At 62.8% G+C, this 115343-nt stretch carries 103 protein-coding genes (1 of these 103 only partly in view); 65 read left to right on the top strand and 38 right to left on the bottom strand.

The genetic code is table 11. From position 1 onward, the window contains the following. Nucleotides 1-245 precede the first annotated feature (245 nt). Together AC1RJY_RS03640 and AC1RJY_RS03635 are read right to left on the bottom strand one after the other, a co-directional pair. The gene (locus AC1RJY_RS03640; RefSeq protein ID WP_210063911.1) at nt 246-1262 is read right to left on the bottom strand and encodes a DUF808 domain-containing protein; all 1017 of its coding nucleotides are present in this window, start codon (nt 1260-1262) and stop codon (nt 246-248) included. 172 nt (nt 1263-1434) lie between these two features. Next, nucleotides 1435-2211 carry a type 1 glutamine amidotransferase domain-containing protein gene (locus AC1RJY_RS03635; RefSeq protein ID WP_187329937.1) on the bottom strand — a complete coding sequence of 259 codons (777 nt, stop codon included), beginning with the start codon at nt 2209-2211 and terminating at the stop codon, nt 1435-1437. 180 nt (nt 2212-2391) lie between these two features. Between AC1RJY_RS03635 and AC1RJY_RS03630 the strand changes: the two genes are divergently transcribed. From AC1RJY_RS03630 to AC1RJY_RS03585, 10 genes are all read left to right on the top strand, one after another. After that, a complete protein-coding gene (locus AC1RJY_RS03630) occupies nt 2392-2520 on the top strand; it encodes a hypothetical protein (protein WP_286140368.1) in 129 nt (42 codons plus the stop codon). A 199-nt stretch (nt 2521-2719) separates the two neighbouring features. Beyond that, nucleotides 2720-3787 (top strand): LacI family DNA-binding transcriptional regulator, encoded by a 1068-nt coding sequence (locus AC1RJY_RS03625; RefSeq protein WP_498601393.1) that lies wholly within the window; start codon nt 2720-2722, stop codon nt 3785-3787. A gap of 77 nt (nt 3788-3864) precedes the next feature. Further along, nucleotides 3865-5538: an ABC transporter substrate-binding protein gene (locus tag AC1RJY_RS03620; RefSeq protein WP_210063908.1), complete on the top strand. Its 1674-nt coding sequence runs from the start codon at nt 3865-3867 to the stop codon at nt 5536-5538. A gap of 125 nt (nt 5539-5663) precedes the next feature. Beyond that, complete coding sequence (locus AC1RJY_RS03615; protein ID WP_011774643.1) at nt 5664-6641, top strand: ABC transporter permease; 978 nt, start codon at nt 5664-5666, stop codon at nt 6639-6641. A gap of 10 nt (nt 6642-6651) precedes the next feature. Further along, complete coding sequence (locus AC1RJY_RS03610) at nt 6652-7590, top strand: ABC transporter permease (RefSeq protein ID WP_498601391.1); 939 nt, start codon at nt 6652-6654, stop codon at nt 7588-7590. Further along, on the top strand, nt 7587-8549 hold the full coding sequence (locus AC1RJY_RS03605; RefSeq protein ID WP_011774645.1) for an ABC transporter ATP-binding protein: 963 nt from the start codon (nt 7587-7589) through the stop codon (nt 8547-8549). Before AC1RJY_RS03610 ends, AC1RJY_RS03605 begins: the two co-directional genes overlap by 4 nt. After that, on the top strand, nt 8546-9640 hold the full coding sequence (locus AC1RJY_RS03600) for an ATP-binding cassette domain-containing protein (RefSeq protein ID WP_498601390.1): 1095 nt from the start codon (nt 8546-8548) through the stop codon (nt 9638-9640). Before AC1RJY_RS03605 ends, AC1RJY_RS03600 begins: the two co-directional genes overlap by 4 nt. Continuing rightward, entirely contained in the window at nt 9637-11187 is a 1551-nt protein-coding gene (locus AC1RJY_RS03595; protein ID WP_498601388.1) for a glycoside hydrolase family 32 protein, read from the top strand. The genes AC1RJY_RS03600 and AC1RJY_RS03595 overlap by 4 nt, the downstream gene beginning before the upstream one ends. 179 nt (nt 11188-11366) lie before the next feature. Further along, nucleotides 11367-12791, top strand: coding sequence for a glycoside hydrolase family 32 protein (locus tag AC1RJY_RS03590; protein WP_498601386.1), 1425 nt, complete (start codon nt 11367-11369; stop codon nt 12789-12791). Between the two features lie 27 nt (nt 12792-12818). Continuing rightward, complete coding sequence (locus AC1RJY_RS03585) at nt 12819-13763, top strand: carbohydrate kinase family protein (RefSeq protein ID WP_011774649.1); 945 nt, start codon at nt 12819-12821, stop codon at nt 13761-13763. A gap of 4 nt (nt 13764-13767) precedes the next feature. Here AC1RJY_RS03585 and AC1RJY_RS03580 read toward each other — a convergent pair whose 3' ends face one another. Continuing rightward, complete coding sequence (locus AC1RJY_RS03580; protein WP_238324588.1) at nt 13768-14409, bottom strand: metal ABC transporter ATP-binding protein; 642 nt, start codon at nt 14407-14409, stop codon at nt 13768-13770. 24 nt (nt 14410-14433) lie between these two features. On the opposite strand from AC1RJY_RS03580, the gene aztB reads away from it, so the two are divergent. From aztB to aztD, 4 genes are read left to right on the top strand one after another with little or no spacing between them, the layout of a single operon-like run. Further along, entirely contained in the window at nt 14434-15393 is a 960-nt protein-coding gene (gene aztB / locus AC1RJY_RS03575; RefSeq protein WP_498601384.1) for a zinc ABC transporter permease AztB, read from the top strand. Between the two features lie 2 nt (nt 15394-15395). Next, nucleotides 15396-16664, top strand: coding sequence for an ABC transporter (locus tag AC1RJY_RS03570; protein ID WP_498601383.1), 1269 nt, complete (start codon nt 15396-15398; stop codon nt 16662-16664). Next, nucleotides 16661-17572 (top strand): zinc ABC transporter substrate-binding protein AztC, encoded by a 912-nt coding sequence (gene aztC, locus AC1RJY_RS03565; protein WP_498601381.1) that lies wholly within the window; start codon nt 16661-16663, stop codon nt 17570-17572. Before AC1RJY_RS03570 ends, aztC begins: the two co-directional genes overlap by 4 nt. A 50-nt stretch (nt 17573-17622) precedes the next feature. Beyond that, nucleotides 17623-18867, top strand: coding sequence for a zinc metallochaperone AztD (aztD, locus tag AC1RJY_RS03560; protein WP_498601379.1), 1245 nt, complete (start codon nt 17623-17625; stop codon nt 18865-18867). Nucleotides 18868-19036: 169 nt separating this feature from the next. On the opposite strand, the gene AC1RJY_RS03555 is transcribed toward aztD, so the two are convergent. Continuing rightward, the gene (locus AC1RJY_RS03555) at nt 19037-20485 is read right to left on the bottom strand and encodes an SLC13 family permease (protein WP_011774655.1); all 1449 of its coding nucleotides are present in this window, start codon (nt 20483-20485) and stop codon (nt 19037-19039) included. A 12-nt stretch (nt 20486-20497) separates the two neighbouring features. Further along, complete coding sequence (locus tag AC1RJY_RS03550) at nt 20498-21610, bottom strand: PrpF domain-containing protein (RefSeq protein WP_498601378.1); 1113 nt, start codon at nt 21608-21610, stop codon at nt 20498-20500. A gap of 218 nt (nt 21611-21828) precedes the next feature. Here AC1RJY_RS03550 and AC1RJY_RS03545 point away from each other — a divergent pair, with 218 nt between their 5' ends. The 5 genes from AC1RJY_RS03545 (at nt 21829) to AC1RJY_RS03525 (ending at nt 27897) form a co-directional block, all read left to right on the top strand. After that, nucleotides 21829-22788: a LysR family transcriptional regulator gene (locus tag AC1RJY_RS03545; RefSeq protein ID WP_498601376.1), complete on the top strand. Its 960-nt coding sequence runs from the start codon at nt 21829-21831 to the stop codon at nt 22786-22788. A 142-nt stretch (nt 22789-22930) separates the two neighbouring features. Further along, nucleotides 22931-24520: an ABC transporter substrate-binding protein gene (locus tag AC1RJY_RS03540; RefSeq protein WP_498601375.1), complete on the top strand. Its 1590-nt coding sequence runs from the start codon at nt 22931-22933 to the stop codon at nt 24518-24520. A 30-nt stretch (nt 24521-24550) separates the two neighbouring features. Further along, nucleotides 24551-25492: an ABC transporter permease gene (locus tag AC1RJY_RS03535; RefSeq protein ID WP_011774659.1), complete on the top strand. Its 942-nt coding sequence runs from the start codon at nt 24551-24553 to the stop codon at nt 25490-25492. Continuing rightward, nucleotides 25476-26321 carry an ABC transporter permease gene (locus AC1RJY_RS03530; RefSeq protein WP_210063882.1) on the top strand — a complete coding sequence of 282 codons (846 nt, stop codon included), beginning with the start codon at nt 25476-25478 and terminating at the stop codon, nt 26319-26321. The genes AC1RJY_RS03535 and AC1RJY_RS03530 overlap by 17 nt, the downstream gene beginning before the upstream one ends. Continuing rightward, on the top strand, nt 26314-27897 hold the full coding sequence (locus AC1RJY_RS03525; RefSeq protein ID WP_498601373.1) for an ATP-binding cassette domain-containing protein: 1584 nt from the start codon (nt 26314-26316) through the stop codon (nt 27895-27897). Before AC1RJY_RS03530 ends, AC1RJY_RS03525 begins: the two co-directional genes overlap by 8 nt. Before the next feature lie 39 nt (nt 27898-27936). On the opposite strand, the gene AC1RJY_RS03520 is transcribed toward AC1RJY_RS03525, so the two are convergent. The 3 genes from AC1RJY_RS03520 to AC1RJY_RS03510 all read right to left on the bottom strand — a co-directional run bounded on the left by AC1RJY_RS03520 (nt 27937) and on the right by AC1RJY_RS03510 (nt 30600). After that, entirely contained in the window at nt 27937-29130 is a 1194-nt protein-coding gene (locus AC1RJY_RS03520) for a fatty acid desaturase family protein (RefSeq protein WP_498601372.1), read from the bottom strand. Nucleotides 29131-29193: 63 nt separating this feature from the next. Beyond that, nucleotides 29194-29907: a GAF and ANTAR domain-containing protein gene (locus AC1RJY_RS03515; protein WP_011774663.1), complete on the bottom strand. Its 714-nt coding sequence runs from the start codon at nt 29905-29907 to the stop codon at nt 29194-29196. A gap of 9 nt (nt 29908-29916) precedes the next feature. Beyond that, on the bottom strand, nt 29917-30600 hold the full coding sequence (locus AC1RJY_RS03510; RefSeq protein ID WP_011774664.1) for a GAF and ANTAR domain-containing protein: 684 nt from the start codon (nt 30598-30600) through the stop codon (nt 29917-29919). 210 nt (nt 30601-30810) lie between these two features. Here AC1RJY_RS03510 and AC1RJY_RS03505 point away from each other — a divergent pair, with 210 nt between their 5' ends. The 8 genes from AC1RJY_RS03505 (at nt 30811) to AC1RJY_RS03470 (ending at nt 39823) form a co-directional block, all read left to right on the top strand. Continuing rightward, on the top strand, nt 30811-31215 hold the full coding sequence (locus tag AC1RJY_RS03505; RefSeq protein ID WP_498601371.1) for a tautomerase family protein: 405 nt from the start codon (nt 30811-30813) through the stop codon (nt 31213-31215). A 162-nt stretch (nt 31216-31377) separates the two neighbouring features. Then, a complete protein-coding gene (gene iolC / locus AC1RJY_RS03500; protein WP_498601369.1) occupies nt 31378-32400 on the top strand; it encodes a 5-dehydro-2-deoxygluconokinase in 1023 nt (340 codons plus the stop codon). After that, nucleotides 32397-33371 (top strand): Cgl0159 family (beta/alpha)8-fold protein, encoded by a 975-nt coding sequence (locus tag AC1RJY_RS03495; protein ID WP_011774667.1) that lies wholly within the window; start codon nt 32397-32399, stop codon nt 33369-33371. Before iolC ends, AC1RJY_RS03495 begins: the two co-directional genes overlap by 4 nt. 6 nt (nt 33372-33377) lie before the next feature. Further along, the gene (gene iolD, locus AC1RJY_RS03490; protein ID WP_498601368.1) at nt 33378-35324 is read left to right on the top strand and encodes a 3D-(3,5/4)-trihydroxycyclohexane-1,2-dione acylhydrolase (decyclizing); all 1947 of its coding nucleotides are present in this window, start codon (nt 33378-33380) and stop codon (nt 35322-35324) included. A 45-nt stretch (nt 35325-35369) separates the two neighbouring features. Then, nucleotides 35370-36881, top strand: coding sequence for a CoA-acylating methylmalonate-semialdehyde dehydrogenase (locus tag AC1RJY_RS03485; protein ID WP_498601367.1), 1512 nt, complete (start codon nt 35370-35372; stop codon nt 36879-36881). Nucleotides 36882-36964: 83 nt separating this feature from the next. Next, nucleotides 36965-37882, top strand: coding sequence for a sugar phosphate isomerase/epimerase family protein (locus tag AC1RJY_RS03480; protein ID WP_498601365.1), 918 nt, complete (start codon nt 36965-36967; stop codon nt 37880-37882). A gap of 42 nt (nt 37883-37924) precedes the next feature. Then, on the top strand, nt 37925-38938 hold the full coding sequence (locus AC1RJY_RS03475; RefSeq protein ID WP_498601363.1) for a Gfo/Idh/MocA family protein: 1014 nt from the start codon (nt 37925-37927) through the stop codon (nt 38936-38938). Nucleotides 38939-38950: 12 nt separating this feature from the next. Then, the gene (locus AC1RJY_RS03470; RefSeq protein WP_498601361.1) at nt 38951-39823 is read left to right on the top strand and encodes a sugar phosphate isomerase/epimerase family protein; all 873 of its coding nucleotides are present in this window, start codon (nt 38951-38953) and stop codon (nt 39821-39823) included. 101 nt (nt 39824-39924) lie between these two features. Here the strand turns inward: AC1RJY_RS03470 and AC1RJY_RS03465 are convergent, their stop codons facing one another. The 3 genes from AC1RJY_RS03465 to AC1RJY_RS03455 form a co-directional block, all read right to left on the bottom strand. After that, nucleotides 39925-40947: a Gfo/Idh/MocA family oxidoreductase gene (locus AC1RJY_RS03465; protein WP_210063874.1), complete on the bottom strand. Its 1023-nt coding sequence runs from the start codon at nt 40945-40947 to the stop codon at nt 39925-39927. Nucleotides 40948-41059: 112 nt separating this feature from the next. Further along, entirely contained in the window at nt 41060-42079 is a 1020-nt protein-coding gene (locus AC1RJY_RS03460) for a sugar phosphate isomerase/epimerase family protein (protein ID WP_498601359.1), read from the bottom strand. Beyond that, nucleotides 42076-43254, bottom strand: coding sequence for a Gfo/Idh/MocA family protein (locus tag AC1RJY_RS03455; protein ID WP_498601357.1), 1179 nt, complete (start codon nt 43252-43254; stop codon nt 42076-42078). The genes AC1RJY_RS03460 and AC1RJY_RS03455 overlap by 4 nt, the downstream gene beginning before the upstream one ends. Before the next feature lie 150 nt (nt 43255-43404). On the opposite strand from AC1RJY_RS03455, the gene AC1RJY_RS03450 reads away from it, so the two are divergent. The 8 genes from AC1RJY_RS03450 to AC1RJY_RS03415 all read left to right on the top strand — a co-directional run bounded on the left by AC1RJY_RS03450 (nt 43405) and on the right by AC1RJY_RS03415 (nt 51959). Then, entirely contained in the window at nt 43405-44418 is a 1014-nt protein-coding gene (locus AC1RJY_RS03450; protein WP_498601355.1) for a LacI family DNA-binding transcriptional regulator, read from the top strand. A gap of 144 nt (nt 44419-44562) precedes the next feature. Next, nucleotides 44563-45558 carry a substrate-binding domain-containing protein gene (locus AC1RJY_RS03445; protein ID WP_193352654.1) on the top strand — a complete coding sequence of 332 codons (996 nt, stop codon included), beginning with the start codon at nt 44563-44565 and terminating at the stop codon, nt 45556-45558. Between the two features lie 52 nt (nt 45559-45610). Beyond that, nucleotides 45611-46660: an ABC transporter permease gene (locus tag AC1RJY_RS03440; protein ID WP_043470222.1), complete on the top strand. Its 1050-nt coding sequence runs from the start codon at nt 45611-45613 to the stop codon at nt 46658-46660. Between the two features lie 11 nt (nt 46661-46671). Then, nucleotides 46672-47595 (top strand): ATP-binding cassette domain-containing protein, encoded by a 924-nt coding sequence (locus tag AC1RJY_RS03435; protein WP_498601353.1) that lies wholly within the window; start codon nt 46672-46674, stop codon nt 47593-47595. Nucleotides 47596-47707: 112 nt separating this feature from the next. Continuing rightward, a complete protein-coding gene (locus AC1RJY_RS03430; protein WP_014921802.1) occupies nt 47708-48706 on the top strand; it encodes a Gfo/Idh/MocA family oxidoreductase in 999 nt (332 codons plus the stop codon). Beyond that, complete coding sequence (locus AC1RJY_RS03425) at nt 48703-49761, top strand: Gfo/Idh/MocA family protein (RefSeq protein WP_498601352.1); 1059 nt, start codon at nt 48703-48705, stop codon at nt 49759-49761. The genes AC1RJY_RS03430 and AC1RJY_RS03425 overlap by 4 nt, the downstream gene beginning before the upstream one ends. A gap of 33 nt (nt 49762-49794) precedes the next feature. Beyond that, nucleotides 49795-50901, top strand: coding sequence for a Gfo/Idh/MocA family oxidoreductase (locus tag AC1RJY_RS03420; protein ID WP_498601350.1), 1107 nt, complete (start codon nt 49795-49797; stop codon nt 50899-50901). 23 nt (nt 50902-50924) lie between these two features. Continuing rightward, a complete protein-coding gene (locus AC1RJY_RS03415; protein ID WP_210063868.1) occupies nt 50925-51959 on the top strand; it encodes a Gfo/Idh/MocA family oxidoreductase in 1035 nt (344 codons plus the stop codon). 81 nt (nt 51960-52040) lie between these two features. Here the strand turns inward: AC1RJY_RS03415 and iolB are convergent, their stop codons facing one another. Both iolB and AC1RJY_RS03405 read right to left on the bottom strand, forming a co-directional pair. Next, nucleotides 52041-52934, bottom strand: a complete 894-nt coding sequence (iolB, locus tag AC1RJY_RS03410; protein WP_498601348.1) for a 5-deoxy-glucuronate isomerase — start codon at nt 52932-52934, stop codon at nt 52041-52043. Between the two features lie 19 nt (nt 52935-52953). Then, nucleotides 52954-53694: a GntR family transcriptional regulator gene (locus AC1RJY_RS03405; protein ID WP_043470228.1), complete on the bottom strand. Its 741-nt coding sequence runs from the start codon at nt 53692-53694 to the stop codon at nt 52954-52956. Between the two features lie 253 nt (nt 53695-53947). Here AC1RJY_RS03405 and AC1RJY_RS03400 point away from each other — a divergent pair, with 253 nt between their 5' ends. The 5 genes from AC1RJY_RS03400 (at nt 53948) to AC1RJY_RS03380 (ending at nt 60856) form a co-directional block, all read left to right on the top strand. Continuing rightward, nucleotides 53948-54373 (top strand): ChaB family protein, encoded by a 426-nt coding sequence (locus AC1RJY_RS03400; protein WP_043806063.1) that lies wholly within the window; start codon nt 53948-53950, stop codon nt 54371-54373. A gap of 151 nt (nt 54374-54524) precedes the next feature. Next, nucleotides 54525-55547 (top strand): 3-oxoacyl-ACP synthase III, encoded by a 1023-nt coding sequence (locus AC1RJY_RS03395; protein WP_011774687.1) that lies wholly within the window; start codon nt 54525-54527, stop codon nt 55545-55547. Continuing rightward, a complete protein-coding gene (locus AC1RJY_RS03390) occupies nt 55541-58258 on the top strand; it encodes an alpha/beta fold hydrolase (protein ID WP_498601345.1) in 2718 nt (905 codons plus the stop codon). Before AC1RJY_RS03395 ends, AC1RJY_RS03390 begins: the two co-directional genes overlap by 7 nt. Then, complete coding sequence (locus AC1RJY_RS03385; RefSeq protein ID WP_498601343.1) at nt 58255-59244, top strand: NAD-dependent epimerase/dehydratase family protein; 990 nt, start codon at nt 58255-58257, stop codon at nt 59242-59244. The genes AC1RJY_RS03390 and AC1RJY_RS03385 overlap by 4 nt, the downstream gene beginning before the upstream one ends. Nucleotides 59245-59362: 118 nt before the next feature. Continuing rightward, a complete protein-coding gene (locus AC1RJY_RS03380) occupies nt 59363-60856 on the top strand; it encodes an APC family permease (RefSeq protein ID WP_011774690.1) in 1494 nt (497 codons plus the stop codon). A gap of 6 nt (nt 60857-60862) precedes the next feature. Here the strand turns inward: AC1RJY_RS03380 and AC1RJY_RS03375 are convergent, their stop codons facing one another. Continuing rightward, complete coding sequence (locus tag AC1RJY_RS03375) at nt 60863-61675, bottom strand: MBL fold metallo-hydrolase (RefSeq protein WP_014921812.1); 813 nt, start codon at nt 61673-61675, stop codon at nt 60863-60865. A 120-nt stretch (nt 61676-61795) separates the two neighbouring features. Between AC1RJY_RS03375 and AC1RJY_RS03370 the strand changes: the two genes are divergently transcribed. Further along, nucleotides 61796-62002, top strand: a complete 207-nt coding sequence (locus AC1RJY_RS03370) for a hypervirulence associated TUDOR domain-containing protein (protein WP_043470236.1) — start codon at nt 61796-61798, stop codon at nt 62000-62002. 4 nt (nt 62003-62006) lie between these two features. Next, nucleotides 62007-63203: an NAD(P)/FAD-dependent oxidoreductase gene (locus AC1RJY_RS03365; RefSeq protein ID WP_498601341.1), complete on the top strand. Its 1197-nt coding sequence runs from the start codon at nt 62007-62009 to the stop codon at nt 63201-63203. Between the two features lie 68 nt (nt 63204-63271). Here the strand turns inward: AC1RJY_RS03365 and AC1RJY_RS03360 are convergent, their stop codons facing one another. Both AC1RJY_RS03360 and AC1RJY_RS03355 read right to left on the bottom strand, forming a co-directional pair. Continuing rightward, nucleotides 63272-63475: a cold-shock protein gene (locus AC1RJY_RS03360; protein WP_014921815.1), complete on the bottom strand. Its 204-nt coding sequence runs from the start codon at nt 63473-63475 to the stop codon at nt 63272-63274. 212 nt (nt 63476-63687) lie between these two features. Beyond that, on the bottom strand, nt 63688-64890 hold the full coding sequence (locus tag AC1RJY_RS03355; RefSeq protein WP_498601340.1) for a cation:proton antiporter: 1203 nt from the start codon (nt 64888-64890) through the stop codon (nt 63688-63690). Nucleotides 64891-65084: 194 nt separating this feature from the next. Between AC1RJY_RS03355 and AC1RJY_RS03350 the strand changes: the two genes are divergently transcribed. After that, nucleotides 65085-65693: a dihydrofolate reductase family protein gene (locus AC1RJY_RS03350; RefSeq protein ID WP_498601338.1), complete on the top strand. Its 609-nt coding sequence runs from the start codon at nt 65085-65087 to the stop codon at nt 65691-65693. 34 nt (nt 65694-65727) lie between these two features. Here the strand turns inward: AC1RJY_RS03350 and ligD (AC1RJY_RS03345) are convergent, their stop codons facing one another. Then, nucleotides 65728-66972 carry a non-homologous end-joining DNA ligase gene (gene ligD, locus AC1RJY_RS03345; RefSeq protein ID WP_011774697.1) on the bottom strand — a complete coding sequence of 415 codons (1245 nt, stop codon included), beginning with the start codon at nt 66970-66972 and terminating at the stop codon, nt 65728-65730. A 410-nt stretch (nt 66973-67382) separates the two neighbouring features. On the opposite strand from ligD (AC1RJY_RS03345), the gene AC1RJY_RS03340 reads away from it, so the two are divergent. After that, the gene (locus AC1RJY_RS03340; protein ID WP_498601336.1) at nt 67383-67733 is read left to right on the top strand and encodes a DUF3846 domain-containing protein; all 351 of its coding nucleotides are present in this window, start codon (nt 67383-67385) and stop codon (nt 67731-67733) included. Nucleotides 67734-67820: 87 nt separating this feature from the next. Further along, nucleotides 67821-69569: a pyruvate dehydrogenase gene (locus tag AC1RJY_RS03335; protein ID WP_498601335.1), complete on the top strand. Its 1749-nt coding sequence runs from the start codon at nt 67821-67823 to the stop codon at nt 69567-69569. A gap of 1 nt (nt 69570) precedes the next feature. Here the strand turns inward: AC1RJY_RS03335 and AC1RJY_RS03330 are convergent, their stop codons facing one another. Then, on the bottom strand, nt 69571-72159 hold the full coding sequence (locus tag AC1RJY_RS03330) for an ATP-binding cassette domain-containing protein (protein WP_498601333.1): 2589 nt from the start codon (nt 72157-72159) through the stop codon (nt 69571-69573). A gap of 156 nt (nt 72160-72315) precedes the next feature. On the opposite strand from AC1RJY_RS03330, the gene AC1RJY_RS03325 reads away from it, so the two are divergent. Further along, the gene (locus AC1RJY_RS03325) at nt 72316-72732 is read left to right on the top strand and encodes a nuclear transport factor 2 family protein (protein WP_498601332.1); all 417 of its coding nucleotides are present in this window, start codon (nt 72316-72318) and stop codon (nt 72730-72732) included. Here AC1RJY_RS03325 and AC1RJY_RS03320 read toward each other — a convergent pair. Both AC1RJY_RS03320 and arfB read right to left on the bottom strand, forming a co-directional pair. After that, a complete protein-coding gene (locus AC1RJY_RS03320; protein WP_011774702.1) occupies nt 72729-73133 on the bottom strand; it encodes a RidA family protein in 405 nt (134 codons plus the stop codon). The two genes, AC1RJY_RS03325 and AC1RJY_RS03320, sit on opposite strands and share 4 nt — an antisense overlap. A 46-nt stretch (nt 73134-73179) precedes the next feature. After that, nucleotides 73180-73599 carry an alternative ribosome rescue aminoacyl-tRNA hydrolase ArfB gene (gene arfB, locus AC1RJY_RS03315; RefSeq protein WP_011774703.1) on the bottom strand — a complete coding sequence of 140 codons (420 nt, stop codon included), beginning with the start codon at nt 73597-73599 and terminating at the stop codon, nt 73180-73182. A gap of 103 nt (nt 73600-73702) precedes the next feature. On the opposite strand from arfB, the gene AC1RJY_RS03310 reads away from it, so the two are divergent. From AC1RJY_RS03310 to AC1RJY_RS03290, 5 genes are all read left to right on the top strand, one after another. Continuing rightward, complete coding sequence (locus tag AC1RJY_RS03310; RefSeq protein WP_193352645.1) at nt 73703-74527, top strand: ABC transporter ATP-binding protein; 825 nt, start codon at nt 73703-73705, stop codon at nt 74525-74527. A gap of 44 nt (nt 74528-74571) precedes the next feature. Next, nucleotides 74572-75552, top strand: a complete 981-nt coding sequence (locus AC1RJY_RS03305; RefSeq protein ID WP_498601329.1) for an ABC transporter substrate-binding protein — start codon at nt 74572-74574, stop codon at nt 75550-75552. Between the two features lie 9 nt (nt 75553-75561). Next, nucleotides 75562-77700, top strand: a complete 2139-nt coding sequence (locus tag AC1RJY_RS03300) for an iron ABC transporter permease (protein ID WP_498601327.1) — start codon at nt 75562-75564, stop codon at nt 77698-77700. A gap of 103 nt (nt 77701-77803) precedes the next feature. Then, nucleotides 77804-78199: a hypothetical protein gene (locus tag AC1RJY_RS03295; RefSeq protein ID WP_011774707.1), complete on the top strand. Its 396-nt coding sequence runs from the start codon at nt 77804-77806 to the stop codon at nt 78197-78199. 84 nt (nt 78200-78283) lie between these two features. After that, nucleotides 78284-78898 carry a dihydrofolate reductase family protein gene (locus tag AC1RJY_RS03290; protein ID WP_498601325.1) on the top strand — a complete coding sequence of 205 codons (615 nt, stop codon included), beginning with the start codon at nt 78284-78286 and terminating at the stop codon, nt 78896-78898. Between the two features lie 25 nt (nt 78899-78923). On the opposite strand, the gene AC1RJY_RS03285 is transcribed toward AC1RJY_RS03290, so the two are convergent. After that, nucleotides 78924-79343 (bottom strand): hypothetical protein, encoded by a 420-nt coding sequence (locus AC1RJY_RS03285; protein ID WP_498601323.1) that lies wholly within the window; start codon nt 79341-79343, stop codon nt 78924-78926. A 231-nt stretch (nt 79344-79574) separates the two neighbouring features. Here AC1RJY_RS03285 and AC1RJY_RS03280 point away from each other — a divergent pair, with 231 nt between their 5' ends. Then, nucleotides 79575-80057: a pyridoxamine 5'-phosphate oxidase family protein gene (locus tag AC1RJY_RS03280; protein WP_498601322.1), complete on the top strand. Its 483-nt coding sequence runs from the start codon at nt 79575-79577 to the stop codon at nt 80055-80057. 6 nt (nt 80058-80063) lie between these two features. Further along, a complete protein-coding gene (locus tag AC1RJY_RS03275; protein WP_210063851.1) occupies nt 80064-80420 on the top strand; it encodes a TraR/DksA family transcriptional regulator in 357 nt (118 codons plus the stop codon). A 15-nt stretch (nt 80421-80435) separates the two neighbouring features. Here the strand turns inward: AC1RJY_RS03275 and AC1RJY_RS03270 are convergent, their stop codons facing one another. Next, nucleotides 80436-80696: a hypothetical protein gene (locus AC1RJY_RS03270; protein WP_011774712.1), complete on the bottom strand. Its 261-nt coding sequence runs from the start codon at nt 80694-80696 to the stop codon at nt 80436-80438. An 82-nt stretch (nt 80697-80778) separates the two neighbouring features. Here AC1RJY_RS03270 and AC1RJY_RS03265 point away from each other — a divergent pair, with 82 nt between their 5' ends. Continuing rightward, on the top strand, nt 80779-81372 hold the full coding sequence (locus AC1RJY_RS03265) for a carboxymuconolactone decarboxylase family protein (protein ID WP_011774713.1): 594 nt from the start codon (nt 80779-80781) through the stop codon (nt 81370-81372). Here AC1RJY_RS03265 and AC1RJY_RS03260 read toward each other — a convergent pair. The 8 genes from AC1RJY_RS03260 to AC1RJY_RS03225 form a co-directional block, all read right to left on the bottom strand. Continuing rightward, nucleotides 81369-81923, bottom strand: coding sequence for a dihydrofolate reductase family protein (locus AC1RJY_RS03260; protein WP_498601319.1), 555 nt, complete (start codon nt 81921-81923; stop codon nt 81369-81371). The two genes, AC1RJY_RS03265 and AC1RJY_RS03260, sit on opposite strands and share 4 nt — an antisense overlap. Further along, nucleotides 81920-83227, bottom strand: coding sequence for an MFS transporter (locus AC1RJY_RS03255; RefSeq protein ID WP_210063850.1), 1308 nt, complete (start codon nt 83225-83227; stop codon nt 81920-81922). The genes AC1RJY_RS03260 and AC1RJY_RS03255 overlap by 4 nt, the downstream gene beginning before the upstream one ends. 71 nt (nt 83228-83298) lie before the next feature. Beyond that, nucleotides 83299-84507, bottom strand: coding sequence for a VWA domain-containing protein (locus AC1RJY_RS03250; protein ID WP_286139605.1), 1209 nt, complete (start codon nt 84505-84507; stop codon nt 83299-83301). Beyond that, entirely contained in the window at nt 84504-86807 is a 2304-nt protein-coding gene (locus tag AC1RJY_RS03245) for a DUF5682 family protein (RefSeq protein WP_498601316.1), read from the bottom strand. The genes AC1RJY_RS03250 and AC1RJY_RS03245 overlap by 4 nt, the downstream gene beginning before the upstream one ends. A gap of 3 nt (nt 86808-86810) precedes the next feature. After that, complete coding sequence (locus AC1RJY_RS03240; protein WP_011774718.1) at nt 86811-87917, bottom strand: ATP-binding protein; 1107 nt, start codon at nt 87915-87917, stop codon at nt 86811-86813. After that, nucleotides 87914-89356 carry a DUF5691 domain-containing protein gene (locus tag AC1RJY_RS03235; protein ID WP_498601314.1) on the bottom strand — a complete coding sequence of 481 codons (1443 nt, stop codon included), beginning with the start codon at nt 89354-89356 and terminating at the stop codon, nt 87914-87916. Before AC1RJY_RS03235 ends, AC1RJY_RS03240 begins: the two co-directional genes overlap by 4 nt. Further along, nucleotides 89353-90651 (bottom strand): SWIM zinc finger family protein, encoded by a 1299-nt coding sequence (locus AC1RJY_RS03230; protein WP_011774720.1) that lies wholly within the window; start codon nt 90649-90651, stop codon nt 89353-89355. Before AC1RJY_RS03230 ends, AC1RJY_RS03235 begins: the two co-directional genes overlap by 4 nt. 107 nt (nt 90652-90758) lie before the next feature. Beyond that, complete coding sequence (locus tag AC1RJY_RS03225; protein WP_498601312.1) at nt 90759-92693, bottom strand: FAD-binding monooxygenase; 1935 nt, start codon at nt 92691-92693, stop codon at nt 90759-90761. Between the two features lie 168 nt (nt 92694-92861). On the opposite strand from AC1RJY_RS03225, the gene AC1RJY_RS03220 reads away from it, so the two are divergent. The 4 genes from AC1RJY_RS03220 to AC1RJY_RS03205 all read left to right on the top strand — a co-directional run bounded on the left by AC1RJY_RS03220 (nt 92862) and on the right by AC1RJY_RS03205 (nt 96414). Beyond that, entirely contained in the window at nt 92862-93812 is a 951-nt protein-coding gene (locus AC1RJY_RS03220; protein ID WP_011774722.1) for a 5'-3' exonuclease, read from the top strand. 154 nt (nt 93813-93966) lie between these two features. Next, the gene (locus tag AC1RJY_RS03215; protein WP_498601309.1) at nt 93967-94524 is read left to right on the top strand and encodes a hypothetical protein; all 558 of its coding nucleotides are present in this window, start codon (nt 93967-93969) and stop codon (nt 94522-94524) included. Nucleotides 94525-94698: 174 nt separating this feature from the next. Continuing rightward, complete coding sequence (locus tag AC1RJY_RS03210) at nt 94699-95118, top strand: YciI family protein (protein ID WP_014921839.1); 420 nt, start codon at nt 94699-94701, stop codon at nt 95116-95118. A 36-nt stretch (nt 95119-95154) separates the two neighbouring features. Further along, on the top strand, nt 95155-96414 hold the full coding sequence (locus tag AC1RJY_RS03205) for an RNA polymerase sigma factor (RefSeq protein ID WP_498601307.1): 1260 nt from the start codon (nt 95155-95157) through the stop codon (nt 96412-96414). Nucleotides 96415-96743: 329 nt separating this feature from the next. Here AC1RJY_RS03205 and AC1RJY_RS03200 read toward each other — a convergent pair whose 3' ends face one another. From AC1RJY_RS03200 to AC1RJY_RS03190, 3 genes are all read right to left on the bottom strand, one after another. Beyond that, the gene (locus AC1RJY_RS03200) at nt 96744-98768 is read right to left on the bottom strand and encodes an HNH endonuclease signature motif containing protein (RefSeq protein WP_498601305.1); all 2025 of its coding nucleotides are present in this window, start codon (nt 98766-98768) and stop codon (nt 96744-96746) included. Nucleotides 98769-99115: 347 nt separating this feature from the next. Then, entirely contained in the window at nt 99116-99628 is a 513-nt protein-coding gene (locus AC1RJY_RS03195; RefSeq protein WP_498601303.1) for a hypothetical protein, read from the bottom strand. 89 nt (nt 99629-99717) lie between these two features. Continuing rightward, entirely contained in the window at nt 99718-100635 is a 918-nt protein-coding gene (locus AC1RJY_RS03190) for a helix-turn-helix transcriptional regulator (protein WP_498601302.1), read from the bottom strand. A 130-nt stretch (nt 100636-100765) separates the two neighbouring features. Here AC1RJY_RS03190 and AC1RJY_RS03185 point away from each other — a divergent pair, with 130 nt between their 5' ends. Both AC1RJY_RS03185 and hrpB read left to right on the top strand, forming a co-directional pair. Continuing rightward, nucleotides 100766-101809, top strand: coding sequence for an NAD(P)-dependent alcohol dehydrogenase (locus AC1RJY_RS03185; protein ID WP_210063841.1), 1044 nt, complete (start codon nt 100766-100768; stop codon nt 101807-101809). Next, nucleotides 101745-104516: an ATP-dependent helicase HrpB gene (gene hrpB / locus AC1RJY_RS03180; RefSeq protein ID WP_210063840.1), complete on the top strand. Its 2772-nt coding sequence runs from the start codon at nt 101745-101747 to the stop codon at nt 104514-104516. The genes AC1RJY_RS03185 and hrpB overlap by 65 nt, the downstream gene beginning before the upstream one ends. Before the next feature lie 28 nt (nt 104517-104544). Here hrpB and AC1RJY_RS03175 read toward each other — a convergent pair whose 3' ends face one another. Further along, nucleotides 104545-106176, bottom strand: coding sequence for an amidohydrolase (locus AC1RJY_RS03175; protein ID WP_498601300.1), 1632 nt, complete (start codon nt 106174-106176; stop codon nt 104545-104547). Further along, nucleotides 106166-107623 (bottom strand): APC family permease, encoded by a 1458-nt coding sequence (locus AC1RJY_RS03170; RefSeq protein ID WP_498601298.1) that lies wholly within the window; start codon nt 107621-107623, stop codon nt 106166-106168. Before AC1RJY_RS03170 ends, AC1RJY_RS03175 begins: the two co-directional genes overlap by 11 nt. A 159-nt stretch (nt 107624-107782) precedes the next feature. Here AC1RJY_RS03170 and AC1RJY_RS03165 point away from each other — a divergent pair, with 159 nt between their 5' ends. From AC1RJY_RS03165 to AC1RJY_RS03155, 3 genes are all read left to right on the top strand, one after another. Then, a complete protein-coding gene (locus tag AC1RJY_RS03165; protein ID WP_014921846.1) occupies nt 107783-108400 on the top strand; it encodes a TetR/AcrR family transcriptional regulator C-terminal domain-containing protein in 618 nt (205 codons plus the stop codon). Nucleotides 108401-108431: 31 nt separating this feature from the next. Beyond that, nucleotides 108432-109166: a M50 family metallopeptidase gene (locus AC1RJY_RS03160; protein WP_238324604.1), complete on the top strand. Its 735-nt coding sequence runs from the start codon at nt 108432-108434 to the stop codon at nt 109164-109166. Nucleotides 109167-109325: 159 nt separating this feature from the next. Next, nucleotides 109326-111431: an elongation factor G-like protein EF-G2 gene (locus AC1RJY_RS03155; RefSeq protein WP_081589137.1), complete on the top strand. Its 2106-nt coding sequence runs from the start codon at nt 109326-109328 to the stop codon at nt 111429-111431. A 2-nt stretch (nt 111432-111433) separates the two neighbouring features. Here AC1RJY_RS03155 and AC1RJY_RS03150 read toward each other — a convergent pair whose 3' ends face one another. Further along, a complete protein-coding gene (locus AC1RJY_RS03150) occupies nt 111434-112099 on the bottom strand; it encodes an alpha/beta hydrolase family protein (protein WP_043471310.1) in 666 nt (221 codons plus the stop codon). Between the two features lie 76 nt (nt 112100-112175). Here AC1RJY_RS03150 and ligD (AC1RJY_RS03145) point away from each other — a divergent pair, with 76 nt between their 5' ends. After that, complete coding sequence (gene ligD / locus AC1RJY_RS03145; RefSeq protein WP_043806562.1) at nt 112176-113201, top strand: non-homologous end-joining DNA ligase; 1026 nt, start codon at nt 112176-112178, stop codon at nt 113199-113201. Nucleotides 113202-113228: 27 nt separating this feature from the next. Beyond that, nucleotides 113229-114434, top strand: coding sequence for a serine hydrolase domain-containing protein (locus AC1RJY_RS03140; protein ID WP_498601294.1), 1206 nt, complete (start codon nt 113229-113231; stop codon nt 114432-114434). Between the two features lie 25 nt (nt 114435-114459). On the opposite strand, the gene AC1RJY_RS03135 is transcribed toward AC1RJY_RS03140, so the two are convergent. Then, nucleotides 114460-115080, bottom strand: a complete 621-nt coding sequence (locus tag AC1RJY_RS03135; RefSeq protein WP_011774738.1) for an L-threonylcarbamoyladenylate synthase — start codon at nt 115078-115080, stop codon at nt 114460-114462. Between the two features lie 20 nt (nt 115081-115100). Beyond that, on the bottom strand, nt 115101-115343 hold the 3' end of the coding sequence (locus AC1RJY_RS03130; RefSeq protein WP_011774739.1) for an ABC transporter permease. Its footprint extends 618 nt past the window's final position; only the last 243 of its 861 coding nucleotides appear in the window; its start codon lies off the right edge, out of view — the gene reads right to left on this strand; its stop codon occupies nt 115101-115103.

Here is a 115343-nt window from a genome sequence, read left to right as displayed (position 1 = left end):
GACTTCCATGAACGAACAACCCTGATGACGCTTGTACTGAATAGCCCTCGGCTACGCCAGTACTGCGCCAGTGCCCATGTTGACCGGATGGTGTGCACTGCGAGGACGACCGTAAAGAGTGAGATGACCAGGCCCGCCGCTGAGGCGGCTACGATCATCACCCCTGTCATGTGCACCAAAAAGACGGCAGAGATCACAACAGTGTGTGTGTCCAGAAGTTCCATATTCGTTTCTTGAGATGTGGCTTAGCGGGTTGGCTTGGATTTTGCTGGCCGGTGGCCCGCGATTGCGGCGCGGACATCGCCCTCTTCGTGGCCCTCATGCTTCTTCCCAAACGGCAGCACCTTGAGCAGCGGGTGCAGGATGACCATGATGACCAGACCCCAGACGGCTCCGAGAATCGCTGAGCACAACGTGTTCACCAGCCACGCAAGGAAGCCGCCCGCCACCGGGATCCCGGCGAAGGGCGTCTCGAGTACATGAACCAGGTCATAAGGGGCGTGCCAGCCGAGATCGTACGCTCCCTGCAACATGATGTGACCGCCAACCCACAGCATGGCGATGGTCCCGATAAGCGTGATCGCCGCCAGTACGGCTGGCATCCCCTTCACGAGCAGCCGGCCAAAGCGCTGGGAGCCCGAGGAGGCCTTGGTGGTCAGGTGCAAGCCGATATCGTCCATCTTGACGATGAGTCCGACGGCGCCATACACGACAACCGTGATGATGAACGCTACGACCACCAGAATGAGTGCCCGGACCCATAGGGACTCATCCGCTACCTCGTTCATGGCGATGACCATGATCTCGCAGGACAGGATGAAGTCAGTGGTGATGGCACCCTTGGTGACCTTGGCTTCCGCTTCAGGACCGCGTTGGACCGCCGGCGCCTTCTCGGTGGCGGAATGGCCGCGGAGCTTGTGCCAGACCTTTTCGGCGCCCTCATAGCAGAGGTAGGTGCCGCCCAGCATGAGGATGAATGGAATTACTCCCGGGATGAAGGCGCTGACAAGCAGCAGCGCCGGGAGGATGATCAGTAGCTTGTTTCGCAGAGAGCCCCAGAAGATCCGCTTGATCATAGGCAGTTCCCGTGACGGGTCCGCCCCGGACACGTACTGCGGAGTGACAGCGGCGTCGTCGATGACCACACCGGCGGCTTTGGCCCCGGCCTTGGCAGCTCCCGCGGCAATGTCGTCCACGGAGGCAGCCGCTATGCGGGCCAGGGCTGCGACGTCGTCCAGCAGCGCAACGAGACCGCCGCTCACAGAGCCACCCCGTCCTGCTCAAGGGCGGGCGGCTGTAGGTGAACTCGTGGATCGAGGCGCGTAATTGGCATGTTCGGAGTATACGATGACCGACAAAACCGTAGATGTACGTGACGCGCGGAAAAGGAACGGCCCCTACGAGTGGGGGCCGTTCCTTACCGGTGCCGGAAGCCTAGTGCTCGGCTTCTGCGGCGTGCTTCTTGGCGGTCTTTTCGGCGTCCTTCTCAGCGCGCAGCGCCTCCGCCTCGTGCTGTTCCTCGGCCTTTTCCTGGTGAATGACTTGGGCGAAGAGCTTTTCCATTTCCTTCGCTACGCCTGCAGCCGAGGCAGGATTTTGGCCGGTGACCAGTCGGTCGTCCACCGCCACTTTCTCTTCAAAGACGCCTGCAGTGACGTGACGCGCTCCCTGCTCCTCCAAGCGGTCTGCAAGGAAGAACGGGATGACCTTGTCCTTGCCGGCGGCCACTTCCTCCTCGTTGGTGAATGCGGCGACGTCCCGACCCTGCACCAGACGGAACCCGTTCTCCAATTCCACGTTCAGCAGTCCAGCCGGACCGTGGCAGACTGCGCCCACCAAGCCGCCGGCGTCGTAGACGCTGGCTACCAGGCGCTGTAATCCTTCGCTGTCAGGGAAGTCCCACATGGTGCCGTGCCCTCCAACGAGGTAGACGGCATCGTATTGCCCGGGATCTATGACGTCGACCCGAGCGGTGTTGTAGAGCCCGGCGCGCGTGGTCTCATCCGTCGTGAAGGCGACCTGGATGGGATCGTCGGTATCTACTTCGTCGCTGGGAGGCTGGCCGCCCTTGATGGAGGCAAAATCGACGAAATGACCTGAATCTTTGAAAACTTTCCAGGGATGTGCAGCTTCGGCCACGTTGTAGCCGGTCTTCTCGCCCGTATCGCCGAGCTCGGACACGCTGGTCAGTACCATGAGGATTTTCTTCATGAAATGCTCCTTTCGTCCAACGTCCACACTACGCCCCACCCGTTTCAGGCCCTCAGGCAGGCTGGAGGACCGAAGCCCCTCGCTTCCGCGAACCACGCGAGCTGATTGAACCCACTGACCGGAATTGCTGAATGGCTCAGCTTTGCCAAGTTCGTCAGCATGCGCACCTATGCTTGGCTCATGTCTACTGATGAAGAGAAGGACCCGCCTGTACCTGCTGACGTTGAAGGCAAGATCCCGAAAAAGGTTCACGACGCCCCGGACCGAGAATCAAAGGAAGCCTCTGCCGACGAACCCCGCGAAACGTAGCCGGCAGGGCCCGTTCCGTCTCTTCCGGGCCTTCTTCACGTGCCGTTCCCAGCTTGTTGACACATGCTAAGTAACGCGGGTAACCTAGGTCACATGCCCAGCAGGTAACGCGCGTTACCAACAGCGTTCCCTGCCGAGCTGCCGGACAAAGAGGGTCTGGCACCACACTCTGATCAATCAAGAGCACCCGGAGCATTCAATGGCGAAAACCACCCCCGGCGAGACCGTACCCGTACGGCAGCGGGGAGTCACCATGAAGGACGTCGCCAAACATGCCGGCGTTTCCCGGACTGCAGTCTCGTTTGTGCTGAGCAATCGCGAAAATGCCAGCATTTCCGAGGAAACCCGCACTCGGATCAATGAGGCCGTGCAGGAATTGGGTTACCGCCCCAATGCCGGTGCACGTGCGCTGGCATCCCAGCGAAGCGATTGGTACGGGATCGTGACAGAGATCGTCACTGCACCGTTCGCCGTCGACATCATCAAAGGTGCCCAGGACCAAGCCTGGCTTGACCGCCGGTTCCTGCTCATCGCGCCCTCCGACCAGGCCGATGCTGTAGGACCCAACCAGGGCCTGGAAGATGCTGCAACTGAAAAGCTGCTGGAACAACGAGTGGAAGGACTTCTCTACGCAGCTACTTTTCACCGGGGCGTCCACGTCCCGGCGAGCGCCAATGAAGTACCCACCGTGTTGATCAACTGCTTCGATGCAAACGGTAAGCTTCCCTCGATCGTCCCTGACGAGCGTGGGGGAGGCAGGATCGCTGTCGAGCGGCTGCTCCAAGCCGGCCACACCCGGATTGGAGTCATCAACCTCGACCCGGTTATTCCTGCGGCAGTAGGGCGGTTGGAAGGTGCACGCGAAGCACTTGCCGTCGCCGGACTGGAGCTGGACCCCGAACTGGTGGTGTCCGGTTATGCAACGGCCGACGGCGGCTATGAAGCCGCATGCCGGATCCTGGACCGCTATCCACGACAGGACGGGCCAACGGCACTTTTCTGCCTCAATGACCGCATGGCGATGGGTGCTTATGACGCCATTAAGGAACGGGGCCTGACCATCCCCGGAGACATCGCCGTGATCGGCTTCGACAACCAGGAACTCATTGCGGCCTATTTGCGGCCAAAATTAACCACGGTTGCGTTGCCATTCGAAAAAATGGGCGCCCTGGGTGTCCAAACGCTCGCCGCTCTTACAGCAGGACAGCCGATCCTTGCCGACCAGCAATTGGTCGACTGTCCGCTGCTAGAACGCTCTTCGGTCTGACCGCGAAATCAACGTCGAAGAGCAACCCTTACCCACCCCTTCACCTTGCTGATGAAGATAGGAAAGAGATAACCATCATGACACAACCCCGATACTTCCGGGCTGCCCGGATGACGGCGGCAAGCCTTGCAGTGGGCGCGATGCTGCTCACCGGCTGCACGGCCAATGTCACCAAGACAAGCACGTCCGACGCCGGAGCGAACGCCAGCGCGTTCCTCACCATCCCGCGTGAGGACATGGGCACGTTCGTGCAGAACTTCAACCCGTTCGCCCCCACGGTAAACCCGATGGTTCAGCAGTCCATCTACGAATCCCTCCTGATCTTCAACCCGGCCAAGGGAGACACGGTGCCATGGCTCGCCACCGAATGGAAGGCAGCCGAGGATGGCAAGTCGGTCACCTTCACTCTTCGGGATGGTGTGAAATGGTCCGACGGGCAGCCGTTCGTGGCTGACGATGTTGCCTACACGTTCGAACTTCAAAAGAAGATCAAGGGCGGCTTCGAGTACCTGGACACCGTCACCGCCGAGGGCAATAAGGTCACGTTCAACTTCAACAAGCCGTGGTCACCGGCCCTTTACGACGTCGGCCACATCACCATCCTGCCCAAGCACATCTGGTCCGCTTTGCCGGACCCGGAAAAGGACGCAAACGCCAAACCGGTGGGTACTGGACCCTACACCGAGGTGGACAGCTTCCAGGCCCAGTCCTTCGTACTGACCAAGAACCCCAACTACTGGCAGCCGGACAAGCAGAAAATCGCCGGCATCAAGATGCTCGCTTTTGCAGGAAACGACGGCGCCAACCTCGCCGCCGCGAATGGCGACGTTGACTGGGCTCCGCAGTACATCCCGAACATCGAAAAGACCTTCGTTTCCAAGGATAAGGAACACCGTCAATACTGGTTCCCGGCTACGGGTGCCATGATCAACTGGCAGCTCAACACCACCAAGGCGCCGTTCAATGAGGTTGATGTCCGTAAAGCACTGAGCATGGCCGTGGACCGCGAGCAAGTCACCAAGATCGGCATGAGCGGTTACGCCAAGCCTGCGGACTGCACCGGGCTCTCCGGCAACTACGAGACCTGGAAGAACGCCGCGGTCAAGGACAACTGCACATGGACCAACCGTGACGTGCAGACCGCCAACGAGCTTTTGGACAAGGCGGGATACCCCAAGGGCGCCGACGGGAAGCGCACACTCAAGGATGGCAAGCCCTTCGAGTTCAAGATCTCCGTGGGCGCCACTTCCTCTGATTGGCTGTCCGTTGCCAACGTGATCGCGCAGAACCTGGCCGAGGTGGGCGTAACCGCCAAGGTGGAATCCCCGGACTGGGCTGCTGTTGTTGCAGGCTACGAGACAGGTGACTTCGACTCCGGCATCGTCTGGAGCGCCAACGACCCCAGCCCGTACAAGTACTTCAACACCTCCATGGGCACCGCCACGGTGAAGCCCGTGGGCACCAAGACGTTTGATAACTACCACCGCTTCGGCGACACGAAGGCGGATGCCCTGCTGGCCGACTTCGCTGCGGAGGCCGACGAGTCCAAGCAAAAGGACATCGCCAACAAGCTGCAGGAAGAATACAACGACGTCGCACCGCTGGTGCCGCTGTTCTCCGGCCCTGAATGGGGTGCCTTCAATGACACCCGCTTTACCGGTTGGCCCACCGAGGCCAACCCTTACGCCACGCTGTCGGTCCGGTCACCTACCACGGTGCTTGTTCTGACCACGTTGGAACCGCGCAAGTAGCGTAGCCGGCCGCAACCGGCGGCCAGCCCTTACACTGCACGCCCGGCGGCGCCCTCGCGTCGTCGAAGGATACTCCCGCCGGGCGTGCCCCCAAACTTTCCGCAATTCCCGAATGGAGGGAAACCGTGCGCTTCATCCTGCGCCGCCTGGGTTTCTACCTGATCGCCTTCTGGGCATCCATCACCCTGAATTTCCTGCTCCCGCGATTCATGCCCGGTGACCCCGTGTCCCGGATGTTTGCCCGCTCCCAGGACCGAATGCAGCCCGAACAAATCGAGGCCCTGCGCAAGCTGCTGGGTGTTGACGATCGGCCCATTTGGGAGCAATACATCGACTACATGCACAATATCTTCACCGGGCAAATGGGTGTTTCCATCTCCCGTTTCCCCACCCCCGTCACCGAAGTCATCTCGGCCCAAATCGGCTGGACACTCCTGCTGGGCGGAACCGCACTGGTGGTGGCCGCCGTCGTGGGTAACCTGCTGGGCATCCTCGCCGCTTGGCGCCGTGGCGGCGCGATCGACTCCGCGCTCCCGCCGCTGCTGGTGTTCATTGGTTCATTCCCCTACTTCTGGCTTGCCATGGGTGCGCTGTATCTGTTCGGTGTGGTGCTGGGTTGGTTCCCGATCCGGCATGCGTTCACCGACGGTTTGGAGCCGGCGTTCACGTGGGAGTTCATCGGCGACGTCGGTGCCCACCTCGTGCTGCCGGCGCTGACGATCGTGCTGGTTTCCATCGGAGGTTGGATGCTGGGCATGCGAAACACCATGATCGCCACGAATTCCGAGGACTACATCACCATGGCCGAAGCAAAGGGACTCCGCCCCGGCCGCATCATGCTCCGCTACGCGGCACGCAATGCCATGCTCCCGTCGGTAACGAGCTTCGGCATGGGCCTCGGATTCGTGGTGGGCGGTGCGCTGCTCACGGAGGTGGTGTTCGCCTACCCCGGCGTCGGTTACCAACTCCTCAACGCCGTCCAAGGCCTTGACTATCCGCTCATGCAGGGCCTGTTCCTGACCATCACCGCTGCTGTTCTGCTGGCCAACTTCCTGGTGGACATCCTGTACGTCCGCCTCGACCCGCGCGTGCGCAGCAACTAGAGGACCGATCATGACAACCGCACTTCTGAAGCAGCCAACTCCAACACCGGCTGTCCGCAAGCCCAACCGCAGCTTTATCCACGGCTTAATCAGCAACAAGAAAGCGCTGACAGGTATGGCCGTAATGGTCGTCTTCATTGCACTGGCCTTGCTGGCACCGGTGCTGTTTCCGGGCGATCCTTCGAGGATCACGGCGATGGCCTCCCTGGAGCCTTCAACCGAGCACTGGTTGGGTACCACCGCCAAAGGACAGGATGTGCTGGCGCTGACCGTCCACGGTTCCCGCAGCTCACTGTTCGTGGGGCTGACCGTGGGCTTGGCGTCCACCTTCATCGGCATCCTCGTGGGCCTTGCCTCCGCGTACTTTGGAAAATTCATTGACGAAGCACTGTCCTTGGTCACCAATGTTTTCCTGCTTCTGCCTGGCCTGCCATTGCTGGTCATCCTGGCCGCCTTCCTTCCACCAGGCCTGGGCACAGTGATCCTGGTTCTTGTGGTCACCGGGTGGGCCGGGTCAGCCCGCGTCCTGCGCTCACAAGCACTATCCATCCGCTCCAAAGACTTTGTGGCCGCGGCCGTAGTGTCCGGCGAACAGGCAGGCCGCATCATGTTCCGCGAGATCCTGCCCAACATGGCCTCGATCGTCATGGGCACCCTGCTGGCCTGCGTGATCTATGGCATCGGCGCCCAAGCGGGCCTGGAATTCCTTGGCCTGGGCGATGTCAGCACGGTCTCCTGGGGCAACAACCTCTTCTGGGCCGGCAACGAAGGAGCACTGCTCACCGGCAGTTGGTGGGTGTTCGTACCCTCAGGCGTCTGCATTGCGCTGGTCGCGTTCGCCCTTGCCCTGATCAACTACGCCGTGGACGAGGTCACCAATCCGCGGCTGCGAAAGATCAAGACGCCCAAAACAATACCCACGAAAGCCGAAACGAGCGCCGCCAAATGACCATCTCCCAAGTTTCCTTCGGCTCCCGCCAACCCGTCCTGGACGTCAAGGACCTCACCGTCAAGTACATCGGCGACACCCGCTCAACCACCGCCGTCGATCGTGTTTCCTTCAGCATCGGCACCGGTGAGGTGTTCGGCCTCGCGGGGGAGTCCGGCTGTGGCAAGTCCACCATCGCCAACTCGATCATGAGGCTCCTGAAGGATCCCGCCAAGATCGCCGGTGGCAGCATTTCCTTCGGCGGCAAGGACGTCCTCGCCATGAGCCCGGAAGAACTGCGCCGCTTCCGCTGGCAGGACGTGGCCATGGTGTTCCAATCGGCCATGAACTCCCTCAATCCGGTGCTGACCATTGGCGAACAGATCGTGGACATCTTCACCACGCACGCCGGCTACTCCCGCAAGGAATCACTCCGGCGTGCTGGTGAGCTGCTGGAACTTGTGAGGATCGATCCTGCCCGGCTTAAGTCCCATCCGCACCAGCTCTCGGGAGGCATGCGTCAACGTGCCGTCATTGCCATGGCCGTGGCGCTCAAGCCGTCACTCTTGATCCTGGACGAACCCACCACCGCACTGGACGTGGTGGTGCAGCAGGAAATCATGGCGCAAATCAAGGACCTCCAGCGCGAACTCGGCTTCGCCGTCCTCTTCATCACGCACGACATGTCCCTCATGGTGGAGCTTTCACACCGCATGGCCGTGATGTACGGCGGCCGCATCGTGGAGACCGCCAAGGCCCAGGATGTGTACGCCAACCCCCGCCACCCCTACACTCAGGCGCTCATGGGCGCGTTTCCACCGCTCACCGGTCCCCGCGTTCCGCTGACAGGCCTGCCCGACGGCGTGAAGTTCCGGAACATCCCGGACCTCACCGAGGTGGTGCCGGGCCATTTTGTGGCTCCGTTTGGTGCCGACGCTTCGGTGATTGATTCAGCAAACCTGGAAGGAGCTGTACGATGAGCCACTCCCTGATGACCCCCTCGGCTGTGTCCAAAACCGGTACACCTGCCCTGGAGATTCGCGGCCTGGGTAAGTCGTTCCCTGTCGGCGGGCTGTTCTCCCGCGATTCGGTCCGTGCACTGCACGGCGTCGACCTGACCATTGGCCGGGGCGAAATCGTAGCCCTCGTGGGAGAGTCCGGTTCCGGCAAAAGCACCTTGGCCCGCTGCGTCGCCAGGCTCGAGAAGCCGAGCTCCGGTGTGATCCTCATTGACGGCGTCCACGTCCTCAAACGCGACCGCTTCCAAGCGTCACGGGCGTTTCGATCCCAGCTGCAGATGGTGTTCCAGGATCCCTTCGGCTCCCTGAACCCGGCCCACAGGATCGAGCATTTCCTGCGGCGTTCCTTGGCCATCCACGGCAAGGGCGGCGGTTCCGAGGAGCAGTCCCAGCGGAGGCTCGAAGAACTCATGACCACCGTTGGCCTGGACGCCGACATGTTGAACTCTTATCCGCACGAGCTCTCCGGCGGTCAACGCCAACGCGTTGCGATCGCCCGGGCCCTGGCCGTTGAACCGCAGGTCATCCTGGCCGACGAGCCTACCTCCATGCTGGACGTTTCCGTCCGGATCGGCGTACTGAACCTCATGCGCAAGCTCCGCGACGAGCAAGGCATCTCCATGCTGTACATCACGCACGACCTCGCGTCCGCCCGATACCTGGCGGACCGGACGGCGGTCATGTTCGCCGGTGAGGTGGTGGAGGAAGGCGAATCCCTGGACTTGTTGGCCAACCCCGCTCACCCCTACACGCAACTCCTGGTCTCGGCCGTCCCGGATCCGGCCAGGGCAGGCTCCTACGATCCCGTCCGCAGGGCCGAATTGCGGACGGCGGTCATGGCCTCGACGCACTGCGCATTCGACGGCGATCCGAACCAGGCCTGTTCGGCCGAAGAATCCGTCCGCCATCAGGTGGGGGACCCTGCAAACCGTCACTGGGTGCGATGCCACCTGTATCGGCCGTGGGCTGCTGCGGGTGGCCATGCCCTGGCGAGTGAACCACTCCAACCCAGCCACCCGGCGTCGACCGCTCAAGAAGAGGCTTCCGCATGACTGAACTGACCCACCCGCTTGCCACCGTTCCGCAGGACGAGTTGGTGGCCCGCGCCGAAGCCGACCCCCTCCGCCCGCGATTCCACTTCGTATCACCGGCCGGTTGGCTCAACGATCCCAACGGCGTGAGTCATTGGAACGGAACCTACCACCTGTTCTACCAGTACAACCCGGAGGGTGCTTTCCACCACCGCATCCAGTGGGGCCACGCCACCAGCACGGATCTCGTCACCTGGACAGACCAGCCCGTTGCCTTGGAACCGTCCGCGGGACCTGACGCCGACGGCTGCTGGTCGGGGGTGTTGGTGAACGACGGCGGTACGCCCACCTTGGTGTATTCGGGCCGGTTTGAGGGCAGGGAACTGCCCTGTGTCGCAGTAGGTTCCGATGACTTGCTGAGTTGGACCAAGGACCCCGGAAATCCGGTGATTGCCGCACCTCCGGTTGGAGTCGAGACCACCGCTTACCGCGACCATTGTGTATGGCGCGAAGGAACCGTGTGGCGGCAGTTGGTGGGGTCAGGGATCCGCCACCGCGGTGGCACGGCTTTCTTGTACGAGTCTGCTGATCTTCGCTCCTGGAACTACATTGGACCATTGTTCATCGGTGATGCTTCGCAGGGGGATCCCGCGGACACCGACTGGACCGGAACCATGTGGGAATGCGTTGACCTGTTTCGGGCAGGACATGGATCGCTGGGGTCTGCACCCGGTGACGACTCGCCGGACGTGCTGGTCTTCTCCGCATGGGACGACGGCGAAACCCGCCACCCGTTGTACTGGACCGGCCGCTACTCCGAAGATGCATTCGAGCCCGAGGGGCTCCACCGGTTGGACTATGGAGGCCGCTTTTTCTACGCACCGCAGTCATTCCTGGACGAGTCCGGGCGGCGTGTGATGTTCGGCTGGATGCAAGAAGGCCGAAGTGATGCGGCGATGGTGGAAGCCGGCTGGTCCGGCGTCATGAGCCTGCCGCGTGTCACAACATTGGCGAAAGACGGAACCCTGGAGTTCGCACCTGTTCCCGAAATAGAAAAGCTGCGCAGAAATCACGTTAGCGTTCCAGCCCAGGTACTCGTAGGCGCCGGAACGCCCATGGATACCGGCGTGTCAGGCAAGCAGCTTGACCTGGAACTGGACGTGCAGCTCGCTCCCGGTGCCGAGCTCCGACTCGGAGTGCTTAGCTCCCAGGATGGGGCTGAGGAGACAGCGATCGTGCTGAGCCGGACCGCCGACGTAACCCTCGCTGGCATCCTCCGCCTGGACCGCACCCGCAGCAGCCTTGACCCTGGCGTCGATGTGGAGGACAAGTCCGGCACCCTACCGATGACCGACGGTCGCGTTCGACTGCGCGTCCTGGTGGACCGGTCCGCCGTCGAAATTTTCGCCAACGGTAAGCCGCTCACAGCCCGCGTCTATCCGACCCTGGGCGGTGAGCGCATGACCCTGGCCGCCACTGAAGGCTCCGTGCGGCTCCTCTCATTCGATGCATGGACCATGGCCGGGGTCTTTGAAGAGACCCGTAGCCTCTTGCCGGAACGAAAGTGAATCCCATGGAACAATCACCATCGGTCTCCCGCCGTGGACTACTTACTGGAGCCGGCGCGGTTGCGCTGGGTGGATCGATTGCGCTGGGCGGATCGATTGCTATGGGCGGGTCGCTAGCCCAGTCCAGCCCCGCTGCGGCTGCCACGACACCAGGCTCACCATCGAAAGGAACATCCAGGATGCGCCCGGTTTATCACTTCAGCGTGCCCGACAACTGGAAGAACGATCCCCAGCGACCCATCTACCTGGATGGGGAGTACCACTACTACTACTTGTACAACGCTGACTACATCGGTGGCGGTGGCGGCACGTCCTGGCGTCGCGCCACCACCACGGATCATGTCGCCTTCCGGGATCGCGGAGTGGCGATACCGAAGTTCACCAACACTAACGGCGACTGCTGGTCCGGATGTCTGGTGGTGGATGAGCAAAATACCGCAGGGTACGGAGCGGGTGCGGTCATAGCCCTAGTTACCCAAGCGCCGGAAGGTCGCCAAGCCCAGTACCTTTGGTACTCAACGGACCGGGGACGCTCTTTCAAGCCGGGAGGCGCGGCTCCTGTGCTACCCAACCCGGGTGTGCACGATTTCCGCGACCCCAAGGTGATCTGGGACGTGGACCGTGGGCGGTGGTTCATGGCCAATGCCGAGGGGCAGAAGCTCGGTTTCTACAGTTCTCCCGACCTGCGGTCCTGGACGCGCGTTGGCGAATTTCTTCGCAACGACTTAGGGCTGCTCGAGTGCCCCGATACTTTTCGAATGACCGCCGACGACGGCACCTCACACTGGATCCTTGGTACCAGCGCGAACGGCAAGGGCCGCGGACTGCCCGCGACGTACGCCTATTGGACAGGCGTTTTTGACGGCAGTTCCTTCACGCCTCACCGTCCCGAGCCGGAATGGCTCGACTATGGCTTCGACTTCTACGGTGCTGTGACCTACCCGCATCACGATGCATCGGGTGCCGAGGACCCCACACTGCGCCGGGCCATCGGCTGGGCGAACTTTTGGGACTACCCCCACAACACTCCCACCCTCGCAACAGAGGCTTACAACGGCGATGACATGATCGTCCGCGATGTCCGGCTCATGAACGGAAACGGTGCTTACTACCTCGCTTCGGCCCCCACCTCTGCTTTGGATAATCACGTGAAGCGCGGGCATCGCCTGGGTGATGTGGCGGTTTCTGGGACCAAGGATCTGACCGTCCGGTCGCTGGCCTACGATCTGTCCTGCGAGCTGGTGTGGAATCCGGCCGCTCCGCCCGCCAATGTCGGTTTTGAGTTATGCCGCGCCCCGGGTGGCGGCAGGCATGTAGCTGCGGGCGTCTTCCTGCGTGGCCCGTTCACCTATGTCAACCGCCGCCCCACGATCAACCCCACTGCCGGCGAAACCCAAACCCCTGTTGACCCCGCCGCCGGGCGCCTCGCTATACGCATCCTCGTGGATCGCACAAGCGTCGAGATGTTCGTAGGAGATGGGCGCGTGGTGCACTCGCACCGGGTTTTCCCCCTGGAAGGCGACACCGGTATCCGCCTCTACGCCCATGAAGGAGCCGCTACCTTCCGGGACCTGACCATCCGTGAACTCAAGATCACGCCATAGCCCGCACCCCAACACGAGAGACAGCTCATGGATTACCTCAGAACAGCCTCACCCCAAACTCATCCGGCACTGGATGTCATGGTGGTGGGTGAGGCGCTTATGGACGTTGTTACCGCCGGAAACCGGAAGGTGGAGCACCCTGGAGGTTCACCGGCGAACGTCGCTTACGGACTCGCGCGTCTCGGCGTAGGCACAGGCCTCCTCACGGCCATAGCCTCGGACGACCGGGGGAGGCGCATCGAAGAGCACCTCCGAAGTGCAGGTGTGATACTTCTGCCGGGATCCAGATCCCTCACCAGCACGGCATCGGCAACAGCAACCATTGCGCCCGATGGATCAGCCCACTACGACTTCGACATCTCCTGGGATCTGGCCCATCAAACCCCTGCATTCTTCCCGAAGATACTGCATACGGGTTCTATTGCCACTTTCCTTCATCCGGGCGCCAGCGTGGTGAAATCCCTGCTGGAACAAGCGCACAGGCATTGCGTGATCACGTACGACCCGAATATTCGGCCCGCACTTCTCGGAAGCCACGTGGAAGCGAAGGCGATCTTTGAGGAGCTGGTGACTTTCACCGACGTCGTCAAACTCAGCGATGAGGATGCTCAGTGGCTGTATCCAGGTCGGAGCATGGACGAAGCGGCCGCTCACATTCTGGGGCTGGGTACCAGCCTGGCGGTCATTACCAAGGGCGCGGAAGGCGCCCACTTCGCCACCCCGGGCTTCAGCGTCAGCATCCCTGCCGCGAAAACCCGCGTTGCAGACACCATCGGTGCCGGAGACTCGTTCATGTCAGCGCTGATTCTGGGATTGCTCAACCGCGGAACGGAAGGGTTCGCCCCAGCCGTTCTGGACCAGCTCGGGCATGCCGCGGCCGCGGCTGCGGCAATCACTGTTCAGCGCCCGGGAGCGAACCCTCCCACCCTTGAGGAATTGAACGCCGTTCTCGAAAGTCAGCGGGTCGGATGATTGATTAGCTCACCCGTCGGCCGCAGACCAGTCTGACTACGCAGTCCGCGGCGTCGATCGATTCTTCGTCGTGGCTGACGCAGGCCACTGCTGCACCGCGTACTGCTTCTGCTGCGAGCATGGCGCGTGTTCGCTGCCGGCTCTCCAGATCCAAGCCAGCCGCGGGTTCATCCAGCAGGAAAATGCGGGCACGGCGCGCTATGCCCTGGGCAAGCAGCACGCGCTGCCGTTGGCCTCCGGACAGGGCATTGAACGGTGATGACGCATATTTTGTGAGCTGAACGCGGGCCAAAGCCTCCGCTACCCGGGCTTTTCGCTCCGCTGCTCTTGGTGTGGAACCCCGGCCGGACCTATCTCCCCACGTGCCCATCGTCACTACGTCACGGACGGTGAGGGGGAGAGAGGCCGGGGTGGTGACCCGCTGGACTACCAGGGCCACGTCGTCGTCGCGGTCCACTGTGCCGTGGGCAGGTGTCCGAACCCCCGCAAGGATCTCGATGAGGGTCGATTTTCCTGCTCCGTTGGGGCCGGCGATAGCCGTGACTTTGCCCCGTTCGAGGTCCAGGTCAACGCCGTGCAGGGCGGTAACGTCGCCGAAGCTGAAGTGAAGGTTGCGTGCGCTGAGGGCGGGGCCGGAAGTGATCACACCCAATTCTAAGCGCTTTTGATAATGAATCTCAATATGCTTTACAGTGACTGGGTGCACTGGCTAATTGAACCCTTTACCGCAGACTTCTTCCTTCGGGCCCTCATCGGAGGAGGCCTCGTTGCGATCATCTGTGGTGTCGTTGGGACCTGGGTGGTTATACGGGGCATGGCCTTCCTTGGCGAGGCCATCGGCCACGGGATGCTGCCGGGCGTAGCACTGGCGACAGTCGTCGGCGCACCAGCCATAGCGGGCGGGGCGGTGAGCGCCGTCGTCATGAGCGCGACGATCAGCTTGCTTCAACGTCGCGGCCGGCTGTCGTACGACACCAGCATCGGTCTGCTCTTCGTCTCCATGCTGTCGCTCGGAGTCATCATCGTGTCCCACTCACGCTCTTTTGCCACGGACGCAACCGCCATGCTGTTCGGTGACATCCTCGCCATGGACGCCGGAGACCTGCTTGGGCTGCTCCTGGCGGCCTTTGCCACAGTCTTCATTGCGGTCATCCTCCACCGCAGCTTCGTGGCCACAGCTTTCGATACACGCATCGCCCAGACCTTGGGCCTCCGACCACAGCTCGCCCAGCTGGCAATGGTGGGACTGGTGACCCTCGCTGTTGTCTCTTCCTATCAAGCCGTCGGTTCGTTGCTGGTGGTGGGACTCTTGCTCGCGCCGGCTGTTGCTGCCGGCCCTTGGACACGCAGCATTCCGGCCCGAATGGCGGTAGCAGCCGCCTTCGGCATAGTGGCGGTGGTACTGGGCCTGCTGTGTTCCTGGTACGCCGGCACAGCGGCGGGCGCCTCCATCGCCATGGCCGCTATTACCCTGGCCGCCTTATCCAGCTTGGTAGCGTCCAGCGTGGTGGCGTCCAGCGTGGGTGCATCAGGTGCGGGGCGGCGCCTAAACGCCTGGCGCAGCAGGCGGGCAGCCAAAATGCCCGAACCGCAACCTGCCCCTGTCTCTGTATCCCTCATTGGAAAGTAGCTATGAACCTCCGCGCAAACCCGGTGAATCTCCGAACGAAACCCGCAGCCCTCGCCGCCCTGGCCCTTCTCTTTCTTTCGGGGTGTGGCAGTCCGTCCACCACGCAGGCGCCACAACCTGGCGCGGGCGAACTTTCCTCGAGTGGTGATGGGCACGGGACGATCAACGGCGTGGCTGAGGTTGCTGAACCGCAGCTTCACCTTGTGGCTATCGACTCCGAAGGCGAGGCCTCCATGCTGGATCTCCTCAATGGAACGCCGTCCCGGCTGGGAAGCGTTGGGTCTCCGGCTTCGGTCAGCACCGACGGGCGGTACATCTTTGCTGCCAGCAGCACCGGCGTGGACATTCTGGACAGTGGTGTGTGGACGTGGGATCACGTGGACCACTTCCACTACTACCGGGGTGAAGCCGGGAAGCTCGGCAAGGTAGACGGTGAAGGTACTGCCGCCATCGCCACGGGGATGCTCTCTACGGCGGGCACAACCGGGCTGTTCTTCCCAACCTCCGGGGAAGCAGTCCTAGTAGATAACACGGCGCTCTCCGACGGGACTATTTCCGAGACCCTTCGCATCAAGACCGAGCCACACGCAGGCTTGATCGCCCCCTTGGGCGAAGGGGCAGTGGTCACCGACCCGGACAGCGCAGGGAACGCTGCCCGGCTGCGCGCCCTCGACGCCAACGGCAAGGAAGTGGCCAGCACTGATTGCCCTGCGGCGGAAGGAACCATCACCACCAGGGTGGGATTGGTGATTGGCTGCTCCGACGGTGCCGTGATCGCAACCATGGACAACACAACACCAGTCTTCGAACACGTTCGCTACCCGCAGGGTGCTGCTGCCCCGGCCACCAGATTTAATGCACGAAAGGGCAGGCCTACGGTTGCCGGCCTGGGCACCGATTCCGGAGTATGGCTCCTGGACACCCGCCAGCAAACGTGGGACTGGCTGCCGACGTCCACCCCCGTCGTAGCTGCCGCAACAGCGGACGACGCCGAGCACCACGCGGTGATCATCGGCGCCGACGGCACGGTGCAGGTATATGACACGTCAACAAAGGAACGCATTGCCACCACGGAGCCGCTGATGGCCGCTTCCCTTGCGGATCCAGCTCTGGCCGGAAAAATTCAGCTCGCAGTCGATGCCCAGCGGGCCTACGTGAATGCCCCCGCCGAGGGCCTGATCTACGAAATTGACTATGCCGACGACGCGAGGATTGCGCGGACGCTGGACCTGCCTACAAAGCCTGTTCATTTTGCGGAGACCGGCCGATGAGGCGCGCGGTCGTACTTGCCCTCGCCGCGGCGGCCGCACTGGCCCTCCCGGGTTGCTCGCAACCCGGGACGCCGGAGAAGCCGCAGGTAGTGGTTACCACCAACATTTTGGGTGACGTTACCAAGGAAGTACTGGGTGACCAGGCCGAGGTAACAACTCTGATGCAGCCCAACGCTGATCCGCACTCCTTCGAAATATCGGCCCAGCAGGCGGCCCTCATGGGCAGCGCAGACCTGGTGGTCTCCAACGGCCTCGGCCTGGAGGAAGGATTGCAACAACATCTGGACAGGGCCGCGAAAGCCGGTGCGCCAATGGTGGCGGCAGGTGAGGTGGTGGACGTCGTGCCTTACAGTTCCGGCGACGCCCAAGGCGCGCCCGACCCCCACTTCTGGACGGATCCGGCAGCCATAATCGACGTCGTTGACGCCGTTGAAAATGCGGCGCGCGATATTAAGGGGATCGATCCCACCCGGCTTGCTGCCAGCGCAGCGGCTTATCGGAACCAGCTCAATCAGCTGAACACGGAAATGACGAGCGCCTTCGCTGCCATCCCCAAGGAGCGAAGGGCCTTGGTCACCAACCACCATGTTTTTGGCTACCTTGCCAAACGATTCGATTTCCAGGTTGTTGGCGCGGTGGTCCCCGGGGGGACAACCTTGGCGGCACCGAGCGCCGCTGACCTGCGCCAACTCAGCGAGGCCATCCGCAGCGCCGGTGTCCCTACCATTTTCGCGGATTCATCCCAGCCCGACCGGCTGGTGCAAGTCCTCGCCAGTGAGGCCGGCGTCAACGTTCAGGTCGCGGAGCTCTTCACCGAATCGCTGACAGGACCCGACGGCGGCGCAGCCAGCTACCTGGACATGATGCGCGCCAATACAGATCGCATTGCCTCCGGGCTCAAGGCCTGATTACTTCACACAGCACTCGTAGCAACCCGCACTCAAAACAACACAACAGAATGAGGAACCACTACATGCTCCGCCAACGAAGCACCCGCCTGGGAGGCATCGCACTGATTGCCGGGATGACGCTCCTGGCCTCCGCCTGCGCCAGCACCACATCAGGCAGCACCACTCTAGAAGGTACAGCCGGGCCGCCCAGCGCGTCCTCCACGGACTCCGCAGAGGCTCACGGACGCGTTGCTATCTCCTACCCGGGAGGCATCAGCGTCCTGGACAGCAAAACACTGGAGGTGGTCAAGAAATTCGACTCCGAAGAGTTCACCAGGCTGAACGCTGCCGGCGACGGCCGCCACGTTATTGTCACCACTAAGGCAGGCTTCCAGCTTCTGGACACGGTGGAACCTAAGCTCACTGAGCTGGTGGTGGACGCAACGGCTGCCGGGCACGTAGTCCGGCACGCCGGCAAGACGGTCCTGTTCGACGACGGTACGGGAACCACCACCATCCTGAAGACCGACGCCCTCGCCAAGGCAGAGGGTGCTTTGCCTGAGGCGCAGACGTACAAGGCCGACTCCGCACACCATGGAGTGTCCATTGTGTTGGAGGACGGGAAGCTCCTTACCACCCTTGGTGACAAATCGTCACGCAGTGGTGCCATTGCGCTCGAATCCCACGGCGACCACTGGGACAAAGTGGCCGAGAGCAAAGAATGCCCCGGGATCCATGGCGAAGGAACTGCAGCTGATGAGGCAGTGATCTTTGGCTGCGAGGACGGCGCCCTGCTGTACCACCACGGAAAGTTCGAGAAGTTCACGGCACCGGATAAGTACGGCCGGATGGGCAACGCCTTCGTCTCCGAGACCAGTCCGATTGTGGTGGGCGACTACAAAACTGACCCTGACGCTGAAGGCTACCTCCTCAACTCTGTGGCGCTGATCGACACGGATCAGCACACCTTCAATGTGGTCAAGCTCCCGGAAGCCGTCCAGTACACCTTCCGGGATGTCGCCCGGGGACCCGGAGACTTGGCCTACATCCTCTCCACGAACGGCTCAATCCACGTGCTGGATCCAAAGGACGGGAAGATCGTCAACGAGTTCCCCGTGATCAAAGCCTGGGAAGGCCCGGCTGATTGGCAGGACGCCCACCCCGCCATCGTGGTCAACGGGAACATCGCGTACGTCACCGAACCGGCAGCAAACACCGTACATTCGGTGGATCTGACCACGGGGAAGATCACAGCATCGTCCAAGCTGGACGTCCTGCCCAACGAAATCGCCATCACCCTCGGAACGCACTGACCTACTACTTCTGATTTATCAACCAAGGGCAGGACCACTGATGGTGGTCCTGCCCTTGGTTGGCTGGGTCCGTTCCTGCGCCCGTCGGTCGGGCTTCCTGTTGCGAATGGAGTGCAGGTGCGGTCCGTGCCGGCCGACGGCGTGCGTCGGCAGTTTGTTGGTTTCGGGGTTACATGATGCCGGTGGGTACCAGCAGCGCCCAGGCAAGGGCGGGTGCGACGAGGACTACTCCGCCTGCGTACATCATTAGTTGCTTGTAGACGCGCTGCCTGTCGTCTTCGCGGGCGTTCGCTACTACCAGGGCACCATCGGTGGAGAAGGGCGATACGTCCACGACGGTTGCGGCGATGGCGAGAGCGGCCACCGTACCTGAGGCGCTGAGTGAGCTGGTCGCCAGCAGGGGCCCGGCCAGGGGGATGAAGGCGGTGAGCAGCGCAGTGGACGAAGCGAAGGCTGAACCGACGCCGATCACGTAGCAGAGTACCAGGGCGATGAGCAGCGGAGCGCCGAGGGCGAGGGCTTGCTCGGCAAGGGTATCGATGACGCCGACGTGCTGGAGCAGGGAGACGTAGGTGATCATGCCGGCGACGAGCAGGACCGTGGACCAGGAGACGCCGCCGATGAAGGTCCGGTGTTCCTTGATGTTGACCAGGGCCAGGAGGAGCCCGGCGGAGAGGGCAACGAAGCCGATGGGCATGTGGAAGCCCAGGGCGCAGACGAGCATGGCGACGATCAGTGCCAGGGTGAGGATCTGCTGGCCGTGCGGGCGCGTGGTGCGTGTGGTGTCGAGGTCGGCGTGTTGGCCCGTGGCACCGTCGCGGAGTTTTCCAAGGAGGGCGAACAGCACCACGGTCAGGACGGACAGGATGAGGTTCAGGGCGAAGCTGGCTCCGAAGAGCGCGCCTTGGGAGATGGGGAAGCCGTTCTTCACAGCGATGTCATGAACCAGCACACCTGCCACGGAGAGTGGGGAGAATCCGCCGGCGTGGGCTCCGTTGATGATGAAGGCGCCCATGAGGACGGGATGGATGCGTGACTCGTAGGCGAGACCGATGGCGGCGGGTGCCAGCAGTGCGACGGCGGCGGGGGAGAAGGTGCCCAGTGCAGTCAGGGACGCGGCGAGGAGGAAAAATACCCAGGGCAGAAGTAGGGTTTTGCCTCGGACGAGCCGGACGCAGGTTTGGACGATGATGTCGACGGTGCCGTTGCGTTGGGCCATGCTGAAGAAGTACGTGACGCCGATGATGGTGATGACGATGTTTGCGGGGAAGTCGGCCAGGATTTCCTTGTCGGTCATGCCGAGCATGAAGTAGCCGACGCCGAAGGAGGCGACGAGTCCCATCACGCCGATGTTCAACGGCCACTTGGTGGCGACGACGAACATCACAACGAGGATGACCAGAGGGATGATCTGGGTGGCGGTCATGGTCGGCTCCGATTCCGGGGTGGCCGCCGGGTTAAGGATGGCACCCCCGAACAGGATGGCAACCAGACCCAGGATGACGGAAGCGGCAACCGTTATCAGCAGGATACGGCGGCGGTTGTTGGGACGCTGGGAACGTTCTTCCCGGATGTTGCTCTCTGCCTCGGGAGCTGGTTGGTAAATAGTCTTAGCCATGGTGGTTTCTCCTCATCGAGTGGCTGTTGCTAGTGAGGCTTCGACGGCGTTGCCGAGAGTCTCCGGGAGATGAATGATGCTGGTGGCGATGGTGCGGGCGGTCCGGTCGACGCCGACCAGAAGGGACCCGTCGTGCTCCTCGCTCCAGGTCTCGATGACGCCGGCCGGTGTCCGCAGTTTCAGGACTGCCTGGGGTGCGTCGCCGGTGATGTCGTTCATAACCGTGCCCGGGGTGCGGGCGGCGAGCGTGAGTGCGATGCTGCCGGTGATGGCCAACGCCGGATGCGGCTTGCCCATCGACAGCATCATCACGTTAACGTCGCACTCCGGCCCGGTGGGTGGGCCGACGATTGCGAGCTTGGGAACGGCGCGCGCAGCTTCGGTTGGAGTTGCTGCCATTCCCATTCGGACCGCTGCCTGACGACGGATGACGTCCAGGGTGTCCAGGTGCAATTCCACGGTGGCCTTCCACGTCTCGTAGCGGGCAGTGTCCAGTCCAAGTTCCTCGGCCCGGACGATGACTACCGGGGCGCCGGCGTCCACCATTGATACGGTCCAGCGGGTTCCGCCGGCCATGATCGTGTCTGACGCCTCACCCGTGGGGAGCAGATGTCCGGTGGTCTTGCCGGCCGGATCTTGGAAGCCAAGACCGACTCTGTAGCCGGGAAACACAACGCCGGGCATGTGCGCGTCCGGGGTGATCGGCAGCGCGCCGGCAGGTGTGGAAACCCGCTGGATGATGATCTGGCCCGTGTTGGTGTTACGGGTGACGATGCGCGTGGAATCACTACTGGGTGCAACCCAGCCTTTCTCGATGGCGTAGAGGCCGACGACGGCGGAGCAGTTCCCGCAGTTGCTGCCCCAGTCAACGGTGGCCTCCTCGATGCCGACCTGGGCGAAGGTGAACTCGACATCGACATCATCGCCTGCCGGTCGGCTGAGGATCATTGCCTTGCTGGTAGTCGACGTAGCCCCGCCCACCCCATCGATCTGCCGGGAGTCCGGGCTGCCGAAGAGCCTGGGCAGAAGCACGTCCCAGTCTGTGCCGGCCATATCGGTGGGGCCTGTTTCGAAGACCCAGCATTTGCTGGTGCCTCCACGCATCCATTCGGCTTCGATCTTCATGGTGTTCCCTGCTTCCCGTGGCGCTTTGTAAACTTTGTGGCCTATTACGAGAATGATGCGGATCACACATGAAGACAATGTTGGATATCCGTGGGGGAATGTAGCTTTACTTCATTCATTGCTGTGAAGAGCTTCCTGTGCCTCTTCTGTGAACGACTCATCCTTGATCATCACGGAATTGGCCCTTGACACACCGGGACCTTGCATAGAATGAACTAATGAAGAACAAGGGTGAAGCATTGCTTAACGATGAAGACTCGGATTTGTTCGATATCCGGCGGCTTGCCCTGCTGGTGGAGGTGGTTGAGCATGGATCGATCACGGCGGCGGCTGACATCATGATGTATTCGCCCTCAGCCGTCTCGCAGCAGCTGCGGAAGCTGGAACAGGAAGTGGGCCAGCCCCTCCTCAACCGCAGATCCCGAGGGGTGGTTCCCACTGAGGCGGGTCAAGTGCTGGCGGGGCATGCTCGGAAAATCGTCGGACAGATGAGGGCAGCCAGGTCCGACCTGGGCCAGATCGCGGGTTTGAGGCGTGGATCGTTGACGGTCGGTACGTTCCCTACGCTGGCCGGTTCCTTCTTGCCATTGGTGATCCGCGCGTTCAAAAAGCGATACCCGGCGATCGGCCTCTCCGTGCGCAGCGCGCGCTTCGATGAGCTCGTCTCAGATCTGGAGTCCGGGGTCACTGGACTGTGCTTACTCTGGGATTATCCGTGGAACCGGTTCAACGACGAGGCCATTCGGATCACGGAGGTGTTCCAAGAGAGCACGGTGATCCTCGTGGCCAAGGGACACCCCCTGGCGGACCGTGATGAAGTGACCATGAAAGAACTCCGCAAGGAGTCATGGATAGTCCGCGCGGAGGCCCACCCTGTAGTGGAGGTACTTCAGCGATCCGCTCACGACGCCGGCTTTGAGCCGACCATCGGCTTCCTTGCCAATGACTATCAGGAGGCTCAAGCCATGGTCAGTGTTGGCATGGGCGTGGCGATGGTCCCCAAGACAGCAGTGGCTCTGCAGCATCCGGATGTCAGGATCCTCAGCCTCGGTGCTGACGCCCCACAGCGCCGGGTTCTCTTGGCCCAGCGTCAGGACAAAGTGTATGCACCCGCAGAGGTAGCCTTCCACTCAACCCTTCTGGAGATTGCGCGTGAGCGGGGCAATGACTATCTCTGAGGCGATGGCCTCGGGCAGTCTGTAGAGTCTGCCGAATGAGGTCGCTGCTAGGTGGCATTGACCACATTATTACGTGGGTCCCGGCGGGCTATTTCCCGCAGGCGAAGAGGTAAGGCTAACCTAAATAGTCCTTATTTTCACCATGCCCTCCCGTTCGGGCATGCATAGCAGGCGGTTCACTTTGCGCACTCGCGGCCGATCCACAGCAGCCCTTGGGCTGGCGTCACTCCTTGTCCTTTCCGGTTGCGGCCTTAGTGGCGGCCAGTCCGCGTCCACCGAGCAGGTGGCGGATACCAATCAGCGCATCGTCGTGGACAATTTCCGGGCACCCGTTGCCAACTGGGCCCCCGAGTCGGACGCCGCCTACATCCTGTCACTCTCCGGCTGCTTGGAAACCCTCACCAAATTCGATTCCGCCCAAGGCAAAGTTGTTCCCTTCCTGGCAACGGAATGGAAGCAGACCTCACCGCTGGAATGGGACTTCACCCTCCGTGAAGGCGTGAAATTCCAGGACGGTACCGAACTCACCGCAGAGGCCGTGGCCGGCTCGCTCAACCACGTCCTCAAGGCCAAGGTGCCTGCCAGGGCGTTCAGCCCAAGCGTTGTCAGCGGTGTCCAGGCAGTCGATGCAAAGACCGTTCGCGTGACCACGCCCGTGGAGAACCCCTTGGTGCCGTTCCGCCTTGCGAGCGTCAACACCGGCGTTCTTGCCCCGGCCGCTTATGCCGGCGCCACCGTTGATCCCTTCGGTCACTGCACCGGTCCGTTCACTCCAGTATCGGAGAAAGCGAAGCAGTCCCTGACTCTGGACCGCAATGAAAACTACTGGGGCGGCGAGGTGCAGCTCGCAGGGGCTGAGGTCCGCTTCATCACCAACGGCGCGACGCGCGCGGCACAAGTCCAAACCGGCGAGGCTGACATTTCCCTCTCCATCCCGGCCTCCGCCTTGTCCACGCTCGAAAACGCCCCCGAAGTCTCTGTGCTGAAGGCAGACTCACCGCGTACGGCCACGCTGTACTTGAATAACGGCCGGGCCCCTTTCAACAACGTCGATTTCCGCAAAGCCCTCCGCTCGGCACTGGACCTTGAAGCCCTGGCCGCCAGCGTGTACGAAGGCGCTGCGCTTCCGGCAGCCGGACCCTATGCGCCCTCCGAACCATGGGCCGCTAGCGATGCAAGCTCACCAAAACAGAACGTTGAAGAAGCGAAGAAGCTTCTTGCCGCTGCCGGATACACGCCGGACAAGCCCTTGGAAATCATCGCGATTGTTGAACGTGCAGAGTTCGCCGACGTCGCAACCGTGGTCCAGGACAACCTCAAGAACATCGGTGTGCCCGTTGTTATCCAGGCCAAGGAATACGCCTCCGCTGAACCCGACGTTCTGGCGGGGAACTACGACATGATCCTGAGCCAGCGAAACCGGCTCATCGACATTGCCGATCCCATCGGATTCCTGACGGCAGACTATACGTGCAAGGGCACGTACAACCTCAGCCACTTCTGCGACGAAGAGTACGACTCGATCATCACCGAAGCAGCCCGCACCTCCAACAGCGAGGAACGCTACAAGCTGTATGCCAAAGCCGGTCAGCTCCTGAATGACCAGGCCGTCAACCTCTGGCTCGTCAATGAACAGGCCACCGATGCCATTCGCAGCAACGTCATGTCCTACGTCCAGGATCCGCTGTCCCGTTACGTCCTGACCGCACAAACGGCCAAGTCCGGCTCCTAGCAACGAACTGAGACCACCAGACAAACCCGCATGATCACTTTCCTTGCGAAGCGGACGGCGACCCTCGTGGCCGCCGTCCTGCTGTCGTCTTTCGCTGTCTTCCTGATTCCCTATGTCACCCCGGGCGATCCTGTCCGGAAGATCATCCGCTCCCGCGTCGCCGGGGACATAGTGGACGACGCCACCGTTCGGGCTTTGGGAGAGAGCCTTGGACTCGACGATCCCCTTCCCGTCCAATATCTGCGTTGGCTGGGGGACTTCTTCACCGGGGATATGGGGTTATCCCATATCAGCAGGACACCCGTGGTTGACCAAGTGATGCCCGCTATGGGCATCACCCTCAGCCTGGTGATCGTGGCCCTGGGCGCGGCAGTGGTGGTATCGCTGCCCCTTGGGATTGTGGCGGCGCTGAAACAAGGCAGCCGGACCGACAAGTTGATCACCACAGTCACCCAGTCCTTCATCGCAATGCCTGAATACTGGCTGGCTCCGCTGCTGGTGTTGCTGTTCGCGCTCAAACTGTCCTTGCTGCCCTCTGCAGGGTGGAACACGGCGTCCTCTATCGTCCTGCCGGCGGTAACGCTGGCATTGCGACCCATCAGCTTCTTCACGTCGGCCGTGCGATCGGGAATGATCGATGCCCTCGAGGCAGAACACATTTCCGCCGCGCGAGCCAGGGGACTGAGCCACGTGCAGACAGTCATGAGGCACGTTGTTCCCAACGGCCTGGTTCCGTTGTCCACTCTGTTCGCAGTGTGGTTCGCGGGTCTGCTGGGAGGTTCGGTCATTGTGGAGGTGATCTTCGCGATCCCAGGTATGGGCAGGCTCCTGTACGACTCCGTGGTCAACAGCGACATCCCGTTGGCTCAGGGCGGCGTGGTGGTTGTCGTGGCACTGGCTGTCACCATCACCACGCTTGCCGACTTCCTGCACCGGATCCTCAGCCCGAAGGTGAGTGGCGCCCTTGCGTAACCGTTCCGCGATCGACGCGGCCGCCGTCGTGATTCTCATCCTGATAGTCGCAGCGGTGGCAGCGGCGCCCTGGCTGGCGCCGTTCCCTCCGGACGATCAGAACCTGGCTGCGCGGCTTACACCGCCCAGCCCCACACACTGGCTGGGAACGGACCACCTGGGGCGGGACACGCTGAGCCGCTTGCTCGACGGCGGCCGCTTCTCTTTGGTGGTGGCCGCACTGGCCACTGTGCTGACCGGAATCATTGGGTTGGTCATCGGCGTGCTGAGCGCCCGCCGTAAGGGCTGGCTGGATGAGCTGTTTACGCGCACCAATGACGTCCTGCTGGCGTTGCCCGAGATGGTGGTGGCCTTGTTTATCGTCGCTGCCATGGGAACGGGCTTCACATCCCTGCTGGTGGCACTGACCGTAACAGGCTGGACGCCATTTGCACGGCTTGCCCGAACGCTGGCCTATGACGTTTCGGCACGAGGTTTTGTTGAAGCGGCGCGGGTGGTGGGCTGTTCGCCGTGGTTCATTATTTTCCGCCACATCCTCCCGCATTTGGCCGCACCTATGGTGGGTCAGGCAACGCTGCGCTTCGGTCAGCTCCTGATCGCGGTCGGAGCACTGTCATACCTTGGACTCGGCGTTCAACCGCCGCAATCGGACTGGGGTTCCATGCTGGCAGCGGCGCAACCGTACGCAGAAAGAGCGCCGTGGGGGATTGTCGCCCCCGGACTCGCCGTTTTTGTGGTGGCCCTCTGCGTGACGCTGATCGGCCAACGCGCATCCCGCCGGGCCTCTGACCCTGTGGACGTCCTTGTGGAGGAGGGCCAGCATGCCTGAGCTGGTTGTTGAGGATCTGACAGTCCACGGCGAAGGCACAGGGCATCCGATCCTCGCCGGTGTCAGCTTGACGGTGAAGCCCGGCGAGTTTGTGGCGCTCGTGGGCGGCTCCGGTTCGGGGAAGACCATCACCGCACGGTCGGTCCTGCGGTTACTGCCTCAGCAGCTGAGGATTGAGTCTGGCTCCATCCGGCTCGGCTCGTTGGACATAACCCGAGCCTCGGAAACAGAGCTGAACCGCATCCGTGGCGGGCAGCTGGGGATGCTGTTCCAGCAGCCAAAAAAGATGTTCAATCCCAGCAAAACAATCGGCGCCCATCTCAGGGAACCACTTAAACTGCACTCCGGGCTACGCGGCCAGGCAGCAAAAGCCAAGGTGCTCGAATTGCTGGCCGACGTGGGCTTCGAGGATCCGCAGCGGGGTATGCGCTCATACCCGCATCAGCTTTCCGGTGGCATGGCGCAGCGGGCGATGACTGCCATGGCGTTGGCAGCCCAGCCCGGGATCCTTCTGGCCGACGAGCCGACGTCCGCCCTGGACAAGATGCTGGAGCAACAAATCCTGGAGCTGCTGGACCGGCAACGGACACAGCGCGGCCTCGGAATCCTCTACATCACACATAACCTAGCCTCGGTGGCCGCATTTGCGGACAGGGTGCTGGTGATGGATGCCGGCATGATCGTTGAATCCGGCACCACCGAAGCGGTCCTGGGCAGTCCCAAGACCGCCTACACGCGCAAGCTCCTTGAAGCGTCCAACCTGGCGCCCACCGGAATCGCGGGCGCCCCCGCCCGCCAGCGCAACGCCCTGACACTGAACACTGTGGTCAAGCATTTCGGATCCGGCAAACGCCGCGGGCGGCCCGCCTTGGACTCGATCTCGCTGGACGTACACCACGGCGAAATCCTTGGTGTCCTGGGTCAATCGGGATCGGGTAAGAGTACCCTCGCTCGTGCCATTGTTGGGTTGGAAGGCATCAGCAGCGGAAGCATCACCAGGACTCTCGACGCGGATGGTGCGGGCCCAACAGCTGTGCAGCTGGTGTTCCAGGAGCCCCACGATTCCTTCGACCCCCGCATGACCCTCCAGGCCAGCCTTGAGGCGCCGCTCAGGTCGCGGAATGATCTCACCGCAGTTGAACGGTCCCGTAAGCTCACGGCAGCGATGGAGGAAGTCGAGCTTGATCCCGACATCCTGGATCGGCGTCCGGGGCAATGCTCCGGAGGTCAGTTGCAGCGGATGACCATAGCCCGGGCGTTGCTGTTGGAACCCGAGGTCCTGATCTGTGACGAAGCGACGTCAGCTTTGGACGCGGTGACCCAGCGGACCATCCTTGAACTGTTGCAGCGCCTGCACAGGGACCGCGGGCTGACTTTGATGATCATCACCCATGACATGGACGTGGTGAGGCACATGTGCCAGCGGGTTGCGGTCCTGTACCAAGGGTGCCTTGTGGAGCTCACGGACACGGACAAGTTCTTTGCAGATCCGCAGCACCAGCACAGCCAAGATCTGGTTTCGGCGGCCATCCCGTGCCGGGGGCTGCACTTGAAAAAGATCAGGGCGGCGCTTTAGCAAGCAGCCAGGGTGGAACTCTCTCCCGCTTGGCTTCCCTTACGGCCGGTGTTGACCGGCGAGGGGGCAGGTGAACGGGTCTGCCGCCGCGAGGCCGACGGTGTTGAGGTAGCGGATCACGATGGAATAGGAGCGCATCAGTGAGGTCTCGGTGTAGGGGATGCCGGTGCGAACACAGTGGGCTTTGACCAGCTGGCTGGCTTCGCGAAGATGCCGGCGGGGCATGTCCGGAAATAGGTGGTGTTCAATCTGGTAGTTGAGCCCTCCCATGAGGAACGTTACGAACCCGCCACCGGTGATATTGCGGGAGGTGAGCACCTGTCGGGATAAGAAGTCGGCACGACTGTCTGCGGGCAGTATCGGCATGCCTTTGTGATTCGGCGCAAAGGTTCCGCCCATGTACAGCCCGAAGACGGCGACCTGAACCCCGATGAAGGCCACGGCGATGCCAGGGGACAACACCAGGAACAGCAGACCGATGTAGGTCCCGAAGCGCACCCCAAGCAGGCCAAGCTCGAGCCAGCGGAACTTCACGGGCCCGCGCTTCAGCAAGTACTTCAGCGAGTCGATGTGTAGCGTCCATCCGAGGAACAACAGCAGCGGGAAAAGGAGATACCCCTGCCGTTTCCCGTATGCACGTGAGAATCGTCCACGGTTGGTTGGCACCTCGTTGTGGAAGACAATGGCGCCGGGGGCGATGTCCGGATCCCGGTTGACTACATTCGGCCGGGCATGATGCCTTGAGTGTTTGTCGGTCCAGTAGGCGTAGCTCATGCCCACCATCAGTGTGGCGATTAGCCGTGCAGCCCACTCGTTGGCGGCCCGGGAGGTGAATACCTGTTGGTGTGCTGCTTCGTGGCCGAACAAAGCGAACTGCGTGAACACAATACCGAGTGCGGCAGCGACCACAAGCTGGAGCCAAGAATCGCCCACAAAGAAGAACGCCACCAAGACACCCGTGCCGGCGATGACCAGGAGTGTCAAGAGCAGGAGGTAATCTCGTCGGCACCGCTCAAGCAGTCCAGCTTCCTTGACTGACGTCAAAAGGCCTGCGTAGCTGCTGGTAACTTTGTTGATCCGGATTCCGGAACGTGCCTTTTGGGGTGGCGGCGTGAGCGTGGGCACCACTGGTGGGGGCTGGTCGATGAGCGACAAGATGTTGCCTCCTCGTATGCGCTGATCATGCGCTGCCGAGGTCTGGGGCAACAACACCAGCGTAGGCACGAAGGGCACCGCGAGTCCATAGGAAAAGGACTCTGCCAGGCAATCCCTTGCAGGCGGGCGCCCGGAAAAGCACTAGATCATCAAGGTGCGTTTGACGATGCTTTCGGCGACGTCGCGGAGATTTTGCCGGGAGGAGCGGGCGTGTGCGCGCAGCACGTTGAAGGCACTGTCCATGTCGAGGTTTTTGGTTTGCGCGATGACACCTTTGGCTTGCTCGATGAGCACTCGGGTGGTCAAGGCGCGCTGGAGCTGTTCGTTGAGGACGCCTGCTTCCCTGATGGTGCGTTCTTGGAGGAGGCTGATGGTCGCAACATCGGCCATGGCCTGGGCGATCGAGGCGTCTTCGGGTGTCAGGGCGCCGGGTTGCGAGCCGAACAGACCCATCGCGCCTATAACCCGCGTGTGGACACGCATGGGCACAGCGTGCACTGACCTGAAGCCCATGTCCAAGGCAATCTGCTGGAATGCCGGCCAGCGCTCTCCCAAAGCGCTGATGTCATCCACAGTGATAACCGAGCCGGTGTGGTAGCACTCCACGCACGGGCCGGCTCCGGCTTCGAGCTGCAGCAGTTCCACGAGTTGGCTTTGCTCGCTGGTGGAGGCAAGTAGTTGTAGGATCCCGTCGGCGTCGGAGAGCAGTAGGCCGGCTTGGGCTGCGTCGAGTAAATCAACGGCGTCCTCCACGAGGGTGTGCAATAGGTCCAGGACGTCGTAATCGGCAACGAGGGTGTCGGTAAGCTTCACGAACGTATCGCTGAGACGCTCGGCCCTGCTCTTCATGACCATCTCTGCATTTTACTGTGAATCGGTACCGGCGGCGCCCGTCGTCGGGGTGAAATCCAGCCGTCGGCTGACGACGTCTGAGGCAGTGTCCTGCAGCGAGCGTCCGCTGGCGAAGGCATGGCCGCGCAGCAACTGCAACGCTTCTGCAGCGGTGCTATCGGTCTGGACCAGCACCATACCGGTTGCCTGGTGGATTTCCCGCCGGGCCAGCGGGACGCCCGCCGAGTCGGATTCGCTGCCGGGCATCAATCCGCGCAGTAGAGTCCAGGCCGTTCGGCTGGCAAGCCGGGTGGCCCCGTTGACCTGGGCGGGGCTGAGGACGCGCGGCGCGTTGCAGTAGAGTTCTGCCACGCCTATGACCAGCCCACCGGCAAGCAACGGGAAAACAAGGAAGGCTTGCGCATTCGTCATGGCTGCAGCTTCGGCGAATGCGGGCCATGAGCGGACTCCTGGGGCACCGAGGTCAGGGATCATCACGGGCAGGTGCGTGCGGAATACATCCCACCGCGGTCCGTCCCCGAGATCGTACTGAAGCTCATCGAGCCGTGCAGCCGTAGCGTCCGAGGCACACATCAAGGTTTCGGCCGCAGAACCGCCGAAGACGGAAATGGCTGCACCATCAAGGGGAAGTTCCTGGAGGAAAGCGGCACAGAGATCGCCGTGGGTACCGTACCTCGCCGCCATCTGCTCAAACATGGTTCTTCAGAGCTCTTTTGTGATGGCTCGGCTGCACCAACGACCACCACTCGTTTGTTTTGCAAGACAGCCGCACAGTAGCTGCTTCCTCAACCATAGACCCGCGCAGTGCTGTGTACCGGTTGCCCCTGCCCGTCCGCGCGGCCGGGCGGTCTTGAGTTCCTAGGATTTGCTTTGTTAGTATGACAGGACAAACTTAGGAGAGTAGATATGCCGCTTATTCGTATCGACGTTAACCAGGGCCGCTCGCGAGAGGAGCTGGCCGCCCTTAGCCGCACGATCCACGATGCCATCCTCGCGGAGTATGGAATCCCGGAGCGGGACTACTTCCATATCCTCACCGAACACCCACAGGGTCAGATTGTCGCCCAGGATGCAGGTTTAGGTTTTGAGCGCAGTTCCGCCGTTGTCATGATCCAGATTTTCACTCAGGGTGGCCGCAGCCAAGAGGCCAAGAGCTCCCTTTTCGAAGCTATTGCAGGCCGACTCGCGGACGTGGGGATCGCGGGCGAGGACGTCTTTGTGGGCTACGTGGAGAACTCGCCAGGTGACTGGTCATTTGGTTTTGGGCGAAGCCAATATGTCACGGGAGAACTGGCCGTGCCCCGCAAGTAATTGCGCTCTGTGTCATGTTGTAAATATGTCAGTACAAACCTTTGACAGGACATTAAATCTGGTGCAAAGTAGTCATGTGGCCCCGCTCACTGAGGGGTGGCAAGGCATTGGGGCCCAGCGCTCAAAGGTTCAGAGTTCACAAGAGAAAGGTCAACGATCACCGTGACCCACGAACTGCTTACGATCGGGCGCATCAGCGTTGATATCTACCCGAATGACATCGGAGTGGACCTGGAGGACGTGACGTCCTTCGGCAAGTACCTGGGAGGTTCCCCTTCCAACGTGGCCGTCGCCGCTGCGCGCCACGGCCGCCGCACCGGTGTCATCACCCGCACCGGCGACGACGCCTTCGGGAAGTACCTGCACCGCGAACTTCACAAGTTCAACGTTGACGATTCGTTCGTTTCCCCGGTGGCTCAGTACCCCACGGCAGTGACGTTTTGCGCGATCAAGCCTGCAACGGACGAGTTCCCGCTCTACTTCTACGGCCGCTTCCCCACGGCGCCCGACCTACAGATCAAAGCCGAAGAGCTGGACCTGGAGGCCATTGGGAACGCCGGTATTTTCTGGTCCACCGTCACCGGTCTGTGCCAGGAGCCCAGCCGCAGCGCGCACATCGCTGCCCATGAAGCCCGTCCCCGGACCGGCTTGAAGCCAGGCCAGTTCACCATCCTGGACCTGGATTACCGCCCTATGTTCTGGTCGTCCGAAGAAGAAGCCCGCACCGAGGTCGCCAAGATCCTCCCGCACGTCACTGTCGCGATCGGCAACGACAAGGAATGCGCTGTTGCCGTGGGTGAGGGAACGCCCGATGAGCAGGCAGACCGCTTGCTGGCCGCCGGCGTCGAAATCGCCGTCGTGAAGCTTGGCGCTGAAGGCGTGATGGCCAAGACCCGCACGGAACGCGTGGTCTCGGCGCCTGTCCCGGTGGAAACCGTGAATGGCCTGGGCGCCGGCGACTCCTTCGGCGGCGCTTTCTGTCACGGACTGCTGTCCGGTTGGCCGTTGTCCGAAGTCCTCGACTACGCCAACGCTTCGGGAGCGATCGTCGCCTCCCGCCTTTCCTGCGCGGACGCGATGCCGACGCCGGACGAGGTCACCTCGCTGCTCGCCGAACGCGGCCGCCCCATACCCGGCGCCACCCTTGCAGCCTCCTCCACACTTGCAGAAGGAGCAGTTCGTTGAGCCTCAATGATGACCCACGCCGTTACGAGCATTTGAGTCGAATCCGGTTGGAGGACCCTGAGGCCGTCGCCCGTGCCGCGGCCACGCGCCGCCGCCACCCGGGCTTGAAACATGATGCCCAGAATTTCATTGTCGCCGCGGATCACCCGGCACGGGGCGCTTTGTCGGTGGGCACGCGGCCGATGGCGATGGCTGACCGCCGCGACCTTTTGGACCGCCTGCAGATCGCGTTGGCGAACCCTGCCGTTGATGGCATCCTGGCTTCGCCTGACATTATGGATGACCTCCTGTTGCTGGGAGCTTTGGAGGGCAAGCTCGTCTTCGGTTCAATGAACCGTGGCGGCTTGGCCGGTTTGGTCAATGAGTTCGATGACCGTTTCACCGGGCACACTGCAGCTGCGTTGGAGGCACTCGGCGCTGATGGCGGCAAGATGTTGACGCGCATCTGCCTGGGTGACCCGGACACCGTGGCCACTCTCGAAGCCACCGCCAAAGCCATTGATTCGCTGGCCGAGCGCAAGCTCATAGCCATGGTGGAACCATTCCTGTCGGTCCGTGACGCTCACGGCAAAGTCCGCAACGACCTCCGCGCTGACGCGGTGATCAAGTCCGTTGGCATCGCCGAGGGCCTTGGCTCTACCAGCGCCTACACCTGGATGAAACTGCCGGTGGTGGCTGAGATGGAACGCGTCATGGCGTCCACCACCATGCCTACCGTGCTGTTGGGTGGTGATCCTGACGGCAGTCCGGACGAGGTTTTTGCCAGCTGGCAGGCAGCCCTGGCCTTGCCCGGCGTTCGCGGCCTCACTGTCGGGCGGACCCTTTTGTACCCGCACGACGGCGATGTTGCAGGGGCCGTGGCGACGGCCGCCTCGCTGCTGAACAACAGCGGGCCCGTCCCGGCAATCGTCGAACCGGCTACCGCAGAGCGCCCATCGTCCAACCGCATCCCCGTGAAAGTATCGGAGTAAGAAACCATGGGAACAGCAACCCGTCGGATGACCGTGGCCCAAGCCGTGGTCGAGTTCCTTTCCAAGCAATACACTGTGGATTCCATCAATGGTGTGGAGTACCGTGAGCGGTTGATTCCGGGCACGTTCGGTATTTTCGGGCACGGCAATGTGGCTGGTGTGGGCCAGGCGTTGAAGCAGTACCAGGCTGCGGATCCTACGATCATGCCGTATTACCAGGGCCGCAATGAGCAGGCCCAGGTGCATCAGGCTGTGGGCTATGCACGTCATACCCGCCGCCGCCAGACCTTCGCGATCAGCACCTCGATTGGCCCGGGTTCTTCGAACCTGCTGACAGGTGCCGCTTTGGCCACCACCAACCGCCTGCCCGTCCTGCTGCTGCCGAGTGACACGTTCGCCACACGCGCGGCGGACCCTGTACTCCAGCAGCTGGAACTCCCGTACGCCTACGACATCACGGTCAACGATGCTTTCCGTCCTCTGTCCAAGTTCTTCGACCGGGTTTCGCGTCCGGAGCAGTTGTTCTCCGCGTTCCACCACGGGCTTCGTGTCTTGACGGACCCGGCTGAGACCGGCGCGGTGACCATTTCGCTGCCGCAGGATGTCCAGGCTGAGGCCTTCGATGTCCCGGAAGAGTTCCTGGCCGAGCGTGAATGGCGGATCCGCCGTCCCGAGGCCGAGGATGACGACATCCGCCGCGCCGTGGAGGCTATCCGTGCCGCGAAGCGCCCGCTGATCATTGCCGGCGGCGGCGTCCTATACGCCTACGCCAACGACGAACTTGCCACGTTCGCTGAGCTGACGGGCATTCCGGTTGGCAACACACAGGCCGGCGTGGGCGTCCTGCCGTGGGACCACAAGCACTCCCTCGGTGCCATCGGTTCAACCGGCACGACGGCGGCTAATTCCATTGCTGCCGAAGCGGACCTCATCATCGGGATCGGTACGCGGTACGAGGACTTCACCACCGCGTCCCGTACGGCGTTCCAGAACCCGGACGTGAAGTTCGTGAACATCAACGTCGCCCCGATCGACGCGTACAAGCACGGAACCACGTTGCCGATCGTCGCTGACGCCCGCAAGGCCCTGGTAAAGCTGAACCAGGCCTTGGGTGGTTACCGGGTGGGTGCCGACCTGGAAGAGAAGGTCGCAGCAGAGAAGAAGCGCTGGAACACCATCGTGGACGAGGCCTTCGAGACCCGCTTCACGCCGTTGCCGGCCCAGAACGAGATCATCGGAGCCACCAACAAGGCAATGGATGACCAGGACGTCGTCATCTGCGCCGCCGGTTCGCTGCCCGGCGACCTGCACAAGATGTGGCGCGTACGCGACCCCTTCGGCTACCACGTGGAGTACGCGTACTCCTGCATGGGCTACGAAATCCCCGGAGGCTTGGGCGTCAAGCGTGCAGCGCTGGCCGAAGCCGCAGCAGGCGGACCGGATCGGGACGTAGTTGTCATGGTGGGGGACGGCTCCTACCTGATGATGCACACCGAACTGGTCACCGCCGTCGCCGAACGCATCAAGCTGATCGTGGTCCTCATCCAGAACCACGGCTATGCCTCCATCGGCTCGCTCTCCGAGTCCCTCGGTTCCCAGCGCTTCGGCACGCAGTACCGCGTCCTAAACAAGGAACAGCACAGCTTCGACGCCGGCGAGAACCTTCCCATCGACCTCGCCACCAACGCAGAATCCTTGGGCGCGAAGGTCATCCGGATCGAACCTGGCGAGAACGTCATTGATTCACTGGGCGCCGCCATCAAGGAAGCCAAGGCCGCCCCGGAAACCGGACCGATCGTCATCCACGTCGAATCCGATCCGCTGCTGGACGCCCCGAGCTCCGAGTCCTGGTGGGACGTTCCCGTCTCACAGGTCTCAGACCTCGAATCCACCCAGCAGGCCTACAAGACGTACACCGACCACAAGAACCGCCAGCGCAAGCTGCTCGGCTAGTCACAGCCCCGCCCTAAAAGCCACAGACTAAAAGGAAGTCCGCACATGTCGACGACGACCACACTGACCACCATTCACCACTTCATCAACGGCGCCGAGACCACAGGCGAAGGGGACCGCACCCAGCCCGTGTACAACCCGGCCACCGGTCAGGTTGCGGCTGAGCTGCGCCTGGCCAACGAGGCTGACCTGAACACCACCGTTTCCGCGGCCCGCAAGGCGGCGGATTCGTGGGGTGACATTTCCCTGGCCAAGCGCTCTGCGGTGTTGTTCAAGTTCCGTGAGCTCGTCGCCGCTCACGTGGACGAACTGGCTGAGTTGATTACCGCCGAGCACGGCAAGGTCCTTTCCGATGCGAAGGGTGAGATCGGCCGTGGCCTGGAGGTCATCGAGTTCGCTTGTGGCATTCCGCAGCTGCTCAAGGGCGACTACTCGGACCAGGTCTCCACCGGCATCGATGTTTTCTCCTTCCGCGAACCCTTGGGCGTTGTTGCGGGCATCACCCCGTTCAACTTCCCGGTCATGGTGCCGTTGTGGATGGCTCCGATGGCCATTGCCACCGGCAACGCGTTCATCCTCAAGCCCTCCGAACGTGACCCCTCCGCCCCGATGCTCCTGGCAAAGCTCTGGAAGCAGGCCGGCCTGCCCGACGGCGTGTTCCAGGTCCTCCACGGCGGCAAGGAAACCGTTGACGGCCTGCTGACCCACCCGGACGTGGACGGCATCTCCTTCGTCGGCTCCACCCCGATCGCCCAGTACGTCCACGAGACCGCCACCAAGCACGGCAAGCGCGTCCAGGCCCTGGGCGGTGCGAAGAACCACGCCATCGTGATGCCCGACGCCGACCTCGACAACGCCGCCGACCACCTCGCAGCTGCCGCGTTCGGCTCAGCGGGGGAGCGCTGCATGGCCATCTCCGTCGCCGTGGCGGTCGGAGATGCCGCTGACCTGATCGTGAAGAAGGTCGAAGAACGCGCCCTGGCCATCAAGGTCAAGAACGGCACCGAACCCGACGCCGACATGGGTCCGGTCATCACCCCGGCTTCCAAGGAACGCATCGTCAAAATCGTCACCGAGGCCGAAACCGCCGGCGCAGCAATGGTCGTTGACGGCCGCGACCTGGTGGTCCCCGGCCACGAAGAGGGCTTCTGGGTTGGCCCCACCGTGATCGACCACGTCAGCACCGAAATGACCGCCTACACCGAGGAAATCTTCGGACCTGTCCTGGTAGTGGTCCGCGTCGAAGACCTCGAGGCCGGCATAAAGCTGATCAACTCCAACCCCTACGGCAACGGCACCGCGATCTTCACCTCCTCCGGTGCGAACGCACGGAAGTTCCAGCGCTCGGTGACCGTGGGCATGGTGGGCATCAACGTCCCCCTTCCCGTCCCGGTGGCCTACCACTCCTTCGGCGGGTGGAAGAACTCCCTCTTCGGCGACAAGCACATCTACGGCCCCGAAGGCGTCTCCTTCTACACCCGCGGCAAGGTCATCACCTCCCGCTGGCCCGAACCCACCCACGCCTCCGGCGCCTCCTACAACTTCCCCTCCAACTAGAATCCCCACCGCCGCCCTCGCCTCGCAAGCTCGGCCAGGTAACCCTGGCGGCGTGGGCCCTGCTAGAGAAAGACACCGTTGTCATGACTGACGTCGAGAACAAGCTCATCATTGGTACCGCCCCGGACTCCTGGGGTGTGTGGTTCGCCGATGACCCCCAGCAAACTCCGTGGGAGCGTTTCCTGGATGAAGTTGCAGAGTCCGGCTACAAATGGATTGAACTGGGTCCGTACGGCTACCTGCCGAACGATCCCGCGCGGTTGGCCGAGGAACTCAAGCAGCGCGACTTGAAGGTTACAGCCGGAACGGTCTTCACGGCCTTCCACCGGGGCGCCGAGCAGTACGACGAAGCCTGGGAGCCCGCCCGTAAAGTTGCCGAACTGACCGCGGCCATGGGCGGTGAACACATCGTGGTCATCCCCGCGATGTGGCGCGATGATGTCACCGGTGAGGCAGTGGAGAACGGTGAACTTTCCGACGAACAGTGGGCAGACCTCTTCGCCGGCCACAACCGCATGGGCAAGGTGCTCCTCGAAGACTTCGGTTTGCACCAGCAGTTCCACTCACACGCGGACTCCCATGTTGGTGCACAGAGGGACATCGAAACCCTGCTGGCTGCAACGGATCCGCAGTACATGAACCTCTGCCTGGATACGGGGCACGCTGAATACTGCGGGGCGTCCAGCCTGGAACTCATCAAAAACTACCCGGACCGCATTGGCTACTTGCACCTCAAACAGATCAACCCGGACATCCTTGCCGAGGTCAATGAGAAGAACATGACCTGGGCAGCTGCCAACCTGGCCGGCGTCATGACCGAACCGCCGAACGGCCTTCCGGACCTGCGCGCGGTCATCGAAGCCGTAGAGGGACTCAACAGGCCCATCTACGGCATCGTGGAACAGGACATGTACCCGGTAGCGTTCGATGTTCCGATGCCCATCGCCAAGCGGACCCGCAATTACCTGCTTTCCTGCGGATCCCGCACCCGGATTCAGTAACGCCGTCCACTAGCAAACCAACTTTCACGAAGGACAGATACAGTGACAAAGACTCTCCGCGTTGCCGTCATCGGCGCAGGCCGCATGGGTGCGGACCACATCAAGCGCCTCAGCACGCGCATCCACGGCGCTGAAGTAGCCGCCGTCGTCGACGTTGACCTGGCCCGCGCGCAAGCCGCAATTGAAGGCATCGACGGTGCCGTTGCGCTTGCCAGTGCCGACGAAGCGCTCAACAACGGCGACGTGAATGCCGTCTTGATCGCAACCCCGGGCTTCCTCCATGAGGAAATCCTGTACAAGGCACTGGAGAAGGACTTCCCGATTCTTTGCGAGAAGCCGCTGACGCCGGACGCCGGGAGTGCTTGGAAGGTTGTCCAGGCTGAGCAGGCGCTGGGCCATAAGCGCATCCAGGTGGGCTTCATGCGCCGCTTCGATGCCGAGTACTCGGCGTTGGGTGCGATTATCCGCAACAGCGAATTGGGGGAGCTGTTGATGTTGCACCACCAGCACCGCAACCCGAGCACGCCTGAGGGCTTCACCAACGAGATGCTGATCAACGACTCCGTAGTCCACGAATTCGACGCGATCCGTTACTTCACCGGTGAAGAAATCACCTCCGTGCAGGTCCGGTTGGGCAAGCCCACCCGCAGTGCGCCCAGCGGCCAGCATGACCCCCAGCACGTGCTGCTGGAAACCGAGTCCGGTGTGTTGGCCGACGTCGAAATCTACGTCAACGCCAAGTTCGGCTACCAGGTGGCCACGCAAGCGTCTTTCGAAGAGGGCATTGTGAGCATCGGGAGTGACAACGGCCCGTACGTCCAGACCGCGGGCAAGTGGGGCGGCAACGTCACCCCCGGTTTTGAAGAGCGTTTCGGAGCGGCATACGACGTCGAGGTGCAGGCTTGGGTGGACGCCGCCCTTCGCGGCGAAATCGGCGGTCCAACCGCTTGGGACGGTTACGCCACCGCAGCCTGCTGCGAGGCCGGGGTCGAGGCCCAGAAGTCGGGCGAGAAGGTCAAGGTCCAGCTGAACACCAAGCCGGATCTCTACAAGTAGGGGATAGCCGCCATGAAAATTGCACTGGATCCCACACCGTTCCACCACAGCCACACCCTGTTGGAGTTTCCCCGCGTTGCTGCAGATCTTGGCTACAAGTACCTGCAGATGACCCCGCATGCGGACCTCATCCCGTTCTTCAACCACCCCAAGGCCGATGACGAACTCGTGGGCAAACTTAAGGCAGCCTGCAAGGACGCCGGCGTCGAAATCGCCTCGGTCCTACCCGTCCTGCGCTGGTCGGGTCCGGACGAGGACGCCCGCGAGGCCGCAGTCCGGTATTGGAAGCGAGCCATCCAGATTGCCGTGGATCTCGGCGTCCAGACGATGAACACAGAGTTTAGCGGCCGTCCGGAGAAAGCCGAGAAGTCCGAGCGCGCGTTCTACCGCTCCATGGAGGAGCTGCTCCCGATCATCGAACGCGAGGGTCTGGACGTCCTGATTGATCCGCACCCGGACGACTTCGTGGAGGATGGCCTGGCCGCACTCCGCGTTATCAGGGGCGTCAACTCACCGAACATCGGCATGGTCTACGTCGCTTCACACAGCTTCCACATGGGCAACAAGCCGTTGGACATCATGCGGGCGGCGGGGGACAAGCTTCGTCTGGTGCACGTCTCGGACACCATGAACCACCACGCCTCCCACGGCCTCCGCTACATCACCAACCCTCCCGGCAACGCCGTCCGCGTTCACCAGCACCTGAAGATCGGCGACGGCGACGTGAACTGGGACGAGTTCTTTGGGGGCTTGAAGGAGATCGGCTTCCTGGACAAGGAGAACACCGTGATGGTCTCTTCGGTTTTCGCCGAGGACGAGAACGCGGAAGACGTCTCCCGCTACCAGCTCAAGACGATGGTGGACTACGTCGCCCGCACAAAGTAAGGGCCGGTAGCAACCCCTCCTCTACTCCCGCGGTCACCACAAAGAAAACGCCCGACGCCGGCAGGCATCGGGCGTTTTCTGCGCCATGGAGCAGTGAAACTTCAGAGTGCGATCACAACATTTTCCAGCGCGCTGCGGCGTGCCGCGTCCAGGACTTCCAACGTACGGATGCCTTCGGACGCCGGCACAGGTTCAGGGCCGTCGCCGCGGACGGCCCGCGCGAACTCGGTGTAAAAGCCGGTGTAGTTTCCTTGCTCCGACGGAACGGTCCCGCGGCGGTCTTTGAGGGACAACGTACCCCAATGTTCGGCTGCATCGATTCCCCAGGTTTCGGGCTCGGATATCGGTCGGCGTCCCGCCAGGAGGGCGTCCGCCTGGACGTCCGAACCTGACGCGACGTAGCTTCCCCGGCTGCCATAAGCACGTAGTTCCCTGGTGGTGGAGTGGTTGAGTTTGCTGGCGGATACTGTGGAGACCGCACCGGAAGTGTGGGTCATGGTGACGAAGAAACCGCAATCCGTACGCTCTCCAAACCGGTCCGTCCAATCGAGGGTGGCGTGGACGTGGCTCACCGGACCAAGGAGCCACAACATCTGGTCAACAAGGTGGCTGCCGAGGTCACGCAGCAACCCTCCGGCCGCACCGAGCTCCAAGCTGTCGGCGTTGTCCTGGTCCATGATCGAGTGAACCCGCCATATCTCGCCCAGCTCTCCTGATTCCAGGACCTTTGCGAGTGTCAGGATGTCTGCATCACGGCGACGATTGTGGAAAACGTTCAGGGTCACTCCTGCTCGCTCCGCAGCCTCCGCCAGCGAACGCGCCGACTCTGCGGTAGGGGCGAAGGGCTTGTCGGCCACAACATGGACGCCGGAGTTGATGGCTTCCATGACCAAGTCGTGCCGGGTGTGCGGCGGGGTGGTGATGGTGACGGCATCCACTCCGGCTGCGAACAATTCGCTGAGGCTCGCGTAGGTGGGCAGCCCCGGGAAGTCCGACTCCACTGAGGCTTTTGTTGCGTCCGAGCGGGCTACAATCCCCACCAGTTCGATGTCTTCAGCTGCTTCAATGAACGGTGCATGGAAGTACTTCCCGCCTGCTCCGTATCCAACTATGCCAAGACGCATTTTCTATCCTTTTCCATTTGTGATCCGGGAGGTAAAAAGATGGGGACGGCGCATGAGCGCCGTCCCCATCCAGGCCCGGCGGTTAACCCCTGGGGTTCCGGGCAATGAAGTCTCAGGCCGTTGGGTTCAAGGAGGCCGAGAGTGCTGCGTCGGCGTCGAGCAGGACCTTCGCGGCTACCTGGAGGCCTTCGATGCGGCCCAAGGAGACGTCTTCGTGTTCGATGTTGACCAGCATGTCCGGGTCCACTTCATGCAGCGCGCGAAGGAACTCTGTCCAGAACGCGGTGTCGTGTCCACGGCCGAGGGCCACAAAGTCCCACGCGGAGTTCTTGGGCCATTCGTTGGCCCACTCGTCCCCGCCAAGGTTTGTCCGGTTCTCATCCGGCGAGAGCCGGCGGAAGCTGTTGTCCAGCACTCCGTAGAGAGCCGCGTTCTCTGTGTTCACACGGACATCCTTGGCGGCGGCCTGTAATACCAGGGGACCGAGTTCCCGGACGACGGCAACCGGATCCATCTGCTGCCAGAAGAGGTGCGAGGCATCCAGTTCCACGCCAACATGCGTGGCGCCGGTGAGCTCGATGAACTTGTGGACATCAGCGGTATTGAACACGATGTTCTGCGGGTGGAGTTCAAGGGCAACCTTGACGTCGTGATCGGCAGCGAGGCGATCGGTTTCCTTCCAGAAGTCCGCAGCGACGCCCCATTGGTAGTCCAGCACGTCCAGTGCCGCTGAGTTCCAGGCGTTGACTACCCAGTTGACAGTGGTGGCCCCTGGTTCGCCCCCGGGCAGGCCTGACATGGTGACTACCCGGTTCTGTCCCAGTCGATGTGCCAGCCGGATGGAGCGCCGGATGTCTTCAGCATGCTTTTCGCCGATTTCACGTTTCGGGTGCAGGGGATTGCCATTGCAGTTCAGGCCAGCGATGGAAACGCCGGTCCCTTCGAAGAGCCCCAGGAAATCGTCGCGGGCAGCGTCGCTTTCCAGGACTTGGTCCATGGTGGGTACGTGGACGGCGGGGAGGAATCCACCGGTATTGATCTCTATGCCGGTCAGTCCAAGGTCCGCAATGACCTGAAGGGCATCGGGGAGCGGGCGGTCGTGCAGGATTGCGTTGTAGACACCGAGTTTCATAGCGTGATTTTCTTTCCGTTACTAAGGGCCGACTCGGTGACGGCACTGAGCAGTTCCATATTGCGCACACCGTCGTCGAAGGTGGCGCAGCGCGGCAGTGACGTACTCTCGCTGAGGCCTGAAACTTCCTCGAGGAACGCCCGGGCCTGGTAACCGAAGGCGTCGTTCTGGCCGAAGCCGACCTCGGGAGCGTCCATGGCAAGGCCCCCGGAAATGTACGGGTGGCCCGGGCCGAGGATGACCTGACGGTAGCCGTTCTCGTTGCCTGAACCATCATTGAGGAACAACTGGATTTCCGAGGGACGGCGCTGGTCGAACTTGGCCGCACCCTTTTCGCAGAAGACCTCGAACTGGAGGCTGTTGGCATGTCCTGCCGCGACGCGTGACACCTCGAAGCTGCCGGCACCGTTTACGAACTCCGCGTTGAATGCAGCGTAGTCGTCGTTCTCGACGACTTCGAAAGTGTCGCTGACGGCCACGTGGTCGTGGCCCATGACGGCGCTGAGCGGCAACGGTCGTTTGTCGATCGCAGTGGTGAGTCGCCCACCGCTGATTGAGGTGATGTCACCGCAGAGGAATTCGGAGACGTACGTCAGGTGGCTTCCGACGTCGGCCAGCGCACCTGAGCCGGGGCCGCCCTTGTAGCGCCAGCTCATCGGAGCTTCGGGGCTGAAGCCGTAGTCGGTCCAGTAACGGCCGCTGAAGTGCAGGACATTTCCCAGGGTGCCGTTCTGGATGAGCTCCCGGATGTAGGCAATGCCCGGGGTTCGGCGGAAGGTGAAGCCGATGCGCGCGATAGAGCTTGCGTTACGGGCAGCTTCGGCCATGGAACGGGCGTCTTCCAGCGAATCGCTCAACGGTTTCTCGCACAACACGTGCTTGCCGGCGGACAGTAAGCCTTCCACCACCTCGCGGTGCAGGGAGTTTGCGATGACCACGCTCACAACATCAATATCATCCGCTTCTGCGATGGCCTGCCATGAGGTGTCATTTCGCTCGTACCCAAAGCGGCGGGCTGCCAGCGAGCCGAATTCGGCGTTCACGTCACCAATGGAGACCAGCCGGATCTGCGGGAGCACCGGGCTGTAGAGGGTAGACGCTGCCCGGTAGGCCGCTGCATGGGCTTTTCCGGCCATACCTGCGCCGATGACCGCGACGCCAAGGCTTTCAGCCATGATTTCTCCTTTGAAATACTGCCGCGGCGGGGACACTCGACGGCATTTTGTAGCGCTACAATTTTGTATGCTGAACTCGAGCCTAGCCATGTCCATATGTCCTGTCAATCATTCGTGCCAGGGTGACGCTCCCTCTTGGAAGTTGATCCCATGAGCGCGAGCAAGCCTCAGGGCCGACGCCCAACAATTTACGATGTCGCAAAGCTGGCTGGCGTCTCGCCGTCGTTGGTTTCACTGGTGCTTCAGAACCCCGGGAAGGTCAGCGACAAGCGCCGTGACGCGGTAAGAACCGCGATCACCGAGCTGGGATACCGTCCCAGCCGGGCGGCCACAACCCTCGCGAGCAGTCGGACCAAGAGCATCGGGCTCGTCATTGACGACTATCGGAACTTGTGGTTCGTCGATCTGCTGCGGGGCTTGGAGTCAGTGCTGGCAGAACATGGCTACCAGGTCACGCTCGCCGATTCCCGCCCCGGGGAGAACCGCATCAAGGAGGCCGCCGACGGGTTGCTTGCGATGCATGTGGACGGACTCGTGATCGCAGCGGAACCGGGCGCCACGGTGCTCAGCGGCACGGAAGTTCCCACCGTGGTGGCTGGGTGGCGGAATGGGGTGCCGGATGACGCTGATCTCATCACCAACGACGACGACGGTGGCGGTGCGATGGCAGCGGTCCACCTTCTGGACCTCGGCCACAGAAGGATCGGCCACCTTTCGGGTTCCGGTGGTGCCGCAGCCCACCGGCGGGCCGGCTTCGACGCGCGACTCCGGCAATCAGGTGTCAAACCATTGATTGTGGGGGAGGAGGGGGGTACCACGGAAGAAGACGGTTACGCATCCGCCTGCTGGCTCCTGGATCACCATCCGGACATTACTGCGATTTTCGCCGCCAACGACACTATGGCGCTTGGCGCCTTCGGTGCGATCAAGGCGCGCGGCCTGGTGGCGCCGTCGGATATCTCGGTCATGGGGTATGACAATTCAGCACTGGCGAAATCCCGATATCTCGAGCTGACGTCCGTGGATAACCGCAGCGATGTGGTGGGGATGGGCGTCGCAAAGTCGCTGCTGGCGCGCATCCAAGGCTCCACTGTAGGAGCGCAGCGCAAGCTGATCCAACCCGCACTGGTGGTTCGGCGCACTACTGCGGCGCCCCGATCCTGAGCTTTGGCAAGGCTGTTACGTACGAACATACTAATGTCAGGACAAACTATTGACATTCGTGAGGTAGGTCACCATGATCGAGGTAGGCGGTGCATCCGGGGCTGCAAAGTGGCAGTCCGGACTTGGGAATCAAAGGAGATTATGGTGACTGTATTTTCGTGGCGTAAGGCGGCGCTTGTTGCGGCGGTTGTGCCCTTGGTGGCTCTGAGCGCCTGTTCAAGCACTGGCGGCAGGGAGCCGGAGGCAGGCTCCGGCGGTGGAGGAGGTCAGGTGGCCTCCACCGAAAGGATGAAGATTGCGTTGATCGCCCACGCCCCTGCAGGTGACACCTTCTGGGACACGGTACGCAAGGGGGCCGAAGAAGCAGCAGCGAAGGACAATGTAGAGCTGCTGTACACCTCTGACCCGGAGGCCGGCCGGCAGGCGCAATTGATCGAGCAGGCCGTGGACCAGAAAGTGGATGGCATCGCCGTGACACTGGCTACGCCGGATGCGCTGAAAGACGCACTGAAGAAGGCAACGGACGCGGGCATCCCGATCGTCAGCTTCAATGCCGGCGAAGCAGCGTCGGCCCAGCTCGGAGCTTTCACGCACTTCGGGTCGAATGAAAAGTTGGCCGGCGAGGCCGTGGGCTCAAGGCTCGCAGAAGGTGGCTACAAGCACCCGGTTTGCGTGATCCAGGCCCAAGGACACGTGGGCCTCGAGGCCCGTTGCGCCGGTGTGAAGGCGAAAGTACCCGGTACGGAAATCCTGTACGTCAACGGGGCGGACATGACGTCGGTAGAGTCCACCGCCACCGCAAAGCTCCAGGCTTCGAAGGACGCTGATGTGATCATCGGCCTCGGCGCTCCTATCACCCTGACGCTCCTGAAGTCTGTGACCACCGCCGGCAGTTCGGCCAAGGTAGCCAGCTTCGACCTCAACAAGGAACTTGCCCAGAAGGTCTCCGATGGCAGCGTGCTGTTCACCGTGGACCAGCAGCCGTGGCTCCAGGGCTACGGTGCCGTGGATGCCCTGTGGCAGAACAAGCGGGGCGGATTCAAGGTTGGCGGCGGACAGTCGGTCCTCACTGGTCCGGCCATCGTTGACCAGTCCAATGCCGCCGAAGTCCTGACGTTTGCTGAACAGGGTATCCGCTAACAGCCCGCTTGCCGGGTTGGTGGAAGCCAGCCCGGCAGCAAGGAGAAACATCATGACTATTACCCAAAACAAATTCACCAAAGCTGCGATTGATGAGCGGGTTGCCCGGCGCAGTCCATTGCAGAAGCTCCTTGGCCGGCCCGAGGTGGGTGCCCTGGTGGGCGCAATCGTTCTGTTTGTCTTCTTTGCGTTGGTATCGCCGACGTTCACCCAGCCCAACGCCCTGGCCACGGTGCTGTACGGAAGCTCCACCATTGGAATTATGGCGGTGGGAGTGTCACTGCTGATGATCGGCGGAGAGTTCGATCTCTCCACGGGCGTCGCTGTGATCTCGTCGGCGCTGACAGCTTCAATGTTCAGCTGGTACTTCAGCACGAACGTCTGGGTGGGTGTCATTCTGGCTTTGCTGGTGTCCCTGGCCATTGGTTTCATCAACGGCTGGATCCTGATGAAGACCAAGCTCCCCAGCTTCATTGTCACCTTGGCCACGTTCCTGATGCTGACCGGCCTGAACCTGGGTTTGACGCGATTGATCGGCGGCTCTGTTTCGTCTCCGTCCATCTCCACCATGGACGGCTTCGACACCGCCCGCGGTGTCTTCGCATCCTCGGTCACCATCGCTGGCATCGACGTCAAGATCACGGTGTTCATATGGATTGCCCTCGTGGCAGTGGCAACGTGGGTCCTCATGCGGACCCGTGTGGGTAACTGGATCTTCGCAGTCGGAGGCGACGCAAACGCCGCCCGAGCGGTCGGAGTTCCGGTCAAAGCCACAAAGATCGGGCTGTTCATGGGTGTGGGCTTCTGCGGTTGGATCCTGGGCATGCACAACTTGTTTGCCTTCGACACTGTGCAGTCCGGCGAGGGCGTGGGCAATGAATTCCTGTACATCATCGCCGCAGTGATCGGTGGTTGCCTTTTGACGGGTGGTTACGGTTCAGCAGTGGGTGGCGCGATCGGCGCGTTCATCTTCGGCATGGCCAACAAGGGCATTGTGTACGCGCAGTGGAACCCCGACTGGTTCAAGTTCTTCCTGGGCCTGATGCTGCTGCTCGCCACCATCGTCAACCTCATCGTCAAGCGCCGCGCGGAACTCAAGTAAGGGGCCCGGAAATGAATGCCAAAGCGATCGACCAGGAAACGCTGCTCCAGAATGAGCGTGATCCCCTCACCCACACACCCGTACATCTCCTCTCCTTGGAAGGAGTGGGCAAGCACTACGGCAACATCATCGCGCTGAGTGACGTCACCATGGCCGTGGACAACGGCCGCGTTACCTGTGTGCTGGGCGACAACGGTGCGGGCAAGTCCACGCTGATCAAGATCATCGCCGGTCTCCACCAGCACGACGACGGCGTCTTGAACATCATGGGTGAGGAACGAAAGTTCGGTTCCCCCCGCGATGCCCTGGACGCCGGCATCGCCACGGTGTACCAGGACCTTGCGGTGGTACCGCTGATGCCGATCTGGCGGAACTTCTTCCTCGGATCCGAGATCACCAAAGGCTTCGGCCCGTTCAAGTACATGGACGTCGAACAGATGAAGGCCATCACCCTCAAGGAACTGGCCGAGATGGGCATCGACCTGCGCGATGTAGAGCAACCCATTGGGCAGCTTTCCGGCGGTGAACGCCAGTGCGTCGCGATTGCCCGCGCCGTGTACTTCGGGGCCAAGGTCCTCATTCTGGACGAACCCACGGCGGCCCTGGGCGTCAAGCAGTCAGGCGTGGTCCTGCGCTACATCCTCCAGGCTCGCGACCGCGGACTCGGCGTCATCTTCATCACCCACAACCCGCACCATGCCTTCCCCGTAGGCGATCGGTTCCTTCTGCTCAAGCGCGGCAAATCCATTGGTTACTACGACAAGAAGGACATCACACTGGACGAACTCACGGCCCAAATGGCTGGTGGTGCTGAGCTTGCTGAACTTGCCCATGAGTTGGAACAGCTGGGCGGCCATGGCGACGTCGTGAAAGAGGTCAAAGCCGAGGTCGCGGACGTTGACAGCGTGAACGCCGGCGGCCCGAAACACGCGTAGAAGCAGCACGCGGTGGTGTCCTCCGGAGATCTCTTCGAAGGACCCCGTCCGCTGTGCGTACGGCCCGCTGACCTCGTCAACAGAACGCACATCGTCAATAGAAGGGAACACCATGCCGATCCGGGTAGGTGTCATCGGCGCCGGAGTCATGGGCGCTGACCACATCAGGAACCTCTCCACCACCATCGGCGGCGCGGAAGTCACCTTCGTGGCAGATCTCGACGCCGGCCGGGCAGCGGCTGCTGCGCCACCGTCGGCACGCATCACCACGGACCCGACGGAATTGATCAACTCCAGTGACGTTGACGCGGTAGTTGTTGCCTCGCACGACTCCACACACGCGGGCCTGGTCCTGGAGTGCTTTGAGGCCATGACCCCGGTCCTGTGCGAAAAGCCCCTGGCGCCCACGCTCCTGGAAAGCCTCGAAGTGGTAGCGGCCGACGCGGACATTGTGGCGGCAACGGGCGCATCACTGCTCTCCCTCGGCTTCATGCGGCGCTTCGACCCGGGCTATGTGGCACTTCGGCAGGCCGTGCAAGGCCGGGTGCAGGGCGAGCCCCTCATGGTCCACTGCGTCAGCCGGAATGCCGCGGCAGGACCCGGAACCACGTCAGAATCAGCCATCACCAACTCGGCCATACATGAGTTGGACATCATTCCCTGGCTTCTGGACTCTCCTGTCACGGAAGTGTCGTGGCAGGCCGGGAAGAAGACAAGCCGTGCCGAGCCGGGCCTGCAGGACCCGTCGTTCATGACCCTCCGCACTGCAGATGGAACCCTCACGACACTTGAGCTTTATCTCAATGCCCAGTATGGCTACACCACTCGCTGCGAAGTGGTCTCTGAACAGGGCACCACGTCCCTGCAGGAGTCTTCACTGCTGGGCATTGAACAGGACGGAACCCGGCAGGCGGTGATCCCCGCGGACTGGCGCCCCCGCTTCGCCGACGCGTACCGGCTGCAGTTGCAGGCCTGGATTTCTGCACTCGCTGGTGGCGAAGCGCCATCCCTTGCAGGCGCACAGGACGGACTCAACGCATCGCTCGTTGCACAAGCCATGATCCAGTCGCTGCACAGCGACGGGACAACTACGAAAGTCAGCTACTCATGACCCTTCAAGCACTCCCTCACTCCCGCGTTCCGGGGTCCCGTGATGCTCCCACCCTCAGATGGGGCATCATGGGCCCGGGATGGATCGCCGAACGGTTCACCGAATCCATCCAGGCGCATGCCGGGCAGGTGATAGCCGCCGTCGGATCCCGATCCGTGAACCGGTCCAAGGCCTTCGCGGAGGCGTACAACGTCCCCGCCGCCTACGGGAGCTACGAGGAACTCGCTGTTGCCCCGGACATAGACATCGTCTACGTGTGCACCCCCCACACCGGCCACCACGCAGCCGCGGTCCTGGCCATTGACGCCGGCAAGCACGTCCTGATCGAAAAGCCCATCGGCCTCAACGCGGATCAGGCGCGGGACATCGCCGCGCGGGCGGGGGCTGCCGGCGTTTTTGCCGCCGAAGCTATGTGGACGTTTTTCCTGCCGAAATTCGATGTGATCCGGCAGATCCTTGAGGCAGGAACGCTGGGCAGCATCACCACGGTGATCGCAGAGTATGGCGAGCATTTTGATGCTTCGCACCGCATCTTCGATCCGCAATTGGCTGGTGGTCCGCTGCTTGACCTGGGTACGTACCCGCTTGCCCTGGTCACGGAAGTTTTGGGTAGTCCACACAAGCTGCATGCAATCGGCCAGCCGCACGAGTCGGGAGTGAACGCCCAGCTGTCCGCCGTGATGCAATTCGACGGCGGCGCGCAGGCGGTGGTCAATACCCACCTGCATAACTTCACTCCCACTGCCGCCACCATAGTTGGTTCCAAAGCCACGTTGACCATCGAGGGTTCCTTCACCATGCCCGGCGCCTTCGAGGTCAGGTTCCCTGACGGGACGCGGCTGCGCTACGACGAGCCGGCTGGCGGACACTTCGAAGGCCTGCACTTCGAGGCCGCGGCCGTGGCCCGGGCGGTTGCCGGAGGTAGCACGGAAGCCAGCCAGCGGACGCTGGCAGCCTCCATCCGCACACTGGAAGCAGCCGATGAGATCCGGCGCCAACTGGGCGTGGTGTTCCCCGGTGAAAGTGGCGTCCCGGGCATATCCGCCCGGCCCTGAAGACACAGAACCGACACCCCGAAAGGACGGCCCATGGCCTACCTCGCTCCACATTCTGTCCCCTTGCCGGCTCCTGTACGGATCGGCCTCATCGGATCCGGCTGGATGGGTGCGTTCCATGCCGAGAGCGTGGCCCATCGTGTCCCGGGCGCGGTGCTGGCGGCTATCGCAGATCCCAACCTCGAATCTGCTGAGGCCCTCGCAGCATCGCTCGGCACGGCCCACATCACGGCAAACCCGGACGACATACTGGCCGATCCCACCATCCATGCCGTGATCATCGCCAGCCCCGCACGCTTTCATGCCGGTCTGATCACCAAGGCCGCTGCAGCCGGAAAGCACGTTTTTTGCGAGAAACCCGCAGCCCAGGACCTTGCCGAACTCGATGCTGCCCTGACCGCCGTGGAGGCCGCCGGAGTTCATTTCCAGATTGGCTTCAACCGCCGGTATGCGGCGGACTTCCAAGCGGCAAAGCAGGATCTGGCCGCCGGGATTGTGGGTAGGCCGCAGCTCCTTCGCTCGCTGACGCGCGATCCAGGCAGCGGCAGCATCGCTCACGCAGCCAAGGTCCCGGCGTGGACAATCTTCCTGGAAACCCTCATCCACGACTTTGACACCCTGAACTGGTTCAACGAAGGGGCCGAGCCGGTGGAAATCCATGCCGTAGCCGATGCACTGGTGGAACCCGGTCTGCGGTACCAAGGGTTCCTGGATACCGCAGTGGTGACCGTGCGTTACAGCAACGGAGCCATCGCTGTGGCAGAAGCGAACTTCAGTGCCCTGTACGGTTACGACGTCCGGGGGGAAGTCTTTGGTTCCAAGGGGATGGTCCAGGCCGGCCGTGCGACGGAAACCGCAGCACGCCGCTATACGGCCGACGGACTGGGAGCAGACACCCCTCGGCTGAACGTGGAGCTCTTCCGGCAGGCCTACACGGATGAACTCGCCGATTTCACCGCGGTGGTGAGTTCACGGCGCGATGGTACGCCGCCGCCGTCGAGCGCTTTTACGCTCACACCCGGCGCGTCTGACGCCCGCAGGGCACTTGCCTGCGCGCTGGCGTGCATCGACTCCGTCAAACAGGGCAAATCTGTGCGCGTGCCCCAGGTTGCGACACTGCAGCCCACGCAGATCCGCTAACGCATCTACCCACGAAGGAAATGATGAAAGAAGTCACTCTTGGCCTGGTTGGCGTGGGGCGCATCGGCGTCATGCACGCCAACAACATGGTGGCCCTCAATGAAACGCTCCGAGACAGGGGCGTCAACGTTCGCCTGAAGCTCACAGACGTGGCCACGGAACATGCCCGGTCGGTCGCTGCCGGATTGGGCGCGGACTTCGTGCCATCCGTGGCCGAACTGCTGTCCTCCGGTGTGGACGGTCTGGTCATTGCTACGGGTACGGCGACCCACCCGGAGCTGATCCGTGCCGGAGTGGACGCCGGAATCCCTGTCTTCTGCGAAAAGCCGGTGGCCATGAATGTTTCCGACGCGCTGCCGGTGCTGGATTACATCAGTGAGCACGACGGCGTGGTGCAAATCGGACACCAACGACGCTTCGATGCCGGTTATCTGGAAGCCAAGCGCGCGTACCAGGCCGGCGAGTTGGGTTGGATCCACTCGCTGCGCGCCGTCACGTGCGACATGACGCCGCCCCCCGTGGAGTTCCTGGCGACGTCCGGGGGCCTGTTCCGGGACTGCTCGGTTCATGATTTTGATATCCTGCGCTGGCTGACGGGACGCGAAATCGTGGAGGTCTATGCCAAGGGATCCAACAATGGCGATCCAGCCATTGGGGAAGTAGGCGACGTGGACACGGCATTGGCGCTCATTACTTTCGACGACGGCACGGTGGGAACGGTTTCTGCCAGCCGGTACAACGGGGCCGGCCACGATGTGCGGTTGGAGATCCAAGGCTCACGCAAGACGGTCATGGTGGGTTTGGACGAGAAGTCTGCTGTGGCTTCGGTCGAAGCTGCAGTCGCTTTCCCTGACGGTGACCCGCACCAGACCTTCGCAGAGCGCTTTGACCAGGCATACCGTTCCGAGATGGTCGCCTTCGTGGAATTGGTGCTGCAGGAGCGCGGGAATCCATGTACCCCGGAGGACGCAGTAGCAGCATCCCGAGTGGCAGATGCGGCCCAGGAATCGCTGGCTACCGGTGTTCCCGTGAGGGTTGCTCTCAAAGTGTCCAGCTGAGTCTCCCACACCGCAAAGTCCCCCTCTCCGAATCTCAGGGATTCCGGGAGGGGCACTTTTGTGTGTTCGGAAGTTGACGATCTAGGCGCTGAACGGCAGCCGGGAGTCGATGTTCTGCCCTTCCCAGCTTTGCCGTACCCAACCGTGGTGGGGGTCGTCGCTGATGAGCCATTCACGGACAGGACCCGGGCCTGCCATGACGTTGAGGTAGTACAGGTCGTAGCCCGGTGCGGCCATGGCCGGACCATGCCAACCATAGGGGACCAGGACGACGTCGCCGGTGCGCACCTCAGCGGACACGTCGATGGGGCGTTCGTCCGAGGCGTAGACCCGTTGATAGCCGATTGCGTCGGCGTCCGCCGGAGCGCCGGAAGCTGCGGCCACTTGGGTCTCGAAGTAGTAGATCTCCTCGAGGTGGGTCTCCCCGTCTTTTTCCTCATCGTGTTTGTGAGGCGGATAGGAGGACCAATTCCCGGCCGGTGTAATGACCTCGCAGACGATGAAGCGGTCTGCCTCCAGTGCCGCCGGCGTGCCGAAATTGTGCACCTGACGCGAGCAATTGCCGGCGCCCCTCAATTCCACGGGTGTCTCAGCGGCCAGGACCAGCCGGGTGGGGTAGGAGGTGCGCGCCGGGGCGGTGGCGACGGCCACGCGGCCGCCGTCGGCCGAGCTGATGGTGACGGCTTTTCCGGTGCCCGAGTACAGGACGTCGCTGGGTCCGTGAAACACAGAGGACCGGCCCGCGAGGGGGTGGTTGACGCCATCGACGGTTACGGTAAAGGCGCCGTTGAGGGGCACCACAATGCGTTCTTCAGCAACGGCAGGAAGTTCGACGGCGGCGCCCGCCGCGACGGTAGCGACCTTGAGGCCGGTGTGTGCCCAGCCGTCGATGGCTATGGCGGAATCAGAAGTGCCGAGTGAGATGTCCCAAACGCCGTCGGTGGCGGAACCCAAGGGGTAAACCCAGTTGGTCATGGAAGGGGAGTCCTTTGTATTAGCGCTGTACGAGTGTCATTTCGAAACTGTAGGAATCGGCGCGGTAGACGTGGTGGCCCGTCTCCACATGACGGCCGGTATCGTCCACAGCTGTCCGTTCCATGGTGACCAAAGCGGAATTCACTTCGGTCTCAAGGAGGGGTGCCTGGTAGTCATTGGCGATCATTGCGCCGATGCGTTGTGTGGCAAGACGGAAGTTGACGCCGCCGCGGCGCAGGATTGAATAGAGGCCCTCTGCTGCAAGCATGGCTTCGTCCATGGTTGCGATATCATCGCGCACCCAGTTCTCCATCAAGGCCAGTGGTTTGCCCCCCACTTTGCGGAGTCGGGTGAAGTGGTACACCTTGGAGCCGGCAGGGAGCTCGAGCGCCGCGAGGGTGGCGGGGTCGGCTTCCTCGTGGGAAAAGCTCAGCACGGTGGTGGTGGGCTTTTTGCCGTTGTTGGTGAGGTCGTCAAAGAGGCTGGAGAGCTCCAGGGGGCGGCGGACCTGACTGGATACCACTTGGGTTCCTACGCCGCGTTTCCGAACCAAGAGACCGGAACGGACCAGTTCATCCATGGCCTTACGCATGGTTGGCCTGGACAGATTGAGCTGGGCCGCGAGGTCGATTTCGTTCTCGAGGCGGCTGCCGGGCTCCAGTACTCCGCTGTGGATGGCGGCCTCGATCCCCTGAACCACCTGGTGGTACAGGGGCACGGGAGAGGATCGGTCGATGTTAAGACCAAGTTTAGTAACCACTGGATACCCCGAATTCAGGCTCAAACCCTTGCCTCCCTGTCAGGACGATCCAGGTTTGTAGCCATTTGTTCTCTTGATAGGACATAGTTCTCTCTTGATGGTAGCAGCCAACTTTCGATGGTCAAACGGTCGAGCCACCGTGTTCGCTCCGGTTCTTGATCCAGGGCGCGGGTTCACCCCAGACTTGACGTGGTGACGCCCAACCGGAGCGCCGGGCGGATACTGTGCCTTCCACGACAGGAGCTTGAGTGCCATGCCAAAGACTGGAAAGAACCATCACGCCCGCAAGGACGAGTTGCCGTCCACCTTGCAGCGCTCGGAGCAGAAGGCGCAGGACACCTTTGCCAAGACCTACGATTCGGCGATGGAGTCCTATGACAACGATTCGAGCCGGGCGGCCCGCACGGCCTTCGCGGCACTGAAGCACAGTTATGAGAAGGTGGGCGACCACTGGGAGGCCAAGGAGGAACGCGGACCTTCGGATGAGCACGCGGAGGAAGGGGCGGACTCCAGGAAGCCGACGGCCGCGGGAGTAGATGCCAATGCGTCCAAGGAGCACCTCTACCGGCGTGCGCGGGAACTGGAAATAAAGGGACGCTCAAGAATGGACAAGGACGAGCTGGTGAAAGCGCTTCAGAAGGCCAACGACGCCGCCACACGGAAGGCTCGGGAGGGCTGACGTCCCACAGTCCCGCTTCGGTCCCGAGACCGCTCCAAGGACGCCAAATATGCAGGAAGCGGTTTACACCGGCATAGTTAACGTCTTGGGGTTGCACTTTATGGGTACAGTCACCGCATGAAGGCAGGACAGAAACGAACAGGGGCTTAACTTGGCAGGGAATGCGACCTTCCGGCACAGCAACACCGCGCTGCTCTCGGTGAGCAGCGTCGAGGCTCCGAGGATAGTGAGCTCCACGGATTTCGACCGGAGATTGGCTTCGACCCTGCAGCGGCTGAAGTTTCCACCGCGATTGCTTGAACGTGTTGCAGGGATCACACACAGGCGCTGGTGGGCCGCCGGGACATCGTTCGATGACGCTGCCGTGGAAGCGGGCGCAAAAGCCTTGGCTGAAGCCGGAGTCGAAGCCTCGGAAGTCGGCTTGCTGATCAACACCTCGGTTACCAGGCGCAACCTGGAACCGTCCGTAGCGGTCAAGATACACCACGAACTTGGCCTGCCGTCCTCGGCCATGAACTTTGACCTGGCCAACGCCTGTCTTGGATTTGTGAACGGCTTGATCCTCGCAGCCAACATGATCGATTCGGGCCAGATCAGGTATGCGGTCATCGTTAACGGAGAGGACGCGCAAGGCACTCAGGAAGCCACGCTGGCGCGACTCCAAAGGCCTGAGACCACGCGTGAAGACTTTAATCGGGAATTTGCCACCCTGACGCTCGGATCAGGAGCTGCCGCGGCCGTTCTGGGCCCCCGTGATGAGTACCCCGGGGCGCACCGGCTTGTGGGTGGGGTCATGCGTGCCGGCACCGAGCATCACGAACTGTGTGTTGGTGGAATCGACGGCATGTCCACCGACACGAAAGGCTTGCTGGACGGCGGCCTGCAGCTTGTGGTGGACGCCTGGCATGAAGCCCAGCCTGAGTGGGACTGGGCCAGCATGGACCGCTACGTCACACATCAAGTCAGCAATGCCTATACCCAGGCGATCATCAATGCCATCGACCTGGACCCGGATAAGGTTCCCATCACTTTCCCGCACTGGGGCAATGTGGGTCCTGCATCGCTTCCCATGACGCTCGCAGCCCAGGCGCAGTCATTGACCTCGGGAGACCGGGTCCTGTGCATGGGCGTGGGCTCAGGCCTGAACGCTGGAATGGTGGAAATCGTTTGGTAGCCGCCAACTGGCCCGGAGTGGACCCTGAATGGTCCCGGACACTCCGGGTAAGGTCCACGTCGGAGGTGGACGCGCCGGGCGTACTTCGTCGCTGGCATGTGCTGGATAACGGCGCGCAACTCTCTCGCCGCGGCCTGACTCCGATCGGGACCTTGCTCTGCGTGCATGGCAACCCCACCTGGTCCTATCTGTGGCGGACGCTGGTGAGGGCGGGATCCGATCCGGCTCATCCATGGCGTGTTGTTGCTGTGGACCAGCTGGACATGGGCTACTCGGAGCGCACCGGGTCATTCCGGCGCCTGGCTGATCGAATCAACGACCTCGGAGACCTCACAGATGCGTTGGGCCTGGAGGGGCCGGTTGTTACCGTGGGCCATGACTGGGGCGGCGTGATCAGTTCGGGCTGGGCGCTGGAGCACCCACAGCAGGTAACAGCTGTTGTGTTGACCAACACCGCCGTCCACCACCCTTCCGATTCGCCACTCCCGGCGGCCCTTCGGCTCGCCTTGCACCCTGCCGTGCACCGCTGGGGCACCACGACGTCGGACGCCTTCCTGCGTGTGACGCACTCGCTGGCGAACCCGCCGCTGCCGGCCGACGTCCGCCGGGCCTTCATGGCCCCCTATCGCGGAGCCGCCCGCCGAACCGGAGTGGGGAACTTTGTTGCGGACATCCCCGCAGACCCCTCCCATCCCAGTTTTCCTGCGCTGACACGCGTAGCGGAAGGCTTGCGTGGGCTAAAGGTTCCCGCCCTGATGCTCTGGGGTCCCACGGATCCAATATTTTCAGACCGGTACCTCAAAGATCTCATCGCCCGGCTACCTCACGCGGACGTGCATCGCTTCGAAGGTGCCGGACACCTCGTGGGAGAAGACCGGGACATTGCCACGCCCGTTTTTGACTGGCTTGCTGTGCACGGTGCCAAGATCGGTGGGGATGATTCCCCGGTGGCTGCGGCTCCTGCCAGCCGCCACCTGATCCAGGACACCGAAGAAGAGAAGCCGGCATTCAGACCCCTGTGGGACTCGCTCAGCGAACTGGCTGCGGGTCCGGCAAAGGAAGACATCGCTGTTGCGGAAATGGCGAGCGACGGAAGCGTGAGTCACTCGCTCAGCTGGCAACAGCTGGACCGGAACATCCTGGATATGGCGGAGGGCTTACGGGAATCCGGTGTGGGGCACGGTACTCGTGTGAGCCTGATGGTTCCGCCCGGAACCGACCTCACCGTTGCCCTTTACGCCTGCCTTAAGCTGGGGGCGGTTGTGGTCGTGGCCGACGCCGGACTGGGAACCAAAGGCATGAGCCGTGCGGTGAAGGGCGCTACTGCCGATTTCCTCATTGGCATCGACAAAGCACTCGCGGCTGCCTCGGTACTGGGCTGGCCGGGACAGCGCATTAGCGTGAAGGACCTCCCGGCTGCCCGCCGTCGGATCCTGGGGGTTGAGACCTCGCTTGCGGCCCTGGCAAGGAACGGCGCAACGATCAGGGACGCTCGCAGGCTCCGGAATGGGGACGAGCTGCCGATGGACAGCGTGGATCCGTCTGCGCCGGCTGCGGTCCTCTTCACGTCGGGCTCCACGGGCCCCGCAAAGGGCGTGCTGTACACGCACCGGCAGCTTGCGGCGATGCGTGACACTGTGGCCGCGACTTTCGGGATCCGTTCCGGTTCCCGGCTCGTAGCGGGCTTCGCCCCCTTTGCCTTGCTGGGCCCGGCACTGGGAGCGGTTTCGGTGACGCCCGCAATGGATGTTACTGCGCCGCGCACCCTAACGGCCGGTGCCCTGGCGGACGCCGTCGCAGCCATCGAGGCCTCAGTGGTCTTTGCTTCGCCCGCAGCCCTGCGCAACGTCATAGACACCCGGGGTGACTTGAGCAGGACAGGGCTAATCGCTCTTGAAAACGTTGAGTTGCTCTTGTCCGCAGGCGCCCCCGTGCCCGAGCCGCTCCTGGCGCAGGTACAGCAGCTGATGCCCGGGGCGTCCCTCCATACGCCCTACGGAATGACGGAAGCGCTGCCGGTCACCGACATCAGCCTGGAAGAAATCCGGGCCGCCGATGCTGACGCGGATGCCGGGACCATAGCCGGAGCCGGCAACGGGGTTTGCGTGGGGAAGCCTGTGCACGGAGCCCGCGTGGCGGTTATCCCGCTGGCGGCGAATGGAACCGCGCCCGGACCGAACCGTGTGACCGACGCCGGTGTCACCGGCGAGATCCTGATCAGCGCTCCTCACGTCAAGGAAGCCTATGACAGGCTCTGGTTGACTCAACGCGAGAGTGCCAGCCTGGCCGGATGGCACCGAACGGGGGACGTGGGCCACTTCGACGCCGCCGGCCGGCTTTGGGTGGAAGGACGCCTTTCTCATGTGGTGACGGCGCCGGGGGCTGTGGTGACGCCTGTCGGGGCCGAGCAATCCATCGAACGCCTGGACCGCGTGCGCATGGCCGCCATCACCGGCATTGGACCCTCAGGAACCCAGGCGGTGGTTGCGGTGGTCGAGACCGTGCCTCCCGTCCCGAAGGCCGGCCCCGCTGACCCGCAACTCGCCGGGCACGTCCGACGAGCGGCCTCCCAGGCCGGCGTCGAGGTCAACGCAGTGCTCGTGGTCCCCACCCAGCCCACCGACATCAGGCACAACGCCAAGATCGACAGGACGCGGCTGGCCCGCTGGGCTTCGCAGGTGCTGGCCGGCGGCCGTCCAGGTAAGCCATGAGGGTCCTGGTCACCGGCGCCAGCGGGCTTCTGGGAGGAGAAGTGGCCCGGCAACTGGTCCATCAAGGCCATGACGTGGCTACATTTCAGCGCCGCCCGTCGGGCATCGACGGTGCGGAGGACTTCCGCGGGTCCTTGAACGACGATGGGGCGCTCCGCAGCGCAATTGACAGGGCGGAAGGCATCATCCACCTTGCTGCCAAGGTGTCCATCACGGGCCGCGCGGCCGAGTTTGACGCCGTGAATATTGAAGGAACGCGCCGGTTGCTCCAGATGGCCCGTATGGCGGGGGGCCGGGACGTTGTGTATGTCTCGTCACCATCTGTGGCGCACTCCGGTTCCGCGATTGTGGGATTGGGCGCGGAGCAGGCTGACCCACGCCATGCACACGGCGACTACGCCCGCACCAAGGCCGAGGCTGAGTTGTTGGCCCTCGCGGCGAACGGACCTGACATCCGGGTGGCAGCGGTGCGCCCCCACATTGTGTGGGGGCCCGGAGACACCCAGCTGGTTGAACGCGTTCTGGCCCGCGCAAGCCACCGTCGGCTGCCGTTGCTGGACGCCGGTGCCGCACTGATCGACACAACGTACGTGGACAACGCAGCGTCGGCCATCGTCGCCGCCCTGCACCGTATGGAACACGTCCATGGCAGAGCGGTGGTGGTGAGCAACGGTGAACCACGGCCGATCGGCGAGCTACTGGCGGGCATATGCGATGCAGGTGGCGTGGCCCCGCCGTCGTGGTCTGTGCCGGGTGGCCTGGCAAGGGCAGCCGGTGCGGTGGTTGAAAGGTTCTGGACCATGGCAGGGCGCAAAGAGGAGCCGCCAATGACCAGGTTCCTCGCTGAACAGCTCTCCACCGCCCACTGGTTCGACCAGCGCGTCACGCGTGAACTCCTCGACTGGACACCTGCTGTTTCGCTTGATGAAGGACTGGCCAGGCTGGCCGAGTACTACGGCTCCGGAACAACAGGCCCACTTGCCTAAAGCCGTTTCGCCTTTTCACCGGATCAGTGTTGCCAAACCTGGACGTCAGGATCAAAGTGAGATAGATCAGATCACTTACACGATTCCGGGGATCGTGTAATGGCCGGGGGTCGACACCATGAGCACCACGTCAGACAACGCCTTGGAAGCAACGCCCGAAGGTGAGGAACCACAGCTCAAACGCGTGCTGGGACCCAAACTGCTCCTCCTCTTTATTGTGGGAGACATTCTGGGGGCCGGCGTCTATGCGGTCACCGGGACCATGGCCGGGACGGTTGGTGGCATCGTCTGGTTGCCGTTCCTTCTCGCCTTCGTTGTGGCCACCCTCACCGCGTTTTCCTACCTCGAACTCGTCACGCAGTATCCCCAGGCAGCTGGCGCCGCGCTTTATACGCACAAGGCCTTTGGGATCCACTTCGTCACCTTCCTTGTGGCGTTCGCCGTTGTTTGCTCCGGCATCACCAGCGCCTCAACATCGGCGAATGTCCTTGCCCAGAACTTCTTTGGTGGCTTGGAGGTTAACGGCTGGATGGACGTACCCGACCGCGGCGTGATCACTGCGGTGGCGCTGGGCTTCATGTTGCTGCTGGCGGTGATCAACCTCCGCGGCGTGGGGGAGAGCGTGAAGTTCAACGTGGTGCTCACTGCGGTGGAGGTGATCGCGTTGTGTGTGGTGATCGGGGTGGGCTTCTTCGTGATGGCCCAGGGAACCGGCAATGTCCAGGAAGTTTTCGTCTTCACCGACTACCAGGACAAAGGGTTGTTCCTGGCTGTTACCGCCGCCACGTCCATCGCCTTTTTTGCCATGGTGGGCTTCGAGGACTCCGTCAACATGGTGGAGGAAACCAGGAATCCGGAGCGGATCTTCCCCCGCACCATGTTGACTGGCCTCGGCATCGCGGTGATCCTCTACATGCTGGTCGCAGTGTCTGTGGTCAGTGTGCTGACTCCCGGAGAGCTGGGCGAGATCAGGGAAGCCGAAGGTGCGGCGCTTCTTGAAGTGGTGCACAAAGGCTCACCGGATTTTCCCATCGACAGGATCTTTCCTTTCCTCGCCGTCTTCGCAGTGGCCAACACAGCGTTGATCAACATGTTGATGGCCAGCCGGCTGATTTACGGCATGGCCCGCCAGCACGTCCTGCCGCGCTCCTTGGGGCGGGTCTTGCCGGGGCGCCGGTCGCCATGGGCCGGAATCGCGTTCTCCACCGTCCTTGCCCTGGGACTGATCTGGTACGTCAGCAGCGACCCATCAAGCAACATCGTGGCCAACCTGTCCGGAACCACAGCGTTCCTCCTGCTGTGCGTGTTCACCTTGGTCAACGTGGCGTGCGTCGTCCTCCGCCGCAAGCGGGATCCCCACCGGAAGGTGTTCTTCACCTCGCCCGGTCAGCTGCCTTTGGTGGCGGCCGTCTTGTGTGCCTTCCTCGCAGGGCCATGGGTGGGCAGGAACCCCGTCCAGTACCAAGTGGCCGGCGGGCTGATGGCCATAGGCGTGGTGCTGTGGTTCATCACCTGGCTGATCACCAGGAAGAGCAACACCGGATCCGGAGAACCAGCCAGCGCGCAGGCGGACACGGATGGCCAGGGCCCGCCGGTGCCACCGCGGGAATGAGCCGGATCAGGTCAGATGGTCAAAGTCCCCCCGTGTCCAAGCGGCGTGCCGTTGAGCCGATCGGTGCAGGACGTCTTTCGCTCCGGAGTGGATGGCGTTGTTGAAATTGCCGTAGATCCGATCGAACTCAAGCTCTTCCAGCTGAGCGGCGATACGTAGCGCCACCGCGCCGGAGAGGGGCAGGCGATTCGGATAGCTGCGCATGAACGCTACCGTCCGACGATCAGGATTGGGAAATACGCTGTCTCCCGTCAACAGCACGCCTTTCCCGTTGGATCCCGCAGCCCAGTGCACCACCGCGCTGCCTGGGAAGTGCCCGCCAACCTGATGCAGGACCAACCCGTCAGCGATTGCTGCGGTGCCGGACCAGTAGTCAACGTTCGGGCCACTGCGCCCCAACCATTGGCGATCAGCCTCGGCGACCAGGACCGGGACGTTTCCAAGACGGCGCGACCATTCCACCTGTACGCCAAACATATGTGGATGGCTGGCGGCAATAGCTATTACAGAGCCATGGTCAAGGACCGATTCCACACCGCTGTCGTCGACATAACCCACTGGATCCCACAGCAGCGAGCCTGCGGGCGTTACCACGAGCTGGGCGGTCTGGCCGATCCCGACTTTTGGCTCCGTTCTGACCGCGAAGAGTCCGGGCTCGTTCTGTTCCAGCACCGTTTGCCGTCCAGTCCGGGCCAACTCGTCCAGAGTGAGCCATTGTTGTCCGTCCTCGGGCACGTACTGGCGTTCATCGGCGCAGATGGGGCATATGTCGGGCACAGGTTGGTCACGTTCGACGGCGCATGTTGCGCAGATCAGCATTGGGAGTCCTTTCCACAGCACTTCGTCTAAGGCTGTCCCGCCGGGTACCGCGAGATGATCACCATGCTTACTATTGTGGAGCAGCCGAAGTCGGAGAGGGACACCACACTAGGAGCGGACATGGCACTGAGCAAGGGAACACGCGTGGAGTGGAACACCCCGCAGGGCAAGACGCACGGAAAGATCGTGGAGAAGAAGACCAGCGACTTTGTACTGGACGGCAACAAGCACGTGGCCAGCGAAGACGAGCCGCAGTATGTGGTGGAGTCAGCGAAAACCGGTGCCAGGGCAGCGCACAAGGGCTCCGCATTGACCGAGAAGAGCTAGCGGAATGGCGCGCCAGCACGACGTCGTCATCATCGGCGGCGGCAATGGAGGCGTGTCGCTGGCTGCCCGCTTGCAGCGATACGGCGTCCAGGACATCGCCCTGATTGAACCAAAGGAGCACCATCTATACCAGCCCTTGTTCTCCCATATCGCCGGTGGCCGCGCGCGGGTCAAGGAAGCCGTCCGCAGCCAGGAATCCGTGACGCCAAAAGGCGTCGCATGGATCAAGGACAAAGCAGTAGGCGTGGAGGCGAAAGCCAACTCGGTGACGTTGGCGTCCGGTGCCACTGTGAGCTACGGGCACCTGGTTGTATGCCCGGGGCTGCAGTACAACTGGGACGCGGTGCCGGGGCTGGGCGAGGCGGTGAACTCGCCGTACGGCTCCTCGCATTACGAGTTCGAGCTTGCGCCAAAACTGTGGACCCTCTTGAGCACCATGAAGTCCGGCACCGCCATCTTCACCATGCCGTCAGGGCCTGCTAAATGTGCCGGGGCCAGCCAAAAACCTATGTACCTGGCCTGTGACTACTGGAAGGAACACGGCGTCCTGGACAATATCCGGGTTGTCATGGTCCAGCCTTATCCCACAGTGTTCGGCATTCCCGAGGTTGACCGGGAGTTGGACCGCAAGATCGCCGAGTACGGAATCGAACTGCGGACAAACAGCGAGCTGGTGGCGGTGAACCCTGGCGGTCGCACGGCAACCATCCGAAACAACGCGGACAACACCTCAGAGGACCTCCCCTACGACGTCCTCAACGCCGTCCCGCCCCAGTCCGCGCCGGATTGGCTCAAAGCCACGGACTTGCCGGCAGCAGGGGACGAGTACGGCTTCGTGGAGGTGGACATGCAGACGTTGCGGCACTCCAGGTACCCAAATGTCTGGTCGCTGGGCGACGCTGCGGGAACCGCCAATTCGAAGGCCGGCGGTGCGCTGCGCAAGCAGACCAAGGTCCTGGCTAAAAATCTGATCTCGGCGCGCAAGGGCGAACCTCTGGGCCAAAAGTACAACGGATACTCCGTATGCCCTTTCACCGTTTCACGGAACACGGTGGTCTTTGCCGAGTTTGACCATCACTACAACCCCATGCCGACCATCCCGAAGGTACCCACATGGAAGGAAAGCCGGATTTCCTGGTGGGTGGACCGCGACATGTTCCCGCAGGTGTACTGGAACCTGATCCTCAAAGGCCGGGCCTAGCAGGCGCCAAGAGACCGGTCAGGCATTAGGCCGGACCGGTCTCTTGTGGTGAATCCAGTGTTGTGAACCTAGGCGGGCTGGATATTCTCCGCCTGCGGACCCTTAGGCCCCTGCGTGATGTCGAACTGGACCTTCTGGTTCTCCTCCAGCGAGCGGTAACCGCTCGACGTAATCGCTGAGTAGTGAGCAAACACGTCCGGGCCTCCATCGTCCGGGGCGATGAATCCGAAACCCTTTTCAGCGTTAAACCACTTGACTGTTCCTGTTGCCATGCCTTTATTTCCTTCACCCGGTCGCTGGTCGGTCCCGCTGGTCGGTTTGCCGTCCCTGCCACTCACGATATGAGCCTATGGGCCGCTTCGGCTGGGGGCAACACATTTGGCGGAGTCGTGTACGCGTAGGCAATAGGAGCGCACGACGGCGGGAGGCCGCCGTCGTGCGCTTGTTGCCTTTGCCGGGTCTGCTTCAGGGCAGCCGGGAAGCGTCACGCTTTTGGCGTGCGTTGCTTGGGGTCTGCCGCTTCTGTGCGGCGCAGCAGGCGGAGTGCGAGCAACGGAAACAGGAGTACCGAGAGCATCCCCGCACCTATGAGGGCTGAGGAGATTCCGCTGGTGATGTATCCGTGCTCCCGGCCGATGGTTGTCACAGCCACGATGATGGGCAAAGCCGTGGCTCCGAACAGCAGAAGGGCCTGTTTGTCCGCCCGCGAGGAGCCCGGGGGCGTGGCGAGCAATGACGGCACGCCACGGATGAGCAGCAGCAGCGACAGGAACAGCGGGACCATGGCCAAGGTCAGGGGGCTGGAGGTCAGGGCGCCCAGGTCGAAGTCGATGCCCGTATCGATGAAGAAGATGGGCACCAGGAAACCAAAGGCGACGGCGTCAATTTTGGTCTCGATGACTTTCCGGTCTGCAACAGGAGCGCGTGCGATGGTGACCTTCCAGAGGACGCCTGCGGCGAATGCACCCAGCAGCATATCGAGTCCCAGGACCATGCTGAGCACCACCAGCGAGCTGAGAATCAGCAGGATGGACCGCATGGCGAACTGGCTGCTGGTGTGCAGCGTGGCAGTGACTTGGGCATGAAACAGCGTGTGCCGTGCTTGCGAGGCAAGGTAGATGGCCACGCCGGTTAGGAGGACGAACCCCAGAAGCACTCCTGATGCCACGCCGAGTTGCTTGCCGCTGAAGAACAATGAAATGGCTATGAGCGGACCAAATTCGCCGGCCGCGCCCAGGGCGGTCGCGGCGACACCGATCGGCGACTTGGAGGCACCGGCGTCCCGGAGGATCGGGAGCAAAGCGCCCAAAGCGGTGGAGCACAAAGCAACACCGATGATCACGGCGGCTTCAGGTGAAGGCCCCAGGACAAAACCTGCCCCGATGCCGGCGGCCAAGGAGATGACCCACCCCGCAGAGGCACGGTAAATGGGACGGCCGCGGATTGCCGCGAAGTCAATCTCGTTGCCGGCAACGAAGAACAGCATGGCAAGCCCGAAATCAGCCAACGTGTCCGTGAAGAAAGTGGACTGGACCCATCCCAGAACGCTTGGGCCGAACAGGATGCCAAGAACAATTTCAAAGACCACAATGGGCACTTTGACCCAACGATCCAAGAGCCGTGTAGCAACGGGTGCCAGCACAGCCAACACGGCGATGAGGACCAGTGACGCGGACAAGCCTTGCATCGGCAGTGCCTCCGGTACCTCGGCTGCTTCAAGGAAAAGTACTCCAAAGCTACCGCCACCAACCCTCGTGCGCCATAAGTCCGACGCCCGAACTGCAGGTTCCGGGTTCCGCGGGACACTGAAGCAGCATACTGATTCGAAGAAGACGCCACCGGCTCGCAGCATCCGCCGCGGTCCATGCGAAGGAGTGCATCGTGGGAATTCTTACCGCCAACCTGTTCATCACCCTTGACGGGGTCTACCAGGCACCCGGCGGCCCTGAGGAGGACAGGGGCGGGGGCTTCGAGTTTGGTGGCTGGCAGGCAGCATATTTTGACGATGAGACGGGCGAAGCCATTGGGGCAGGCATCGACCGCATGGATGCCCTGTTGCTGGGACGGAAAACCTACGACATATTCGCGGGATTTTGGCCTCAGCAGAAAGACCACATTGGCGAGACCTTCAATGCCCTGCCCAAGTTTGTGGTGTCTCGAACCCTGACTCGGCCTGAATGGGACGGGACCACGGCCTTGTCAGAGGTTTCTGAACTGGCCGAACTGAAGGAACAATTCGACGACATCCACATGTTCGGCAGCGGCCACCTCATCCGCTCGCTGCTGGAGGCCGATCTCCTCGATCGACTGAACCTTTTCCTCTACCCGCTCACCTTCGGCTCGGGAAAGCGACTGTTTGACGACGGCTCCGGCGTCCCCGCTGCTTTCAGGTTCGCCCAACCACCCGTGGCGTTCCCGAAAGGTGCGGTCCTGCTGTCCTACGAGCGTTCCGGAGAGCCGATTACGGGCATCACCATCGGGCAAAGCTAGCCACTCACCGAAATGTCGCAGATCCTGGCCCTCTTCAGGATCCTGGCCGGCCTGGCCACTCCTTGCCCGCCCACGGGTCATAGTCTGCGATCAACTCCTCCTGAGCCGGTCGTCGGTCTTCCGGGATGTGTTGGAGATTCACCCGCACCCGGTACCAAAGCGAACTCGATCCCCGCATCCCGTCCACCAGGACGTCGGCGGGGTGCAGGAAGGATACAACGCCTGCGTGCCGGGACTTCCACTCCTCAAGTGCTGCCCCGGCCTCGGGCTTGGTCTTGGTCCGGGCCACCTCAATGAGGGGCATCATTGACACCCGGCGACCCGAGCCATCGCCTGCTCTGGGGGCTTTCTCGGCCGGGCCGAGCTCGGCAGCCAAGGCCAAGAGTCCATCGAGCGAACCGGGAGCTTCATCGATTCCTGCGTGAGGGTCGCCCAGATCCGAGAAACGCGCAGGTACTGTGCGGACCGTGAACTGCTCCGGCCGGGCGGAGCGCACCTCGTCCCACGTGAGCGGCGTCGAGACTCGGGCGTCGGGCCTGGAACGGACCGAGTACGCGGAAGCTACGGTGCGGTCCTTGGCGTTCTGGTTAAAGTCGACGAAGACGCTCTCACCCCGCTCCTCCTTCCACCATTTGGCGGTTGCCAACCCCGGAGCACGGTTCTCCACTTCGCGGGCAAGGGTCTCCGCGGCGAGGCGCACATCCCGGTAAGACCACTGCGGCGTGATGCGAACCAGAATGTGAAGACCGCGGGAGCCACTCGTCTTTGGCCAGCCCACCAGCCCGACGTCGTCCAGCACTTCTTGTGCCACATACGCGGTGTCCACGATCCGGGACCAGTCGACGCCGGGCATCGGGTCCAGGTCCACCCGAAGTTCGTCCGGATGGTCGAGGTCCTCCGCGCGTACGGGGTGCGGGTTGAGATCCAGGCATCCCAGATTCACCACCCACGCGAGGCCTGCCGCATCGCGGATGACTGTTTCCTCGGCGGAGGTACCGGACGAGTAGTGGAGAGTTGCCGTGTCAATGAAGTCGGGGTGGTTTTCGGGCACGCGTTTCTGGAAGAACGGTTCAGCATCGATGCCCTTGGGGAAGCGTTTGAGCACCATGGGGCGGCCGCCCGCGCCGCGCAGCGCACCGTCCGCGACTGCGAGGTAGTAGTTCACAAGATCCAGCTTGGTCAGCCCGGGCTCGGGAAACACCACTTTGTCCGGGTTGGAGATGCGGACCTCGTTGCCGGCGATGTCGAGGATCTCAGCCGGGGACTTCGACGGGTTCATGCGGCCACGCTAGCAATGAACAGCCCTCCCAGCCAGAGTCGCGGCGGGGAAAAGCATGGAAAGCCCATTGGCGTGAAGCGCTGAATTCCGCAACTGGCTTTAAAAATATAAGTGGGTATGGTGTTGTCATATCCAAAATACTGAAGGAGCCTAAAATGTCTGGGAAGTCACCCAACAGTGCCAAGTCGAAGAAGTCCGGAAAAACCATTCTGGAAAAGAGGGCCGAAAAGAGGGCAAAGGCTGAGGGCAATGAGAATCTCTTCTCGAAACCCAGAAAAAACCAGCGCTAGCGTCCGGAAGCGTCGGCCCGCTGAAGTCGTTCGGTGCATTCGCCTACGTAGTGCCGCCAGCCGGCACCATGTGTTGCGGAAAAGGAAAGCCGACAGTGTAAAGAAACGGAAATTCAAGCTATGCGTTATCTAATGAGCGCTCTCATTATCCCGGCACGCCTTCATGAGTGTATTCGCGTGGAGGAGATTGAGCCGGTTATGGAAGTTCAACAATCCCTGGTGGAAGGGAACGTTGAAGCAATAACGGGCCATGGATGGCACGTTCTTCTAAATGACGAAGCGATACACATTCCTTTGCCACCGAACCCTCGGGCTGAGGTCTTGATTCGTGAAGCAGGCACTCCTGTCGAAGACACCGTCTGCGGCACTGCGGTTTTCCTCGGTCACGGAACCAGCGGTGATGACCAAGATGTCCCGAGCCATCTGTTGAGCCTGGCGGAGCGCCTGTTCGAGACTCGGCTGGCAGCTTAAGCAGCAGCCGTTCCCAGCCGGGGCCGGGGCGGGCCGACTATATTGGCCCTGTCAGCCCACCACCACCACTGAGGGAGCCTGCACACTATGGCCAAGGAACTTGCCACCCAACTTATCGAACAACTCCAGGCTGCCGGTGTGCAGCGGATCTACGGAATCGTTGGCGACAGCCTTAATCCGATCGTGGATGCTGTCCGGCAAACAGGAGGCTCAAAGAAGGGCGGCATCGACTGGATCCATGTCCGCCACGAGGAAGCTGCCGCATTTGCTGCCGCTGCAGAGGCCCAATTGACGGGAAAGTTGGCTGTTTGCGCGGGCTCATGCGGGCCCGGCAATCTGCACCTGATCAATGGACTGTACGACGCCAACCGTACCGGGGCACCGGTGCTCGCCATCGCTTCCCACATTCCCAGCAAGCAGATTGGCAGCGGCTTCTTCCAGGAAACCCATCCGGACCGCCTCTTCAACGAATGCTCGGTGTATTCGGAGATGATCAGTACCGCCGAGCAAGCGCCGCGGGTCATGCACAGCGCCATCCAGAGCGCAGTTGCACTGAGGGGAGTGGCAGTCGTGACGCTTCCGGGCGACATTGCCGGGCTTGAGGCAACCGCGCCAACCCCGCTGCCGGCAACGTTCAGGCCCGCCACAGTGGTTCCGGATTCGGCCAGCGTCCGCGAACTGGCCGACGCCATTAACGACGCAGGTAAGGTGGCCATTTTCGCCGGCGCCGGCGTCGAAGGCGCCCATGACGAGTTGATCGCACTGGCAGAACGGGTCAACGCACCCATCGGCCACTCCCTGAGAGGGAAGGACTTCGTCCAATACGACAACCCCTTCGACATCGGCATGACCGGGCTCCTCGGCTATGGAGCGGCCGCCGAGGGCATCGAAGACGCAGACCTGTTGATCCTGCTCGGCACCGACTTTCCCTATGACCAGTTCCTGCCGGACACCCGGACGGCCCAGGTTGACCGTGCGGCACAGCGGCTGGGGAGGCGGACCGACGTCGACATTGCAGTCCATGGTGACGTACTGCCGACCTTGAGGTCCCTACTGCCGTTGGTGACGCCGAAGAAGAACCGACGGTTCCTTGACCAGATGCTGAAGAAGCATGACCGCCTGATGAACAAAGCCGTGGGCGCCTACACGCGGAAAGTGGAGAAGAAGCAGCCCATCCACCCCGAGTACGCCGCCTCCCTGCTGGACCAGGTGGCAGCCGAAGACGCCATCTTCACAGCCGATACCGGCATGTGCAACGTTTGGACTGCGCGCTACATCAACCCGTTGGGAACCCGTCGTCTTATTGGTTCCTACCTCCACGGTTCCATGGCCAACGCCCTTCCGCACGCGATCGGGGCTCAGGTGGCCTACCCGGGGCGACAAGTAGTGTCTGTATCCGGCGACGGCGGCCTGTCCATGTTGCTGGGGGAGCTCATCACGGTGGCCGCGCACCAACTACCCGTGAATGTGGTGGTCTTCAACAACTCCACGCTGGGCATGGTGAAGCTCGAAATGCTGGTGGACGGGCTACCCGACTTCGGCGTGGACGTCCCTGACGCCAACTACGCTGCGGTGGCCAAGGCCCTGGGTTTCCATGCCGTTCGGGTCGCGGATCCGGCGGACATCGAGGCAGCGTACCGGGCGGCATTCGCGCATCCCGGCCCGTCCTTGGTGGAGCTCATCACTGACCCCAACGCCCTGTCCATTCCGCCAAAGATTTCGGGTTCGCAGGTCATTGGATTCGCAACGGCCATGTCCAAAGTGGTCCTGAACCGCGGTGCCGGGGAGGCTGTCAGCATGGCACGAAGCAACCTGCGCAACATTCCCCGGCGGTAGGCTACCGCCCGCAGGCGGCGGCGAGGTACGGTGCTGTCCGGCTTGTTCGGGAACCCGCGACGACGGCCGGCGGGCCGGCGACGATGATCTCGCCGCCGGCATCGCCGCCGTCGGGACCCAGATCGATCACCCAGTCGGCCCCTGCTACGACGTCCATCTCATGTTCCACCACGATGACGGTGTTACCGGCATCCACCAACCTGTGCAACTGGGCCATCAGGAGTTGGACGTCGGCAGGATGCAACCCTGTGGTGGGCTCGTCCAGCAGATAGAGGGTGTGGCCGCGCTGGACCCGCTGCAATTCCGTGGCGAGTTTGATGCGCTGAGCTTCGCCGCCGGAAAGCTCCGTGGCAGGCTGGCCCAGGCGGAGGTAGCCCAAGCCCACTTCGCGAAGAGTTTGGAGGCTGCGGGCAACGCCCGGGAGATCAGCCAGGAACTCGGACGCTGCGTTCACGGTCATGCCCAGGACGTCGGCAATGGTCCGTCCGCGGTAGGTGACCTCCAAGGTTTCGGGATTGAACCGAGAGCCGTTGCATTCGGGGCAGGGGCCGTAGCTCCCCGGCAGGAACAGCAGTTCCACCGCAACAAACCCTTCTCCCTGGCAGGCTTCGCAGCGGCCTCCGGCCACGTTGAAGGAGAACCGGCCAGCGCCGAAGCCCCGGGAACGGGCGCCTTCAGTGGCGGCAAACTCTTTCCGGACACCGTCGAAGAGCCCTGTGTAGGTGGCCAGGTTGGAGCGAGGGGTCCGGCCGATGGGCTTTTGGTCCACCTTGACCAGGCGATCGAGCTGGTGGAGCCCGGATACCAAGCCCACAGCGGCTGGCGTGTGCGGAGTGTCTGTGCGTGCGATGTCCGGGTCGAGAGCTTCCGGATGCAGTTCGGCCCCCACCACCTCGGCCAGAACGTGGCTGACCAGAGTGGACTTGCCAGAGCCCGACACACCTGTCACAGCTGTCAGCACGCCCAGCGGGAACTCGGCCTGTAGCTCGCGAAGGTTGTGCCTGTTGATGTTCTGGAGCTTGAGCCACTCTTTCGGGGGCCGGGGAGATGCAGGGCCCTTCCCGGCGGTGACCAAATCGTCGTCGTGCGTTTTCTCTGAACCAGCGTATCGCGAGCGGTTATCGGGGAACAGGAAGGGTCGCGTGATGGAATCCTGCACGTCCGCCAGCCCGCCCACGGGACCGCTGTAGAGCACCTGACCGCCGCCCTCACCCGCGTGCGGTCCAACATCCACCAACCAGTCGGCAGCCCGCACGAAATCCATATTGTGTTCCACTACGAACACTGAGTTGCCGGACCGCTTTAGCTGGTCCAGTACCGCGAGGAGAGGCTCGGCATCGGCCGGGTGTAGTCCGGCAGATGGCTCATCAAGGACGTAGATGACGCCGAAAAGCCCTGAACGGAGCTGCGTGGCGATACGAAGCCTCTGCATCTCGCCGGGGGAGAGAGTAGGGGTGGGGCGCCCCAACGCGAGGTAACCCAAGCCCAGATCCAGGAGTACCGTGACCCTGCTCAGCAGGTCCCGGGTGATGGCGACGGCTACCTCGTTGCCTTCACCGGAGGTCTGGGTGCGCGAGGCGGTGCCGGCCGCAGTCAATTCCGTGGTGGGGCGGATGATGTTGGCAAGCTCGGTCATCGGCATCGCATTGAGTTCGGCTATGGTTTTGCCGGCGAACGTGACGGCGAGTGCTTCCGGCCGCAGCCCACTGCCACCGCACTGCGGGCACCGCCCCGTTTCCATGAATCGCAGCACCCTGTCACGCATGGTGGTGCTCTTGGAGTCGGCCAGAGTGTGGAGGACGTAGCTCTTGGCACTCCAAAACCGGCCCTTGTAAGGCTTGGCCACGCGATCCCGTTGGGGCGTCACTTCCACTACAGGCTGCTCGTCCGTGAAGAGGATCCAGTCGCGATCCTTCCTGGGCAGCTTTCGCCATGGTGTGTCCACGTCGTAGCCCAGGTGAGTGAGGATGTCGCGGAGATTCTTTCCTTGCCACGCTCCGGGCCATGCAGCGATCGCACCATCGCGGATACTGAGGGACGGATCGGGAACCAAGGATTCTTCGGTGACAGTGTGGGCGACACCCAGTCCATGGCACTCCGGGCAAGCACCGGCGGCTGTGTTGGGAGAGAAAGCGTCGGAGTCCAGCTGCCGGGCGCCTTCCGGATAGCTGCCCGCACGCGAGAAGAGCATCCGCAGCGAGTTGGACAGCGTCGTCAGCGTGCCAACGCTGGAACGGGCGGTGGCTGTGCCCCGACGTTGTTGGAGTGCGACGGCGGGCGGCAGCCCGGTGATTGACTCCACCTTGGGGTTGTGGCCCTGTTGGATGAGGCGTCGGGCGTAGGGGGCCACGGATTCGAAGTAGCGGCGCTGGGCTTCGGCAAAAATGGTGCCGAACGCCAGGGACGACTTTCCGGAGCCCGAGACTCCGGTGAACGCGACGATTGCATCGCGGGGTACGTCCACGTCCACGTTGCAGAGGTTGTTCTCGCGGGCACCACGGACCCTGACGAAGCCATCCTCGGCCTCGGCAAACTGTGGTGTTGGCTGGTCGGAATCGGGCTGCCGGGCAATTGTCAGTTTACTGTCCATTGATACGACTCTATCGTTCCGGACCCGGCGCGCTGTACGACGAATCGGTGGACATGGGCGAGCATCTTCAGGCATTCATGAACCTGATCAAGAAGGCCTGATCCAAGAATGATAAAGCCGTGGTGTTATCCGGTCCCCGAGAGGACAATGCGGTTCATGGGTGAACAAATCCTCGGGGACCAGGGCGTTCAAGAACAAGGCGGCAATGAGAACGTGGTCAAGCGGTTAATCGACTGCATCAACGATCGCCGGATCGAGGTTATGGATGAGCTCTTCCATGACGACGCCGTGATGTACTGGCCTCAGTCCGGCGAGCTTGTTCGCGGCGCAGAGAACCGGCGGGGCATCTACAACGCCTTTCCGCAGCTCCCCACCATCACGCCGCGTCGCCTGCTCAGCGACGGCAATCTGGTGGTAGCTGAGGCACGGCTGGACTACGGTGGACCCACCTTTGAGACGGTCTTCATCTTTGAATTTCGCGACGGCAAGATCGCCAAGGAGACAGCATACTGGAGTGAGGCCTTTCCGGCTCCGGAATGGCGTTCGCAGTGGGTTGAGATCAGCAGTTCTTAGGGGCGCTCGACGGCGGCCACCGCACTGATCTCCACCAAGGCCCCTGGTACGCCTAGTCCCGCCACAAACGCTGCGGTCACCAAGGGCGGTTCGTCGGATGCGAGCTTGGCAGCAATGGCTCCGTACCCGGCTGAGAGGTCGGCGCCGTCGACGAAGAGTACGGTCCACTGAATGACATCTCCGAGTGTTGCTCCTACGGCCTCCAATGCTGTCTTGGCGTTGTCCAGGGCGCGTGCAGACTGAACAGCCGCATCGCCTTCCCCGATGAGTGCACCCTGTGCGTCCACGGCGTTCTGCCCGCCGACGTAAATGGTGGTGGCGCCGGGAGGAACAACGGCGACGTGGCTGAAGGCAGGACTGGTCACGAGCCCGTCCGGACGGATGCGTTGAATGGGTGACATGAATGTATGGTCCCACCAGCGGCCGTCAGCTAACAGGGGATGAAGCCTACTCCGCGGCTGGTCGGCGTCGTTGCTGCTTGGTCGCTGATCTGAGTTCTTTTGCTGCACGGTGGCGTCGGGCGGAACCGCGCGTCGGCTTGGAGGCGCGGCGGACGGTCTCCGGAACGAGGCCTGCCCTGATGAGTTCGGCGAGCTTGGCCACAGCGATGTCGCGATTCCGTAGTTGGGATCGCTCCTCCGACGCGGTCACGGTAATCACCCCAGCGACGAGCCGACGTCCGAGGCGTGTGAGCAGCAACTGCCGCTGCTCATCTGTCAGACTCGCCGATCCGGCGACACTCCACATCAACTCCGCACGACTGTCGGTGGTATTCACGTGCTGACCGCCGGGTCCGGACGAACGGGAGAATCGCCAGCTGAGTTCCGCGGCGGGGATCGTCAGCGAGGGCGAGATTTCCAGGTCCATGAATCAAGCGTCACACGTCATGGGCGCTCCCGCGGGCAGGTCCTGAGTGACATTTACTGACACGTTTCGGGAATTAGGTAAGGCTAAGCTAATCTTTCATTTTGTGATTGAACTGAGTGAACTCTCCGGGCTCGAGGCTACTGACCTGGTCCTCCGTTATGGGGACAAGGATGTGGTCCATGGAGCAGGACTTCGCCTTGAGTCCGGTCGTATCGTTGCGCTGGTGGGTCCGAATGGCAGCGGAAAGTCCACCCTGCTCCGCGCGCTTGCGCGATTGCACGAGGCATCTTCCGGAACCGTGAAGGTCAAGCCCGCCGACGGTGAGGCAACGGATGCGCTGATGATGAAGCGCAGCGACTTCGCCCGGCATGTGACACTGCTCTCCCAGAGCCGTCCCGTGCCGCACGGGCTGAGTGTCCGCGACGTCGTCGAGTTCGGACGCCATCCGTACCGGGGACGGTGGCGCGCGGCCGATCCTGAAGGTCCTGCCGCCGTCCACCGTGCCATGGAGCTGACTGGCGTAGCCGGGCTTGCTTCCCGGGGCGTCCACGAACTGTCGGGCGGACAACTGCAGCGTGTATGGCTGGCAAGCTGCCTGGCGCAAGACACCTCGGTTCTGCTGCTCGATGAACCAACCAACCACCTGGACCTCCGCTACAAAGTGGAGATTTTCGATCTGGTGTACGACCTCGCCCGCGTCCATGGAGTGGCAATCGGCGTTGTCCTGCACGACCTCGATGAGGCAGCCGCACTTGCCGATCACGTGGTGGTTCTGTCCGAGGGTCGCATAGCGGCCGCCGGACCCGCCCACGAGGCTCTCGATGCTGCGCTTCTCAGTGATGTCTATTCAATCCCCATCGTTACTCACACAGATCCGCTGACCGGCAGGCTGCGCACCCGCGCCGTCGGACGGCACAACGACAACTAAACCCCTGTAATACGTCATAACTCCCCAATACGAAAGGGACCACCGTGTCCATGAAAATCCACAAGGCCCTCGCGGCTACCGCTGCCTTGGCGGTCCTGCTCACCGGTTGCGGCACCACCGAAGGCCCCGCGAGCTCGGCGTCGAACAGCGCCGGCGCCGGTGAAGCCATCACTGTTACCGACGCCCGCGGCACCGAGGTTAAACTCGACGGCCCCGCCAAGCGCGTGGTCGGAACCGAATGGAACGTAGTGGAGAACCTGACCACCCTCGGCGTCATGCCGGTAGGCGTCGCGGACGTCAAGGGCTACAGCGCCTGGGTCACCGCCGGCAAGCTGGACAGCATTCCCACGGACATCGGAACGCGCAACGAGCCCAGCTTCGACACCATTGCTTCCCTCGACCCTGACCTGATCGTCGCCACCACCGACCTCGCCGAGCCAGTGATCAAGCAGCTCGAAGAGCTGGCTCCCGTTGTTGTGGTGAAGTCAGCCGATGGCAGCCGCCAAATCGCGCAGGCCGAGGACAACCTGAAGCTCGTCGCCAAGGCAACCGGCACCGAGACGAAAGCCGACGAGGCCATCGCGGCATTCGACGCAGCCGTGACAAAGGGCAAGGCCGAGCTTGAGAAGGCCGGCGTGGGCGGTTCCCGCGTGGCATTCGCCGACGGCTGGGTCGCAGACGGCAAGGTCTCCATCCGCCCCTTCACCAAGGGATCCCTGCTGGCAGACATCAACACCGAACTTGGCCTGGTGAACCCGTGGACCGTTGAAGGCGACCCTGCCTACGGCCTGGGTTCCACGGACGTGGAAGGCTTGACGGCCGTCAACGCCGATCACTTCGTGTACATAACCAACAGCGCGGACGGCGATTTCACTGAACAGCTGACCGACAACGCAGTATGGAAGTCGCTTCCGTTCGTGGCGGCCGGCAATGTGCACCGCCTTTCGGACGGTATCTGGATGTTCGGTGGCCCCGCTTCGATGACCCAGTACGTCGACGCAATCGTCGCCTCCCTCACCAAGTAGTCCCCACGCATGACCGACACTGTGAAAAGGCCCGCCATGACCGTTCCCGCGGCCGTGGCAGGTACTCCCGTGCCCCCGCCGGCGACTGGACCGGGTGCCCGCCGTCGTTCCGGACCAGCCCTGGTGGCTGGCACGGGGGTGGTACTCCTGGCACTGTTCTCGTTGATCCACCTCACACAAGGAACGGCCGACGTCGGCCCTCTCCAGTTGCTGGGGTTGCTTACCGGCAGCGGTTCGGACCAGGAAACCGCAGTGTTGATCGCCTCGCGGGTACCGCGACTTTTCGCCGGCCTGCTGGTCGGCGCCGCCTTGGGGGTGGCCGGCGCGGCTTTGCAGTCGGCCACCCGCAACGTCCTTGCTTCCCCTGACACTCTGGCTGTGAACGCCGGCGCGCATTTCGCCATAGTGGCTGTGGCGGCGTTCGGCCTGTCCCTTCCGGCGCTCTTGTCCGGTGGCATCGCGTTCATCGGCGGCCTCGCCGCGGCGGTGCTCGTCCTGGCGTTGTCAGGCGGAGGTGCCAATGGCAACGGCGGTCCTATCCGCCTGGTCCTCGCAGGCACAGCATTGGCGTTGGGGCTGCATTCTGCCACCAGCGCCCTCCTTCTCTTGTTCAGTCAGGAAACTACCGGCCTCTATGCCTGGGGGCAGGGCAGCCTCGCGCAGTCCCGCACCGATGAGCTGATCCAGTTCACCCCTGTAGTTCTCCTGGCCATAGCAGGGCTTTTCCTCCTCGCCCGCAGGATGGATCTCCTCGGACTGGGTGACGACGCGTCCCGGCTGGCAGGGGCAGATCCGCGCCTTGCCCGGGTTGGCGCCGTCGTACTTGCCGTCGTCCTGTCCGCCGCAGCGGTGACCATCGCTGGTCCGATCGGATTTGTTGGACTCTGCGCCCCGGCGATTGTGCGCCTCCTGGCCTCCCGCCTCCGCGGCCTGGGCCGGCATCGTGCTCTGCTGCCTATCTCGGGCCTGGCCGGTGCCGTGGTGGTCATCGGCGCTGATGTCCTGGTCCGAGGGCTTTTCGGTGCGCAGGCAGGAGTTGAAGTTCCCACCGGTGCTGTTACAACGGTCTTCGGCGCCGTCTTCCTGGTAATACTGGCCATGCGGATGTCCGATGCCGGATTGAGCGTTGCCGGTGATGCCCTGGCGCGGCTTCGATCCCGCAGGTTCTTCCTCACCGTCTTGATCGGACTCCTGGTCCTGCTCACTGCTTTGCTGGTGGCCGGAGCATTGCTGGGTGATGCCAAACTCCTGCTCGGTGATCTCATCAATTGGCTCACCGGACAGTCGGGAAACCGTGTCAGCGCGGTTCTGGGTACCCGAATGCCGCGTGTTCTGGCGGCCGTTCTTGCCGGAGCTGCCTTGGCCCTCGCCGGCGCGCTGATCCAAGCAGTGTCCCGGAACTCGCTGGCCGAACCCGGCATCCTTGGCGTCTCCGGCGGTGGTGGCTTGGCCGCAATCATCGTCATCACCACCGTTCCGACGGCCGGTTCGTGGGTCATCACCGGATCAGCGCTCGGGGGAGCGGCCCTGTCTGCGCTTCTGGTCTTCGGGCTGGCCTTCAGCGGTGGGCTTCAACAGAACAAACTAGTTTTGATCGGCATCGGCATTTCCGCGGGGCTGGCAGCTGCCATCACAGTCCTCCTGGTGACAACGGACCCATTCAATCAGACCAAAGCCCTGACCTGGCTCTCCGGCTCCACCTATGGCCGCAACTTTGCCTCCGTCCTGCCCCCGTTGCTTGCCCTGGTGCTGGCGCTACCGGTTCTGGCGGGCATGCGGCGCGATCTTGACTTGATCGCCGTGGACGACGATTCGCCCCGGGTGCTTGGAATCAGGCTGTCCGGATCCCGGCTGATCCTGCTCTCCATCGCAGTGCTGCTGACTGCTGGGGCTGTCTCATCGGTTGGCGTCATTGCCTTCGTGGGCCTGGTTGCACCGCACGCGGCCCGCACACTGGTGGGTGCACGACACTCGCGTGTTCTTCCCGTGGCGGCGCTGATTGGCGCCTGCACGGTGGTCCTGGCGGATGTCATCGGCCGCACGGTCATAGCGCCGGCCCAGATTCCCGCCGGAATTATGACGGCACTGGTGGGCGCCCCGTATTTCGTTTACCTGCTCTGGCGTTCAAGAGTTGACCGGACGGTCTGACGCTCACACCTCCTGCGCTGACTTCACCTCCTGCGCGGTGTTCATGTTCTGCGCGATGTTCATGTCCTGCGCGGTGTTCACCTCCTACGCATAGGATCGACTCATGGCCGGTTCCCTGGATTTCCTTGGCCCCATCCTGGAAATGATGACGTGGGTGGGGTTCGTTCCGGGCGTGCCTCTTCTGATCAGCGCCTGGGTCCTGGCCAAGCGTCGGTGTGTTTGGGGGACTGCGGCCGGAGAACAGTTCGCTGCCGGGGGATTTCTGGGCGTGCAATGGCTGGATCAGTCGAACGAGGAACAAAAGGTCCTGTTGGACATCCCTGCCCACGACGGCAGCATCGATTCCCGCTCAGTGGTGGTCCATTACGACCTCTGCCACCCCTCCCGATGTTCACTGCAGCCACCGCGTCACGACAACACTGTGTTGATTCTGGGCTGGATCCTCACTGGTGTCGGGATTCTCAGCACCCTTGGGGGTTTCTTCCTCCTTCTCCTCTAGCGCGGACCTCTTGAACGCCCGAGCGCACCGGGGCTAGCATTTCCGCGCACCGTCAACGCGCACGGTTAAACCGAGGAGACTGCTATGAGTGAGACGACCGCAACCCTGATGGTGGACCTGATCATTTCCCTGGACGGCTACGCTTCCGCCGAAGGGTGGCCCGGCTGGTGGGGTTTGGAAGGTCCGGAATACTTGGCCTGGCTCGACGAAGAGGGAAAGAAGGACTTCACCACCCTCATGGGGGCCACCACGTATCGAGTGATGTCCAGCATGTCGGAGGAAGCGTCTGGGGACAGTTCAGGGTTCTCCGAGGAAGAGGGCGCCAGCTTGGCCGGCCTGGCTGCCATGCCCAAAATCATCTTCTCCTCCACGCTGAAGGAGCCCCTGGTGTGGCCCAACTCGGAGCTCATTTCCGGTGACGCTGTGAAGGCCGTGCGGGAGCTGAAGCGGACCCGATCAGGAACGTTCAGCACGCTGGGCAGCTTGAGCCTTTGCCGCTCCCTGCTGGCAGCCGGACTGGTGGACAGGTACCGTTTGGTCGTCTTTCCCGTGATAACCGGGAAGACAGGGCGTGAGCGCATTTACGACGGATACCCGGATGTCGCTCTGGACATGGTGGACAGCCGGACGTTTGACGGCCGGCTCCAGCTGCTTGAGTACGTTCCCCGCGTCATCGACGCCCCGCTGACCAGAGGATGACTTCCGCTGCTCCGGTAGTATCCGGTTAAGCGCGCTGCTTGGCGAAGAGGGGCTCCAAGCACTCTGCGTAGTGGGTCATCATTTCCGAGAATGTCAGCAGACGGCGTCCCGTCAAGTTGGCCGTGCCGGCGTCCTGCGGCTCCGGTGTCGTCACCACGCAAAGAAGAGGTTCTGTACTGCTCCCGCCCGAGGTGAGAACTGCGATTCCCCATGGATCCACGGGCTCGGTGACTGAGATGCCCGCATGGTCGAAGGTGTCGCGGAGCACGTACCGGGTAACCGTCCGCCACGACTGGAGAAACGGCGGCTGCAACTGCTCTATGAGGTCATCGTCATCGGCGTCATAGGCCTTTGTGAGGGCGGCCGACAGTCCGTCCCACTCGTTGGCGTCCCGAACCATGAGGTGTGCGGTCCTCAGGCGATCAATGGTTTCAATCAACGTCATGGCAGTCCCCAAACTTCCCGTTGCTACGCCTGCCCCGAACCGGGCAAGCCTGACCGCCGTCGGCATGTCACATCAAGAGAACGGTTGGAGCGGCAGCATGATTCCCGGAGCAGTTTGCACCTTTGTTTCCGGCTGCTCCCGCACTCATTGGGTGCCTAGTAAATCAGTAGTCTTACTAATAGGCTGGTCGCTTGGGGAAAGTCCCCGAGCTGAAGGGAAACGAGGCGAGGCATGACCGAAGAGCAGGGAATCAGCAAGGTTGTTGACATCATCAACGACTCCAGGATCGGAATGTTGACCACTATCAACGAATCGGGGGCCCTGGTCAGCCGGCCACTGGCCGTTCAGGAAGTCAAGGACGACGGCGACATGTGGTTCTTTACGGGACTGGGCACCTCGCAGGTTGCCCATGTGCGTCAAGAGCCGCGGGTCAATGTTTCATTCGGCAAAAACACCGAATGGGTTTCCATAGCCGGGACTGCCGAGGTTGTCACGGACCGGGAGAAGATCCGCGAAATGTGGAACCAGGTGGTGGAGGCATGGTTCCCCGACGGCCCGGACACCCCTGAAGTGTGTCTCCTGCGCGTTGACTCGGAATCCGCCGAGTACTGGACCAGCCCCGGCGGAACAGCCGCGACGGTACTCCAATGGATTAAGTCGAAGGTCACGCATTCCCGGTTCAGCGTGGGCGAAAGCGACACTGTAGAACTATGACCTGCCGTGGTTGATGTGGAGCGGTTTCGGCTTCTCCTTGAGGAGGAACGTGACCGCAAACTCTCCCTGCTGAAGTCGCTGCGAAGCGACATCAGTTCGGTAAGCCTTGCCCGGCAGGACTCCAATGTGGACGACGAGCACGACCCTGAGGGCAGCACCATAGCGTTCGAGCTCTCTCAGGCTTCCGCACTGCTGGAGCAGAGCCGGGTTGGCCTGGATCAGATCAACGCAGCCCTGGAGCGGATTGCCGCCGGGAGCTATGGTCGATGCGAAATCTGCGCAGTAGCTATTCCGGAGGGACGGCTTGAGGCTCGGCCCTGGACGCCATTTTGCGTGGAGCACGCCTCGGGCAAGCCAAGATAGCCTGCGGAAGCTGAGCTAGGTGGACATTCCCGGCGAGACCGGCACGAAGTCAATGCCCTGCTGGACCTTCTTTTGGGGCCCCCGGTTGAACCCCTTGGCGTCCAGGTGATTGCCCGCCCTGTAGGCTGCGAGCGCTTCGTCGTAGATCTCGTTGAGCCGCCACCCGGTGAATACTTCCTGGCTTCCATCGGAAAAGACGACGGCCACGGAAACGCTGGCGGGAAAATGCCTGTTCATCCGGATAAAGCCTTGGGGGTCCTGCTGCAGGGAGATCACGTGCCAACCGCGCTTTCAGTAGTGGGTGCTCCCAGTCTTCCGTACTTGGGCTGCATTTACATCCAGGTGACGCAGGGCCACAATGGCCCCCATGTCCATTCTGAAAGTGCCGTCCGAATCCGGGGCCACCGGGCTGACGGCCGAAATCTATGAAGCCGATATCCGTTCCATGGGTTACGTTCCCAGCCACACCAAAGCCATGAGCCTGAACCCCGAGGCGCACCAGATCTGGGAGTCACTCACGCAAGCCATCAGTTCGTCTTTGGGCCTCCGGCGCTATGAGCTGGTGACCCTCGCCGCAGCCCAGGCGATTGGGTCGTCACACTGCAGGTTGGCTCACGGCAAGAAGACCCTGACCATCATCGACGAGGAGCAACTGCGCGCCATCGCCCATGATTATCGCGAAGCCGGGCTGCCTCCCGAGGAAGTAGCCATGATGGACTATGCCGTGAAACTCAGCACTGATGCCGCCGCAATGAACGACGACGATACGCAGCGGCTTCGCGACGCAGGCTTCAGCGACCGCGAGATCGCGGATATCACCCTGGCGGCTGCGGCGCGGAACTACTTCAGCCGTGCGCTCCTTGCCCTGGCTGTGGAGTTGGATGTCCCTCCAGGGGTCAGTCCTGAACTGCAGGAGGCGCTGCTGGCGCCGCTGCCCGCCTCAGGTGACTAGCCGCCGTCGGGAGCTTTTCCTTTGTTCTCCAACCGGTAATTGAGCAGCACGATTCCGGAGGGGTAGTGCCGGCACTCCAGGAGTTCCAGTGTGGTCCACTGGCTGACCCGGCCGAAGAAGGGAACGCCGCCGCCCAGAACCACCGGGATGATGGACAAACCGAGTTCGTCAATCAAGCCCAGCTCGACGAACTCCGTGACCAACTCGCCTCCTCCGAAGAGACAAATGTCCTTGTCCTGGGGGATGGATTCCTTGATCCGGGTGACGAGCTCGCGCAGCTCTCCGGAGAACAGTTCCGTCCTGCCCTTGGTAGCTAGCGTTTGATCGTGCGTGACAACATACGTTGGGACCTTGGATCCTCCTCCTCCCATCTTCGACACCTCGCGGAAAGTGTTGGCTCCCATGATGTAGGCGCCGGTCCTCCGCTCGGTCGATTCAAAACCGTAGTCTTCGTTTTTTCCCATGGAGTTGTTCAACCACGAGAGGTCGCCGCTTTCGGAGGCGATAAAGCCGTCCAGGCTTGCGGCCATTCCGCCGAACACGATGCTCATTGCCGGGGCTCCTGGTCGGATTCGGTCTCGGACGTCGAGGCCCGGTCCGCCGTCGCGCCGTGCTTCCGGCTGGCCAGCAGGAAAGGCAATGCGATGAGCTCGATGACACCGGCCATGGCCAATGATGCCGGGTAGCCGTAGAGGTCGGCTCCCCGGCCCAGGGCGGGCTGGATGACGACGCCGCCGCTGGAACCCATCAGTGAATCGAAGCTCAGGACGGTGGCCCGTTGCTTGGACGGGATCATGTCGTTTACATAGGCCTGCCGGACGGGCGTGGCCGCAGAACCTACAACGGCCCACAGCGCGAGCAACACCAGCGCCACCCAGAAGATCCGAGTCAAGCCCAGGACCAGCAGAATCAGGCCGCCAACCAAGGCGCCGAGGATGAGCACGGATGTGCGCTTGTGGAACAGCTTCCGGGCGTGGGGGGCGAGCCAGCCTCCCAGGATCTGCGATCCTGCCACGATCGCGGCGGCCAATCCCGCTATTGAATAGGCCTCCGGGTCGCCGAACAGGTCCAAAAGGTACGGCTGCAGTGCGTAGAAGACGTAAATTCCGACGCCGGCACTGAACGGCGCTGCCAACATCACGTATCGGACGGGCGGGTTCTTCAAACCGTTCTGGATCGACGCGGACAGCACCGCGCGGGTGGCGCGGAGGGGGTGGGTGGAACGCTCAGGCGTGAAGCCGACGTCGTGCATGAGTCCAAAGGCCACCGCGAACATGGCGAGCAGTACCAGCACGCGGAGGAGGAACGGCACGCCAAGGTTGGTGGCCTGGGCAATCACCCCGCCGGCCACTGAGCCCACCAGCATCGCTACGCCTTGAACCATTTGGCCGCGCCCCAGCACGGATTCCAGCCCTCCTTCGTAGCCGGAGAAGCGAAGGGCATCAACCAGCCATGCCTCAACGGCGCCGGAGAAGAACGTGAAGCCGAGGCCCAGGAGGACGGATACGACCGCCCACATCCAGAAGGGGGCGGAGATCTGCCACATCACGTAGTACAGGTAAGTGGATACGGCCAGTGTCACCGTGCCCAGCAGGAACGAGACACGCCGCCCCCACCCATCAGCAACCACCCCTGTGGGGATCTCGAAAAGAACCATTCCGGCTGTGAAGAAGGCGTTGGCGGCGAAAGCCTCCAGGTTGCTCAGGCCCGCATCCAGCAGGAACAGGGTGTTGATACCCCAGATGAAAGACGCCGCGACGGTATTACCCAGCGTCAAGGTGAGGTAGACGCGCTGGATCTTGCGGGCGGCGTCATTCAGGGTGTCGCCGCCCCCGCCGTTGCGAGGAGGGACCACCAGCTAATTCTCGCCCTGTTGGTCTTCCGCCGCCAGATCCCCAAGGCCGCCAAGTCCCCAGGGATCTGCCGCTACGTTTCGTGACTTGTGGGGATGTCCTGGGAAGCTGCCCATTCGCTGACATCCCGGCGTTCAATGGCGGCAGCCATCATGTCCGGAAAGAGATCCGGCGTGCACGCGAATGCAGGCACACCGATGCCGGCCAGCGCTGCGGCATGGCTGGAATCGAAGGATGGATGGCCGCTGTCGCTCAAGGCCAGCAACGCAATCATGGTGGTGCCGCCGCCCACAATTGAGGCGGCACGACGCAGCATTTCCTCGGCTATGCCGCCTTCATAGAGGTCGCTGATCAGTACGAGGATGGTTTCGGTGGGTTTGGTGATTTGGTCCTGGCAGTAGGCCAGTGCTCGGTTGATATCGGTACCGCCGCCCAACTGCACGCCGAACAGCACGTCCACGGGATCATCCAGATCGTCGGTCAGATCCACAACTTCGGTATCAAAGACCACCAACTTGGTGCTCACGGACCGCAGTGAACTGAGGACTGCGCCGAAGACACTGGAGTACACCACGGATTCAGCCATGGACCCCGACTGGTCGATGCACAGGATGATCTCCCGCTGAATCTCGGAGCTGCGTCTGGCATGGCCATGGAGCCTCTCGGGCACTACCGTCCTGTACTCGGGTTGGTAATGCTTGAGGTTGGCGGCAATGGTCCTGTTCCAGTCGATATCCCGGTGCCGTGGCCGGCGGGTCCGAGCGGATCGGTTGAGTGCGCCGGAGACTGCTTGGATGGTCCTGGCACGTAGACGTTCTTCAAGTTCCTTGGTGACCTGCCGGATGACGGACCTTGCTGTCTCCCGGGAAGCCTCGGGGATCACCCGGCCCAGGCCCACGAGGGTACTCACCAATCCAATATCCGGTTGGACAGTGCGGAGCATCTCCGGTTCCAGGAGCAGCTGCCTCAGGCCTAGCCGGTCCATGGCATCGGCCTGCATCACTTGGACCACTGACGATGGGAAATATCCGCGAATATCACCGAGCCATCGGGCCACGCGCGGGCTGGACGAACCGAGCCCTCCACGTTGCTTGGACCCGTCACCGTAGAGCTCCTCCAGCGCCTGATCACGGCGAACGTCGTCGTCGGACAGCTGAACCGGCATGTCCTCCGCCGTCGTGATGCCATCAGCGTCGTGCCCGCCCAGGACCAGACGCCACCGGCTCAACCGGTCACGGTTGTCTCCGTTGGAAACATTGGCATCGGCAGAAACATCGCTCATGAAATTGCCTCCCATCCAAGGATCTTTGCCATCGCTCGTAGTGCCGGGCCGGCTGCGGCCAGGTCCGCGCTGGTGGACTCTGCGGTAAGGGCGGTGGACCCGCCGCGGCTCAACTGCTCGCCAATTTCGCGCCGCTCGGGCCTGCTGAAGGCCGAGAATGTCCTGCGGACCAGGGGCAGAACGTCCTCGAACACGTCATCGTCCACGCCATCCACCCAGTCATCGACAATCTGCAGGAGCCGCCGATCGTGGATCAGCAGCGTCGCATCGCCGGACAGCAGCCCATCCAACCAGGCGGCGGCTTCCGGAGCGGGGGTGGCGATGGACAGGCGTCGGCTAAGCCGTGCGGCGATGTCGTCTCCATCCACCAAGCCCGCATCCAGGAGGAGCCGTGCGGCCCTGCCGGCCACCGCGCCGTGGATCTTATCGGAATGGGCCACGGCGCCCAAAGCAGTGTGCCAATCGTCCATGGGCAGTTCCGGAAGCAAGGTAAGGCCGTCTTGAGCTGAGTCGATGGCGCGCCGCATAGCTCCCGCGGCGTCGTCATCGAGCCCGGCGCAAGCAGTAGGCAAAGCCACGCAGGACCGCACCACCGTGGTTTCCAGGATCTTCCGGACATCGCTCACGTCCACCCCGCGGACATTTCCGTATCTGCAGGTGCGGGCAAGAGGGGCGATGGTTTCCAAGAGAGGCGCGACGTCCTGCTGCAGGGCGGTGCGTTCAGCCAGGGCAGATACGACGCCGGCAATACCGTCGGGCAGCTCGGCCAACAGACAGCTTTCCAACAGTTTGCTCAAAGCAGGCAGACTTTCGGCTGCCTGCGCCTGCTCTGCGACGAAACTACCTGCGGCGGAGGCAACGGTGGTGCCGTAGCGGCTTGCTTCCACCACTGAAACAGCCAGCTCAGGCTTCCATTCAAGGATCCAAGCCTCCTTGAACGTGCCGGTAGTCCGACCGGTGTCCGTTGGCTGCCCCCAATCCACACCCAGCAGGGCCAGACGATGGAGGAGCACCGAACGCGCCAGCTGGTTCGGCTTGCGCAGGTCCAGGACCATGACCTCCTGCATCGCGCCGGGCTTCATGCGCAAGCTACGCTGGGTGGCGGCGAGGTCGGCGGCCAAGGGCAGGGTGGGTACGGTATCCGGTACTTTTCCGAGCTCGTGTCCGACGGTGAGCTCCCTGTGTACCAAAGCCAGTGGCAGGGGAGAACCCTCGCAGAGAACAGTCTGCGCTGCATCGTCCAGTTCAGGTAGGCCAGGGCTGGGCCGTCCGCGAACGGCGGCCAAGGCAGTAGCCATCCTGCTGGCCTCCACCACGGAGGCCGTGGAAGCATCCAGGTTCTCTTTCCGCAGGGCGTGGGCTACCCGAACCAACCATGTAGTGGCAACGTCCCTCGTGGGGTCCTGGGCCATCCAATGTGCGAACAGGTGTTGATACCAGCCGGGCGCGGTGACGCCTGCACCGTATCCGCTGCCCAGGCTGAGCCGGCTCGAGGTCCAAGGGACCCAGGTGACGGCCACCTTGGTTTTGGGCAAGCCTGCGAGCACTTTGTTGTCGGCAGAAAGTGAAGGGAAACCGGCGGGCACCAGCGCCGGTGCGTGGTACGCGCCGCACACTACTGCGATGCGTTCATGCCCTTCGCGTATGGCGGCGCGCAAAAGGCGTCGCATGGCAGCTTCCCTGCGGTTGTTCTCCACCACGTCAGGATGGTCAGCGGGACGTTGGTCCAAGGCCCTGATTTCGGAGATCGCATCGATGAGGGCTTCGAACCGTTCAACAGGGTCTGTCTTCCGGTGCTCTACTGCGTCCTCCCACCAGCGCTCCGCATCGCTGTAACCGGCAGCTTCGGCCAGCATCCCGATGGCGTCTGGCCGGTAGGCCTGCTGCGGGACGGCGGGAGGTTCCAAGCCGTCGTCGGGAGTAGAAGCGGCAGGCTCTTCCTCCTCAGTAGCCGACAGGGCACGTTCCTCCGCGGCCCGGAGCGCAAACGTGTGCGCCGCGGGTAAATCGATGGCTCGCACCAACTTGCCCGTGGACAGGGCCCAACGAATCGCCACCCACTCGGGCGAGAAGCTGGCCATCGGGTAGAAGGAAGCTAAACGGGGCTCGTCCACCGCGTAGATCAGGCCGGCGACGGGCGGAACCATGTCCGGATCCGTGACCAGCGGGATGACTTGGTCCAGTTCCGGCGGCCCTTCCACCATCACCAGATCGGGCCGAAGGGTGGCCAAGGCCTCAGCGACGGAATGGGCAGAACCCGGACCGTGGTGCCGGATCCCCAGAATGTGGACGTCTGTCATGTTTCAGTTGGACGATTCGAGGTCGCGGCAGGCCCGGTACAGGTCTTTCCATTCAGGCCGGTTCCGGACGACTGTCTCCAAGTATTCCTGCCAGATCACGCGGTCCTGCACCGGATCCTTGATCACTGCGCCCACCAAACTGGCGGCCACGTCCTCCGCCCGTACGGTGCCATCGCCAAAGTGCGCTGCCAGGGAGAGCCCGTTGGTCATCACGGAGATGGCTTCTGCCGTGGATAGCGTGGCGGATGGCGATTTGATGGTGGTGCGTTGGTCCTGGGTCACGCCTGAACGCAGTTCGCGCATGACGGTAACCACTCTGCGGATCTCGGAAAGTGCAGCCAAATCGGCTGGCAGCTCCAAGGACTCTCCCAGGCTGCGAACGCGTGTGGTCACGATTTCCACCTCTTGGTCGATGCTGTCAGGGAGCGGCAGGACCACGGTGTTGAAGCGGCGGCGAAGGGCGGACGAGAGGTCGTTGACGCCTTTGTCGCGGTTGTTCGCTGTGGCGATGACGTTGAAGCCCTTCCGCGCCTGAACTTCCTCATTGAGCTCAGGGATGGGCAGGGTCTTCTCGCTGAGGATGGTGATGAGGGAGTCCTGCACATCGGAGGGTATTCGAGTGAGCTCCTCTACCCGCACCAGGCTTCCTGTTTCCATGGCCCGCATGACAGGACCCGGAACCATGGCGGCGCGGGAGGGGCCATCGGCCAGCAAGCGGGCATAATTCCATCCATACCGCAGAGCCTCTTCGGGCGTGCCGGCAGTACCCTGCACCACCAACGTGGACGAGCCTGAGATGGCTGCCGCCAGATGCTCACCAAGCCACGTTTTGGCGGTTCCCGGGACACCCAGCAACAGCAGGGCGCGGTCTGTGGCCAGTGATGCCACGGCGATTTCCACCAGGCGTTCAGATCCGAGATACTTCGGGGTGATCCGGGCGCCATTGGCCAGGGTTCCTCCCAGGATGTACGTGGTGACAGCCCAGGGAGACAGCCGCCAGCTGGGGGGACGGGGGCGGTCGTCAACTGCAGCCAAAGCGCTGAGTTCATCGGCATACGCATTCTCGGCGTGGGCGCGAAGGACCTCTGTTGCGTTCTGGGCATCGGTCATCGGAAAGCCTCCGTCAGGGATTGTCTGAATGATTGGTATTGGACTGCGTCGCGCAACACTCGGCGCCGGGCGACGTCGTCGTCTGTTCGTTCCAGAAGCTGCCGGCAACGTTGGTTGGCCTCAGGTGGAAGCGCGGTAGGCAAAACTGCGGCCAGGGATGCTGCCAAACGGCCCCCGTCCTTGCCGGAGATCACTGTGAGCACAGCTTCAGCCAAGGACACGGACCACGGCTGCGGCAGGTCTTGCAGAAGCGGAGCCAGCGTCAAGGGGTCGTCGCCGCTTTCGCGGACATGCCGCTCCAGCCAATGTTCCCGTTCTTCGGCAGGCAGGCAGACCAGCAGTCTTCTGTCCGTCCTGACGGTGAGCAGCGCACGCGCCCACTCGGTATCTTTGCGGGCGGCAGCGGTGGCGATCAATACGTCCAGGATGCGCGGTTCGCCCTGCACCAATGCAGCGGTGGCCGCCCGGTTCCGGCCCGAAACCGACGTCCATACATCCAGCGGGGCTCCACTGATGATGGCGTCCAACCGCGCCAGTCGGTCTGGTTCGCCCCTGCGCGGGTCGGCCGGAACCCCGTCGCGTAGTGCCGCCCCGTCAGGGTCCGGAGGGAGATCGATGTCCAGCCGTTTGTTCAAGAGCCCTTTGACGTGCAGCAGGGGTACCAGCCGGGCGGCCATGCGGGCCGCGCGGGCACTCCCCGGAAGCTGGTCCAGGAGCCGGAGTGCCACGTCGCGAACACTCTTGGCTTTGTCGTCCAAGGCCTGCTCCAGCAGTGCTTCGTCGTCATCATCCACGTTGCCGGCGAACAATGCCAGGTTGCCGGCGCGTTCCCTTGCGCTGAGAGACGTCCAGTGCGCCAGGAGTTGCTCGCGCGCAGCTGCCGGATCAAGGCCTCTTAGCCGGTCAAGCTCTACCGCGGCGTCGGCGCTCCCAAGTTCAGACCACTCTGCCGCAGCCTCCTGTGAAGATGGGCTCTTGAGTTCCTTCAGCCAGCGGCCGCGGGTTCCAATGGCAGGTTCAAGGCGCCTGAAAACGGCGGATTTGGTCTCGGCCACAAGGAGCAACGCGGGCAGCAGGCGGTGGGGGACCCGCCGTCGTGTTTCTTCCGCGAACCGTAGCCAGTCCACTACCAGCTGGGTTCTCAGTTCGAGCCCCACGGGTGGCTGGGTCAGCAAGAGTTCCAGGAGCCGGGCGGCCTCGCCACTGGCTTGGGGCTCGGTGTCAGCCGGGGCCGGCGAAACAAGCCCGCTGCTTGGGGCTGCGGCTGCTGTCCGGGATGTACGGGTTGCGACGTCGGCCATGGCGGCTTGATCAAGCAGGGATTCCTCGCGGGGAAGGCCTTCAGGCGCACGAAATCCCAGTTCGTCGGGCGGCTTGGGTGCGTCGTGTCGTCCTGTCCCCACCAGCGCTGCTGTTCGGAGTTCAGCCAACCACGTCATGGAGTTACCACCATTCCGTCGACGACGACGGTCAGCGGACGAAAACGGCCGTCATCCAGTTCGCCGAAAATGTCCACAGCATGGCCACCGGTCAGTGCCAGCAGGGAGTCAAGGGGAGCATCCACCAGAGGAAGGGCGTGGCCTTTTGGATCGTGCAACCACCCCCTCTCCTCGGGGTTGACGGTGACGCCGCCCAACAGCACGGGGTGCCGGGTCCGCCATGGTGAGCGCGCAACTGCAGCTGACTCCTGTTCGAGCGCTTGCATGATGCTGTTGCCGTTCCCGAGGCTTTTGACAACCCCCTGCGGGACGATGGCGCTGGTGAACATGGCACGCTGCGGTGCTGAGCCGGGGTAGCGGGCAACCGTGGCTTCAAGCTGTGCGCCCGCGAGTTGCGGCGCCGCCAGCCCCTGGCCTTGCGCGGCGAAGTCAAGGACCACCACCATGGTTCCGTCGGGGGCGCGAAGCCAGGTCCGTTGTTGCTGGAGGCGTCCGTCGTCGCTCCGATGGGCTCCAAGTACCAGCCACGGGCCCGCCAAGGACTCGGTATTTTGTACGTCGGCAGACGCCGTGGCCCATCCGAGGGCAGCCTTGACGTCAGCGAATTCTTCCGGCGAGAGTGTGTCCCGTGCTTTCCATGCTTTGGCCAGCGCCCACCAGCGGCCGGCGTGAAGGAGGAGATGGTCTGCCCAGTCCGTCCTGCCGTGGATTTGGGAAGCCATGTCCCGCACTTGGTCGGCCAAACCAGGAAGCTGCGAGTCCACCAAACGGGCAGCCACACCGTCCCACCACGAATAAGGCTGCTTGCGTGCAGTGGCAAGTCCTGTCCGGACAAGGTCCGTCAGCCAGCGCGAGAAGTCGTCTATCCCGGCGTCCATGAGGGCCAGCCTGGCGGCGAGACGTTTTGCCTGGGCTTCCGGATCTGCGGGTTGTTCGGCTTGTCGACGTTCTTTGGCCGAGGCACGATCAGCCCTTTGACCGGCCCATTCCTTTGCGAAATCGGCGGCGTCGGCACCGGCCTCGGCCGCCTCACCCCGGGACCAAAGAAGCAGCAAGGCCAGAGCATGCTTGCAGGGGAACTTCCGGCTGGGACACGAGCACCGGTAGGCGGGTGCGACGATGTCCACGCTCACTTGGTACGGCGTTTTTCCGCTGCCTTGGCACTTTCCCCAAACAAGGACATCGTTGCTGCCCGATTCAGACCACGGGCCGGGGTGTGCAAGTTTCCGTGCTGCTGCGAGTGAGGAAGAGTCCGGAGCGGCCTTCATCACTGTATCTTCGCTCCACCGCCCCATGAATCACATTCTGCCTGACCGCTCCGACACTATAGAACAACGTCACGGTGTGGCGCCGGAACAGCCGGGGAGTTGACGGTCGGCTCCCCGGCTGATTCCGGTTCTGTTCAGGCTTGGTTGCTGACCAAGCCCGGCTCTGCGGCGCCCGCTTCAGTACGTCCCGCAGACAACAGCGGCGCGAAGAATCCGCCAAGTTCCGCCGTGGCTGTCAGGGGCAGCACGTTGGCGACATACTGGTCAGGGCGGACGACAACAACGACGCCGTCGCGGCTGAGGCCTCGTGTATCGAAGATGTCAGCTTTCGGGTCGGCGCCGAAGACCTTCTCGAGGTACGTGAGCTTGAATGGTCCGACCGTCGGCTTGAAAGCTGCAGGTACTGCGTTGATATCGATGGTGGTGTGGTCTTGCTGGTAGATCACCTTCACATCGAACCAGGCGTCGCGGTCAGCGCTCGACGGCGTCGCGGCCAGCGGCGATTCCGGCGAGTTCGCGATCCATTCGGCGAAGTCCGCCACCGGACCAGCGGCGCCAGCCTGGGCGGCGTCAGCGAAAACGTAGATGCGCCAGCGCCCATCAGCTTTGGCGTGGTGACCCAGGTGCATGGGATTGGTGTCGCAGACGCGGACAACCGACGCGGACTTGAAGCGTTTACCCACCGGGAAGCCGGTGGCGAGTTCCTGGTGCTGTGCTTCGGCTACAAGCATCGATGGGGCGTATTGGGTCATGAAGCCGGCAGGGAATTCGGCGGTGCTGGTGTAAAAGGTCTCCAGTTCCGCGGGATCTTCGAACTCTTCGGGTTTCTTGGCCATCAACGTGGACCACTGCTTGTCGAAGTCGATGAGGTTCTTCGCCACTACCTGGCGTTCGGCCGAGTAGGTGTCCAGCAGGCTTTCCGGGCTGCGGCCTTCGAGGACGTGGCCGAGTTTCCAGCCGATGTTGAAGCCGTCTTGCATGGAGACGTTCATGCCTTGGCCGGCCTTGGCGGAGTGGGTGTGGCAGGCGTCGCCGGTGATGAACACCCGTGGGGTGCGCGTTCCGCGCTCCTCCGGCAGAACGTCGTCGAACCTGTCCGTGAGCCGGTGGCCTACCTCGTAGACGCTGTGCCAAGCAACGTTGCGGACGTCCAACGTGTACGGGTGGAGGATGTCGTTGGCCTTTTGGATGATCTGCTCAATGGTCGTCTTGCGCACAGCGCCTTTGTCATTGGGATTAACTTCGCCCAGGTCCACGTACATGCGGAACAGGTGGCCGCCCTCGCGGGGGATCAGCAGGATGCTGCCGCCCTCGCCGGACTGGATGGCGCACTTGGTGCGGATGTCAGGGAAGTCGGTGACGGCGAGGACGTCCATGACGCCCCACGCATGGTTGGCTTGGTCGCCGGCAAGGTGGCAGCCAATGGATTCGCGAACCTTGCTGCGGGCGCCGTCTGCTCCCACGACGTACTTGGCCCGGATGATCCGCTCGTGGCCTTCGTTGGGCCCGGACGTGTGGGCAAGCGTTACGGCCACAGGATATTCGCCCTCGCCGGTGACCTGGAGACCGTGGAACTCATAGCCGTAGTCCGGCGTCATGCGTGTGGGGGAGTTGGCCATGAACTCCGCGAAGTAGTCCAGGACGCGGGCCTGGTTGACGATCAGGTGCGGGAATTCGCTGATACCGGCCGGATCATCCACGGCGCGGGCGGCGCGGACGATGCGGGAGTGGTCAGCCGGGTCCGGCTTCCAGAAGGCCATCTCCGTGATGCGGTAGGCCTCGGCGGTGATGCGCTCCGCAAACCCGAATGCTTGAAAGGTCTCCACGCTGCGTGCTTGGATGCCGTCTGCCTGGCCGATGGCCAAACGACCGGGACGTCGCTCAATAATGCGGGTGGTGACATCCGGAAACTGGGAAAGCTGTGCCGCGGTCAGCATCCCAGCAGGACCCGTGCCCACGATAAGGACGTCAACTTCGTCGGGAAGCTCGGCTGGGCGGTTGATTCCGACGCCGGCCGCAGGCTCGACTCGCGGGTCACCGGATACGTAACCGTGGTGGTGGAACTGCACGGGCTTTCCTCACTTCTTTGTGGGCAATGATCTAGGTTTGTTCGATAATAGAACAGCGTGTTCTATTATCGCTCCAATAATCGTAATGCGGCTCACACCCGCGTTCAAGTCCCGCACGCGTCTTATGACAGAACCTGGTGTTCGCCTCCTTCGGATTGGCCTACGGGCATGTCAGGATCAGGTATGCCGCGACTGATGCTTCTGGACACTGCCTCCCTGTACTTCCGTGCCTTCTACGGTGTGCCCGATTCCATCCGCCGACCCGACGGAACACCCGTGAACGCAGTGCGGGGACTCATGGACATGATCGCCCGCCTCACCACCGACTACGAAGCCACGCACCTCGTCGCCTGCTGGGACAACGACTGGCGCCCTCAATGGCGCGTGGATCTGATCCCCAGCTACAAGTCCCACCGTGTCGCTGAAATCGTTCCAAACGGCCCGGACGTTGAGGTTGTCCCAGACCCCCTTGAAGCGCAGATACCCATGATCCGCCGTGTACTGGACCTTGCCGGGATCGCCGTGGTGGGCGTTGACGACCATGAGGCCGACGATGTCGTGGGGACCTATGCGAGCCAAGCGCACATCCCGACCGACGTGGTCACCGGCGACCGCGACCTTTTCCAGCTCGTCGACGATGACCGTGAGGTCCGTATCATCTACACCGCCCGGGGCATGAAAAACCTGGAAGTTGTCACGGACGTCGTAGTGGTGGGCAAGTACCGTGTCCTGCCCCAGCAATATGCCGACTTCGCAACACTCCGGGGCGATGCCTCCGACGGGCTCCCCGGCGTTGCCGGCATAGGAGAAAAGACGGCAGCATCATTGCTTGGCGAGCACGGATCATTGGAAGGACTGCTTGAAGCGGCAGAAGACCCCGACGGCGGTCTGTCGGCTTCCATACGGGCGAAGCTGTCCGCGGCTGCTGACTACCTCAAGGTGGCACCCGCCGTCGTGAACGTTGTGCGCGACTTGAAGGTGCCGACGCTTGAACAAGCGGGCGCTGAACTGCGCCCGGTCACCGGCGACGCGCGCACCGAACTTGAGCAGCTGGCCTCTGACTGGAACCTGGGTGGATCAGTCAAGCGGCTGCTGGACGCGCTGGACCGGGTCCGCTAACGACACGTCCCACAGACTCGGCTTTACTTTCACAGCCGAATGACAGGTTCGAAACAGCCTGGGCTGTGGTGGGCCTCTCATGGTGTTAAGAGGACGGCACCATTGATCGTCCCTCAGACACCAGCCGTACGGACGGCTCATTGAGGAGAGGTACATGTCGAGAACCAAGAGAATCACCTTGACCGTCGCAGCAGGAGCGCTCGCATTGGGCGCCGGATTGGGCGCGACCAGCATCGCCACTGCTGCCACCACACCGTCGCCTAGCGCCACGTCATCCGCGGACGCCACCACGCCGTCGGATCGCGGCGGCAGGCCCGGCGGCCACGGACACGGCCGGGACGGCGGCCAGATCGCCGCGGAACTGGCCACCAAGCTCGGAGTGGACGAAGCCAAGGTCACCGAAGCCTTGACGGCGTTCCGCGAGGCAAACAAACCCGCCACACCGCCCGCACAAGGAACGGAAGGAACCAAGCCGGACCGCACAGCACAGGATGCAGCCCTGGCGAAGTCTCTCGCCGAAGCACTCGGTGTAGACGAAGCCAAGGTCACCACGGCACTGGAAGAAATCCGTGCCGCCGCCCAGGAAGAGCGTTCCGCTGCGCTGAAGACCAAGCTCGACAAAGCGGTAACGGACGGCAAGCTCACACAAGCCGAAGCTGACGCCGTGACCAAAGCTGTTGAAGCGGGGGTCATCGGAGGAGGCGGACGCTAACTGAACCAACTACGACGATGATCGGTTGATAAGGATCCCCTGGAGCATTCCGGGGGATCCTTTCCGTCGCATCAAAAACTCTTCCAAGGTGTTGTCGATTTTTACTCGCACTGTTCGACCTATGGATGAGAAAGTCGAAAAGGCGGCTTTCCACGACACAGGAGATTGAGTGAAATGGCGAAATACATGTTGATCATGCGGGCAGACGACGCTTCCTACGCCAAGTTCGAGAACATCGACTTCAACGAGATCCTCGAAGCCATGGGCAAATTCAACGACGAACTTATCCGTGCCGGAGTCCTCTTGGCCGCTGAAGGCCTTGACGATGCGAAAGATGGCGTCGTGGTGGACTTCACCGGTGAAACCCCGGTTGTCACCGACGGCCCCTACGGAGAGACAAAAGAACTGTTCGGCGGCTACTACATCCTGGACGTCGCATCCCAGCAGGAAGCCGTCGAATGGGCCAAGCGTGCGCCCATGACAGCCGGTACCAAGACCGAAATCCGCCGCGTCACCAGCATCGATGAGTTCCCGCAAGACAACGAATGGATCCAAAAGGAGCGCGCATGGCGCGAGCAGACCGGCCAGCTCTGATTCCCACCACGGAAACTCCGGACAACACCCACCCGCGTGAGCAGCAATGAGGCAAGGGCCGCCGTCGAAGCTGTGTGGCGGAGTGAATCCGCCCGCATCGTCGGCGCCCTTGCCCGCTACACCGGCGACTTCACATTGGCAGAGGACCTTGCGCAGGAAGCGCTCGCAGAAGCCCTCGTGTCCTGGTCGGTCAGCGGCATCCCCGCAGAGCCGGCAGGTTGGCTCCTGACGGCGGGCCGGCGTCGGGCGATCGATTCGTTCCGGCGACGTGCCGTGCGGGACGAAAAGTACGCCTTGCTGGCCCGCGGCCTGTCCGAAGAGGAACCGGGCGTGGACACTCTGTTCAACCCCGATTCGATCAACGATGACGTGCTCGCGCTGATGTTCATCTCCTGCCATCCGGTGTTGTCCAAGGAAGCGCGGATTGCCTTGGCGCTGCGGGTAGTGGGCGGCATGGGCACGGAGGAGATCGCCAAGGCGTTCCTGATGCCCGTTCCAACTATCCAAGCCCGCATCACACGGGCAAAGAAGACACTTGCTGCGGCCCACATCCCGTTCGCCGTGCCGGAGCCATCTGAAATTCCCGAGCGGCTGGGCTCGGTGCTGCAGGTTGTCTATCTGATTTTCACGGAAGGTTCCTTCGCTTCCGGAGGGGATTCGTGGATGCGGACAGAACTAGCCAGTGACGCACGCCGCCTCGCCCGTGTGTTGGTACGGCTGGCCCCCGAGCCCGAAGTGTTTGGCCTTTTGGCCCTGATGGAACTGACGGCCGCTCGCTTTCCTGCCAGGCTCGACGCCGCCGGACGGCCTGTCCTTCTTGAAGACCAGGATCGACGGCGATGGGATCAGTCCGCCATACGCCGGGGCAGGGCGGCACTTTCGACGGCGGTCGCTGCGGGCCGGGGGCTGGGCGCCTACGGGCTGCAGGCGTCCATCGCGGAATGCCATGCAGTGGCCCGGACTGCGGCAGAGACTGACTGGCAACGGATCGTCATTCTGTACGAGGCCCTCGGGCGGCTGTCTCCATCGCCCGTTATTGAACTCAATCGCGCAGTTGCCGTGGCCATGGCTTCAGGTCCCGCTGCCGGTCTGGACCTCGTGGACGCACTCAAGGGCAGGGGTGAGCTTGAAGGCTCCCACCTCCTGCCGACAGTTCGAGGTGAACTCCTCACCAGACTGGGTCGCCACACGGAGGCAAGGAATGCCCTGCTGGAAGCCCTGAACCTGTGCGGGAACGCCGCCGAACGGAGTGCACTGGAACGGAAGATCGCTGACCTTGCAGGCCGGCTGAGCTGAAAGACAATCTGAACTGAAGGTCACGAAGAATGTGGCAAGGCGAGTGTCTGACAGAGTCGCCCACGTTAGGGCTGGGCCCGAGGACGGCCCGCATCCCAGTGCGGCCGTGACCAATGGCACGGTGGCCGGTAGCGAGGTGGCACGTAGGGCCCTGACCAAGGCGGCCGTGACGGGTTCCGCACTAACCCAGCCGTGGCTGCACTCCAGGACGGCGCTGCAAGTGGCGCTGTGACCTATAACGGGCGCGCTCCTGCAATGGCCGCACCTTTTTGGGGCCGCGCCTGAGACCGCGGTGACTCAACAGGTTTTCGGTCGCGAATGGCCAGGCCTCACTTCACCGCGTACCCACCACCACCACTCCTGGGCTGACTTGTTGATGTTTTGAGGGGTGTTTGGTGGGGGTCGATGTGGGGTGGGGGGATGAACCAGGGGATGCCTGTTGTCATGTCGATGCGCCATTGCTCCTTGTGGATGAGGTGGTGGTGGTGGCTGCAGAGCAGGGTGCCGTTGTTTGTGCCTGTGGTGCCGCCGTGGGACCAGTAGGTGGTGTGGTGGGCTTCGCACCAGGGTGCGGGCATGGTGCAGTCGGGGAAGGCGCAGCCTTGGTCGCGTGCGGTGATGGCTTTGCGGATGTGGGGTGGGAAGATCCGGGTGGTGCGGCCGATGTCCAGGATTTGGGAGTCGCTGCCGAGCAGGACCGGGAGGATGTCGGCGTCGCAGGCGATTTTGCGGATGGTGTTCGGGTGGATCGGGCCCAGGAATGTGGCGGTCCCGGTGCTGAGCCGGTTCCCGGAGCCGGGCTGGGTGTGGCTGAGGTGGAGTTGGTTGAAGAGGTCGCGGCGGTCGATGGTGACGGTGACTTGGGGTCGGAGGCCGCCGTTCGACGGGAGTTTCGCGGTGCTCATCGCGACGCTGCACGCACCGACGAGGCCGTCGAGAAGTTTCTGCGCCCTCGAGCGCCGGTCCAGGTCCGGGCCGCTTGGTCCGAGATCTGCTTCTTGCATGGTTGCTTCGTCGGCTCCTGATCCGGCCGGGGCTCCCGTGCCAGGTCCTTGATCCGGGCCTTCGCTGGGTGCCGTGCCGGACTCCGGACCATTGAGGCGGGGGTTGGTGGCGGCGTTCATGGCGGTGGTGAGGGTTTCGTATTGTTCGGCGGTGGCGAAGATTTCGAGGTGGTGGAGTCCGTGGCGGCGTCGGCGGCGGAGGAACGCGCCTTGGAGTTGGCGGAGTGCTTCTTCAGTGGGTTCGGGGCCGTCCTGGTCGATGAGGTCGGTCCATCGTCGGGCCATCTTGGCCACGAAGTCGGGGTCGGTTTCGATGGCGGTGTTGGTGAGGGCGTGTTCCATGTCGGTGATGGTCCCGGGTTCTGCGAGGTGCCGGACTTTGTCCAGGGCGGTACTGATGGTCGTCGCGGACCGGGAGGGCACCAAAGCCGATCCGATGGCGTCGGCGAGGATTTCCCGCCGGGCCGGGACGTCCTGCCCGGTCACTCCGACCTTTGGCAGGACCTCGGCGGCGAGGGCAAGCCTGCGCCTGGCCTCGCCGATACCGATCCGCAACCGTGCCCGCAAGAATTCCGCCGCGTTCCGATACCCGTCATCCAAGACACTGGCCCTGGCGGCGGAAGACCTACGTGCTGATTCGGTCCCCGCCACGAAACCATCTCCACCGGCGGAAGGTGTGGAACGTGCTTCACCAAAGGTCGCCCCAGCTGTGGCGGTTCCCGTCCTACTCTGAGAAGTCGCGCTCTGGGAAGCTGCCGCAGTCTCGGGTCCTGCCACCGGGTCAGTCCACCCCGTCCGCCACTCCGGCGCTGCCGCCGACACCCCCGGCCGGGCTTGCTGAGCTTCCTTCCGGGTCCGTTCCACCGCCTGCGCAGCAACCAGCTGCAAGTACTCCACCGACCGGGAGATCTCCTCGACCCTGTCAGCGAAATCAGCCGCCTCAACAAACCCCAACAACCGCACCTCATCGGCCGCCACTGATCGCAAAGCGTCCGCTGCGGCAGCACCTTCAAGGAGCGCCGCTTCCATAGCGTGCAAACCAGACAACGAGGACTCCGCGGGCAACTGTTCTGGCGGGGGTTCCTCGGGCCACGCGCGCGCCTCTTCGGGCACGGACTCTCCGGGCGTGGGCACCGACTCGAATCCAACAAGCGGCCCTGCGCAACGGGCTCTATCGGCAACGGTGGATGCCGTCTCGGAGCCAGCGTACGCAATGTCCTTGTGCGCGGAGCCCTCGTACTCTGCCAGCCGGGCAGGCACAGCTAAAGAACGACGGGCGCGCTGGCGAAGCAACTCATAGGCGCGCGGCGACCCTGCCCGCCTTGCCACGACCTGCCCGATGATTCCCATACAAAAACCATGTCATGGGGGTCTGACATTTTTTGGTTGCCGGTGCTCAGCCCGCTGCGAGACGGCAAGAAGAGTCCAGATCGGTGGAGAAGTACTGGCGTTTGATGCCTAGAGTGTCGGAAGCGAATACGCCGGTTCAGGCCGATGGACGCCCTGATGCCTGTATCCCAGGGCTTCGGCGCTTCCGAGAAGGTCGGCCAGGTACCAGACGATGGCCAGCCACATTTCGGTTCCCTGCAGGGTTGGAAGGTGCTGGTTCCCACTCTCTGGTGCTGCGCTGAAGGCCATTCCCTCGCCGGAATGCCACCGACCCAGTGCGTGCTTCAGTTGAGTCCGTGCCCACGCGTTCATTTCCAGGGTCGGTGCTTCGTCTGCTTGGACGCGAGCCACAGGGGATGGACGACGTCCAGGACATTGCAGGCGTTCTGCCGGTCAGGGGCGAAATAGCGTGGGTCCGCGGAGTGCTCCAGAACTGTGTCAACGAGCCGCTCAACGTAGGGCACTGGCAATCCGAACTGGGCGAACGTGCCACGCGTCAAGCGGTAATAGCCGTTGACCATCTTGAGCCTGTTGTCATCCGTGGGTTTTCCCCAGATTCCTGCCGCGGGATTGACGTGGGTCAGCAACCAGCCGAACAGTGCGTCAAGGGAACCGGAGGAGTTCGGGTGCGCCCGGGCCAGGTTCCAGTACGCCGCGGTTCCCCAAGCATCCACCCACGCGCCGGACCCCCACGCTTCCTTCCGCCAGGGGAGGGCATCCAGTGAAGCTGTCAGCGCTGCCGGATCCGTCTCAGCGACGGCGTGAATCGGATGTAAGAACCGGGCACCGACCAGGTCCAGCGCGTACCCCACGGAGAGCACGTGGTAAGTCGAGGGGCCGGTACCGAAGGCAAGGTCGGCAAGCCCTATTCGCGTCCCTCAACCACGGTCAATAAGTGGTCAGCAAACGATCAACCTCGATCACTCCTGGATGACGTGTTGGATATGTCCCTGTAAGCTCCGGAATCCTCGGGAATGGTGAGGGCGGTCGAAGCCCAACTTGCGAGCAGTTGCAGGGCGTCCGCCGTGCCGGTGCCGGGCTCAGCGTTGTAAACCGTCAAGGTCAAACCGGCATCGGCGGACAGCTCGAGGGCTTCGTACAACAAATGCAGGTCGCCCACTATCCGGTGGCGGAAATGTTTCTTTCCGGTGTAGTGCTGGCGGACATTGTGCGACGCCCAACGGACCCGGAATTCCTCGCTGCGGGTGGACAGCTCACCCACCAGGTCACTTAGCCCCCGGTCGTAGGGATCCCTGCCGGCTTCGGTCCTCATGATGGCCACGGTGTCGTTGGCGGCGCGTTCCCAGTCCGTGTAGAAATCGTGGCTGCGAGGGTCGAGGAACAGGAATCGTGCATGGTTGGGTGGTCCGGCGGGACTGTCGTAAATGTCGGCATATAAAGCCCGGCCCAGGGCGTTGGTTGCCAGTAGGTCCAAGCGACCGTTGCGAATGAAAGCGGGGGAGCCGCTAATCGCATCCAAAGTGAGTTGCACGCCAGGCCGGATGGCCTGCTTCCGGACTGGTCGACGCCGGGACTTGCCGCCGTCGCTTGCCGCCCGGGCGAGGTCGTAAAGATGGGCGCGTTCAGCGTCGTCAAGCTGCAGTGCACCGGCCAAGGACTCCAGCACGCTTTCAGAGACGCCGGAGAGGTTTCCGCGCTCCAAGCGGGTGTAATACTCCACACTCACTCCGGCGAGCATGGCCACCTCGCCGCGACGAAGTCCCGGGACACGCCGGTTTCCGCCGTAGGCCGCCAGTCCGGCCTGCTCGGGGGTAATTTTCGCCCGCCGAGTGGCAAGAAAGTCGCGTGTCTCAGTCCGATTGTCCATGCTTCCTACGGTATGACTTTTGAGCAGCTCAGGGAGTCCCTGTCATTACCCCTAACAACAGTGACTCCTTGCGTCCAGGGAAACAGGGTTAGATGGAGACATCCACCAACGTTCACCACGCAGGAGAAACATGCCTACCGCTAATGCTTACGCTGCCCCCTCGGCTACGGGCGACCTGACCCTGACCACCATCGAACGTCGTGAGGTCGGCCCCAACGACGTCCACATCGATATCAAGTTCGCCGGCATTTGCCACTCTGATATCCATACTGTCCGCGGTGATTGGGGCCCGCAGCAGTACCCGTTGGCCCCTGGCCACGAAATTGCAGGCATCGTCACCGAGGTTGGCTCGGACGTCACCAAACACAAGGTGGGCGACCGCGTGGGCGTCGGCTGCATGGTCAACTCCTGCAAGGAGTGCAAGAACTGCCTGGCCGGAGAAGAGCAGTATTGCCTCAAGGGAAACGTAGGGACCTATGGCTCCGTTGACCGCGACGGCACCATCACCCAGGGTGGCTACTCCAGCCACGTGGTGGTGAACGAAGACTTCGTCGTCACCATCCCGGAAGGCCTGGACCTCGACGTCGCAGCGCCGCTGCTGTGCGCCGGCATCACCACCTACTCGCCGCTGCATCACTGGGGCGCCGGCCCCGGCAAGAAGGTTGCCGTCGTCGGTCTCGGCGGTCTCGGCCATATGGCCGTCAAGATCGCGCACGCCATGGGCGCTGAGGTCACAGTCCTTTCGCAGTCACTTAAGAAGATGGAAGACGGGCTCAAGCTGGGCGCGGACCACTACTACGCCACCAGCGATCCCACCACGTTCGAGCAGCTCGGCGGCACCTTCGACCTCATCGTCAACACGGTCAGTGCTTCCATCGACATCAGCGCGTACCTTCAGTTGCTGACACTTGATGGCACGTTGGTCAACGTTGGCGCACCGGCCGAACCACTGCCGGTTAACGTGTTCTCACTGATCACGGGTCGTCGCCGGTTCGCTGGTTCGGCCATTGGCGGCATCCGCGAAACGCAGGAAATGCTGAACTTCTGCGCAGAGCACGGCCTGGGCGCCGAGATCGAGGTCATCCCGGCCAGCAAGATCAACGACGCCTATGAGCGCGTCCTTGCCTCGGACGTCCGCTACCGCTTTGTCATCGACGTCTCCACTATCGGCTAGAGACGCAGCCCCACCGAAACGGCCACGCTTCCTTCGAGGGGGTGTGGCCTTTTCCCTGTCACCCAACAGGGACAATGGTCTGGTGACTTTCAGACTGGACACCATAGGTACGGGGCTGGTGTTTGCTGATTCCCTCTCGAACCTGACCGCCGCCCTGGCAACTCAGGGCGGCGGCGGCGCGGCAGTGGTACAGGCGCCGCCCGGGACAGGTAAGACCACCCTCGTGCCTCCGCTGCTCGCCAACCTAGTGTCCGAACAGAGTCCAGGCCGGCCGCGCGTCGTCGTCACGCAGCCCCGCCGTGTAGCGGCCCGCTCAGCCGCGCGCCGCCTCGCGTCGCTGGACGGCAGCCAGCTGGGCCGCCGGGTTGGCTACACCGTCCGCGGGGAAAGCAAAGTCAGCCAGGACACGGTGGTTGAGTTCGTCACGCCAGGTATTCTCCTGCGGCGTCTCCTTGCCGACCCCGGTCTTGAGGACGTCAGCGCTGTGGTCCTGGATGAGGTCCACGAACGTGGACTCGAAACGGATCTCCTGGTGGGCATGCTTGCGGAGGTCCGGGAACTTCGCGGCGACATTACCGTGGTGGCGATGTCGGCAACCCTCGACGCCGCGCGTTTTGCCACACTGCTGGGGACAGGGCTCGACGGCGGCGACCCGGCTCCCGTCGTCGACTGCCCTTCCGCGCTGTACCCGCTGAAGGTCCAGTGGGTTCCTGCCCGCGAGCACCGCTTGGACGCTCGAGGCGTTTCCCGGCTTTTCCTTGACCACGTGGCCCACACGGCGGCGACAACCCACGCAGCAGCCTTGGCCCCGGACGCCGACGTAGACGCCTTGGTTTTCCTTCCGGGAGCCCGTGAAGTGTCCGACGTCGCCACTCGTCTTCGTGGTCTGGTGTCGGGAAACGTGGAGGTGCTGGAGTTGCACGGCCAGATCGGTCCGGAAGCCCAGGACCGCGCGGTATCCGGCCGTGAACCTGGCGGCCTGCCGCGCATCATCGTGTCTACCTCCTTGGCTGAATCGTCGCTCACAGTTCCCGGCGTGCGTGTGGTCATCGACTCGGGGCTTTCAAGGGAACCGCGCCGGGACGCCGGCCGCGGCATGTCCGGACTCGTGACCGTTTCCTGCTCCAGGGCCTCGGCTGATCAGCGTGCCGGCCGTGCAGCACGGCAGGGTCCGGGTACGGTGGTCCGCTGCTACGACCAGCAGGCTTATGCTGCAGCTCCGGCACATCAGACACCCGAAATCTCCGTTGCAGACCTCACCAGCGCTGCTTTGGTCCTTGCATGTTGGGGCGCGCCGGGCGGCGTAGACCTGAAACTTCCCGATGCACCGCCGGTTGCGGCCATGAACGATGCCGTGGAGGTCCTCCGGGAGCTGGGTGCCGTGACAGCGGAAGGAACAGTCACCGCCGTGGGCAAGACCTTGGCCCGGATCCCCGCCGACCCCCGGCTTGCCCGCGCCTTGCTGGACGGATCGGCGGTGGCGGGTCGACGCGCAGCGGCTGAAACAGTGGCCCTCGTTGCCGGCGGGCAGAGGGCACCGGGGGCGGACCTCAACAAGCTGCTGTCGGCCCTGCGCTCAGGTTCGGACCCGGGCGCGCGTCGTTTCGCGGAAGACGTCCAGCGGATGGAGACGTTGGTACGGAAGGAAGCTGCCGCCGTCGTGCGTCCCAAGGCGGCCGCCGATGTCACGGCAGGGGAAGCGACGGGCCTTGTGGTGGCGCTGGCTTTCCCGGACCGCGTGGCAAGGCGTGTTCCCGGCGACGGCTCTACCACGTACTTGTTATCGTCCGGAACGCGCGCCGGACTTCCCTCCGGTAGTTCACTGTCCGGGCATGACTGGCTTGCAGTTGCCGAGGTGTCCCGCGCGCAGGGGCGCGATGCCGCAGGAACGGGCGCCGTCATCCGTTCGGCCGCGCCGTTGTCGGCCGAATTGGCGGAAGCGGCCGCACCGGACCTCCTCACGGAGAAGGTGCAGGCGAAGTTCGATCAAGGCCGCGTGATGGCCAGGCTGGAGCGGCGCTTGGGTGCCATCGTGTTGTCCTCCACGCCTGTCCGCCCCACCGCCGAATCCGGTCGTCGTGCCGTGTCCGAGGCGCTGGAGAAGACGGGATTGTCCATGATCGGCTGGTCACCCGCAGCCGATGCCCTGCGGAGGCGTCTTGCCTTGCTGCACCGTGAACTCGGAAGCCCGTGGCCCGACGTCCGCGAAGCAGCCCTTCTGTCCAGGCTGGAGGATTGGCTGGGCCCGGAGCTCGAGGCGATGGCCACCGGCGCCGCCGTGAGTTCCATCAACCTCGTTGATCCTTTGAGGCGCCTGCTTCCGTGGCCGGACGCCGCGCGGCTCGAAGACCTCGTGCCGGAGCGTCTGGAGGTGCCGAGTGGCTCGCGTGTGCGCATCGACTATCCCGAGGTTTCGGATCGCAGCAGCGGGGATCACGACGACGGCCGTCCGGTGGTGGCGGTCAAGCTTCAGGAATGCTTCGGTTGGGACAGCACGCCGCGGCTCCTAGCTGGCAGGGTCCCTGTTCTGTTTCATTTGTTGTCCCCGGCAGGAAGGCCGTTGGCTGTCACGGACGATCTCGCGTCGTTCTGGTCCGGTCCCTACTCCCAGGTTCGGGCCGAGATGCGTGGGCGCTACCCCAGGCATCCCTGGCCCGAAGACCCGTGGACAGCGCAGGCTACGGCCAAGACCAAAAACCGCATGTAGCCGCGCTCTTGTGCTCGGGACGCGGCAGTTACGCGAGCCGCTCCAGGAGGAACTGGAGCTCGCCGTCCACGATCGTCCCCAGGACATTGCTGGCGGCGAACTCGTCCGGAGCCGTGGTCAGGGGATCGAGTTCGAACGCCGTGAAGTCTGCCCGCTTGCCCACCGTGATCGAGCCCGAAACTTCCCACAGCCCCGCAGCTTTCGCCGCATGCGAGGTGTAACCCTCAAGGGCTTGGAGTGCCGTGAGGGCCTGGGATGGGGCGATGGGTTCCTGCTCCGGCGCTCCGGATCGGCGCCGCAGCTGTGCGTCCGCCATGATCGGAAGCGGCTCGTAGGGTGCGATCGGCCAGTCAGAGCCGATACCCAAGGTCACCCCGGCCTCGCGAAGGTCCCGGCACCGCCAGGCCCGGTCGGCGCGCTCATTCCCCAAGCGCATGGACCAGTTGTCACTGTGGTCCGCCAGGGAGTAGTGCGTGCAGTGGGTCGGCTGCATGCTGGCTACGACGCCCGTGCCCTTGAATCGGGCTACCAGCTCGTCCGGCACTGTTTCGATGTGCTCGATCCTGTGGACGGTCCGGCGCAGGACATCTGCCGGAACAACGGTGGCCAGGGACTCCAGAGCGTCCAACACATGTTCAACGCCGGCATCGCCGATTGCATGCGTCGCCGTCGGGATGCCCCGGGAGGCAAAGTAGCTGACAGCAGCGGAGTATTCTTCGGGTCGCGGCCAGAACGATGCCGTGGATTGACCGTAGAGGTCCGGTTCGTAGAGCCAGGCAGTCCCGTTGTCCACGGTTCCATCGACGAAGAGCTTGATGGCTTCAATGGACCACCTGCGGCCGCCCTTCCCCAAGGTTCGGGCCAGCGACTTCCAGTCGTTCTCATCGCTGCCCGGCATGCACCACGGAGCGGTTCGAAGCCGCAGCGGCAGCTCCCCATCGGCCTCCAGGGCCTGGAAGAGGGCCGACGATTCCTCGCTATGGTCCATGACATGGCCGCCGGTAAGCCCTGCGCGGGCGAAGTCCCTGAGGAGCGCGGCAAGCCTCGACTTGCGCTCCTCGAAGGTCTCCCGGGGAATGTGGCTTTGGATGAGTTCCATCGCCGCCGCCTCAACAAGGAAACCAGTGGGCCGTCCGTCGGCGTCGCACACCACCTCGGAGGCCTGGTCAAACTGGTACCGTCCATGGACACCGGCCACTTCAAGCGCCCGGCTGTTCACCAGCGCTGAGTGCCCGTCGAACAACCGGATCATAGCGGGCTTGCCGTTGCTGACGTCGTCCAGGACGCTACGGTGCAGCGGCACCGTACCGAAAGCGTTCGGGTTCAGTCCCCAGCCACGCAACCAGCCGTCGTCGTGGCTTGCTTCTGTCAGCAGGAGTGACCGGACTTCATTCAGCGTCGAAGCCCCGGAAAGATCCACGCCGATAGTGAGGTCCAAACCGAACACGGGGTGGATATGGCAGTCCACCAGGCCCGGTGTCAGCGTTGCGCTGCCGAGGTCCACCATGCGGGTGCCGGCCTGGCGCCATGCTTGGGCGTCCTGACGGCTTCCGACGGCGGCAATCAACCCGCCGCTGACTGCGACGGCCTGGATGGGCTCGGCATGTCGGTTGTCCAGGGTGTGGATGGTGTCCGCAAGGACGATGAGGTCAGGAGTCATGGGTTTCAAAGCTTCCAATCCGGGCGAAGACGTCAGGGCGGGTGGTGCGCAGTCTGCGGGCAATCAGCAGGCCCGCAAGGAAAACAAGAGGGGCGACCAGGAGCAGGATGGTGTTGGTTAGAGCATCCGCAAAGGTGAGTAGTTCGATGTTGATGGCGATCAGTGCCACCACACCGAAGAGCAGGATGGCCGAGGCCACGCTCAGGGGAATGAGGAAACGGTTGGTGGCTGCGGCGCGGTTGCGTCGCAGGTAGATGAACGCTGCAACGGACACCAGACCCTGCAGGGCCACAATGCCAACGATGCCGGGGGTGTTGACCCAAATCAGCAGTTGCTTGTACGGGTCCGCGCCGGCGATGGCGCACATGATGATGACGACGGCGGCCAAGATAGTCTGGATCTGCCCGGCACGATGTGGGGACTTGTACTTGGGGTGGGTCCTGCCGAGGAAAGCGGGGAGCACGCCGTCCTTGGCCAGCATGTACACGTAGCGGTTGATGGCGTTGTGGAAGGCCAGTTGCGAGGCGTAAACACTGGTCACGATCAGCACATACATGACCACCTCGGCCCAGGGGCCCACGTATTGGTTGATGGTGGCGAAGAACATCCCATCGGCCAGTTCGCCGGCAGCTGCAACCACGTTTCCGTCACCGTAGGCCTGGATGACGGTCCAGACAATGAAGGCATAGAACACGGACATGAAACCCACTGCGATGTAAGTTGCCCGGGGGACGGACTTGTCCGGATTACGCGCTTCACGGCGGTACAGCACGGTTGATTCGAAGCCCATGAAGGCAGCGAAACAGATAGCCAGGATGGCAAGGACTCCAGGGGTGAAGGCATGCTCCGGGGAGAACGAGGTGAAACTGATGCCTTCCGCACCGCCGCGGGCAAGGATGCCGACGCCCATGATTGCCAGGATGGCGGTCTCGGCAATAAGCAGGACGCCGAGTACCTTGGCGCCGACGTCGATGCCCCGGTATCCGAGAAACCAGACGGCCGCGATGGCCACCAGGGCAACGGCGGGCCATGGCACATCTATACCAAAGAGTGCGAGGAGCATGGCTTGTGTCTGGACGGCGAACAATCCATAGACGCCGATTTGCAGGCAGTTGTAGGACACGATCGCCAGGATGGCCGAGGCCAGGCCCACGGTTTTGCCCATGGCCAAGGTGATGTAGGTGTAGAAGCCACCGGCGGCTTTAACGTGTTTGGTCAGGGCCATGAAGGAGACAGCGAAGACCAGCAGGACTGCGCCGGCAATGACGTAGCCCATGGGGGCGCCTATGCCCCCAACTCCGATGGCCACGGGCGCCACGCCGGCCATCACGGTCAGGGGAGCTGCTGCGGAGATCACCAGGAAGGCGATACCGCCGGTGCCTATGGCATTTCGTTTGAGCCCATTCCCGGCATCAGCTGCCGGGGGTCGGGTTTCGAGGTCAGACATGGGGATCCTCTGGGGTGTTCGGGGAGGGAAGATTCTCGGGGAGCCATCAATAAAGCGAAAGGCTTTCGTTTATGGTAGATCCTTGTGACCCGCCGCACAATACTCCGACGCAAAGTTCTGGCTAGAGTCGTAACAACAACCTTGAATGGAGACACCCGTATGGCACGCCCGCTGGTCCCGCTGATATCCATCGACGCACTCGTCACCGCTGCCTTGGAGCTGGTGGACGAGGCAGGGGACTTCAGCCTGCCGAAACTGGCCAAACGGATCGGGGTCAGCCAGTCCTCCATCTACAACCACGTCAGCGGCCGGGAGGAGATCCTTGAGCTCATGCGTGGCCGGATCATCGCGGAAAGCCCGTACGTCTTGGAGGATGAGCAGGATTGGGAGGCTTCGCTTCGTGCCATCGTCCGGAGCTATCGTGATGCCTTCGCCCGCCATCCAAAACTCGCGCCGCTGCTGGTACTCCAGACGGTGCAGGATGACCAGGTCATGGCCCTGTACGAGAACCTGGCCGTGGCCCTCGAAACCGCGGGGTTCCGGGGCCGGGACGTGATGTCAGCGATTTCCACCATTGACAGTTTCGCGCTGGGCTTCGCTTTGGACTTGGCGGCACCGGACGTCGTCTGGGCACCACCCGCGCAGGGGTACCCCGCCCTCACCAATGCCTTGGCCCAGGCAGGACCCGCGGACGAGCGAGGCGAGGCAGCTTTCGAGTTCGGCCTGGAGATCCTCATCGCCGGACTGCACTCCCGTCTTCAGTCGACGGTGCTGTGAAGCAGACGGCAGAGGGGGCTTGGAAGGCGCAGTGAACCTCCTTCAAACCTGGTGGGACGCCGTGGTCCGCGGGTTCACCGACACCCACACCACCGCGGTGCCATTGCCAGCCCTGCTGGGCATACTCGCGTGCGCCGTCGTCTTGAGCATCCCGCGCGTCACGTGGCGCTGGTTCGGTCTCTACGTCACTTTTGTCCATGAGCTGGGCCACGCCTACGCCGCGCTCATGACGGGCCGTTTCGTCCATGGGCTCCGGATCGGACTCGACCATTCGGGCCGCCTTGTCAGTAGTGGCAGGAGCGCCTTCGGGGCAGCGTGGTCCGGATTCTGGGGCTACCCTGCACCCGCCGTGGTTGGTTTGTGCCTGATTGCCGCCTTCGCCGCCGGCCGCTCCGGCGCCGCTATGTCCATCGGGGCCTTGATCCTGCTGGTCTCGCTGATCTTCCTGAGGAACCTTACCGGGATCCTTGTAGCGGTGTTGAGCGCCACGATCGCCCAACTGCTGATCCTGTTCGCGACACCCACAACGGTCAACTACGTTGTGCTGGCTCTCGGAGTTGCCCTTTCCGTGGGCGGCGTCCGGGATTTGCTCAAGCTGGCCGGCGTGCACACCCGTCGCCGCGACCGGCTGGCGGCATCCGATGCCTTCATCCTCGGCCGCACCACGGGCGTACCCGCATTCGTTTGGCTGACCGGATTCACAACCGTGATCGCCGGATGCGCTGTAGCGTCGGCGTGGTTGCTGTGGGGGATGCTCACCGTATAGGCCGTGGTGGATCCGCTGTCAGGGGTCCCGACGGCGATTGGCTGGCTTTCGTCCCCACCAGCCCTTGCCCTGTGGTCGCTTCAGGGTGTCCAATCCTCTTTAACGTTCGAACTGGATGTGTTCGGACTCCGTGCCGGGATACAACACCAGGAGGTGCCCATGTCCGCGAAGGGCACACGCGAAACGGCAAGAGGAACCGGACCTGGCACCGCGGAGGCCAGGCGCGGTGAGAACGGTGCTGCCCTGGCTGCAAGCGATCCAGCGAAGATCCGGAACGTGGCGCTCGTGGGACATTCGGGTGCAGGAAAATCGATGCTCGTGGAGTCGTTGCTCGCCGCAACCGGAGCCATCACCAGGATGGGCTCCATCAGCGAGGGCACCACTGTCAGTGATTCCGATCCTTCAGCCATCCATCAGCAAAGGTCAGTGACGTTGTCTGTCGCCCCGATTCTGGTGGGCGACGTAAAGGTCAACCTGATCGACACACCCGGGTACACGGACTTCACCGGCGAACTGCGTGCAGGTTTGAGGGCCGCCGATGCGGCCCTTTTCGTTGTCTCGGCCATTGATGGCATTGACGGTGCCACCGTTGCTTTGTGGGGCGAGTGCGAGAAGATCCGGATGCCGCGTGCCGTGGTGGTCAGCAAACTGGACCATCCGCGCGCTGACTTCAGTGCCGCCGTCGTGCGTTGCCAGGAAGCGTTCGGTGAGTCGGTCCTCCCGCTGTACGTCCCGGCTGTTGGCAACGCCGGACTCATCGGTGTGCTCCATGGCGCCGCGGATGAGGACCAGACACCGGCTTCGGATGTCGAAGAAGCCAGGGGCCCGCTGATTGAGGGCATCATCGCGGAGAGCGAAGACGAAACCCTCATGGACCGGTACCTCGAGGGCGAAGAACTGCCTCTCGCGGACCTGATACAGGATCTTGAAACTGCTGTGGCACGGGCAAGCTTCTTTCCCGTCATGCCCACCTCGGCCGAAACCGGTTTGGGCCTTGCGGAACTTATGGCCCTGCTGACTGATGCCTTGCCATCGCCGTTGGAACGCATCAACCCCGCGGTCATGAAACTCGACGGTTCGTCACTGAAGCCACTGGAGGGTGAGCCCACCGGGCGCCTTGCCGCGGAAGTGGTCCGAACCACTGTGGATCCCTTCCTTGGCCGTGTCTGCCTGGTCCGGGTCTTTTCGGGAACCCTCCGGGAGGATTCCTCGATCCATATCGGCGGCAGGGGATTGGCTGACAGGGGGCACGAGGATCATGACGCCGATGAACGCATCACGCATCTGTACTCGCCTGTTGGATCCAGCCTGAAGGCGGTTCCACAGTGCATTGCCGGTGACATCTGCGCCATCAGCAAGCTGGCCAGTGCCGAGACCGGGGACACGGTCTCAGACCGTGAGGCGCCGCTGCTGATCGAGACGTGGAACATGCCCGAGCCCCTGATGCCGGTAGCCATTGAGGGGGCATCCCGCAGTGATGAAGACGCGCTGGCCAAGAGCATCGGAAAGGTGGCGGCCGCCGATCCGACGCTGCGGTTGGAACGAAACCAGGACACGCACCAACTGATCCTGTGGTGCATGGGGGAGGCCCATGCAGAGGTGGTCCTGGACAGGCTGCGTAGCCAGGGCGTCAAACTCCAGACCGTGGACGTGATCACTCCGCTCCGGGAAACCTTTGCCAGCAAGGCCGCCGGACACGGGCGGCATGTGAAGCAATCCGGTGGCCACGGGCAGTTCGCCATCTGCGACATCGAGGTGGAGCCCTTGGCCCGCGGCGGGGGCTTTGAATTCACCGACAGAATCGTTGGCGGTGCAATCCCCGGTACGTTTGTCACGTCAGTGGAAAAGGGTGTTCGCTCGCAAATGCTCAAGGGTGTGTCAGCGGGATTCCCCGTGGTGGACATCAAGGTGACGCTGGTGGGCGGAAAAACGCACAGCGTGGACTCGTCCGACGCAGCCTTCCAAGCTGCGGGTGCGTTGGCTCTCAGGGAAGCTGCCGCAACCGCCAAAATCCAACTGCTGGAACCCGTATCGTCCGTCGTCATCAGCGTTCCTGATGAATACGTGGGCGCCGTCATGAGCGATTTGTCCGGACGCCGGGGTCGCGTGACCGGCACAACCGCCGCAGACGGTGAGGGCACGGAAATCAGCGCCGAAGTGCCGGACCAGGAACTCCTGCGATACGCCATTGAACTCCGTGCCCTCACAGCAGGCACGGGGCGTTTCAGCCGGTCCTACCTTCGACACGAACCCCTGCCGAAATAGGCCTAGGTGTTTGCCCGAAGGAAGGTTGCGACTTCCGGGGCGAGGGACGCCCCTACCTCGGCCGCACCACGCTTCACACCTTTGACAGCGAACGAATGGTCCCCGCCCTCGCTCCACTGAAGAGTCGCCGTCGGGCCTATTTTTTCCACCACACGCTCCAACAGTTCCGGCGTCGCGAACGTATCGCGGGTGCCTTGGAGAAAGAGCATCGGCACCGTGACGCCATAGAGGTGTTCGTCCCGGAGCTTCTCAGGCTTTCCGGGGGCGTGGAGTGGGTAGCCGAGGTACACGAGGCCCCTTGCGGCCATCCCTTCAGCCACTGCCATGGAGGCCATGCGTCCACCGAACGATTTACCGGCAGCCCAGAGGGGCTCTCCTTGGCTTAGCTCAGCTGCTTTGTCCATCACTGCCCGCCAGGTAGCGATGGCCAGAGGAGGACGATCCGGGAAACGCCGGCCGGCCTCACGGTAGGGAAAGTTGAAGCGCAACGTGGCCACGCCTTCCTCGGCCATCGCCTCAGCGAAACCCTGCAGGAACGGGTGTTCCATTCCTGCTCCCGCGCCATGCGCCACCACCAGGGTGGCGGAGGGCTGCTTGGGCCGGATGTGAAGGGCAGAGACTTCGGTTTCTCCCACAGCGACGTTCAAGGATGTTTCAGTGTTTGGCATGCATCCATCATTGCCCATCACGGCAAAACGCACTGGGGTGCTGACGCGCAGGGCATAAACGGGGTAGCTTGTGGCCATGGCGAGCGAAGCAACCACCGTTACTGTCCCTGGTCCCGACGGCCCGCGCGAGGTCAGGATCTCCAGTCCAAGCAGGGTGATGTGGCCCGAGGCGGGACTGACCAAACTGGATCTTGCCACGTACCTCATCGACGTCGGTGAGGCTTTTGTCGAGGCTAACGGGAACCGGCCCATCAGCCTCCAGCGTTACTCGGGCAACATTGAGGGTGAGATGTTCTTTTCCAAGAATCCGCCCAAGGGTGCCCCGGAGTACGTCCGTTCCGTGCCGGTGACCTACCCCAGCGCGCGTTCGCATCCCCAGTTGGTGATCGATGAGCCGGCGGCTGCAGTGTGGGCCGCGCAAATGAACACCGTGGTGTTCCACCCCTGGGCGTCCCGGGCCAACGATCCCGACAATCCCGACCAGCTCAGGATTGACCTTGATCCTCAACCCGGCACGGACTTCGATGACGCCATCCCTGCCGCCTTGGAACTTCGCACCGTGCTGGAAGAAGCCGGACTGACGGCGTTCATCAAGACCTCCGGAAACCGGGGGCTCCACGTCTACGCACCTATCCATCCGAAGCATGAATTCCTGGATGTCCGCCATGCCGTGATCGCCGCTGGACGCGAGTTGGAGCGGCGCATGCCGGAGAAGGTCACTACGGCCTGGTGGAAAGAGGAACGCGGTACGAGGATTTTCGTGGACTTCAACCAGGCCAACAGGGATCGAACCATTGCCGGGGCGTACAGCCCCCGCGCCGTCCCCACGGCCCAGGTGTCCTGCCCGTTGACGTGGGACGAACTGGAGAACGCCGATCCCGCGAAATACACCATCAAAACGGTCCCGGACCGCTTGGCAAAAGTAGGCGACCCCTGGGCGTCCATGCACGATCACCCGGGCGACATTGACGTGCTGTTGAAGTGGTGGGAGCGTGACGTCAAGAACGGTCAGGGGGAAATGCCCTTCCCGCCGGAATTTCCCAAGATGCCGGGCGAGCCCATGCGCGTGCAGCCGAGCCGGGCACGCAAGCCCGAAGAGTAGGCCGGAGAAACTGAACCGGGAGAGCGTGTGCCGCGACCACCAGCTGAAAGGATCCAGAGGATTCCCCGGGCGTGCAGCTTGTTCCTCAGCGGTTTGTTCCTGAGCTGTTTGTTTCTGAGCGGGTGCACCGAAACCCCGGAGCCACGTCCGCTCCCGCCCACCACCGCTGCAGCGCTCCCGTCAACGCTCACGCCAACGGCTCAACCGCCGACGACAGGCCCTCCTCCCGGTCCAACCCCCGCGCCTGCTCCGGCGCCCTCGAACAGTGTTGTATTCACCCCAGCGTTCCAGGAGCTCCGTGCCACCCTTGAGCTGTTCTCGCGGGAGAAGCTGGATGAAGGGGCATCAGCCGTCCTCATCAAGGCAAAGGTCGGCCAGCAGGAATGGACGCTCGCAGAAGGAGTGCTCACCCGGGAGGGACGGGTTGCTGTCCAACCGGGTCACCGTTTCCATGTGGGGGAGCAGTTCCGGACGCTACTGGCTGTGTCAGTCATGAAACTCGTGGAAGAGGGCCGGCTGGGTTTGGACGACCCCCTGGCTGCCTACCTTCCCGGGTCAGTCTCGGCGGGCACAGCCGTGACCATACGCCAGCTCCTTGGCGACGTCGCGGACTTGCCTGCTGGCCTGGCTGCCTCAGAGCGCGCGCCTGGCGCTCCGGGACCCGATGCGTTGCTCGGCCTGGTGGTGGAGCAGCTTAGAGGCGTGCCGCTGGGTACCGTCCTGCGAACGGATGTCCTGACACCCTTGAACCTTCGTTCCACGGAGCTGCTGGATGCTCATTCAGCAATCCCGGATGATCTCGTCCACGGATACGTCCAGCTGGAGGGAGAAACCATGGACGTTACCCGCACCGGGCTCCAGGACGGGATCGCCAACGGAGGTCTGGTGTCCACTGTGGAGGATATCTCGGCGTTCCACACTGCGCTGCTGCGGGGTGAGTTGGTGCAGCCGGCGAGCCTTATCGCCATGAAGGGGACAGTGTTTGACGACTATGGCCTTGGCCTGGATCACTGGGATGACCGCTGCACCAACGGCTCCTACTACGGCCATGCCGGCGACGTTCCGGGGTATGGAAGCATTGCCATGAGCAGCGCCGACGGCAACCGCCAACTATCCATTTTCATGGCCTACCCGCCTCAGGCGGTGTCCACACATCCGTCAGCCTTGGCACTGGAAATGACGGGCGTCGCCCAGGTTGCCCTGAATGCGGGATGCCGCTTCCAATTCCGGTGAACAGTCAAAAATAGTTCGGTTACGCTTATTCGAAGCGCGAAGGATCGCCGGTTCCGTACCGCACAACCTCGGCCACTCCGCTGGAGAAGTCGATCACGGTGGTGGGTTCCGAGCCGGTGTCTCCGGCATCGATGACGCCGTCCACTTGGTTATCCAAACGCTCCTTGATTTCCCAGCCCTGAGTCAACGGTTCTTCCTCATCCGGCAGCAGGAGCGTGCTGGAGAGCAAAGGCTCGCCCAGCTCGGCCAACAGCGCCTGGACCACACGGTGGTCAGGAATGCGCACGCCCACGGTTTTCTTCTTGGGGTGCAGAAGCCTTTTGGGAACTTCCTTGGTGGCCGGGAGGATGAAAGTGTAGCTGCCAGGGGTAACTGCTTTGATGCTCCTGAAGATGTCGTTGTCCAACATGACGAACTGACCCATCTGGGCGAAGTCCTTGCACACCAGCGTGAAATGGTGTTTGTCGTCCAGCTGCCTGATGGTCCTGATGCGGTCCAAAGCTTCCCTGTTTCCGATCTGGGCGCCCAGCGCGTAGCAGGAGTCAGTAGGGTAGGCGATCAAACCGCCGCCCTGGAGCATGTTCACCACTTGGCCGATGGCGCGTGGTTGGGGATCTTCCGGGTGCACGTCAAAGAATCTGGCCATGGAAAGAGCCTACGACAAAGCTATGACAAGACGTCCTTGTTGGAGAATTTTGCGTATGCCAGCGCGCCGCAAACCGCGATATAACCGGTTTGGAGGAGCGCATTCTCACCGAAGGAAGTCCACGAGATCGGCTGTCGCAGCAGATCCGCGAAACCCAGCCAGTGGTGGCTGAACAGCCACGGATGCAGCCACTCGAGCTGGGGCAGATTGTCGAGCACCTGCGATACCACGGAGAGCACGATGGTTGCAGCCATGGCCCCCAC

The sequence above is a fragment of the Arthrobacter sp. GW822-FHT05G07 genome (genome assembly GCF_058799755.1).
The sequence above is the reverse complement of the archived record's forward strand: the minus strand, read 5'-3'. Positions and strand labels throughout refer to the sequence as shown.

What these genes read in the sequence shown, in the direction of transcription:
- AC1RJY_RS03595 (WP_498601388.1), top strand. Translation starts at nt 9,637, where the DNA reads ATGACTGAACTGACCCACCCGCTTGCCACCGTTCCGCAGGACGAGTTG.
- iolD (WP_498601368.1), top strand. Translation starts at nt 33,378, where the DNA reads ATGGGAACAGCAACCCGTCGGATGACCGTGGCCCAAGCCGTGGTCGAG.
- AC1RJY_RS03380 (WP_011774690.1), top strand. Translation starts at nt 59,363, where the DNA reads ATGAGCACCACGTCAGACAACGCCTTGGAAGCAACGCCCGAAGGTGAG.
- AC1RJY_RS03260 (WP_498601319.1), bottom strand. Translation starts at nt 81,923, where the DNA reads ATGAGCATCGTGTTCGGCGGAATGGCCGCAAGCCTGGACGGCTTTATC.
- AC1RJY_RS03190 (WP_498601302.1), bottom strand. Translation starts at nt 100,635, where the DNA reads ATGGACAATCGGACTGAGACACGCGACTTTCTTGCCACTCGGCGGGCG.
- AC1RJY_RS03440 (WP_043470222.1), top strand. Translation starts at nt 45,611, where the DNA reads ATGACTATTACCCAAAACAAATTCACCAAAGCTGCGATTGATGAGCGG.
- AC1RJY_RS03175 (WP_498601300.1), bottom strand. Translation starts at nt 106,176, where the DNA reads ATGACTCCTGACCTCATCGTCCTTGCGGACACCATCCACACCCTGGAC.
- AC1RJY_RS03150 (WP_043471310.1), bottom strand. Translation starts at nt 112,099, where the DNA reads ATGCCAAACACTGAAACATCCTTGAACGTCGCTGTGGGAGAAACCGAA.
- AC1RJY_RS03155 (WP_081589137.1), top strand. Translation starts at nt 109,326, where the DNA reads ATGTCCGCGAAGGGCACACGCGAAACGGCAAGAGGAACCGGACCTGGC.
- AC1RJY_RS03510 (WP_011774664.1), bottom strand. Translation starts at nt 30,600, where the DNA reads ATGTTTGAGCAGATGGCGGCGAGGTACGGTACCCACGGCGATCTCTGT.
- AC1RJY_RS03435 (WP_498601353.1), top strand. Translation starts at nt 46,672, where the DNA reads ATGAATGCCAAAGCGATCGACCAGGAAACGCTGCTCCAGAATGAGCGT.
- AC1RJY_RS03600 (WP_498601390.1), top strand. Translation starts at nt 8,546, where the DNA reads ATGAGCCACTCCCTGATGACCCCCTCGGCTGTGTCCAAAACCGGTACA.
- AC1RJY_RS03590 (WP_498601386.1), top strand. Translation starts at nt 11,367, where the DNA reads ATGCGCCCGGTTTATCACTTCAGCGTGCCCGACAACTGGAAGAACGAT.
- AC1RJY_RS03165 (WP_014921846.1), top strand. Translation starts at nt 107,783, where the DNA reads ATGGCACGCCCGCTGGTCCCGCTGATATCCATCGACGCACTCGTCACC.
- AC1RJY_RS03185 (WP_210063841.1), top strand. Translation starts at nt 100,766, where the DNA reads ATGCCTACCGCTAATGCTTACGCTGCCCCCTCGGCTACGGGCGACCTG.
- AC1RJY_RS03425 (WP_498601352.1), top strand. Translation starts at nt 48,703, where the DNA reads ATGACCCTTCAAGCACTCCCTCACTCCCGCGTTCCGGGGTCCCGTGAT.
- AC1RJY_RS03460 (WP_498601359.1), bottom strand. Translation starts at nt 42,079, where the DNA reads ATGAAACTCGGTGTCTACAACGCAATCCTGCACGACCGCCCGCTCCCC.
- AC1RJY_RS03505 (WP_498601371.1), top strand. Translation starts at nt 30,811, where the DNA reads ATGCCGCTTATTCGTATCGACGTTAACCAGGGCCGCTCGCGAGAGGAG.
- AC1RJY_RS03400 (WP_043806063.1), top strand. Translation starts at nt 53,948, where the DNA reads ATGCCAAAGACTGGAAAGAACCATCACGCCCGCAAGGACGAGTTGCCG.
- AC1RJY_RS03555 (WP_011774655.1), bottom strand. Translation starts at nt 20,485, where the DNA reads ATGGCTAAGACTATTTACCAACCAGCTCCCGAGGCAGAGAGCAACATC.
- iolB (WP_498601348.1), bottom strand. Translation starts at nt 52,934, where the DNA reads ATGACCAACTGGGTTTACCCCTTGGGTTCCGCCACCGACGGCGTTTGG.
- AC1RJY_RS03365 (WP_498601341.1), top strand. Translation starts at nt 62,007, where the DNA reads ATGGCGCGCCAGCACGACGTCGTCATCATCGGCGGCGGCAATGGAGGC.
- AC1RJY_RS03230 (WP_011774720.1), bottom strand. Translation starts at nt 90,651, where the DNA reads ATGGGGCGGTGGAGCGAAGATACAGTGATGAAGGCCGCTCCGGACTCT.
- AC1RJY_RS03135 (WP_011774738.1), bottom strand. Translation starts at nt 115,080, where the DNA reads ATGGCCAGATTCTTTGACGTGCACCCGGAAGATCCCCAACCACGCGCC.
- aztB (WP_498601384.1), top strand. Translation starts at nt 14,434, where the DNA reads ATGAATCTCAATATGCTTTACAGTGACTGGGTGCACTGGCTAATTGAA.
- AC1RJY_RS03295 (WP_011774707.1), top strand. Translation starts at nt 77,804, where the DNA reads ATGGCCGGTTCCCTGGATTTCCTTGGCCCCATCCTGGAAATGATGACG.
- AC1RJY_RS03200 (WP_498601305.1), bottom strand. Translation starts at nt 98,768, where the DNA reads ATGGGAATCATCGGGCAGGTCGTGGCAAGGCGGGCAGGGTCGCCGCGC.
- AC1RJY_RS03605 (WP_011774645.1), top strand. Translation starts at nt 7,587, where the DNA reads ATGACCATCTCCCAAGTTTCCTTCGGCTCCCGCCAACCCGTCCTGGAC.
- AC1RJY_RS03220 (WP_011774722.1), top strand. Translation starts at nt 92,862, where the DNA reads ATGTCAGGATCAGGTATGCCGCGACTGATGCTTCTGGACACTGCCTCC.
- AC1RJY_RS03340 (WP_498601336.1), top strand. Translation starts at nt 67,383, where the DNA reads ATGCGTTATCTAATGAGCGCTCTCATTATCCCGGCACGCCTTCATGAG.
- AC1RJY_RS03215 (WP_498601309.1), top strand. Translation starts at nt 93,967, where the DNA reads ATGTCGAGAACCAAGAGAATCACCTTGACCGTCGCAGCAGGAGCGCTC.
- AC1RJY_RS03450 (WP_498601355.1), top strand. Translation starts at nt 43,405, where the DNA reads ATGAGCGCGAGCAAGCCTCAGGGCCGACGCCCAACAATTTACGATGTC.
- aztD (WP_498601379.1), top strand. Translation starts at nt 17,623, where the DNA reads ATGAGGAACCACTACATGCTCCGCCAACGAAGCACCCGCCTGGGAGGC.
- AC1RJY_RS03470 (WP_498601361.1), top strand. Translation starts at nt 38,951, where the DNA reads ATGAAAATTGCACTGGATCCCACACCGTTCCACCACAGCCACACCCTG.
- AC1RJY_RS03285 (WP_498601323.1), bottom strand. Translation starts at nt 79,343, where the DNA reads ATGACGTTGATTGAAACCATTGATCGCCTGAGGACCGCACACCTCATG.
- AC1RJY_RS03320 (WP_011774702.1), bottom strand. Translation starts at nt 73,133, where the DNA reads ATGTCACCCATTCAACGCATCCGTCCGGACGGGCTCGTGACCAGTCCT.
- AC1RJY_RS03385 (WP_498601343.1), top strand. Translation starts at nt 58,255, where the DNA reads ATGAGGGTCCTGGTCACCGGCGCCAGCGGGCTTCTGGGAGGAGAAGTG.
- AC1RJY_RS03515 (WP_011774663.1), bottom strand. Translation starts at nt 29,907, where the DNA reads ATGGTCATGAAGAGCAGGGCCGAGCGTCTCAGCGATACGTTCGTGAAG.
- AC1RJY_RS03280 (WP_498601322.1), top strand. Translation starts at nt 79,575, where the DNA reads ATGACCGAAGAGCAGGGAATCAGCAAGGTTGTTGACATCATCAACGAC.
- AC1RJY_RS03370 (WP_043470236.1), top strand. Translation starts at nt 61,796, where the DNA reads ATGGCACTGAGCAAGGGAACACGCGTGGAGTGGAACACCCCGCAGGGC.
- AC1RJY_RS03610 (WP_498601391.1), top strand. Translation starts at nt 6,652, where the DNA reads ATGACAACCGCACTTCTGAAGCAGCCAACTCCAACACCGGCTGTCCGC.
- AC1RJY_RS03525 (WP_498601373.1), top strand. Translation starts at nt 26,314, where the DNA reads ATGCCTGAGCTGGTTGTTGAGGATCTGACAGTCCACGGCGAAGGCACA.
- AC1RJY_RS03635 (WP_187329937.1), bottom strand. Translation starts at nt 2,211, where the DNA reads ATGAAGAAAATCCTCATGGTACTGACCAGCGTGTCCGAGCTCGGCGAT.
- AC1RJY_RS03585 (WP_011774649.1), top strand. Translation starts at nt 12,819, where the DNA reads ATGGATTACCTCAGAACAGCCTCACCCCAAACTCATCCGGCACTGGAT.
- AC1RJY_RS03535 (WP_011774659.1), top strand. Translation starts at nt 24,551, where the DNA reads ATGATCACTTTCCTTGCGAAGCGGACGGCGACCCTCGTGGCCGCCGTC.
- AC1RJY_RS03250 (WP_286139605.1), bottom strand. Translation starts at nt 84,507, where the DNA reads ATGAGCGATGTTTCTGCCGATGCCAATGTTTCCAACGGAGACAACCGT.
- AC1RJY_RS03480 (WP_498601365.1), top strand. Translation starts at nt 36,965, where the DNA reads ATGACTGACGTCGAGAACAAGCTCATCATTGGTACCGCCCCGGACTCC.
- AC1RJY_RS03485 (WP_498601367.1), top strand. Translation starts at nt 35,370, where the DNA reads ATGTCGACGACGACCACACTGACCACCATTCACCACTTCATCAACGGC.
- AC1RJY_RS03415 (WP_210063868.1), top strand. Translation starts at nt 50,925, where the DNA reads ATGAAAGAAGTCACTCTTGGCCTGGTTGGCGTGGGGCGCATCGGCGTC.
- AC1RJY_RS03545 (WP_498601376.1), top strand. Translation starts at nt 21,829, where the DNA reads ATGAAGAACAAGGGTGAAGCATTGCTTAACGATGAAGACTCGGATTTG.
- aztC (WP_498601381.1), top strand. Translation starts at nt 16,661, where the DNA reads ATGAGGCGCGCGGTCGTACTTGCCCTCGCCGCGGCGGCCGCACTGGCC.
- hrpB (WP_210063840.1), top strand. Translation starts at nt 101,745, where the DNA reads ATGAGCGCGTCCTTGCCTCGGACGTCCGCTACCGCTTTGTCATCGACG.
- AC1RJY_RS03170 (WP_498601298.1), bottom strand. Translation starts at nt 107,623, where the DNA reads ATGTCTGACCTCGAAACCCGACCCCCGGCAGCTGATGCCGGGAATGGG.
- ligD (WP_011774697.1), bottom strand. Translation starts at nt 66,972, where the DNA reads ATGAACCCGTCGAAGTCCCCGGCTGAGATCCTCGACATCGCCGGCAAC.
- AC1RJY_RS03420 (WP_498601350.1), top strand. Translation starts at nt 49,795, where the DNA reads ATGGCCTACCTCGCTCCACATTCTGTCCCCTTGCCGGCTCCTGTACGG.
- AC1RJY_RS03335 (WP_498601335.1), top strand. Translation starts at nt 67,821, where the DNA reads ATGGCCAAGGAACTTGCCACCCAACTTATCGAACAACTCCAGGCTGCC.
- AC1RJY_RS03355 (WP_498601340.1), bottom strand. Translation starts at nt 64,890, where the DNA reads ATGCAAGGCTTGTCCGCGTCACTGGTCCTCATCGCCGTGTTGGCTGTG.
- AC1RJY_RS03360 (WP_014921815.1), bottom strand. Translation starts at nt 63,475, where the DNA reads ATGGCAACAGGAACAGTCAAGTGGTTTAACGCTGAAAAGGGTTTCGGA.
- AC1RJY_RS03430 (WP_014921802.1), top strand. Translation starts at nt 47,708, where the DNA reads ATGCCGATCCGGGTAGGTGTCATCGGCGCCGGAGTCATGGGCGCTGAC.
- AC1RJY_RS03550 (WP_498601378.1), bottom strand. Translation starts at nt 21,610, where the DNA reads ATGAAGATCGAAGCCGAATGGATGCGTGGAGGCACCAGCAAATGCTGG.
- AC1RJY_RS03210 (WP_014921839.1), top strand. Translation starts at nt 94,699, where the DNA reads ATGGCGAAATACATGTTGATCATGCGGGCAGACGACGCTTCCTACGCC.
- AC1RJY_RS03300 (WP_498601327.1), top strand. Translation starts at nt 75,562, where the DNA reads ATGACCGACACTGTGAAAAGGCCCGCCATGACCGTTCCCGCGGCCGTG.
- AC1RJY_RS03325 (WP_498601332.1), top strand. Translation starts at nt 72,316, where the DNA reads ATGGGTGAACAAATCCTCGGGGACCAGGGCGTTCAAGAACAAGGCGGC.
- arfB (WP_011774703.1), bottom strand. Translation starts at nt 73,599, where the DNA reads ATGGACCTGGAAATCTCGCCCTCGCTGACGATCCCCGCCGCGGAACTC.
- AC1RJY_RS03290 (WP_498601325.1), top strand. Translation starts at nt 78,284, where the DNA reads ATGAGTGAGACGACCGCAACCCTGATGGTGGACCTGATCATTTCCCTG.
- AC1RJY_RS03240 (WP_011774718.1), bottom strand. Translation starts at nt 87,917, where the DNA reads ATGACCGATGCCCAGAACGCAACAGAGGTCCTTCGCGCCCACGCCGAG.
- AC1RJY_RS03570 (WP_498601383.1), top strand. Translation starts at nt 15,396, where the DNA reads ATGAACCTCCGCGCAAACCCGGTGAATCTCCGAACGAAACCCGCAGCC.
- AC1RJY_RS03265 (WP_011774713.1), top strand. Translation starts at nt 80,779, where the DNA reads ATGGCCCCCATGTCCATTCTGAAAGTGCCGTCCGAATCCGGGGCCACC.
- ligD (WP_043806562.1), top strand. Translation starts at nt 112,176, where the DNA reads ATGGCGAGCGAAGCAACCACCGTTACTGTCCCTGGTCCCGACGGCCCG.
- AC1RJY_RS03620 (WP_210063908.1), top strand. Translation starts at nt 3,865, where the DNA reads ATGACACAACCCCGATACTTCCGGGCTGCCCGGATGACGGCGGCAAGC.
- AC1RJY_RS03375 (WP_014921812.1), bottom strand. Translation starts at nt 61,675, where the DNA reads ATGCTGATCTGCGCAACATGCGCCGTCGAACGTGACCAACCTGTGCCC.
- AC1RJY_RS03540 (WP_498601375.1), top strand. Translation starts at nt 22,931, where the DNA reads ATGCCCTCCCGTTCGGGCATGCATAGCAGGCGGTTCACTTTGCGCACT.
- AC1RJY_RS03455 (WP_498601357.1), bottom strand. Translation starts at nt 43,254, where the DNA reads ATGGCTGAAAGCCTTGGCGTCGCGGTCATCGGCGCAGGTATGGCCGGA.
- AC1RJY_RS03625 (WP_498601393.1), top strand. Translation starts at nt 2,720, where the DNA reads ATGGCGAAAACCACCCCCGGCGAGACCGTACCCGTACGGCAGCGGGGA.
- AC1RJY_RS03630 (WP_286140368.1), top strand. Translation starts at nt 2,392, where the DNA reads ATGTCTACTGATGAAGAGAAGGACCCGCCTGTACCTGCTGACGTTGAA.
- AC1RJY_RS03465 (WP_210063874.1), bottom strand. Translation starts at nt 40,947, where the DNA reads ATGCGTCTTGGCATAGTTGGATACGGAGCAGGCGGGAAGTACTTCCAT.
- AC1RJY_RS03235 (WP_498601314.1), bottom strand. Translation starts at nt 89,356, where the DNA reads ATGACGTGGTTGGCTGAACTCCGAACAGCAGCGCTGGTGGGGACAGGA.
- AC1RJY_RS03245 (WP_498601316.1), bottom strand. Translation starts at nt 86,807, where the DNA reads ATGACAGACGTCCACATTCTGGGGATCCGGCACCACGGTCCGGGTTCT.
- AC1RJY_RS03330 (WP_498601333.1), bottom strand. Translation starts at nt 72,159, where the DNA reads ATGGACAGTAAACTGACAATTGCCCGGCAGCCCGATTCCGACCAGCCA.